Below are 114,002 nucleotides of genomic sequence, written 5' to 3'. Positions count from 1 at the left end.
GCGCAACCACGCGTGCGGGGCAAGCACCTCAGCCCAGAACACGCCCCGCGACGGCGTCGAGTTTCCCCAGCACCACGGGGTCACGCCGCCCGGGCGCCGTCATGATGGCGAAATCCAGCGCCGTTGCGCACCCCGTGGCGCAGCCCGCACCTGCGATCATGCGCACCAGGTTGACCACGGTCGCGCGGGCATGGGCCGAATTTCCCTGCAACACCGCGATCACCGCCTGCACGTCGACATCATCGTGATCGGGATGCCAGCTGTCGTAATCGGTGACCATCGCGATGGTGGCATAGTGCATCTCGGCCTCGCGGGCCAGTTTCGCCTCGGGCATGTTGGTCATGCCGATCACGTCGCATCCCCATGCCTCGCGGTACATGCGGCTTTCGGCCAGGGTCGAGAACTGCGGCCCCTCCATCACCAGGTAGGTGCCGCCATCGTGCACCGTCACCCCAGCCTGCCGCGCAGCATCGCCCGCGGCGCGGGACAGACCATCGCAGATCGGATGCGCCATCGACACATGCGCCACGCAGCCCGACGAGAAAAAGCTCTTGTCCCGGTTCACGGTCCTGTCGATATACTGATCGACCATGACGAAATGCCCCGGTGCCATCTCGTCTCGGAACGACCCGCAGGCGGACAACGACAGGACATGCGTCACGCCCAGCCGCTTGAGCGCATCGATATTGGCGCGGTAGGGCACATCTGTCGGACTATGCACATGCCCGCGCCCGTGCCGCGGCAGAAAGGCCAGCGCGACGCCGTGCAGGCGCCCCGTGAGGATCTGGTCGGAGGGAGCGCCCCAGGGCGTCTGCACATCGCGCCACTGTGCATCTTCCAGCCCGTCTATGTCGTAGATCCCCGATCCGCCGATTACGCCCAGCATGATCTCGGTCATGATGCCCCCTTGTTCGCCGTGTTCGCGCCCGCCGGCCCGGGCCTAGTGTGTCCGAGTCTAGTGTGTCCGGGCCTAGTGTGTCCGTTCCCAGTCCGTCCGGGCCTGATGTGTCCTGCCCTGTGTGACGCGCCCGGCACCTCGCTGCAATCCTGTGCTGACGCTCTGAACGCCTGGCGGGCCAAAATCCCACGCCCCCTGGTGATTTGCCCGGCATATGGCCCATTGGCTTGCCGCACAGGGGTAAACAGGCTAGGCCCGGCACAAATCTCTGAACATTCGCACTCGGAAGGGTCCAATGCCCAAAGCCATCTTCGCGGCCTTTGCCAATCGTATTGCCATGCCGGACCTGCGCCTGGCCCCAACAGAAACCGGTCTGTCCGCCGCGCGGATCCGGATCGAGGTGCTGTCCGGCCTGACAGTCGCACTGGCCCTGGTGCCCGAAGCCGTCGCCTTTGCCTTCGTGGCCGGGGTCAATCCGCTGGTCGGGCTGTACGCCGCCTTCATCATCGGGCTGATCACCGCCATCCTGGGCGGCCGTCCGGGCATGATCTCGGGTGCGACGGGTGCCATCGCGGTGGTCATCGTGGCGCTTGTCACGCAGTACGGGGCGGAATACCTGTTCGCCGCCGTGGTGTTGATGGGACTGATCCAGATCTTCGTCGGCTTCATGCGGTGGGGCAAGTTCATCCGCCTGGTGCCGCATCCGGTGATGCTGGGCTTTGTCAACGGGCTGGCCATCGTGATCTTTCTGGCGCAACTCAGCCAGTTCAAGGTGCCCGGCACGACCGAAGCCGCCGGCCACGGCGCCGGTGGTGGCGAATGGCTGTCGGGCGGCCCGATGGCATTGATGCTGGGTCTTGTTGCGCTGACCATGTTCATCGTCTGGGGCATGCCCAAGCTGACCAAGGTGATCCCCGCCCCGCTGGCCGGGATCGGCATCACCGCCATTCTGGTCATCGTGCTGGGCCTTGATGTGCCGCGCGTCGGTGACATGGCATCGATCAACGGTGGCCTGCCTGCGTTCCACATTCCCATGGTCCCCTTCACCTGGGAAACGTTTCAGATCATCCTGCCGTATTCCATCATCATGGCGATGGTCGGACTGATCGAATCCCTGCTGACGCTGAACCTGGTGGGTGAAATGACCGGCCAGCGCGGCGGCGCCAGCCAGGAATGCGTGGCCCAGGGCACGGCCAACGTCGTGACCGGCGTCTTTGGCGGCATGGGTGGCTGTGCCATGATCGGGCAGTCGATGATCAACGTGAAATCGGGCGGGCGCACACGCATCGCCGGGATCGCAGCGGCATTGTTCCTGCTCAGCTTCATCCTGTTCGCCGCGCCGTTGATCGAACAGATCCCGCTGGCGGCGCTGGTCGGGGTGATGTTCATGGTGGTGATCGGCACCTTCGCGTGGAATTCGTTCAAGATCCTGGCAAAGGTACCGATGACGGATGCCGTCGTGATCGTGCTGGTGACCGTCGTCACCGTCATGACCGATCTTGCCACTGCGGTTGTCATCGGTGTCATCGTCTCGGCGCTGGCCTATGCCTGGAACAACGCGCGCCGCATCTACGCCAACACCTATGTCTCGGATCAGGGCGCCAAGGTCTACCAGATCAACGGCCCGCTGTTCTTCGGCTCCTCCGACGGCTTTGCCGAGCTTTTCAAGGTCGAGACCGACCCAGAACTGGTGATCGTCGATTTCCAGATGAGCCGTGTCGTCGACCAGTCAGCCCTGCAAGCCATCGAGGCGGTCGCGGGCAAGTACGAAGCGGCGGGCAAGAAGATCCAGCTGCGTCACCTCAGCCGGGACTGCCACCGCCTGCTGAAAAAGGCCGGGCACCTCGTCGTCGACAGCAACGACGACCCCGATTACGAGCTGGCCGTGGATTACCATGTGCGCACCGGTATCCTGGGCAGTCACTGACGCGGGTCACTGACGCGGGTCACTGAGGCCAGCTGCTGAGGCCAGTCAATGACGCAGACGCCTATCGCAACGCAAAAGGGCCGGCCCGCAGCACGCGGACCGGCCCTTTTCACATCAGGCGCCCCTGTCAGCTCTGTCCGGGTCGGTTCAGCGAAAAGAGCTCGGTCACCGCGGTATAATCGCGATATCCCAGACGCGACAAAGGGTTGTAGGTCGTGATATCGAAAATCCCGTCGACCAGGCAATTGTCGCGCAGGTAGATGCCGGTGACCTCGCCCAGAACCAGGATGTTCTGATCGCCCTTGAGGGGAATGATCTGCGTCATGCGGCATTCCAGCGCCGCCGGGGCCGCGGCCACGCGTGCGCAGTCGATGGTCTGGCATTCGGCCTTTTCCAGCCCGGCCACGGCGAATTCGTCCTCGCCCGCCGGCAGGCTGGCTGAGCTGGCATTCATCGCGTCGCGCAGGGCATATTCCACGATATTGACGCAGAAGACACCGCTATCGCGGATGTTCGAGACGCTGTCCTTGCCCTCTGCACGGTCAGGCTTGCTGGCCAGCGACGAAAACATCACCTGCGGCGGCGTATCGGCAATGGCATTGAAAAAGGAATAGGGCGCAAGGTTGTCCCGTCCGTCGCTGTCGCGCGTCGAGATCCAGCCAATCGGTCGTGGCGTGACAATCGCCTTGAATGGATTATGTGGCAGTCCGTGACCATCTTCCGGCTTGTAGAACATCTGTGCCTCCTTCGGTTTGATGCTGGTCTAAACGCGTGGTAGTGGCGTTTCCACCTGAAATGCGGAATGGCGGCTTATGTTTACCCTGACCCCCGAAAGCAGCGACGACTGGTGGGAGGTCGAGGCGCTGTACGATTTGTGTTTCGCGCCAGGGCGCACCGCGCTGAGTTCCTATCGGTTGCGTGATGATGTGCCCCCCGTAGCGGGCCTCAGCCATGTCGCGCGGGATCGGCAGGGAATTCTGGCGGGCGCGATCCGCTATTGGCCGGTTCGCGTGGGCGGAGACGAGGCGCTGCTTCTCGGGCCCGTTGCGGTGCACCCGACCCACCAGGGTGAGGGGTTGGGCGGGCTGCTGATCAACGCCTCGCTGCGCAGCGCCACCGAAAGCGGCTGGCAGCGGGTGATGCTGGTTGGCGATGCGCCCTATTACAGCCGTTTCGGGTTTTCGCGCCTCAGCGGCGTGGACATGCCGCCGCCCACCAACCCCGATCGCATCCTGGCGCTGGAGCTGGTCGAGGGTGCCTGGACCGGCGTCAAAGGGCCAGTTACCCGCGCCATCTGACCCCGCCCCTTGTGAGCACGCGGGCTTTTGCGGAAACTGTCGCCACCAGGGGCATCGGCAGTCGTGAATGATCCCCTTTTCCCGCCCCCCTGCCACCCCATCTATGACGGGAGGCCGCACCGGAGAGACCCATGCCCAAGGATACCCCCCTTCCCCCCGACGTCACCGCCGAGATCGAGGTTCTGGCGCGCCGGTACCGGCGCGCAGGTGGACCGGGCCTGCAGGTGCTGACCCTGCTGGGCGGCAAGGCCGAAGGGCTGCTGAACCGCCTGCCCGAAGCCGTGCGCAACCGCCTGGACGGGGCGACCGAGCTGGCGCTCGACACCGCGATCCGCGCCGCGGAAAGCTCGCGCGGGTTGGTGAAGGATCAACCCGGCTGGCTGAACCTGGCGGTGACGACCGGGCTGGGGGCGGCCGGAGGCGTGGGCGGCTTGCCAACGGCGCTGGCGGAGCTGCCGGTAACCACGACATTGCTGCTGCGCACGATCCAGGGGGTGGCGGCCGAACACGGCTTTGACCCCGCCGAGCGGAATGTGCAGTTCGATTCCATCCAGGTCTTTGCCTCGGCCGGGCCGCTGGGGCACGACGACGGCGCCGACATGGGGTTTCTCGCCAGCCGCATGACGCTGACCGGGGCCACGGTGCACGGGTTGATTGCACGCGTGGCGCCCCGCCTGGCCACCGTGATGGGACAGAAGCTTGCGGCGCAGACCGTGCCGCTGCTGGGGGCCGCGGCGGGGGCGGCGACGAACTATGCCTACACCAGCTATTACCAACAGATGGCGCAGGTGCATTTCGGGATGCGTCGGCTGGCGATAGAGGCAGACGTGGCCCAGGAGGACCTGCTGGAGGCGCTGCGCGCCGAGGTGACGAAGAAGCCGATCCGAAAGGTGTGAGTGCCGGCGGGGCGCTGCCCCCTTGAGGCCTGACGGCCTCAATTCCCCCGGGGTATTTCCGGCCAGATGACAGGGAGGCGCGTGGCCGGCGATCAGCCCGGGTCGCGCAGGGTCCGGGGTTGCAGGACGATGATCGTCGGCCTGGAAGGCAGGCTGCGCAGGGAGATCATGAGTTCGTTGGTGTCGCGGCGTTCGATCGCGAAACTGTCCGAGGTTTCCTCAAGAAACCAGTTCAGGCTGGATCCGTTGAACCAGTGCATCGGCAGGACGATACTGCTTTTCAGCCGCTCGACCACGCGCACCATCGTCGGGGTGTCGAGGGTCATGCCCCCGTCGACCGGCACCATCAGCACATCGAGCCGCCCGATGGCGGCATATTGGGCGTCGTTGGGTTCGTGGTGGAGGTGGCCAAGGTGACCGATGCACAGGCCCTCGACTTCGAAGATGAAGATCGAGTTGCCGTTGTCTTCGCGGCCGCCGAGCGCGGAGCGGATATCGGTGGGGACGTTGCGCACCAGAAGGTCGCCCAGTTCGAGGTGGTGGTCCGCCGGCTGTCCGAAGGTATCGGACCAACCGCGCAGGACATGCGGGATTGCGGGATCCGGCGCCCGTGTCCAATGGCTGGAATGGGCGTGGTTCATCGTGACGACGTCCGGGAGGAAATCCGCCGTGCCGATGAAGCCGGGGAAATCCGTCACCGCCGAGACACCTGCCGGGGTTTGCAGCAGGAACGCCGAATGGGTCAGGTAGCTGATGCGGACCGTGTAATCGGGCAACGGATCGCGAAAGCTGGCCTGGTGGACGTAGGACAGGCCCGGTGCCGTCTGCGCGATGGCGATGCAATGGCTGGGACGGCCCTGCGCGAGGGCGAGAGCCGGGACGTGCAGGACAGCAAGGGCAAGCAGGATGCGGATCATCGGCGGGTCCTCCTGGCGGCCATGGTAGCAGGGCCGGACCGGATCCGGGGATCACGGCCGCGTGAGGTCGCGCTCCGAGGCGGCAATTGCCGCGAAAATGGTCAGCCCGGCCAATATCAGCCCGCGTCGGTGCGCCCGCGCCGATCCATGCGCAGCGCGGCATAGAGAACATGGGTCCGCCAGCGTCCGTTGATTTGCAGATAGCTTTGCGCCACGCCTTCGTACTTGAAGCCGCAGCTTTCCAGCAGGCGCCGCGAGGGGGTGTTTTCCGGCAGGCAGGCGGCCTCGATCCGGCTCAGATCCATGCGATGGAAGGCGTGGTGCACCACCGCCGAGATCGCTTCGCGCATGTAGCCTTGTCTCGCATGGCGTTCGGCCACCCAGTAGCCCAGCGTGCCGGACAGGCTGGGGCCACGGCGGATATTGTCCAGCGTGATCGCCCCCAGCAGCGCCTCGTCTCCGCGACGTTCCAGAAACAGCGGCAACGCCGTGCCGCCGGTGATGGCGCGCTGTGCCCAGTAGACCCGGTTGGTGAAGCTGCGGCGTGACAGGTGGTCGGCGGCCCAGGTCGGTTCCCATGGTGTCAGGAAGTCGATGCTGGACTGGCGCAATTCGACCCAGTGCCGGTAGTCCGGGTGTGCGGGCGGGCGGAGCGTCATGCGCTCCGTCTCGACCCGGATCCTGCGCCGGCCTCGCAACATCACGCTGCCGTCATGCGGCGCGGCGGGCCGACAGCCCCGCGAAATCGGGCGCCTCGGCGACCGGGCCATACAGCGCCAGCGCCATCGGCGCACGGGCGGCCATCTGTTCGGCGTGGCGGCGCAGATCCTCGGCGGTGACGGAATCGATGCGCTCGACGACCTCCTCGAGGGGCGGCACGCGGCCCCAGATCTCGATCATGCGGGCCAGGCGCTCGGCGCGGCTGGACGCGCCTTCCAGCCCCATCAGCATACCGGCCTTCATCTGGGCGCGGGCCCGGGCGATTTCCGCCGCGCTGAACCCGTCGGCGGCGCGGTGCATCTCTTCCAGGATCAGCGTCGTCAGCTCGTGCACCTTGTCGCCGCTGGTGCCGGCGTAGATCGTCGTCATGCCACTGTCGGCAAAGGCTCCTGCCTGGGCAAAGACCGTGTAGCAGAGGCCGCGTTTTTCGCGGATCTCCTGGAACAGGCGAGACGACATGCCCCCCCCGAGGGCCGCGGAATAGATCTGGCCCGTGTAGGCGTCGGGGTGGCGATAATCCGGGCTCTCAAAGCCGAAGACGACATGCGCCTGTTCCAGCGTCTTGATATTGCGGATCTCTCCGCCGACGAAATTCGCACGGATCAGCTCTGGCTGGCCGTGGGCCGTCATGTCGCCGAACAACCGCTCGGCCATTTCCACGATCTGGCCGTGATCGACCGCGCCCGCCGCCGACAGGATCATCTGGCCGGGGCCATAGTGTTCGCGCACGAAGCCGGCAAGATCATCACGAGAGAAGGTCTTCACCCGCTCCTCCGGGCCCAGGATGGTGCGTCCCAGCGGTTGCTCGGGGTAGGCGCGTTCCTGCAACCAGTCGAAGACCACGTCATCCGGGGTGTCCAGGGCCTGCCCGATCTCGGACAGGATGACGCCGCGCTCGACCTCGATCTCTCTGGGATCAAAGATCGAGTCGCGCAGGATATCCGCGATCACTTCCAGCGCCAGCGGCACGTCGCTCTGCAAGACGCGGGCGTAATAGGCGGTGACTTCGCGGCTGGTATAGGCGTTGATATAGCCGCCCACATCTTCGATCACCTCGGCGATATCGAGGGCCGAGCGGCTGCGCGTGCCCTTGAACGCCATATGTTCCAGAAAGTGTGCAATGCCGTTCTGTTCGGGGCGCTCGTGACGGCCCCCGGCACTGACCCAGATCCCGATGGAGGCAGATTGCAGCCCCGGCATATGCTCGGACACAATGCGGAAACCATTGCTCAGCGTGGTCAGTTCGACACTCATGCAGATCTCCTTTCGCGGATCAACGCTTCGATCTGGTCAAGGTCGTTGGCCACGCGGGTGACGCGCTCCTCGCGCTCGAACAGATCGGCCATACGCGGTGGCAGGGCGGGGCGCTGGCCACTCGCCGCCTCGACCGCGTCGGGAAATTTCGCCGGATGCGCCGTTGCCAGCGTCACCATCGGCACGTCGGGCGCGCGCAACTCGCGTGCCACCTTGACCGCGACGGCGCTGTGCGGGCACAGCAGTTCGCCGGTCAGCCCCAGCATGTCGCGGATCGTCTCGCGGGTTTCGTCCTCGGAACAGCGGCCCGAGGCGAACAGCTCCTGCAGATGCTGCAAGGCCCCCTGCGGCACGGTGAACCCGCCCGCCTTCATCTCCGCCATCAGCTGCGACACGGCGGCGCCATCGCGCCCGAGGGCATCGAACAGCGCCCGTTCGAAATTCGAGCTGACCTGGATATCCATCGACGGGCTGATCGAGGGCGTCACGCCATCGGGGCGGTATTCGCCCGTGCTCAGGCAACGGTGCAGGATGTCGTTCTGGTTGGTCGCCACGATCAGCTTGTCGATCGGCAGGCCCATGCGGCGCGCGATATACCCGGCAAAGATGTCACCGAAATTGCCGGTCGGCACGGTAAAGCTGATCTTGCGATCCGGCGCGCCAAGGCTGACGGCGGACGTGAAATAATACACCACCTGCGCCAGGACCCGCGCCCAGTTGATGCTGTTCACCCCGGCAAGGCCAACGTCGTCGCGGAAATCGAAGTGGTTGAACATGTCCTTCACGCGGGCCTGGCAATCGTCGAAATCGCCATCCATCGCCAGCGCATGCACGTTTTCGTCGGCGGGCGTCGTCATCTGACGGCGCTGAACCTCGGACACCCGGCCATGCGGGAACAGGATGAACACGTCGACATTATCAAGGCCGCGAAAGGCGTCGATCGCGGCTGACCCGGTATCGCCCGAGGTCGCACCGACGATGGTCACGCGGCGACCGTTCTTTTGCAGGGCGGTCTGGAACAGCTGACCGATCAGCTGCATCGCGAAATCCTTGAAGGCCAGTGTCGGCCCGTGGAACAGTTCCAGCAGAAAGTGGTTCGGTTCCAGCTGTACCAACGGCGCACGGGCAGCGTGCCCGAAGCCCGTGTAGGCGCGCGCGATGCAGGCGCGGAACTCATCCTGCGAAAACGTCTCGCCCAGGTAGGGCCACATGATGCGAAAGGCGCATTCCTCGTAGGACAAACCGCCAAGGGCGCGGATGTCCTGCGCGCTCATCACCGGAATTTCAGCCGGAACATACAGACCGCCGTCGCGGGCCAGCCCGGTCAGCATTGCATCCTCGAACGTCAGTTCGGGGGCCTGCCCCCTTGTCGAGATATACTTCACGCCAATTCGCCCTTTCCCTGTTTGCCCATGCGATAAATCAAACCACCCGACATGACCAGCCATATGGCGGCCAGCGCGAACCATGTGATCGCATATCCCTTGTGATCATTGGGGATTCCGTCCGTTCCGACCGGGGCCAACATCAGCGCCCCCGCCTGCCCTGCCGCGTCGCGGCGCACCACCAGCACCGGCTCGGTGTTCAGGACAGCCGCCATTTCCGGCACGTCACGGGCATAGAACAGACCGGTTGCCAGGTCAGGATCGGGGGTAAAGCTGTCTTTTTCGTCGGGCCACAGCAGGTTGCCGGAAATCTCTGTCTCAGCTGCCGGCGCGGCGGGGATCGGTGCGCCCTGCGGGATGAACCCGCGATCGACCATCACCCGACGCGTACCCGACGCAAAGCCCTGAACTAGGTGATAGCCCGCGCCGTACCCCTCCTGCGCCGACTGGATGCGCAGGACGGGCCCGGCGAACTGTCCCTTCAGCGCGACGGCCAGGTACTTGTCCGCCTCGGGGTCTGGCGCGTCTGGCAGCGCCACGGGCGCGGCCGCGATGCGGCCCTCGATCTGCGCAAGCACCCCCTCTTTCCAGTGAAGGCGCCGCACCTGCCATGTGCCCAGGGCCACCAGCACCGCGAATCCAGCCACCGCAAAGACGATCACCCCGATCAACCTGCCGCGCATCTATCCCCCATTTCATTGGAAAGAGGCGCGGTTGATGCCCGCGCCTCTGTCTTGTTGCATATATATAGCACCGCCCGCGCCCGCCACCAGAGGGAGGGGCGACGCGGGGTGTCAGGCGCCCCAGATATAGATCGAGGCGAACAGGAACAGCCAGACCACGTCGACGAAGTGCCAGTACCAGGCCGCCGCCTCGAACCCGACGTGGTTCTCCGGGGTAAAGTGGCCGGCATGGACCCGCAGCAGGCAAACCAGCAGGAAGATCGTGCCGATAAAGACGTGCACGCCGTGAAACCCGGTCGCCATGAAGAAGGTCGCGCCATAGATGTTGCCCCCAAAGCCGAAGGCCGCGTGGCTGTATTCGTACAGTTGGAACACCGTGAACAGCGCGCCCAGCAGGATCGCGATCAGCAGCCCGGCCTTGATGTCCTTGCGGTTGTCCTCATGCACCAGGGCATGGTGCGCCCAGGTCGCAGCGGCCCCCGAACACAGCAGGATCAGCGTGTTGATCAGCGGCAGGTGCCAGGGGTCGAACACCTCGATCCCCACGGGCGGCCAGACACCATCCACCGCCGGGCTTTCCGGGCCCATCGGATAGATCGCATGCTTGAAGAAGGTCCAGAACCATGCCGAAAAGAACATGACCTCGGACATGATGAACAGGATGAAGCCATAGCGCAGGCCGATCCGCACCACCGGCGTGTGATCGCCCGCCTTGTTCTCCAGCACCGTTTCGCGCCACCAGCCAAACATGGTGTAGAGCACCGCGATCAGCCCCAGCAGGAACATCCACGGGCCGGAGTCGTGCATCCACAGCACCGCGCCGTAAAGCATGATGAACGCCCCGACCGACCCGATGAACGGGTAAATCGACGGTGTCAGGATATGGTAGTCGTGGTTCTTTTCGTGTGCCATCTCGTTTTCCCTCGCCTGAGGCCGTTAGTTCAGATCGGTTGAGCCTTGCTCTGCCTTCAGTGCGGCCTGTTCTTCGGCCGCATAGCCTTCGGGCAAATCGGTTTCGTAGAATGTATATCCCAGCGTGATCGTGTGGACGTATTTCGCATCGCGATCGTCGACGATGGCGGGGTCCACGTAGAACGTGACGGGCATTTCCACCGTCTCGCCAGGTTGCAGGACCTGCTCATTAAAGCAGAAACACTGGATCTTGGTGAAAAACCCACCCGCCTCGTAGGGCGTGACATTGTAGGAGGCGGTGCCCGCGATAACGCGGTCTGTCGGATTGTGCGCCTCGAAAAAGGCCAGGCCGGTTTCCCCGATGCGCAACTCCATCTCGCGCTGCACGGGCTTGAACGACCAGGGCATCTTGCTGTCGGTCGAGGCGTCAAAGCGCACCTTGATCGTCTGATCCAGAACCGTGTCGGACCCCGCGTCTGCCTCTTGCGTGACGCCGCCGAACCCAGTGACCTTGCAGAAATAATTGTACGCAGGCACCGCCGCCCAGGCCAGCGAGGCCATGACGACAACCACGCCCACTGTCTGCACCACGGTCTTGGTCTTGGCGTCCATCGCTCAGTTCCCGCTTGTCGCGGCCACGGGCGCTGCCTTTTGCACCCCCGGCACGGTTTCGGGGAATTGCACGTTTTGCGCCGTGACCTTGACGAAGGTCATGCCGAAAATCAGAAAGACCAGCGCCAGAAGCACCCCGCCCAGCCCCAGGTTGCGCGACAGGCGGCGACGGTGCAGATCATGTTCATGTGCCAGCGGCATCTTACCAGCCTCCCAGCTCGTAGGGTTTCAGCAACGCCTCTGCCAGAATCGCGGCAAAGTGCAGCGCGGTGTAATAGAGCGACAGCTTGAAGAAACTCCGCTCGACCTTGTAGGCGTCGGCCTCTGCCGCCGCCTCGTCCCGGCGCCAGATCTGGAACGCACCTTTCAGGAACAGCCCGTTCAGCACCACGGCCACCGCCATGTAGATCGGCCCGCCGATCGAGGTGACGCCAGTGAACAGCGCGATCGGCGCCAGCAGCACGGTATAGGCCAGGATATGCTTGCGGGTGGATTTGCGTCCATGCGTCACGGTCAGCATCGGCACGCCCGCGTCGCGGTAATCTTCCTTCATGAACAGTGCCAGCGCCCAGAAATGGGGCGGCGTCCACATGAAGACCAGCAGGAACATCAGAACCGATTCGATGCTTACTCCGCCCGTCGCCACGGCCCAGCCGATCATCGGGGGGAATGCCCCGGCGGCGCCACCGATGACGATGTTCTGCGGCGTCCAGCGTTTCAGCCACATCGTATAGACGACGGCATAGAAAAAGATCGTGAAGGCCAGGAAAAGCCCGGCAAAGATGTTGGCCGCCAGCGCCAGCATGACGCAGGAAAAGCCCGACAGCGTCAATCCGAGGGCCAGCGCCTCGTCGCGCCCGACCCGCCCCGATGGGATGGGGCGACCGACCGTGCGCTTCATCACCGCGTCGATGTCCGAATCGTACCACATGTTCAGCGCCCCGGAGGCACCACCGCCAACCGCGATGAACAGGACGGCGCAGAACGCGATGAACGGATGCACCGGCACCGGTGCCGCCACCAGCCCGACAAAGGCCGTGAACACCACCAGCGACATCACGCGCGGCTTCAGCAGCGCGATGTAATCCCCGAACTGGGATTCGTATGCGGCATCGCCTGCGTCGGCTTGCGGGTTGAGGCTTACGTCGGTCATGTCTCAGGTCTCTTTCGAACGTCACGGCCCCGGATGATACCGGGACCGGATCGGCTCACGCCAGGGCGCCCCAGGTCCGGGGCGCTGCGCGCGGTATCTCAGGTCGCGGGGGCAACCTGGGCCAGGGGCACGAACTGCCCGGCGTCGGTGCTGGCCGCAAGCCAGGCATCATAGGTCTGCTGGCTGACGACCTTGACCGTGATCGGCATATAGGCGTGGTCCTTGCCGCACAGCTCGGAGCACTGGCCGAAATACAGACCCTCGCGATCCGCGTTGAACCACAGCTGAGCGAGGCGGCCCGGCACGGCGTCCTGCTTCACCCCGAAGGCCGGGATGGTCCAGGAGTGGATGACGTCGGCGCCCGTGATGGTCATGACCACGGTCTTGCCGACCGGCACGATCACGGCAGTATCGGTCGCCAGCAGGTATTCGTCCGGCTCATAGCCGTACTCCGCCAGTTGCTCTTTCTCCAGCTTGAAGCCCTCGTAGGCCAGGCCTTCGGCGTCCGCGTCGGTGTACTCATAACCCCAGTACCACTGGTAGCCGGTCACCTTGATATGAATATCGCCGTCGGGAATCGTCTGCTGCTTGAACAGCGTCGGCAGCGAAAACGCCCCGATGAACATCAGGATCACGATCGGCACGATCGTCCAGGCGATCTCCAGCGGCGAATTGTGCGTAAAGGTCGACGGAACCGGGTTCCGCTTGCGGTTGTAGCGCCACGCGGCGAACAACAGCAGCCCCGTCACCAGGATGACGATGGCCGTGATGATCACCAGGATCATGCCGTCGAGCCATTGCAGATCCGCTGCCTCGGACGACGATGCCGGCTGAAAGCCGATGCCGCCGAGGTGCGGCTTGCCCACGCGTTCAAGCTCCTGCGCCATGGCGGGAAGGGCTGGGAATGCGGCCAGAAGGGCCAGAGAAGGTTTCAAAAATCGCATTGGTCACCCTGATCGGTTGGTGCAGTTCTTGGTGCGTGTCGTTCGTGTCTTTCGGGAAATCGCCGGAACTCCGGCCCGCTCCCGTTGTTTGTCGATGCTTAAAACCATATTCTAACGCCTACGACAACAATCGCCTGCGCGGCAAAGGGACGCTTTTTTGATTTAGATCAAGAATTCCCGTCCCGTCCCTGTCATTCAGGCCCCCGTTGCCACTCTACGTCACAAAAGGCCGTCCCCCAATGACAGATACCCTGTTCCGCCCCTTCGAGACAATGCTGGATGAGGGCGCAGCCCTGTCGCTGCTGCGCGACGCCGTCGCCGGTGCCGACGATGGCGAGCTTTTCATGGAACGTCGCCGATCCGAGATGTTGCATTTTGATGACGGTCGGATCCGTACGGCCTCCTACGACGCGGCCGAGGGATTCGGCCTGCGCGCCGTGCGCGGCGAGGTTGCAGGCTATGCGCACGCAACGGAAATCTCGGAAAGCGCCCTGCGTCGCGCCGTCGCCACCGCGCGTCTTGCCGTGGCCGATGGCGGCGGCACCATGGCCCCCGCCCCGCGCGCCACCAATGCCAGGCTCTATGCCGAACTTGACCCCATCGCGGGCCACGCCTTTCCGGTCAAGGTCGATACCCTGCGCGAGATCGACGCCTTCTGCCGCGACCTCGACCCCCGTGTCGTGCAGGTCAGCGCCACGGTCGCCGCCTCCTGCCAGGAGATCGAGATCCTGCGCCCCGAGGGGCATATCGTGCGCGACATGCGCCCGATGACCCGCGTCAACGTCTCGGTTATCGTCGAGGACAAGGGCCAGCGCCAGACCGGCACCGCCGGGGGGGGCGGGCGCATCGGTCTCGACGGGCTGCTCGACCCCGCTGACTGGCAGGCCAAGGCACGCGAAGCCCTGCGCGTTGCCCTCGTGAACCTTGAGGCAATCCCCGCCCCCGCCGGCATCATGGATGTGCTGCTCGGGCCAGGCTGGCCCGGCGTCATGCTGCACGAAGCCGTCGGTCACGGGCTTGAGGGCGACTTCAACCGCAAGGGCTCCTCGGCCTTCTCCGGGCTGATCGGACAGCAGGTCGCGGCGCGCGGCGTCACCGTTCTGGATGACGGCACCATTCCCGACCGTCGCGGCTCCATCACCATCGACGACGAAGGGACGCCCTCCGGCAAGAACGTGTTGATCGAGGACGGCATCCTCGTCGGCTATATGCAGGACCGCCAGAATGCCCGCCTGATGGGGGTCGAACCCACCGGCAACGGTCGCCGCGAAAGCTATGCCCACGCGCCGATGCCGCGCATGACCAACACCTACATGCTCGGCGGTGACAGCGCCCCCGACGACATCGTTGCGGACATGAAGGACGGCATCCACGCCGTCGGCTTTGGCGGCGGTCAGGTCGACATCACCAATGGCAAGTTCGTCTTTTCCTGCACCGAGGCCTACCTGGTGAAAGACGGCAAGCGCGTCGCGCCGGTCAAGGGCGCGACGCTGATCGGGGATGGTCCTGCCGCGATGAAACGTATCCGCGCCCTCGGCAACGACCTCGCCCTCGACCCCGGCATGGGCAATTGCGGCAAGGCGGGCCAGTGGGTGCCGGTGGGCGTCGGTCAACCCACTGTCCTGATCGGCGGGCTGACCGTCGGCGGCTCCGGCACCTGACCCGCCGATCTTGTTGCTAACGATATCGCCGCGCCCCGCTTGGGGCGCGGCCTTTTCATGTCTGCCGTGGCCTGCGCAGGGCGATTCGATCAAAAGACGGGCACGCCAGATCGCACCGCTCGGATACCGCCAAGATACCGACGTAGGCACCGACGTTGCTTTCAGCGCCAAACCGCTGATCGCAGACGCCCGGCACCGAGACCTCTTTACCGTTAATTAACCACCCGAGCGGTAAAACGATTCTGCAAGCAGGCGGAGTCACGATGGTCGTGGATACACATCCTTCCACTCACCCCCCACTCCCACCCACCACGGAAGATGAACGGCTGTCGTGGCTTCGTCTCTTGCGATCGAACCGCGTCGGCATCGCGACCTTCTATCGCCTGCTGGCCGAGCATGGCACCGCCGCTGCGGCGCTGGATGCGCTGCCCGACATGGCCCGTGCGGCAGGGCTGACTAAATACACTCCCTTCCCAAAACCTGATGCAGAACAAGAGCTTGCCAAGGGTGACGCCTGTGGTGCCCGGCTGATCTGCCTTGGCGACCCGGCTTATCCGCGACAATTGCTGGATCTCTCCGATCCGCCACCCTGCCTCTGGATCATGGGCAATGATGCCGCTCTTGCGCGCCCGATGATCGCCATTGTCGGATCTCGCATGGCCTCCTCCCTCGGGCTGCGCATGGCACGTTCGATGGCCGCAGACCTGGCGTCCGAAGGCTTTGTAATCGTGTCAGGCCTGGCCCGCGGCGTCGACACCGCGGCCCATTCCTCCAGCCAGGACAGTGGCACGGTCGCCGTGATGGCCGGGGGTGTCGATACCATATACCCTATTGAAAACAGTGACTTGGCAAACACGATCTTGCAAAATGGCCTGCGTTTGTCGGAACAGCCCATCGGTCTGTCGCCCACGGCCCGCCACTTTCCTCTGCGCAATCGGCTGATCAGCGGCCTGGCCCGCGCCGTCATCGTGGTCGAGGCCGCGGCCAAGTCCGGCTCTCTCATCACCGCCCGCAACGCACTCGATCAGGGACGAGAGGTGCTGGCGGTGCCCGGCCATCCATTCGACGCCCGCGCCTCCGGGTGCAACATGCTGCTCCGGGACGGTGCCACCCTGGTGCGCGGTGCCCACGACGTGATCGAAGCCATTGGTACAACTGGTGAAAATCGTGCCAATGCGCCACGCCCCCCTGCCCCGACACGATCTGCCCACCCCGGCAATGCCCCCACCCCGCCCCGATCCCCACGCGACATCCGGGATCTGCACGCCGTCATTCTCGACCGCCTCGGCCCCTCGCCGCTGCCCGAGGATCAGCTGCTGCGCGACATCGCCAGCCCGGCGCGACGCGTCATGCCCGCCCTCACCGACCTTGAACTTCAGGGCCGTATCGAACGGCAACCAGGCGGCTTCATCGCCCGGCTTTCCTGATCCTGGCCAGTCGCAGCCCCCGCCAGCCACCGTGGCGGGGGCTTGCGCCCGGTCTGGATTGTCTCCATTGACAAGCCACCCACAGGCCCCACATGTTCCGCCGCCAAGGCGCGATCTTCGAGTCGAGCCGCCATGCGAAAGGAACTCTGATGCCCGTTGTTGTTGTGGAATCCCCGGCTAAGGCCAAGACAATCAACAAATATCTGGGCTCCGATTACACCGTTCTCGCCTCTTACGGCCACGTCCGGGACCTGCCCCCCAAGGATGGATCGGTCGATACGGACAACGACTTCGAGATGCTGTGGGAGGTCGGAACGGACAGTCGCAAACACGTGAAGGCGATTGCGGATGCCCTGAAAGACGACAATGCCCTGATCCTCGCGACCGACCCCGACCGCGAGGGAGAGGCGATTTCCTGGCACCTGGAGGAGACGCTGCGCAAGCGCAAGGCGATCAAGGCCGATACCCCGGTCAGCCGGGTCGTGTTCAACGCCATCACCAAGACCGCCGTGACCGAGGCGATGAAGAACCCGCGTCAGGTCGATGCCCCGCTGGTCGAGGCCTATCTGGCCCGCCGCGCCCTCGACTACCTCGTCGGCTTCAACCTGTCTCCGGTGCTGTGGCGCAAGCTGCCCGGTGCCAAGTCGGCCGGTCGCGTGCAATCGGTCTGCCTGCGCCTGATCGTCGAGCGCGAGATGGAGATCGAGGTCTTTCGCGCCCGTGAATACTGGACGGTCAAGGCCATCCTGACGACCCCGCGTGGGCAGGAATACGAAGCCCGCCTGACAGTGTTGGGTGGCGACAAGCTCGACCGCTACTCCATTGAAAACGAAACGAAAGCCGAGCTTGCCGTACAGGCCATCACCTCGCGCGATCTGACCGTCGCCTCGGTCGAGGCCAAGCCCGCATCCCGCAATCCCTCGCCGCCCTTCATGACCTCGACCCTGCAACAGGAGGCAAGCCGCAAGTTCGGCATGGGTGCACGCCAGACGATGAGCGCGGCACAGCGCCTGTATGAGGCCGGCCTGATCACCTACATGCGGACCGACGGCATCGACATGGCCCCCGAGGCCGTCACGGCCGCGCGCGATGCGATCAAGGAACGCTATGGCGCGGAATACGTGCCCTCCAGCCCGCGGGTCTACAAGAACAAGGCCAAGAACGCGCAGGAAGCGCACGAGTGTATCCGTCCGACCGAGATGACCAAGGACGCCGCCGCGTTGAAGATCACCGATGCGGATCAGCGAAAGCTTTACGATCTGATCTGGAAGCGCACGCTGGCCTGTCAGATGGAGGGCGCCCGCATGGAGCGCACCACCGTCGACATCACCAGCGCCGACCAGCAGGTCGAGCTGCGCGCCACTGGGCAAGTGGTGATTTTCGACGGATTTCTAAGGGTTTACGAGGAAGGAAAGGACGACGCAGTCGTTGACGACGACGACAATCGCCTGCCTCAGATCAGCCAGGGCGAGCCGGCAAAGAAAAAGACCATCACGCCCGATCAACACTTCACCCAACCGCCCCCCCGCTACACCGAGGCGACGCTGGTCAAGCGTATGGAAGAGCTGGGAATCGGCCGCCCGTCGACCTATGCCAGCATCGTCACCACGATTCAGGATCGCGGTTACGTGCGCACGGACAAGTCGCGGATGATCCCCGAGGACAAGGGGCGTCTGGTGATCGCCTTCCTGTCGAACTACTTTCACAAGTACGTCGAATACGATTTTACCGCAGATCTTGAAGGCGAGCTTGATGACGTTTCAGCGGGCGAGCGTGACTACAAGGATGTCCTGAAACGCTTTTGGCGCGATTTCCATGCTGCCATCGAAGAGACATCCGAGCTGCGCATCACGGACGTGCTGGAGAAAATCAACGAGGTTCTTGAACCGCATCTGTTCCCGCCGACCGGCGATGGCAGCGATCCCCGCCTTTGCCCCAATTGTGGCCAGGGGCGGCTTTCAATGCGCACGGCGCGGTCTGGTGGCGCCTTCATCGGTTGCTCCAACTATCCTGAATGTCGCTTTACCCGCCCGTTCGGTCCGCCGGGCGCCGAAGGTCATTCGATCGGCCCGGACGGCAAGATCCTCGGCTACGACAACGAAGAGGCGATCACGCTTCGCGATGGTCGTTTCGGCCCCTACGTGCAGCGTGGCGATGCCACCGAGGAGGTGCCCAAACCCCCGCGCGCCTCTCTGCCAAAGGGATGGGAAGTTGATTCCATTGATCTGGAAAAGGCACTGACGTTGCTTAACCTGCCACGCCAGATCGGCCCGCACCCCGAAGACGGAGAAGTCATCGAGGCCGGGATCGGGCGATATGGCCCCTTCGTCAAGCACAACAAGACCTATGCGAACTTGGCCAACGTGGACGAGGTTTTTGAGGTCGGCATGAACCGCGCGGTTGAACTGCTGGCGCAGAAAGCGGCGCGCGGCGGTCGCGGTCAGGCCGCCAAGCCATTGAAAGAGCTGGGCGAGCACCCAGAACACGGCGGACCGGTCAATGTCATGTCGGGTCGATACGGCCCCTACGTGAAGTGGGAAAAGATCAACGCGACCCTGCCCAACGATGTGGAGCCCGAGAGCCTGACGATGGAGGCAGCAGTCGAACTGATTGCCGAAAAAGCCGCCAAGACCGGCAAGAAACCTGCCCGCAAGGCCGCCGCAAAGAAACCCGCAGCGAAAAAGGCGGCGGCTAAGACCCCTGCCAAGAAGCCAGCCGCAAAAAAGGCCACGACGGGCAAGACATCAGCGGCCAAGACCACCAAGGCCGCGCCGAAGAAAACAGCGGCCAAGAAGACGGCGACCAAGCCTTCCGGAGAGGCCGCCGAAGATAGCGAATAGGGCAACGCTCGATCTGAACTGCGCTTTCGATGACCAGAAACGGCTCCGGACTCCGGGGCCGTTTCTGCGTTGCGGCACTCCTTGCCATGCTGCGGCAATAAATTGACATGAGCTGCGCGCGACGTCAGAAAGTAGAAAATAAATTGGAGGAATTTATGAAAAAGGTGTTCGATTCCGCTGCCGAAGCACTGGATGGCGTGCTGTTCGATGGCATGTTCATAGCGGCAGGTGGCTTTGGCCTCTGTGGTATCCCGGAGCTGCTATTGAGCGCCATCAAGTACGCAGGCACCAAGGATCTGACCTTTGCCTCCAATAACGCCGGAGTGGATGATTTCGGGATCGGCATCCTTTTGCAGACGCGCCAGGTGAAAAAGATGATCTCCTCCTACGTGGGGGAAAATGCCGAATTCATGCGCCAGTATCTGTCTGGCGAACTTGAGCTGGAATTCAACCCGCAAGGCACACTGGCCGAACGGATGCGTGCCGGTGGCGCGGGCATTCCGGGTTTCTATACCAAGACCGGTGTGGGCACCGTGATCGCAGAAGGCAAGGAAACCAAGGACTTCGACGGTCAGGAGTATGTGCTTGAACGGGGGATCGTCGCAGATCTTTCCATCGTCAAGGCTTGGAAAGCCGATCCGACTGGAAACCTGATCTTTCGCAAGACCGCCCGCAATTTCAACCCGCCCGCTGCCATGTGCGGCAAGATGTGCGTCGTCGAGGTCGAAGAGATCGTGCCGACCGGAAGCCTTGACCCCGATGCGATTCACCTGCCCGGCGTCTACGTTCACCGTATCATTCAGGGTGAGCATGAAAAACGCATCGAGAAACGCACCACCCGCCCTGCGGCCTGACGCCCTGTCAGACAGACCCATTGAGATTTGAGGAGGACCGCCATGCCTTGGGACAGAGACCAGATGGCCGCCCGCGCGGCGCAAGAGCTTGAAGACGGGATGTACGTGAACCTGGGGATCGGTATTCCGACGCTCGTGTCGAATTACATCCCCGAGGGCGTCGAAGTGACCCTGCAATCGGAAAACGGCATGTTGGGCATGGGCCCCTTTCCTGTCGAAGGCACCGAGGATGCCGACCTGATCAATGCGGGCAAGCAGACGATCACCGAATTGCCCCAGACTGCCTATTTTGACAGTGCCACCAGTTTCGGCATGATCCGGGGCGGCAAGATTGCGATGGCAATCCTTGGCGCGATGGAAGTGGCCGAGAACGGTGACCTGGCGAACTGGATGATTCCGGGCAAGCTGGTCAAGGGAATGGGCGGCGCAATGGATCTGGTCGCAGGGGTGCGCAAGGTCGTCGTGGTAATGGACCACACCAACAAGCACGGCGACTCCAAGGTGCTGAAGGAATGCACTCTGCCATTGACAGGGCGCGCCGTGGTCGATCGCATCATCACCAACCTCGGGGTGCTAGACGTCGTCGAGGGCGGCCTGACGATCGTCGAACTGGCCGACGGGGTCAGCGAAGAAGAGATGCGAGCGTCAACTCAGGCCACACTCGTCTGAGCAAGATCAATCGCCTAGGCGAAAAGGCCCTGCTGGCGATACCGGCAGGGCCTTTTCCGTTGCCGTGCGAGCGAGGTCTACCGAGTGGAGAGAGCGGCGGCGTTCATTCCGCCGGCGCGCTGCCGCGTTGCGAGCTGCCCGCCCCCAGAGGCAGCTCAACCAGGCGCAGAGAGATGAGGCATGCAAGGGCTGCGACGACAGCGCCGATCAGGAACATCGGTGAAATCGCGTTCGAAAACCCTTGGACGACTTCGGCGCGGGCGATCGGTTCAAGCTGCGCAATGATGCTGGTGGTCAGGTCCTGAATCCGCTCCAGCTGCGGCATCAAGGGCTGCACGTGCAGGGCCATGCCATGATTGAACACCGCTCCGAAAATCGACGTGCCAACGGCACCGCCCGTCAATCGGAACATATTGGCGCTTGCCGTACCGACGCCCAGATGTTCGCGCGGAATAGCCGTCTGGATCGACACGACACCCACGCTCAGATTCGGCCCGATCCCCATGCCGACAAAGGCAAGGTTAGCCGCGATCTGCCACAATGGTGTTTCCGGTCCGATCCGGGACAGGGCGATCAGAGCAATACAAAGCAATCCCGTCGCCAAGGGCGGCAAAAACTTGTACCGTCCGGTGCGCGTCATGAAACGGCCCGCTGAAAATGACCCGCCGATCAGCCCGGCCATCATCGCGATCAGGTAGAGGCCGCTGCGCGCCGGTTCGACGCCCTTCACCACTTGCAGGAACATCGGAACGAAGGAAATCGTACCGAACATCGCCATGCCGACGAGAAAGTTGACGCTGTTGGCGACCTGATAATTGCGGACCCTGAACAACAAGAGCGGCATCACGGGTTCGCTGGCCCGCGCTTCGTTGAGCAGGAATGCGGCAAGGGAAAGAACGGTCAGCCCCATCAGAGCGAGCGTCGCAACGGAGCCCCAGGGCAGGATGGTGCCAGCCAGGTTCGCCAGCAGAACGAGCGCGCTGAGAAAACACATCAAAAGAACCGCGCCAAGGTAATCCATCTTGTGACGCACTGTTTGCGCCTGGGCTGCCAGCGTCCGTGTCAGCACGACAAAGGCGGCGACACCGAAGGGCAGGTTGACGAAAAAGATCCAGTGCCAGCCAACGCTTTGCACCAGAAAGCCCCCGACCAGCGGCCCCAGAACAGTCGAGACGCCAAAGACCGCCGAAAGTGTGCCTTGCGCGCGGGCGCGTTCACGCGGTGGCAGAACATCTGCAACCACCGCCATCGATACCACGATCAGGCTGCCCCCACCCAAACCCTGGATAATCCGCCCGAGAATCAGCACCGGCATGTTCCAGGCCATGCCGGCAATCGCGCCGCCCAGCAAAAAGATCACGATCGCGCATTGCAACACGATCTTGCGTCCGTACATATCGCCCAGTTTACCGGCGATAGGCGCCCCTATGGTCGAAGACAACAGGTAGGCCGTGACAACCCATGTGATATAAGACAAGCCACCCAAATCACTCACGATTTCCGGCAGTGCCGTCGATACGATGGACTGTCCTGTCGAAGCGAGGAAAAGCGTCAGCGCGACGGTCAGCAGTACAACGCGCAGCCTGCGACTGTCAGGCGAAGGAATGTCCTGCGCTGCGGTCGTGGTTTCCGCGCGGTCTTTTGGAGATATCATTTTGCGTCAGTACTTTCGAAAACCTCAGGCAGCCCAGCAGCAAAGCTGTGTGAACACAGGTTGAGACTTGATAAAATTGTTTGAAATGAATATGTGCGCGCGGCATAAGCATGTCAATAGCATGCAAGTTCCAGCCTCAACCGGAGGGTAGTCCGATCAGTACGCGAGACGAAGATATGGCCGACTTTCTGTCCCACGCCGGGATACCTGCGGCCGTCACCGACAAGGCGCTGGTCATCGATGCGATCCTTCAGCAGTGGCGGCGTCGCGTCGGCACCCGCGAACTGGGGCGCATGGCGCTAAGCGAACTGGGTCTCGACATCGACTTGCCAAAGCTCGACGTGCTGATTGCCACCTGGGCCCCGTCAAACGAATTCGGCGCCGACAAGGGCGAAACGATGGTTTCCACCATCGCGACGCGGCTATGCATCGATCCCTCACGCGCGTCGCGATTGGTGTCTGAATTGATCAACCAGGGGCTGCTGGCCCGTGGTGTCAGTCAACAAGATGCACGACGCACCATTGTCGAGCTTACCCCAAAGGGCCGCGCGACGGTTGACGCCGTTCGTACGATCAAGTTCCTGATTCTGGGCGATTATCTGGAAGGCTGGACAGCCGAGGAAATCGAAACATTCCTGCCCCTCCTCGAGCGGTTTTCATCCTGGTCGGAAGAAGCGGCCGACAAGGGGCAGACACGCCTGGCCCCGACAATCGCAGAACTGCGCGACAAGCTGCAAAAACTCTCGGGCTAGGCTCGTCAAATTGGGGGCCGAGGCCTATCTCTGTTCCCATGAGGTCGCTCCCCGAAACATTTTCCAATTGGTTTGCCAGCCATGGCTGGCAGGTGCACCCACATCAACAGGAGATGCTGGAGCGCGCCGACGACCCCGCCCTGTTACTGATTGCCCCAACCGGAGGGGGCAAGACGCTGGCGGGGTTCCTGCCGACGCTGATCGATCTGGCGAACCACCCGCATGACGGCTTGCACACGCTCTATATCTCGCCGCTGAAGGCACTGGCGGCAGATATCCGGCGCAACCTGGAAACGCCCGTCGCCGAGATGGCGCTGCCGATCCGCATCGAGGACCGCACAGGCGACACCCCGTCCAGCCGCAAGAGACGGCAGCGCGCGGATCCGCCCCACATCCTGCTGACCACACCAGAAAGCCTGGCACTGCTGATGTCCTACGACGATGCCCCGCGCATGTTCGCCGGGCTAAAGCGGGTGGTGGTTGACGAAATCCATGCCCTGGCTGAGAGCAAGCGAGGCGATCAACTGATGCTGGCGCTGGCCCGGCTGGAACGGCTATGCCCCGGTCTGCGACGTGTCGGACTGTCGGCGACCGTGGAAGATCCGCCCGCACTCGCCGGGTTCCTGGCGCGCCATCCTGATCCCTGTCACATCCTGATGGCCGATCCGGGCCCCGCACCAGATATCCGGATGCTGCACACCGAAACGCCGCCGCCATGGTCGGGCGGTGGTGGCGTCTACGCGATCCCCGATGTGCTGGAACAGATCAGGCAACACCGCATCACCCTGATCTTTCACAACACGCGCGCCCAGGCCGAAATCTTTTTTCACAACCTCTGGCTGGCAAACGACGATGGCCTGCCGATCGGCATCCACCACGGCTCTCTCGACAAGGTACAGCGGGACCGGGTGGAACGCGCGATGGTGCAAGGGCGCCTGCGCGCGGTCGTCTGCACAGGGTCTTTGGACCTGGGGATCGACTGGGGCGATGTCGATCTGGTGATCCAGGTCGGTGCCCCAAAGAACGTCAAGCGGCTGGTCCAGCGTATCGGCCGCGCAAATCACCGCTATAACGCCCCCTCCAAGGCGCTGCTGGTGCCTGCCAACCGGTTCGAGGTGGTGGAATGCGAAGCCGCGCTGGAGGCGGTTGTCGCCGCCGACCTGGATGGCGATCCGCGCGGCCCAGGGCCGCGTGACGTCCTGTGTCAGCATATCCTGATTGCCGCCTGCGCCGGTCCCTTTGCAGCAGAGGACCTCTTCGATGAGGTGCGCACTGCCGGCCCCTATGCCGATCTGGCGCGCAACGAATTCGACGCCTGCCTCGATTACTGTGCCACGGGCGGCTACGCGTTGCGGGCGTATGATCAGTGGCAGCGCCTGAAACAGGCCCCCGATGGTCGCTGGCATCTGCGCGACCCCCGCGCCAGCCAGCTGATCCGGATGAATATCGGCACGATCCAGGATACAGACACGCTCAAGGTCCGGTTGAAACGCGGCGGCGGCAAGCCTCTGGGCGAGGTCGAGGAAAGCTTTGCCACCTCATTGACGCCCGGTGACACGTTTCTGATCGGCGGCAGGATCGTGCGCTATGAATCTCTGCGCGAAATGACCGTCGAGGTCAGCCGTGATGGCGGGCGCAAACCAAAGGTCGCCGTGTTCAGCGGGACGAAATTTGCCACATCCACGCAATTGTCGCAGCGGATCCTGCGCATGTTCCAGCAGGACAGCTGGCCAGAATTGCCCCGCCACACATCGCAATGGCTGTCCCTTCAGCGCGAGGTGTCGCGCCTGCCCGAACCTGGGCGACTGCTGGTCGAAAGCTTTCCGCACGATGGTCGGATGCATGTCTGCATCTATGGGTTTGCCGGACGCAATGCCATGCAGACCCTCGGCTTGCTTCTGACAAAACGGATGGAGGAACTGGGCCTCGCCCCGCTTGGCTTTGTTTCGACCGACTACGCGACGCTGATCTGGGGACTGGAGGAGGTGCTGGACCCCACCGCTCTTTTCGACCCTGTCGCCCTGCGGAACGGGCTGGATGGCTGGCTTGCCGGAAACGCGGTCATGAAGCGCACCTTTCGTGGCGCCGCAACCATTGCCGGGCTGATTCAGCGCAATACCCCATCGACCCGGAAAAGCGGGCGACAGGCGACGTTTTCCTCGGATATCCTCTACGACACCTTGCTGAAATATGACCCCAATCATCTGCTGATGGAGATCACGCGGCAGGAGGCGATGCGTGGCCTGGTCGATTTCGGCCGGATCGTGGAAATGACCCAACGGGTCGCGGGCCGGATCGATCACTTGCGGTTGGAGAGGGTTTCCCCGCTGGCCGCACCGTTGTTCATGGAAATCGGCAAGGTTCCTATCGAGGGCGAAGGCCGCGCCCGGCTGGAGGCACAGGAGGCCGAGCGCCTGATGCAGGAGGCTGGCCTTGTCTGAGGCCGCACCGTTGCAGGGCTACGCCTTCACGCTGTCCGGTGAGGCGTTGATCGCACGCGGCTCAGGCGCGCTCTACTGGCCCGCGCAGCGCACGCTCTGCGTTTCGGACCTGCATCTTGGGAAATCCGAACGTATCGCACGACGAGGCGGCAGCGCCCTTCCCCCTTATGAGACTCAGGATACCCTCCAGCGGCTGGAGGAGGAGATCGACGCACTGGCACCCGACCAGGTGATCTGCCTTGGTGACAGTTTCGATGATGCCGCCGCTGCCGGAGCCCTGGATGGCCCGACCCTCATCTGGTTGCAGCGCTTGCAGGCAGGAAGGGAATGGATCTGGATCGAGGGCAACCATGATCCGGGCCCTGTCGGTCTGGGCGGCACCCATCTGGCAGACATGAGCAAGCCCCCATTGTCGTTTCGACATATCGCGCAGACCACAGCGACTGGCGAAATCTCGGGCCACTATCACCCCAAGGCCGCAATCAAACGCACGGGCGGCCGCGCACGGCCCAGTTTCCTGATTGATTCAGCACGTGTCATCATGCCTGCCTTTGGCACCTACACTGGCGGGCTGCACAGCCATGGCAGCGTGCTCGGCAGCCTGATGGGACGCAGCGCCATTGCCGTACTGACAGGCCCTGTGGCGCGCGCCATCCCCATGCCGCGCTAGAACAACCCCGTGACCTGGTTATCGCCATTCAGGCAGATCCCCTCGGCTGCGGGGCTGCGTGGCAACCCGGGCATGGTCATGATGTCACCGCAGATCACCACGACAAACCCCGCGCCCGCGCTCAGCCGCACCTCGCGTACGGGTATCCGGTGGCCGGTGATCGCACCGCGGGCAGCTGGATCGGCGGAAAAACTGTATTGGGTCTTGGCCATGCAGACGGGCAGATTGCCAAACCCCTGCGCTTCCCAATCGGCCAGTTGCCCACGGATCCTGGCATCGGCATCGACGCCTTCCGCCCGATAGATGCGCTTTGCGACCGTTTCGATCTTTTCAAAAAGCGGCATGTCATCGGGATAGAGCAGTGTAAACGCTGTGTCGCGATGATCGGCGAGGCTCGCAACGCGATGGGAAAGCGCCTCAATACCGGAAGAGCCTTCTGCCCAGTGATTGCACATGAAGACTTCGGTGTCTTCAGCCTCGACCGCCTGACGCAGCACGTCCAGCTCCGCATCGGTATCATCGGTAAAGCGGTTGATCGCCACGACCACAGGCACGCCGAACCCCCGCAGGTTTTCAAGGTGACGGGTCAGGTTAGCGCAGCCCTGCTGCACAGCCCCGGGGTTTTCGCGGCTCAAATCGTCCTTTGTCACCCCACCGTTCATTTTCAGCGACCGCACCGTGGCCACAAGCACAACGGCATCAGGTTCCAACCCTGCCTTGCGGCACTTGATGTCCATGAACTTTTCGGCGCCGAGGTCGGCGCCAAAGCCAGCCTCGGTCACGACGTAATCGGCAAGCTTCAGCGCCAGCCGGGTCGAGATCACCGAGTTGCAGCCATGCGCGATATTGGCGAAGGGACCACCGTGCACAAATGCAGGGTTATTTTCCAGCGTCTGAACCAGGTTCGGCTGCATCGCGTCGCGCAGCAGAACCGTCATCGCTCCATCGGCCTTGAGATCCCGCGCGCGGATCGGCTCTTTCTCGCGGGTGTAGGCTACGATGATATCGCCCAGACGGCGCTGAAGGTCTGCCAGGTCATCGGCAAGACACAGGATCGCCATGACTTCGGAGGCCACGGTGATGTCAAAACCTGTCTGGCGCGGAAACCCATTTGCCGCCCCACCCAGAGATGTCACCATATCGCGCAACGCCCGGTCGTTCATATCCATCACCCGCCGCCAAACCACGCGGCGCTGATCTATCTGCAACTCATTTCCCCAGTGGATATGGTTGTCGATCATCGCGGACAGCAGGTTGTGCGCTGACGTGATGGCATGAAAGTCGCCCGTGAAATGCAGGTTCATGTCCTCCATGGGGATCACCTGCGCATGACCTCCCCCGGCGGCCCCCCCTTTCAACCCGAAGCAGGGGCCGAGCGATGCCTCGCGGATGCAGATCGCGGCGCGTTTGCCGATGCGGTTCAATCCATCGCCGAGGCCCACGGTGGTGGTCGTCTTGCCCTCGCCCGCTGGCGTCGGGGTGATGGCAGTTACAAGGATCAGCTTGCCATTGGGACGGTCTGTCAGCCCATCGATAAAGCCTTGAGCCACCTTTGCCTTGTCATGTCCATATGGCAGCAGGGCCTCCTCCGGGATATCCAGCCGCGCACCGATCGCCTGTATCTTGTGTTTCGTCGCGGCACGGGCAATTTCGATATCCGTCGGCTGAGTCATGGTCGATACGGTCCTGTAAAATTTATCGGAATAGCGCGGGCAAGTGGATCATGCGGGGTCGCCGGTAATGGCGCCTGCAAACCGGATCTGCCGAAAGCGGCGCCAATCAAGGCGCCCTCTGCGTCTGTTCCAGTTCAAAGGTAAGGAAAACCTCTATGGAACCAATTCTGTTTACCGGTTGTTAGTATTGCAAGAGAGACGCTGTTCTTGCTGCTAAGGAGAATGTCATGAGTGCTGCCGCTGTTGTGTTCCATACAAGTTTCGCCGCCACGCTGTTGCTGGCCGCTGTTGTCTTGGCCGTCGTTTAAGGCCTAAGTCGTTTCGGCAAGGTCTGTCTTCCCTCGTCGGGCCTTGCCGAGACAAGACCATACCGGCTGATCCGGTATGTGCAGGCGCATTTCGTCGCCCACTGAAATAGTCCCTTCACGTTCGACCCATGCCGTTACCCCGCGCCGCCCAAGCGACGCGGGTTTGAAGCGTTTGCCATATCCCGGCATGGCGTCTTCGATGACGCGCGCAGGCAAGGTGCAGGGACGGTTTTCCATGTCGACGGTCAGGGTCACTCCGTCTGGTCCTTGAAGACGCGAGGACGGTGGCACCCTGGTAAAATCGGGGATCCCCTTCACCACCAAGGTCGCCCCCAGCAGCGAGGGATCAAGCTCTGCAAGCTCCATCCGGTGCGCGATCTCGGCAAGCTCTTCTGCCGAGATGATCGAAAACTGACGGACGTTTCGGATTTCGGTGTTGCGCGGATGTTGCTTGAGCACGCGACTGCAAGACGGCCGGGTCAAACCACCATGGCTTTCTCCGACGGGACCGTCAAAGAGCGCCTGGACGCTCTTGAGCGCGGAAGAGGCCAGCGCCGCATCGCGGTTGCCAACAACGCCAATCCAGGTCACGCGCGCGGTGTATTCAGTCGGCATCAGGGCGGGCATCAGGACCTCCTTGTGTCATCTCGCCGGCAAGATGGACCGGGACGCCCCGCAAGCGCAAGACGAGGCGCAAAAGAAAACCGGGGCCACTTGGGCCCCGGTCTGACATTGTCGTTTTTCGATGCGCCCGGTGTTTCCCGGTGTTTCAGGCAGAGGGTTCAGGTTCCAGGCTGCCACTGTCCGGCTTGTTGCGCGGCTTGGTCTTGGGGATCGCCGCGACGGAGGGCGCGTTGCCCGAATTGGAGCTATCGTCCTCACCCGAGGTCGAACTGGGCGGCTCGCCCTTCATGACCCGTTCGATTTCTGCGCCGGTCAGGGTCTCGTATTCCAGCAGGCCCTGCGCAAGGCGTTCCCATTCATCGTGACGCTCGGACAGCAGACCATAGGCACGCTGATATCCTTCGTCGATGATACGTTTGACCTCTTGCTCGATCAGCTCCTTGGTGTTGGCAGAGATCGAGAAGCCGCCGGCACCGCCGCCCCCACGGAATGCCTCAGCCGCTTCCTGATAGTCGATGTTGCCAACCAGATCGGACATGCCCCACCGCATCACCATGGCGCGCGCCAGGTTTGACGCCTGCATGATATCGCCCGAAGGGCCGTTGGAGACGGTACCTTCGCCATACTTGATGATCTCGGCAGCCTTGCCGGCCATGGTCATCGCGATCTTCTGCTCCAGCTCATCCTTGAAGTAATTCAGCTGGTCCATTTCCGGCAAGGACATCACCATGCCAAGGGCCTGACCACGCGGAATGATCGTGGCCTTGTAGACCGGATCGCACTTGGGCAGGGCCATGCCGACAACCGCGTGACCTGCTTCGTGATAGGCGGTCATTTCCTTTTGGGCAGGCGTCATCACCATGGAGCGGCGCTCCGCCCCCATCATGATCTTGTCCTTGGCGCTTTCGAAATCGATCATTGTCACGAACCGACGACCGACACGGGCGGCCATCAATGCCGCTTCGTTCACGAGGTTCGCAAGGTCCGCACCGGAAAAACCGGGCGTGCCGCGCGCGATGATGCGCAAATCGACGTCGGGACCGAGCGGTGTCTTGCGGGCATGGACGCCGAGGATCTTTTCGCGGCCCTTGATGTCGGGGTTCGGGACGGTGACCTGGCGGTCAAAGCGGCCAGGCCGCAGCAGTGCAGGGTCGAGCACGTCGCGACGGTTCGTCGCAGCCACTATGATCACGCCCTCGTTTGCCTCAAAGCCGTCCATTTCAACCAGGAGCTGGTTGAGGGTCTGCTCACGCTCGTCATTGCCCCCGCCATAGCCTGCGCCACGGTGGCGACCGACCGCGTCAATCTCGTCGATGAACACGATGCAGGGGGCGTTTTTCTTGGCTTGCTCGAACATGTCGCGCACACGCGATGCACCGACACCGACAAACATCTCGACGAAATCCGAACCAGAAATGGTGAAGAAGGGCACACCCGCCTCGCCCGCAATGGCGCGGGCCAGCAGGGTTTTACCGGTACCCGGAGGGCCGACAAGCAGCGCACCCTTGGGGATCTTGCCGCCAAGGCGGCTGAATTTCTGCGGGTTACGCAGGAATTCGACGATCTCTTCCAGTTCTTCCTTGGCTTCGTCGATACCGGCGACGTCGTCAAAGGTGACGCGTCCCTGCTTTTCCGTCAGCAGCTTGGCGCGGCTCTTGCCAAAGCCCATGGCACCGCCTTTGCCGCCGCCCTGCATCCGGTTCATGAAATAGATCCAGACACCGATCAGCAGCAGAATCGGCAGGAGCGAGATGATGAAAGCCTGAAAGCCGCTCTCTTCCTGGCTTTTCGCGCTGACGGGAATATTGTTGTCGAGCAGAAGGTTGGTGACTTCGGCGTCTTCCGGCTTGATCGTCACATAGTCCTTACCGTCGGATCCGCGGTACAGGACTTTTTCGCCATCCAGCGTTGCGGATTTGACAAACCCATCGCCAACTTCGGTCACGAATTGCGAATATGGCCGGTTCTGGCTTTGCAGCGTGTTCCCTGACCCGCTGAAAAGGTTGAACAGTGCCACGATCAGCAGAAGCAGCACGGCCCAGAAAGCGAGGTTTTTTGCGGTGCCCACGTGAGCTCTCCAATCAAAACAAGTGATCTTGCGCCTAACATAAGGCCGTTCGGGGTTAAATATGTTTCATCACGCAGCATTCAATGGACAAGGAGCGCGGAGAAGAAGACATCGCCGTCTCTCAGTAGTGTTGCCGTCCATCCTTCCCCGAAGTCAGCGTGCGGTGCGCAGACCAGTGTATCACCGCGCCAGACCGAAGGGTAGCCCGCCAGCGAACTGAACGGCAGCCCCGTTTCCCGCCACCGATTGCACTGCGCCAGCCCCTCTTCGCCCAGTGCGCGAATACGAAGGTCATTGGCGTGCGGCCCGGTCATCTGCCAACGACCATCCCAAGGCTGATCGGACGATGTCACGACGGATCTGACCGCAGAATATTCGCGGAAAACCCTGATTTTCTTGCTAGTCAGCGCAATCTTGCAACCATTCAGGGTCATGCCGGTGCCGTCGCGGATCGCCGCAAGGGCCAGCGCAATGGCGCGGCGACGGGGGGGGTATTCGGTGCCCGCGACCCAAACCAGCGCCTGTTGCAGCAGACGGCGGGCGATTTCGGGCTGGAGCTGACCGAAGGACGCGCGCGCAAAGACCACGTCTCCTTCGTCGATGTGCACCAGATGGCGTGCCTCGTTGCAGGCGTACCAGCCGAGGGCAGCACGGGCTGCTGCGAGGTTTTTCGCAGTTTCGCAGATCACCTGAGGCGTGAGGCCAAGAGGACGCAGGTGTTCGAGTGCCTGCCTGACCTTGACGCGATCGAACCGCGTGTCGTCATTCGAGGGGTCATCGATCCAGGCGACCCCCTTGTGCGTCAGGTAATTGCGCAGAGAGGCGCGCGTCTGATCCAGCAAGGGCCGCACGAAGGTGACGCCCCCATGCTGGCGCCGCACGGGCATCCCCGACAGGCCATCGACGCCAGAGGCGCGGGCCAGTCGCATGAAAAAGGTTTCCGCCTGATCGTCCGCCGTATGCCCGATGGCAACCTGTTCGATATCGTGTTGCCGGGCCCAGCTGCTCAGCAGGTCATAGCGTGCGCGGCGTGCCTGGTCCTGAAGATTGCCCGCGCCCCCCCAGCCTGTCCAGGTGACGGTCTCATGCGTGATTCCAAGCCCCGCCGCGATACTGGCCACCATTGCGGCCTCCTCTGCCGCGTCAGCGCGCAGCCCGTGATCGACGGTGACCGCACGCAGGGTCAGCGGCGTGTCGGCAGCGATCTCTGCAAGGATATGCAAAAGGGCGAGCGAGTCACCGCCGCCCGAGACCGCGATACCGATCTGGCGGGCGTGGCCGGGCGGAAAATGCGCGGCCACGCCCTCGCGTAGCGCCGTTTCAGCTCTGCTCACGTACAGCCTTGGGCGCGCATTTCCCCGTTGGCCTGCTCCGCAGTCGAGGACCCCGGAAAGCGCTTGGAAACTTCGCCCAAGGTGACACAGGCCTCGTTCGTCTGGCCCAGTTCGGCCAGCAGGCGGCCAAGTCGGAACAAGGCGACGGGTGCCGTCTGCCCCTGCGGGTCAAGCGAGAAACTGTCGAGGTAGGCACGGGCCGCAGTCTTCGTGTCGCCCTGCCCTTCCAGTGCGCGCCCCATCCCCAGTTGGACGGCCGGCGAAAGTGGGCTGCCAGGATAGGTCGTCTTGAACGTCTCGAAGCCATTGATAGCCCCGGCATAATCGCCGCTGGCGAGCTTTTCCTGCGCCGCCTGAAAGTCCGCCTCCTCGCCGATTGCAAGTTCAGGCGACGTCGCACCGGTCGAAGGTGTCGCATCCGACGCGGGCGGCGGAGAGACGGCGGCCTGGCTGCCGCCCCCCGTCGAGGACGCCGTGCCCGAGGTGGCCGTACCGCTGCCCAGGGTGGTCGTCGTGCCCAGCTTGGAGACGTCACCGCCTTCGAGTTCGACCAACCGGAATTCCAGGTCACCGATCTTGTTGGTGCCGTCGGTCACGACGCTTTCGATGCGATGCTCCAGCTCCTCGGTCTTGCCGGTGAGACGGCGCAGTTCGCTCTCGATCGCGTTCAGGCGTTCAAGGGGGTCCGTGCTGACCGCCATGCCGCCCGTCGCTCCGGTGGTCGACAGCTCTCGCTTGAGGTTCTGGATCTGCACGTGCAGGGTCGTCAGCTGCTGCCGGATATCGGCCAGCGTCTCATCGCGGTCCTGTGCGATGGCGGTGCCGACTGGCAGTGTCAGCAGGCAAAGGACGGTGAACAATATCCGGCGCATCTTGCAAACTCCCCCTTCGATCACATACCGGTGCCGGCGGCCAGAACGGTGACGGCCCGGCGGTTCTTGGCATAGCAGGATTCTTCGGAGCAGATCGCGATCGGACGCTCCTTGCCATAGCTGATGGTTTTCAGCCGGATCGGGCTAACCCCTTTTGCAATAAGGTATTCCATCACGGCATTGGCGCGGCGTGCACCAAGGGCAAGGTTGTATTCACGGGTGCCCTGTTCATCGGCATGACCTTCGATCACCGCGTTGTAATCGGGGTTGCCGGTCAGCCAACGGACCTGGCCGTCAAGCGTCATGCGGGCTTCGTCGGTCAGCGTTGACTGGTCGACGAGGAAGAGAACGCGGTCACCGACGCTCTGCTGGAAGTACAGCGGCGAGGCCGGGTCGGAGGCGCTGCCGGGCACCATGCCGCCGTTCGCGCCGTATCCGGCACCGCCGTTTGCGCCGCCGTTGGCCCCGCCGAAACGGTCGCCGTTGGTGCAGGCCGCAAGGCTGAGGCCGGCACAGAGAAGGATGGCTTTTGCCAGGTAGGTCATATGATACGCCTCGTTTGAAATGTTTCGATCATCTTAGCATTTGTTCGGCGAGGGCGGAATCCCCCGCCGAAATCAGTGTCGGTGCCAGCGTCGGTATCTTGACGGTATCCGGGCGGTGCAATTTCGGCACCCCCGTCACCGGCATGATCCCCTGCCGGATCATCGTTGCAGCGGCGACCAGGCCGGATCGGACGCCCCGGCTTCGGTCGGCACGCGTTTCAGGTTCCGCCCCGTGACATCGACGGAATAGAGAGACGAGGCCCCGGAGGCGCCCTGGGTTTCGCGTGCGAACATGATCACGCGGCCGTTCGGCGACCAGGTGGGACCTTCGTCCAGGAAGGACGCCGTCAGCAGGCGTTCACCGCTGCCATCGGTGCGCATGACACCGATGTGAAAGCGCCCCTTGCTCTGCTTGGTGAAGGCAACCATGTCACCGCGCGGCGACCAGACGGGCGTGCCATAGCGCCCTTCACCGAACGAGATGCGCTCCGGCTCTCCTCCATTGGCGGACATGATATAGAGTTGCTGGCCGCCGGAGCGGTCGCTTTCGAACACGATGCGCGATCCATCGGGCGAGAAGCTGGGTGCGGTCTCGATCGAGGGGGCGCTGGTCAGGCGGGTGCTCTGGCCGCTGCCGATGTCCATGCGGTAGATGTCGGTATTGCCGCCCTGGGTCACGGAGTAGACGACGGTCTGCCCGTCCGGCGAGAAGCGCGGAGAAAAGCTCATGTCGCCCGCGCCGGTGTTCAGGACGCGACGGCCCACGCTGGCCACGTCAAGCAGGTAGATGCGCGGCACGCCGCTTTCGTAGCTGGTATAGAGCACGCGGTCGCCGGTGGGCGAAAAACGCGGCGCCAGCACGATCGAGGAACTGTCGGTCAGGTACTGAACGTTGGCCCCATCGTAATCCATGATCGCCAGCCGCTTGCGACGATCATCCTTGGGTCCGGTTTCCCCGACGTAGACGACGCGGCTGTCGAAATAGGGATCTTCGCTGGTGATACGGCTGTAGACGGCATCGGCCACCTTATGCGCCATGCGCCGCCAACCGCTCTGCGTGCCGTTGAATTGCAGACCGGAGCCGAGCTCCTGCCCGGAGAAGACGTCATAGAGGCGGAATTTCACCGTCACCTGATCGCCATTTACCGCCACGGCACCGGTGATCAGTGCCTCGGCGTTGATGGCTTTCCAGTCGGCATATTGCACGGGGCTGGAGAAGGAGGTGATCGAGCCGATATGCGCACTGGTGGGGATTTCACGGAACAGTCCGGTGCCGGTCAGGTCGTCGGCGACAACCCGGCTGAGCTGGCCGGCGAGCTGTCCCGCCGCCGGGTTTTCCGGCACGAAAGCGGGAACGGCGTAGGGCAAGGGTTCGATCACGCCTTCGGTGATCTCGATCCGCAGCGGCCCGGATTGTGCGGTCAGCACACCGGGCAGGCAGGCGGTCATCAGCGCGATCAGCGCGGCGAACATGGTGCTGGGCCTGGTCAAGCGTGTCATCATAGGTTCCGCATTTTCTCCGGGTTGAATGTCATTTCGATGTCACTCCATTGGTCGAATTTGTCGACCGGAAGGGCGTAGCCTTCTCTTTGGCAGCGCAATACGGCGCGGCGGGCGGCGTCAAATGCCGACTGTGCGGCCCCTGCATCGCCGCCGTCCGAACCGACGAGTTTCAGTGTATTACCTAGCACCTTGCCGCTGCGATCCAGCGAAAAAGCGATCGTGACCGTGACATGCGCCGCGGGCGAGCCGGGATCGACCACCCAGCAGCTTTGCACGGCAAGGCGCAGGGATTCCTTTTCGCCCGCCGTCAGCGGTGGCCCGGCGGGGGCCTGACGCGGCGTCGAACTGCCGGTGCCGGAGGCCCCCGAGAGCGCCTCTTGCAGGGCCTTGTCGATTGCGGCCTGGTCCTGTGCCGGTTTTTCGGCCGGTGCGGGCGTCGGTTTCGGGTCAGGTTCCGGCTTGGGCTCCGGCGCAGGGTCCGGCTCAGGCTGGGCCACGGCAAGCTGTTGCGGCCGCAGCTGCGGGCGCTTCGACGTGGTGGGCGCGCGGTTCGGCTTGTCGGCCTCGGTCACGATTTCGGTCGTGCTTTCCTGCGGCGCGGTTTCCTTCTGCTCTTCCAGCGGCACCTCTGCGGGGGCTTCGGACGGCGCAACCTCGGGGCGCTGATCGACGTCGACCGGCAGGTCACGCTCAGACGGCGCGACCGGTTCGGGTGCAATGCGCGGTGCCTGGCGCGGCGTCGGGGGGGCCTCGGGGCGCAGGGGCACGTCCTCGGGGACCAGGGTTGCCACGTCTTCGGGGGGCGTCGGGGCTGTCTCTGGCTGATCGGGGGGCGTGTCGGTCACGTCCGCCACGGGGGGCGTGGGGGTCGGCACCTGTGGTTCGGCCTCGGGCGCGGGGGCCTCAGGCGCGGGTTCTGCCGTGGCAGGGGGCGCGGCCTCGGTCTCGGCCGGGGGGTTGGGCGCGGGGTCCGCGGCATCGGGGGTTTCGGGCACGGCAACGTCGGTTTCGGCGCCCGGCGCCTGGACGGCCGCGTTAAGCTGCGCAAACTCCGCCTCGGAGATGATGGACACAGGTTGCACGTCCACCTCCGCGGGAGGCGGAGAAAGCAGGTTGCCGAACAGCAACCATCCGATCAGGGCGATGTGACCTGCGCCGGATATGACATGACCCGCCTGCACGCCGCTGCCCTAGTTTTCCCCGGCCCCGAAGGACGGGCCGCCGGTATCTGTGACAAGGCCGATGTTCGTGAAGCCACCGTTGTTCAGCGCCCCCATGACCTGAACGACCTGTTCGTATGGGACTGCACCATCGGCGCGCAGATAGACCCGGTCGGACGACCGTTCCGACGCAATGGCGCGAAGTTTGTTCAGCAATTCGTCCGGCGCGGTTTCCGCCGTCTGGATCAGGATGCGCCCATCTGCCGTCACGGTGACGGTCAGGGGTTCTTCCTGCTCAGAGGGCAGCGCGGCGGCGGCGGTCTTCGGCAGCTCGACCGGCACGCCGACGACCATCAGCGGCGCCGCGACCATGAAGATGATCAGCAGCACCAGCATGACATCGACAAACGGCGTGATGTTGATTTCCGCCATGGGGCGCGCGCGCCCACCATGGCGACGCCCACGACGCCCGCCCCCGCCGCCGGATTTGACCATGACCCCACCCGCCATATCAGGAATCCAGCTGACGGCTGAGGATGGTCGAGAATTCGTCGGCAAAGGCTTCGTAGCTGCCCACGATGCGGTCGGAATCCGTGCTGAACTTGTTGTAGAAGACGACCGCAGGGATGGCCGCCAGCAGGCCCAGAGCCGTCGCCAGAAGCGCCTCGGCAATACCGGGGGCGACGACGGCGAGGGAGGTGTTCTGCGACTGCGCAATACCGATGAAGGCGTGCATGATCCCCCAAACGGTGCCGAACAGCCCCACGAAGGGCGCGGTGGAGCCGACGGTGGCCAGCACCGGCAGGCCCGCCTGCAGGGTTTCGGCCTCTTTCGCGATGGCAACGTCCATCGAACGATCGATCCGGGCCTGTGCGCCTGCGATCATCTGTCCGTCGGAGCGGTGCGAGCGGCGCCACTCCGTCATGCCGGCGGCAAAGATCCGTTCGGAACGCCCCGAGGGATCGGCCCCGATTTCGTCGTAGAGTTCATCAAGGGGTTCACCGGACCAGAAGGCGCGGTCGAACTCGGTCGCCTCGGCGCGGGCCCGCCGGTAGCCGATGACTTTCTGGATGATGATGGACCAGCTCCAGAAGGACGCGACAGTGAGCATGAGCATCACGATCTTCACGGTCAACGTTGCACGGGCAAATAGACTGAGCATGGAGAAATCAATCTCCTGCGCCATTGCGAGGGTTTGTGGTTCCATTAAGCCTGCTCTTTTCCGCCTCGGCCGTCTGATGCGACCTGATTGGGCGGGAAATTACAGTAGTTCGAGTTGAATGGCCAATGGAATAAGGCGGAAACCCGCCCCGGACACCAACTAGTGAAGCATCAGGCGGATATTCGCCGGAAGCCGCACCGGGTGACCCGTCTCCGACAGCGCAACAAGGGTCACCTGCGCCGAGAACAGGACATTGCCGGCCCGGCGTACCTCCTGAAGCAGGGTAATCCGCGCGCCGGTCACGGCGGCGGGGGTGGTTTCGACAACCAGTTCGTCATCGAATTTCGCCGGGGCCAGGTAATCGGCCTCAAGCCGACGGACGGCGAACACGACCCCTTCCTCTGCCTTGAGCGCGACCTGGTCGATGCCGAGGCTGCGCACCCATTCGGTGCGGCCACGCTCGATGAAGCGCAGGTAGTTGGCGTAGTAGACGATACCGGCCAGATCCGTATCTTCGTAATACACGCGCAGATCAAAGCGGTGGGTCATAATGGCATCCTTTGGTGTGGCGCGGCCGGGTCCGGGTGTGGTTCGACAGCACTGAAACCGATGGGCGCGCGAACGGCAAGCGCCGGCGGACCCCGGGGGGAGCGATGGTTCTGCGGGAGTGCTGTCAGGCCATCAATTGCCCGGCCCGCGCGGCCAGGCGCAGGGACAGCACCGCGTCGCCGCTGGCGGCGGGCAGGATCGGGTCGTAGGCGGCCATCAGCAGTGCGGCGATATCGGCACGCAGCACCGTCGCCCCGGTGGTATCGATCCGGGCCAGAGGCGAGCGTTCGGCAAAGGCCTGTGGCGACCAGAGCAGCATCGACTTGACCGCCTGCTCCATCCCGAGGTCGGCAGCGGGCATCTCGGCCAGGGGGCCGGTCATGCGCAGAAAGACGAACCCCGCCTTGATCGCGCCGGTCTGATCAAAGCGGAAGAAGCGGTATTGATCGGCGCCGGACGACGCCAGTCGCGGCAGCAGGCCGGCAAGGTCAGGCACCAGCTGATCCATGTTCTGAACGCCGGAGAGTTCATCCCAGTCGCGCAGGAAAAAGATCATCAGGTTGGCCCCGATATCGGGATCGGCCTCGGCCATATGGTGACCGGCGGCCAGAACGACGGCCTCGATCGCGCCTTTCAGGGCGGGCAGGCTATCCTCAGCCGCGCCGAAAATCACCGGCACGATGGGGCGGCCCCAGCGGGCAAACCGGAAGCCTGCGTCCGCGTCGGTGAACAGTCCCTCGATCTGCGCAGCGTCCGGCTGGGGTGTGCCGGTTTTCAGTGCGTCTTTTGGTGAGTCTTTTGGTGCGTCTGGGGCCTGTGCCATGGTCTGATCCTTTTCCCGGCTCGCTCGCGCGCGCTGTTTTCCAAGGGCGCGGGCCGGTTGCAAGTGGAAAGCGCAAATGCGCTAGCCGTCGAACAAATCGGGCAGGTCGGTTGCGGTCGCCGGGCGCGGTGGGGTCAGACCAAGGTGCTGCCATCCGCGCTGGCCCAGCATCCGCCCCCGAGGCGTGCGCTGGATCAGACTTTGTTGCAGCAGGTAGGGTTCAATCACCTCTTCCAGGCCATCGCGGCTTTCCGACAGGGCCGCGCAGAGGGTTTCGATACCGACAGGACCGCCCCCATAGCCTTCGCCGATCATGCGCAGATAACGGCGGTCGGCCCCGTCGAGACCGAGCTTGTCGACCCCGAGGCGGGTCAGCGACGAATCGGCTATTTCCTGGGTGATGCGGCCATCCCCCTCGACCACGGCGAAATCGACGACGCGGCGCAGCAGACGGCCTGCGATACGCGGCGTCCCCCTGCCCCGGCGGGCAATTTCACGTGCACCTTCGGGATCAGCGGGACAGCCCATCAGGCGGGCGTTGCGACTGACGATCTCGTACAACTCATCCACCGTGTAGAATTCCAGCCGGGTCGGAATGCCGAAGCGGTCGCGCAGTGGGGTTGTCAGCAGGCCGAGGCGGGTCGTCGCCCCGACCAGGGTGAAGGGCTGCAATTCGATGCGGACCGTGCGCGCGGCAGGGCCTTCCCCGATCACGAGGTCGAGCTCGAAATCCTCAAGCGCGGGATAGAGGATTTCCTCGACCACCGGGTTCAGGCGGTGGATCTCGTCGATGAACAGCACATCGCGGGCTTCGAGGTTGGTCAGGATCGCGGCAAGGTCGCCCGCCTTGGCCAGCACCGGGCCGGAGGTCATGCGAAAGTTCACCCCCAGTTCGCGCGCCATGATCTGCGCCAGCGTCGTCTTGCCGAGGCCGGGCGGGCCGTGGAACAGCGCGTGATCCATTGCCTCGCCCCGCTGGCGAGCCGACTGGATGAAGATCTTGAGGTTGGCGCGCGCCTCGGCCTGCCCGATGAAATCATCGAGGGTCTGCGGGCGCAGGGCACGGGTATCGGCCGCGATATCCTCGGGCAATTGCTCGGGGCGCAGGGTGGGATCTGGTTCGCTCATGCGCACTTCCTATCCGCGCGGGGCGCGGGCGGGCAAGGGGCGGGGGGCACGCCGCTCATTCTTTCGGGGCCAGCAGGCGAAGGGCCGCGCGGATCAGCGCCGAGGTGTCCAGGTCGGGGGTTTCGTTGGCGGCCTGTGCGACAGCGGCCATCGCATCGCCCGGCAGGTATCCGAGGTTGGTCAGGGCCGAGAGTGCATCCGCCTGGGCGTTGGCGTTCGGGTCGACCTTGGTTGCGGCTTTGGCCCTCGGCTTTGGCGCGGGCATGGCGGCGACGGTGGCGGCCTCCTCGATCACGTCCTCCGAGGGGCTGGCGGCGGGTGTCGCGGTCATGGCCATCAGCGTCGGGGCCTTGTCCTTCAGCTCGATCACCACGCGCTGCGCGGTCTTGGGCCCGATCCCCTTGGCCACCTTGACCGCGTTCCAGTCGCCAAGGGCGATGGCGCGGCCCGTCCCCTCGGCGCCGAGCGCCCCGAGAATGGCCAGCGATGCCTTGGCGCCGACACCCTGAACGCTCATCAGCAGGCGATGCCACTCCTTTTCGATCAGGGTGGGAAAGCCGAACAGCTGCATCAGGTCTTCGCGCACCAGCATATCAGTATAGAGTGCGACCGCCTGCCCCGGCCCCGGCAGCGCGGCGAGCGTGCGATCCGAGCAGTAGACGATATAGCCGACGCCGCGCACGTCGATCAGCACGTGGTCCAGTGTCTTGTAGTCGATGACCCCCGAAAGCTTGCCGATCATGCCGACCTCCGCAGCGCCTGCGCCAGACCCGAGCCCATGTGATGCGCATGGCAGATCGCCACGGCAAGCGCGTCTGCCGCGTCCGGCCCGGCCAGTTCGACACCGGGAAGCTGCAATCGCACCATGTGGGCCACCTGTTTCTTGTCCGCGTGGCCGACGCCGACCACGGTCTTCTTGATCTTGTTGGGCGCATATTCACCAACCGGCAGCCCGGCCTGCGCGGGAACCAGAAGGGCGATGCCGCGCGCCTGCCCCAGTTTCAGCGTTCCGGCCCCGTCGCGGTTGACGAACACCAGCTCTACCGCCGCGGCATCGGGTTGAAACCGTTCCACCACATCCGTCAGACCGACATGCAATGCCAGCAGACGCTGGGCCAGATCGTCGCCCGTGCCATGGCAAATGCCGTTGGCGATGTGGGATATCCGACTGCCCTCGACCCGAATCATGCCCCATCCAAGGTTCTGCAACCCAGGGTCGATGCCCAAAACCCGCATATTTCGCCCCGCCTTTTGCCAATTTTACCGCCCTTGTCGCAGGACTTGAGAACGAATTAGCACGAAACAGGAACATCCGCAAAGAGGTTACGACGACCAAAAGGGGGGCCAATTTCCTTCTGTTTGGTCAAATCCTGCCAAAAAACGCCTTTCAGGGGTCGGATTGCGACGTCTCTCCAAGGAAAAAATCACGCAGGTCAAGAAAATTTTTCCAAAACACCCCACCTATGCAGAAATTGCATGCGAACCTTGCGTTTAATGCTGCTTGTTTGGGCACAAAAAGAACTCTACCTGCCGCCCTGTAAGAATGAAGCGCGACGGAAAAGCTGTCGCAACCTGACTCCCCGAAAGGAACACGACATGACTGCAACGAATTTCAATGCACCGACCGCTCCCCGCGCAAAAACAGCTTCGCCGTTCAGCCTGCTGATCTCGGCCGTTTCGAACTGGAACGACACCCGCGTGACCCGCAACGCCCTGTCCCGCCTGACCGACCGTGAACTGAGCGATATCGGTCTGGTCCGCGGCGACATCGAAGACGTCGCACGCAGCTAAGGCGCATCCGCGGCGCGCAAACGCCGCCGGATCGCCTTGGGGAAGATGAGAAAGCCGTAACCCGGGATCACCTGGTTACGGCTTTTTTACGTCTTGCGTACGGTGCGGGCCGGTCCAGAGGACCAGGCCGCAAGTCACCTCAGGCAGGTTTGCTCAGGGTCAGCGTGGTCCATTCGCGGATCTGTTCCGAGAAGTGCAGCTCCATCCCCTGCGCCTTGTAGGCGGCGAACACGTCGTCGGCCTGTTCGTTCAGCAGACCCGAGAGCACGGCAAAGCCGCCCGGTTGCAGATGCGCGGCGATGTCGGGCGCCAGCAGGATCAGCGGGCCCATCAGGATATTGGCGAAGATCAGGCCATAGGGGGCACCGGCCGCCAGAGTCGGGTGGTCAAACCCGGTCGCCTCGAGACAGGTGACGCGGCCATCCATGCCGTTTGCGGCAAGGTTCGCAACGGCCACATCCACCGCGACGGGGTCGATATCGCTGGCGATCGGCGTGCCGGGCCAGATACGGGCGGCGGCCATCGCCAGAACGGCGGTACCGCAGCCGATGTCGGCGACGCGATCCGACGTGAAGCCTTCGGTATCGATGCGATCCAGCGCGCGCAGGCAGCCCAGCGTGGTGCCGTGGTGGCCGGTGCCAAAGGCCATCGCGGCCTCGATCAGCAGGGGTTCGACCCCGTCTGGCATCTTGTCGGCGTCGTGTGATCCGTAAACCCAGAAGCGACCGGCGACGACGGGCGAAAGCTCGCGCCGGACCTTGGCGACCCAATCGGTTTCGGGCAGTTCGGACACGGCAAAGGGACGGGCGCTGTGGATCGTGGCCAGCAGGGCAAGGCCCGCCTGATCGGGGGCCTCGTTAAAGTAACCGCCGACCTCCCACAGACCGGAGCCGTCCTCCATCTCGAAGACGCCGACCCCGTAGGGTTCTGGCGCCAGGGTCTCCATCCCTTCGCCGAGCGCCTCGGCATCGGCCTTGCCGGTCAGCGTGGTAAAGGCGGTAAAGGTGGGCATGGCGATCCTCGCGAAGGGTGTCTGAGTCAATGATTGCAGGTTGCGGCGGGGGTAGTCGCAAGCGCGTGCGGCGTCAAGCTGGGCGTCCTGCCAGACGGCAGAGTGGACGGGCGAGCGCGCCGAAGTGCCGGGCGGCGGGGTAAGCAAGGCGGCGGGGTATGCAAGGGGTGGGGTGTGCCGGCCTCTGGGGCCGTCAGTAAAAGCTCTGCGGGTCGATATCTATGGCGAGGCGCAGGTTTTTCGGCAGGCGCACGCCATTGACCCAATCCGATACGGCGCGTTGCAGCGGCGCGCCCTTTGGCGCCTTGACCAGCAGGCGCACGCGGTGCCAGCCCCGGATGCGCGCGATCGGCGCGGCGGCGGGACCATAGACGACGGCCCCCGCGCGGCGCAAAGGGCCATCGTTGCGCGCGAGGTCAGCCCCGGCGGCAAAGGCGATTTCAGGCTTTTCCGCCGACAGGATGATGCCTGCCATGCGGCCAAAAGGCGGCATCCCGGCCTGCGCGCGGCTTTCGGCCTCGGCGTTCCAGAATTCTTCCTCTTCGCCCGACAGGATCGCTCGGATGACGGGGTGTTCGGGCTGGTAGGTTTGCAAAAGCGCCTCGCCCGGACGATCTGCGCGCCCGGCCCGCCCTGCGACCTGGCGCATCAGCTGAAAGGTCTTTTCCGCCGCGCGCATGTCGCTGCCGTGCAGGCCCAGGTCGGCGTCGATCACCCCGACCAGCGTCAGCAGGGGAAAGTTGTGCCCCTTGGCCACCAGTTGCGTGCCGACGACGATGTCCGCGCCGCCATTGGCAATCGTCTCGACCGCCTGTTTCAGCGCGCGGGATGATGCGAAGAGGTCGGAGGACAAGGTGGCGATGCGGGCGTCGGGGAACAGCGTCGTTGCTTCCTCGGTCAGGCGTTCGACGCCGGGGCCGACGGCCGAGAGCTTGCCCACCACCTCGCATTTCGGGCAGGCCTCGGGGAGGGGAATGCTTTCTCCGCACTGATGGCACATCAGACGTTTGAGAAAGCGGTGTTCGACCATGCGAGCGTCACAATGGGGGCATTCGATCTGGTCGCCGCAGGCCCGGCAGATGGTCACGGGCGCATAGCCACGGCGGTTGAGGAACAGAAGCGCCTGTTCGCCCGCCGCGATCCGGGCGTCGACGGCGGCTTTCAGGCTGGGCGAGATCCACTGGCCCGAGGCCATTTCCTCTTGCCGCATGTCCAGGGCCTGCATGTCGGGCAGCACGGCCGCCCCGAAACGGTCGGTCATGTCGATCCGCTGATACTTGCCGGCCTGCGCGTTGACCCAACTCTCCAAACTGGGCGTGGCCGAGGCCAGAACGACCTGCGCGCCCACGATCGAGGCGCGCAGCACCGCCATGTCACGCGCGTTGTAGTGCACGCCGTCTTCCTGCTTGTAGGAACTGTCGTGTTCCTCGTCCACGACGATCAGGCCGAGGTCACGGAACGGCAGGAACAGCGCCGAACGCGCACCCACGACCAGTTGCGCACCGCCCTCGCCCACCATCTTCCAGGCGCGGCGGCGTTCGGTCATGGTCACGCCGGAGTGCCATTCGGCCGCGCGGGCGCCGAACCGCTTTTCGACCCGCGTCAGGAATTCCGCCGACAGAGCGATTTCGGGCAGCAGCACCAGCGCCTGACGGCCCTTGGCGAGGCAGGCCGCCACCGCCTCAAGATAGACTTCGGTCTTGCCCGATCCGGTGACGCCGCGCAGCAGGGTCGTGGCGTAATCACCGGACCGGATGCCCTTGCGCAGGATCGCAGCGGCGCTGGATTGCGACGCGGTCAGGGGTTTGCCGGGCAGGTCGGGATCAAGGCGCGGATAGGGCAGATCGCGGGGCGTGTTTTCCTCCAGCACGACCTGCTGCGCGACGAGGCCCTTGATGACAGAGGCGCTGACACCGGCGTTGTCGGCCAGTTCCTTGAGGGTGAACGACAGCCCGCCGAATTCCTCCAGCACCGCGATGACGCGGGTGCGGGCGTCGGTCATGCGGTCCGGCGTCTCTTCTCCCAGACGATAGACCTTTTGCATCGAGGGCTGGTCGGTCAGGCCCGGCGCGCGGGTGGCAAGGCGCAGCATCGCGGCCATCGGGGTCAGGGTGTAGTCGCCGGCGCGCAGCAGGAAGTCGCGCATTTCCTGGCGCATCGGAGCGACGGGCAGCACCTTGTTGATTGCGCGGGCCTTGGACAAATCGAAACCGCCCTGCCCCACGCCCCAGACCACACCAATCACCTGCCGCGGGCCAAGCGGGACCATGACATAGGCCCCGTCGTCCACACCGCCTTCGGGGGCGCGGTAATCAAGCGTCCTGTCCAGTGGCTGCGTGGTCAGCACCGATACGAGCGTGCCTTCGGGAAAAAATGTCGGGCGATCAGCCAATCCGGTCTCCGGTTGCGGCGAATGGGGTTTCGGTGAGCCCCTCTATCGGGTAAAGCCGGAGCAACAGATAACCAATCCCCCGATGAGGTTCCAGATGAAGTTCTTCGTAGACACCGCCGACATCCCCGCGATTGCCGAACTCCATGCCCTCGGCATGGTCGATGGCGTCACCACCAACCCGTCGCTGATCAAGAAGTCGGGCCGCGACATCCTGGAAGTCACCAAGGAGATCTGTGATCTGGTCGACGGTCCGGTTTCGGCCGAAGTCACCGCGACGGACGCCGACACGATGATCGCGGAAGGCCGAAAGCTGCTGGAAATCGCCGAGAACATCGCCGTCAAGGTGCCGCTGACCTGGGACGGTCTGAAGGCCTGCAAGGTGCTGAGCGACGATGGCGCGATGGTCAACGTGACCCTTTGCTTTTCGGCCAACCAGGCGCTGCTGGCGGCCAAGGCGGGCGCGACCTTCATCAGCCCGTTCATCGGCCGTCTGGATGACATCCACATGGACGGGATGGAGCTGATCGAGGACATTCGCGTCATCTACGACAACTATGGCTTCGAGACGCAGATCCTGGCCGCGTCGATCCGCTCGGCCAACCACGTGCTGGATTGCGCGCGCATCGGGGCAGATGTGATCACCGCTCCGCCCGCCGTGATCAAGGGGCTTGTCACCCACCCGCTGACCGACAAGGGCCTCGACGCCTTTCTGGCGGACATCAAGGCGGCGGGCATCAAGATCCTGTAAAGCGGCCCCCCGCACAGACAGGCAAGAGACCAGATCCCGGCAACAAAAAAGCAACAAAGGCATGACGCGGCCAAAAAGACCGCGAACTTGCCGGGATCTTCTGATAGTTTTCAGAAAACAAGATGAGGCTGGTCATGAGCAGCAAGCCTGAGATCGACCCCGAACTGGGGGCCGTACTGCGCGACAGCATCCTGGCGTACCCGGATGTGATCCTGGACGACAAGGACGTGATGCAGGCGCTGATCACGGCCAACGACAAGGCCAAGGGCGGCAATATCGTCGATCTGCGGGGCATCGCCATGGTGCGCCTGGAAGACCGCCTGGACCGGCTGGAGGATACGCACCGCACCGTCATCGCCGCCGCCTACGAGAACCTTGCCGGCACCAACCAGATCCACCGCGCGATCCTGCGCCTGATGGACCCGGTCGATTTCGAGACGTTCCTGAAAGATCTCGGCGGCGAAGTGGCAGATACGATGGGCGTGGATGCCATGCACCTGGTGCTGGAAACCGCGCAGGAAGAAGACGACCCGACCGTCCAACGTCTGGGCGATGTTCTGCGCGTGGTCGAGCCGGGCTTTGTCGCCGCGTACTTTGACGGCCATCGCACCTCGCCCGCGCGTCAGGTGATCCTGCGCCAGGTCGAGGAGGCCCCCGAGTTCCTCTATGGCGGCAAGGCCGACTGGATTCAGTCGGAAGCCTGTCTGCGGCTGGATTTCGGGGCTGGTCGTTTGCCCGGCATGTTGTTGCTGGGCTCCGAAGATCCGCAACAGTTCATTCCGCAGCACGGCACCGACCTGCTGGCCTTTTTCGCCGGCGTGTTCGAACGGACGATGCGGCGCTGGCTGTCATGATCACCGGCGCATGGGAGGTCCGGCATGAGCCTGATGATCTCTGCCGCCGCGCGTGACGCGTTGCAAAGCTGGCTGGAGGGCCAGAAGGCGCTACTTGGCCATGCCAATGCCACTGTCGAGGCCTATCGCGGCGATCTGACGGAGTTTCTGAGCTTTGTCGCCCTGCACAAGGGCGAGGCGCAGGGACTGGGGCCGCTGGCGCAGATTGGCGTCAGCGATATGCGCAGCTGGATGGCGCAGATGCGGGCCAGCGGTATCGGACCACGATCCCTGGCGCGCAAGCTGTCTGCGGTCAAGAGTTTCTATCGCTGGCTGGCCGAGCGTGAGGGGTTCGACCCGACCGCCGTACTGTCTGCGCGCACGCCGAAATATCAACGCAAGCTGCCCCGCCCCCTGCCCGAGGCAGATGCCGCACAGATGATGGTGCAGGTCGGGGAACAGGACGCGCGTCAGTGGGTGTCGGCGCGCGATACGGCTGTCGTGATGCTGCTGTACGGCTGCGGGCTGCGGATTTCCGAGGCGCTGTCGTTGCGGGGCGACGACATGCCGATCGGACCCAGCCTGCGCATCCTGGGCAAGGGCGGCAAGGAACGGATCGTGCCGGTGATCGCCCCGGCCCGCGACGCCGTGACGCACTATGTCGCGCTGTGCCCCTATCCGCTCGAATCCGGGGCGCCGCTGTTTCGCGCCATAAAGGGTGGCGCACTGTCGCCGCGCAGCATCCAGACGGCCATGGCCCAGGCACGTGCACAGATGGGGCTGCCCGCATCGGCCACGCCACATGCCCTGCGCCATTCCTTTGCGACACACCTGCTGAATGCGGGTGGCGACCTGCGTGCGATACAGGAATTGCTGGGCCATGCCAGCCTGTCGACGACGCAAGCGTACACAGCAGTGGACTCCGCTCGGCTGATGGATGTCTACCGAAAGGCGCATCCCCGTGGTTGAGAACTTGCACGCCCCCGGTGGCTGTGTGTAGATCAGCACATGACTCCAAACACAGCCCGCGCCTTTTCCGTCCACATCCTGACTGCAACGGGTGCCATTTTCTCCATGCTGGCGATCATCGCCGCCGCCAATTCCGCATGGGAGAACATGTACCTGTGGCTGGTCGTGGCCTTTGCCGTCGACGGGATCGATGGCCCGCTGGCCCGTCGCTACGAGGTCAAGCGATATGCCGCGCAGATCGACGGCGTGCTGCTGGACCTGATCATCGACTACCTGACCTATGTCTTTATCCCCGCCTTTGCGCTGTACCAGTCGGGCCTGCTGCCGGGCTGGACGGGCTGGTTCGGGGTGCTGCTGATCGCCTTTGCCTCGTCGCTGTATTTCGCAGATACTCGGATGAAGACCGCCGACAATTCATTTTCGGGGTTTCCCGGCTGCTGGAACATGGTGGTGCTGGTGTTTTTCGCGGTCGAACCACGCCCTGGCACCATGGTCGCCGTCATCGCCCTGCTGACCATCGCGATGTTCGTGCCACTGAAATTCATCCACCCGGTGCGCACGATGCGCTGGCGCAAGCTGTCGTTGCCGATGGCCGCACTGTGGGTTGTCATCGCGCTGTACGCCACCTTGCGCAATTTCGTGATGCCGGACTGGATCGAAGGCGTTCTGATCCTTGTCAGCCTGTATCTGCTGTTCGTCGGTATCGCCCAGCAGATCGTGCCGAAAAAGCGCTGACGGCCCCGTCAGATCGCGGCCAGAACCTCTTGTATCGCGACGCCGATCAGGGCCAGGCATTCGGGTGTCGAAAAGCGGTGGTCGGCATTCTTGACCAGTTTCAACTGGATATCGTCGCCGGTTGCGCGTTCCATCAGGCGCAGCGCGACCGATAGGTCGACATCGGCGTCCGCTGTGCCATGCAAAAAGCGCGTGGGAAAGGGCAGCGGGACGGGATCACGCAGAACCAGGTGATCGCGCCCGTCCTCGATCAGCCGCCGCGTGATGATGTAGGGCTCGCCATAGTCCGACGGCAGCGCAACCTGTTGCACCATCTCGAGGGCCTGCCGCTGTGCCTGATCGAAGCCCGCCCACATGCTGTCTTCGGTAAAATCCGGGGCGGCAGCGATGGTGACAAGCCCCGCGACACGATCGCAAAGACGGCGGGTCATCAGCAGGGAAATCCATCCCCCCATCGACGAACCGACAAGGATCTGCGGGCCTTGGGTCAAGTGCGATATGGCGAATTCGGCGTCCTCGGCCCAATTCCCGATACAGCCGTCGACAAACGCCCCCGAGCTTTCGCCGTGTCCTGAATAATCAAAGCGCAAGAATGCCAGGCCCTGCGCCGCGCACCACTCCTCGAGAAAGACCGCCTTGGTGCCGCCCATGTCGGATTTGAAACCGCCCAGAAAGACGACGCCGGGCCGCTCGGAGGTGCCGGCCTGGGTTTGCGGGGCGGCCGGGGTCAGATGGTAGGCCAGGGTACGGCCCCTGGGTGTGTCGATCCGTTGCGCATCTGCCATCTGAACTGCCCTTTCCGCCTGGTTCGCGCCCTTGTTCGCACGGGCGGGAAAACGGCGCAACACATGCCCCCGCACGTCATGGCCCCCGCACGTCATGGCCCCACACGGCATGGTCCCCACACGTCATGGCCCCACACGGCATGGTCCCCCCGCGGCATGGTTGCAAAACGGGGCGCGGCGGGCCTAGCGTTTTTCGACCTCTTTCAGGGTCATGGCCAGGCCAGCACCAAAGAGCGACATCACCGCGAAGCCGACCAGCGCGGCCTCGGGACCGACGAACGACAGCGCGCCGCCGAACACGCCGGCGACCAGAAGGATTGTCCCGATCAGCGTGTTGGCCACGGCCGCATAGGCCCCGCGAAAATCCCTTGGCGCCAGGTCGACCAGGTATGTCGAGCGCGCCTGCCGCACCCCGTGATAGGCGATCATCAGCACGAACAACAACGCCGGTGCGATCCAGACGACCCGTTCAACCAGACCCAGCCGCGCCGCGACGATCATCGCCGCGATCGACATGGCCCCGACCGCCCCCGACAGGAACAGCACACGGCGCGACGACCAGTCCGACAGCCGCCCCCAGATATAGGACGACACGAAAGAGGCCAGTGCCGAGGCCAGCACAAGCGCGCCGAGCTGGCCCAGAACCGCCCCGCCCTGCGGCGCCGCCAAGACCACGAGGTAGGGCGGTGCAAGCGCCGTCGACACCAGCAGACCGCGCACGAGGATGAACCGACGCAGGTACCAGTCTTCGTGCAGCAAGCGGCGAAACTCCGAGGCATTTCCGCCATAGCGGCGGCTGTCCCCCTCCTTCAGCGTGGCAAAGAAGATGGCGGCGGCCCCCCAGAGCGCACCGGCCAATGCAATTGCCGCGACGACCGCGGTCTGGCTGGTCAGCACGCCAAAGATCAGCAACAGGGCAAAGACAACGACCGCCGCCGAGGCGGTGGATCCGGCAAAGCCCGTCACCGCGCCGCGCCGGTGCTTGGACACGCTCTTGCCCAGCACCTCCTTGAACGAGACCGAACAGGCCGACCGCGCAATCGCCAGCACCGCCAGGGCGGCACAGACCGCAAGCCCCGCCAGCCACCCGTCCAGCACCAGACCGGACAGGGCAATGACCAGTGCCGCGATGCCCTGAACCGCAGACCCTGCCACCCACATCCATTTACGTTGCTTCATCCGGCCCAGACGCCCGGCCAGCACCAATTGCGGCAGCAGCGCACCGGCCTCGCGGATCGGAACCAGCGCGCCGATGAAATATGCGGGCGCTCCGAGCGCGGTCAGCAACCAGCTGAGCACCAGCTTGGGGTCGATCAGGCCATCGCCGATCTTGGACATCGTCAGTGCCGCGATGATACGCAGCCCGTTGCGGCTTTCCTTTGGCGACAGATCTTCAGCCCCGGCAATGCGCGCAAAGGCCGACCCATCGGTGGCGGATTTCGGGGCTGGGGACATGGGCACATCGCCTTGACTTGTTAAACACCGTGTTCCAATTAGCGACAGTCACAATAACCCGCAACCGGGCGTTCCGTGGGCGCCAAACCGACGAGGAGGACAGACATGTCCCAGATCACCCTCACCTTTCCTGATGGCAATGCACGCAGCTACGACAGTGGTGTCACGGCGGCTGACGTGGCGGCAGACATTTCGACGTCGCTTGCCAAGAAGGCGATCAGCGCGACGATCAATGATCAGCACTGGGATCTGCAATGGCCGATCACCGCTGATTCGCAGATTGCGATCAACACGATGAAGGACGAGGCGCCGGCGAACGAGCTGGTGCGCCACGACCTTGCACACATCATGGCGCGCGCTGTTCAGGAGCTGTGGCCGGACGTGAAGGTCACCATCGGCCCGGTGATCAAGGACGGCTGGTATTACGATTTCGACCGTGCCGAGCCGTTCACACCCGAGGATCTGGGCGAGATCGAGAAGAAGATGAAAGAGATCATCAATCTTCGCGACCCGGTCCGCACCGAGGTCTGGGAGCGCGACGTCGCCATCAAGTACTACGAGGATCGCGGCGAACCCTACAAGGTCGAGCTGATCAATTCGATCCCCGGGGATGAGCCGCTGCGCATGTACTGGCACGGCGATTGGCAGGATCTGTGCCGTGGTCCGCACCTTCAGCACACGGGCCAGGTGCCCGCCGATGCGTTCAAGCTGATGTCCGTGGCCGGGGCCTATTGGCGCGGCGACAGCGACCGTGCGATGCTGCAACGCATCTACGGCGTCGCCTTCACAGGCAAGGAAAAGCTGAAGGCGTACCTGACCATGCTGGAAGAGGCCGCCAAGCGCGACCACCGCCGCCTGGGCCGCGAGATGGACCTGTTTCACATGCAGGAAGAGGCCCCCGGTCAGGTCTTCTGGCATCCGAACGGCTGGACGATCTACACGACGTTGCAGGATTACATGCGCCGCCAGCAGCGCCGCGATGGCTATGTCGAGGTGAACACACCGCAGGTCGTGAACCGCAAGTTGTGGGAGGCTTCGGGCCACTGGGGCAACTATCAGGAAAACATGTTCATCGTCGAGGTGGACGAGGATCACGCGCGCGAAAAGACCATCAACGCGCTGAAGCCGATGAACTGCCCCTGCCACGTTCAGATCTTCAACCACGGCATGAAATCCTATCGCGACCTGCCCCTGCGCATGGCCGAGTTCGGATCCTGCGCGCGGTACGAGCCGTCGGGCGCGCTGCATGGCATCATGCGCGTGCGCGGGTTCACGCAGGACGATGCGCATATCTTCTGCACCTTCGATCAGATCGAGGCGGAATCGAAGAAGTTCATCGAATTCCTGGCGAAAATCTATTCCGACCTCGGATTTGCCAGCTGGAGCGTGAAGTTGTCGACGCGGCCGGAAAAGCGCGTCGGGACCGAAGAAAGCTGGGATCAGGTCGAAGCCGCCCTTGGCAATGCCTGCAAGGCGGCGGGTTATGACTATACCCTGAACCCCGGCGAAGGTGCGTTCTATGGGCCCAAGCTGGAGTTCGTACTGACCGATGCCATCGGGCGCGACTGGCAGTGCGGCACCTTGCAGGTGGACCCCAACCTGCCGGAACGTCTGGATGCGGATTATATCGGCCCGGATGGTGAAAAGCACCGCCCGATCATGCTGCACCGTGCCGTCGTCGGATCGTTCGAGCGGTTCATCGGCATCCTGATCGAGGAACATGCCGGCAAACTGCCGGTCTGGCTGGCCCCGCGTCAGGTGGTCGTGGCGTCGATCGTGTCGGATGCGGACGACTATTGCCGCGAGGTCGTCGCCGCACTTCAGGCCGCCGGTGTGCGGGCCGAGGCCGATCTGCGCAACGAAAAGATCAACTACAAGGTCCGCGAACATTCCGTCGGAAAGGTGCCCTATATTCTGGCCTGTGGTCAGCGAGAGGTCGAGGAACGCACCGTCAGCACCCGCCGCCTTGGTGAAAAGCAGACCAGGACGCAGACGCTGGACGAGATTGTCGCACAGCTGAAGATCGAGGCGACGGCGCCGGATCTTTTGTGACGCGACCACGATTTTGCATTGAAAGGGCGCCTGGAATGGCGCCCTTTTTTTCATGCTCAGCTCAGCGCAATGACAAATGCACCTACCTGCGCAGCGCCGCACCCCGTGACGGACAGCTGTTTGCCCAGGATCAGCGCGCCGAAGATTGGCGACATGAAGAACGTCCAGCTTGCCCGACAGGCGCGACTTGGGTGGCATCGCCCGCCCCGAAGATAGCAGAGCCGGGATGACCTGGCGCATCAGGATGACAGCCTAGCCTGCCGCCCAGCGGCAGAGCAGGAAAACCTGCCAGCTCTGCCTACCATCGCAGCCAGCGAGCACCCGCCAATGCGCCTGCACCCGCCGTCAGGCAAATGCCGAGCGAATACCAGACGCCGTAGAACAAGGGCGAATCCTCGGTACAGAACAGGGAGTAGAGGGTCGTGGCAAGGCCAGCAGCGGCAAGGCCGGCCAGCGCGCCGCAGCGGGCCGGATGTACGGGTGCCCCCCGTTGCAGGGCACGGATCATTGCGACCAACAAGGGCAGCGACAAGACGAAGATCGCGGGAAGACAGACCGGTATCGAATGCCCAAGAAACAGCGCCAGCCGCTGTGCCGGCGCCGCAGTCACGAACGCCGTTCCCAACAGGGCGAGCGTCACGCCCGGCACCGCCCAGATCAGCCATCGCGACCATCGCAGCGGAGCACCGGGACGCGCCATGCGCAACGCCAGAACAATCGCGAAGCAACCCAACACCAGCGGCAACAGGGTTTTCGCCAGCACGACCGGTTGAGCCAGGGCCGCAGCAAGATCGGACCGCGGTCCGAGAACAAGCATGAACAGCAGCACAGTCACCGCGCCACCGAACAGCAACGCAGGGCCAAGACGGGCCTCGGGGCCCATGTTCGGCGCGATCGCGGGTTGCGTCGCGAGAAGCGAGATCAGGTCTTCGGTCTTCATTTTCGCCTTTCGTCCGTTCATTGCGCCTCGTTCGCCCCGACCAGTTTCCGCAGCCGCGTCAGCGCCCTGTGATATGCGACCCTTACCGCCCCCTCGGTCATGCCCATCTGTGCCCCGACATCGCCCGCACTTTCCCCCGTCACTCCCAGGGCGCGCACGATATCTGCCGACCGGTCGTCTATGCCGCCCAGCAACTGCGAAAGATCGCGCGATGCCATGATATCGCCCGCGCTGTCATCGGCCAGGACCTCGGCCAGGTCCGCGATATCGTGATGCGCCATGCCCCGCCTGCGCCGGGCGTCGATCGCCTTGTAGCGGACGATGGCATAGATCCAGGGTGTCACAGGCACATCCTCGCGCCATGTGTGGCGTTTGTCATGCAACGCCAGCAGCGCCTCCTGCACGATGTCTTCTACATCTTCCGGCGCATCGGCGCTGCGTGCGCGGGCAATGTTGCGAACGACCGGCGTCACCTCGATCAGGAAATGCCCATAGGCCCGGCGGTCACCCCGGTTCGCTCGGCGCAAAAGATCGCCCCAATGGTCGTCGCGTTCGCTCATTCCCCTCTCCATTCGGGGCAGGTCAGGTAAACGTTACAGTCGGGAGGGATTTTTTCCTAAAAGTTTCACCTGTTCGTGATCGCTGTAATGAACCGCGCCAGGCCGGCGAATGGACCACTACGGACGCCATGACGGCGCCGACCCATTCGGAGATCAGACACATGACCACCCCCACCAACAAAGCCATCCTTGCCGCCGCCTTTGCAACCGCCCTTGCCGGGTTCGCCGGTGTGGCGCAGGCCGACGACATGGCCAAGGAGAAGTGTTTCGGCGTGTCCCTGGCAGGCGAGAACGACTGCGCTGCCGGCCCTGGCACCACATGCGCAGGTACGGCCAAGGTCGACTATCAGGGCAACTCCTGGACGCTTGTCGACGCGGGCACCTGCATGACCATCGACTTGCCCCCCATGGCCGATGGCAGCGCGCGCATGGGCTCTCTCGAAGCGCTGGACCGCGACTTGCCGATGAACGGCTGATCCTGGCCTGTGCCGGTATCGCGCCCATGGGTCGGTACCGGCACAGCCCCCCACCCCATCTTTCATTGTCGGAGGATCTACATGCGCGACCTGGCTCTGCCGCCCCACCTGCCCAACGGCGCCGGGGTCGGTTACAAACCACAGCATTTTGCCGCCCTGATGCAGGATCCCGGCCCGGTCACCTGGCTGGAGATCCATGCCGAAAACTACATGGGTGACGGGGGGCGCCCCCTTGCCCAACTGCGCCAGCTGGCGGAGCGGTTTCCGATTTCCGTGCATGGCGTCGGCCTGTCGATCGGCGGTGAGACCCCGCCAGACCCCGACCACCTGTCGCGCCTGCGCCACCTGTGCAACTGGTTGAACCCTGCCAGCTTTTCCGAGCATCTGGCCTGGTCCACGCACGACGGCACCTTTTTCAATGACCTGCTGCCCCTGCCCTATACCGCAGCGACGCTGGCGCGCGTCTGCGACCATGTCGATCAGGTGCAGACCGCCCTTGGCCGCCAGATGCTGCTGGAAAACCCCTCGTCATATCTCAGCTTTGCCGAAAGCGAGATGAGCGAAACCGACTTTCTGCGCGAAGTCGGCCAGCGCACCGGATGCGGCTTGCTGCTGGATATCAACAATGTCTTCGTCTCGGCCCGAAACCTGGGCCACGATCCCGCCGCCTATATCGATGCCTTCGCGCTGGACAAGGTCGGCGAGCTGCACCTGGGCGGCCATGACGAAGATGCAGATGACGCGGGGCGAGCGTTGTTGATCGACAGCCACGGACGCCCGGTGGCCGATCCTGTCTGGGCGCTGCTGGCGCATACGCTGGCGCAGACAGGCCCCCTCCCCACGCTGATCGAATGGGACACTGACGTGCCCGAATGGCCAGCCCTTGCTGCCGAGGCCACGCGGGCCGCGCAAGCGCTGCATGGGGTCACCGCATGACACACCGCATGGCGGAAGGGTTTCGCGCTGCGCTGCTGGATGCCTCGCGGCCCGTGCCCGTGGGCTTGACGGATGGCCGGGGGGGCGTCGCAGGGCGGCGGTTTGCCATCTATCGCAACAATGTGGCCGTGGGGCTGCGCGATGCGCTGGTCGAAGGCTTTCCCACCATTGAACGGCTGATCGGCACGGAAAACCTGCAAGGCGTGGCAGGCGTGTTCCTGCGTCAATCGCCCCCGGACAGCCCCGTGATGTTCCGCTACGGCGCTGAGTTTCCCGCCTTTCTTGAACGGTTTTCGCCACTTGCCCACCTTGGGTACCTGCCCGACGCCGCCCGCCTGGATCTGGCGATGCGCAGCGCCTATCACGCGGCTGACAGCGTCGCGATCGCGCCGGGCGCCCTGTCGGACCTGCCAGCCGACACGCTGGCCAGTGCCCGCCTGCGGCTGGCCCCGTCGGTACGGCTGTTGCGATCGGCCTGGCCGTTGCATGACATCTGGCGCCGCGCCCATCAGGCCGATGCGCCCGAGCCGAGGATCGTTGCCCAGGATGTGCTGATCGTGCGGCCGGTCTACGACCCGCAACCGCTGGCGCTGCCCGCTGGTGGCGCCGCCTTTGTTGCGGCCATCCTGGCGCGCGCAACCGCCGCCGATGCGCTGGCCGCCGCCCTGGTCGACACGCCGCGTTTCGACCTGACCGCCCTGCTGTCGCTGCTGATCTCGGCGCAGGCCATCACCGATGTGGAGACACCGCAATGACCGACCCGACGGCCCCCCTTGATCGCCTGTCACCCATGCTGTCGCCCCTGGCCAGAGGGCTGTTCGCTGCCATCCTTCTGCCGTACTTCTGGGCGTCGGCCGTGACCAAGCTCGGGGAGGGTACATTGGGCTTTTTACACCCGTCGACAGGGGCTTACGCCCAGATATTTCCCCGGGTATTCGAGGCCGCTGGGTACGACGAAGCGCAGCTGGGCATGTTTCACTGGGCGATCACTGTGGCAGGAACCTGGGCTGAATTTCTGCTGCCCGTGTTGGTGGTTCTGGGTGTGGCGACACGGTTGTCGGCGCTTGGCATGATCTGCTTCATCGTCGTGCAAAGCCTGACCGATCTGGTCGGCCATGGCGGGCTGGACCAACTGGAAACGCGCGGGGCCTGGTTTGACCGGTGGCCCGACGGGGTGATCCTGGATCAACGCGCGCTTTGGGTATTCCTTCTGGCCGTGCTGGTCATCAAGGGCGGAGGCCCGCTTGCCCTCGACCGCGTGATCTTCAGAAGTGCCGATGTGCCTCGTCCGGGCGACCAGCGGCCAGCGCCAGCAGGGCCGCGACCCCGCTGAAACACATGGGAAACAAGGTGAAGCCATTGAGGCCAAAGCCGAAATACATCGCCCCGACCGAGGCCAGCATCAACAGCCCACCCCAGAGCGCCCGGGACACCACCATGCCCGCCCCGGCAAGGCCGACGATCGGCGCGATGACGGCAGCGATGCGCAGAGCCTGCACGTCTGCGACCTGAACAAACAGGCCATCGACCTGCCCCAAGGCATTGACAGCGCTGGTATATCCATAGCCGACGATCCCAATCAGCAAGGCCATGAGGCCGCCAATCACCCCAAGGATCAAAGCTGCATTGCGCAAGATTCACTGCCCTTTCCAGAGACGACGGTGCCCGGGCCCGCGTTAACGCAATACTGCGCGGCGTACCTCGGGTGTCCATCCCAGATAGAGGTTGTCAGCGTCTTCGATAAGGGGGCGTTTCATCAGCAGCGGGTAGTCGCGCAACAAATCGAGCATGGGCCGCGCGCGGGTCGCCTCATCCAGGCCGCGCCAGGTTGTCGAGCGGCGATTCAGCAAATCATTGCCGAAGGTTTCGGCGGCTCGTTGCAGCAACGCCTCGGGGAGACCGTCAGCGCGAATATCGACCAGTGGCGGATTGCCAAGCTCTTTCAACGCCTTGCGGCAGGTGTCACATGCCTTCAATCCATAAACCTTCATATCTGCATCCTTGCCTGTCATTCGCGCATTTCCATGGCCGAGCCGCAGCACCGCCCTTGTTTTGCTTGCTTTTTACAAAACCAATGCAATCCTGACCATGTCGCAAGGTGAATAAGTGCAGCATTTCCTGCGCTTTGACCATCGTGTCACAAATGACCCGCCACGGCGGGGCGGAAAGGCAAAAGGAGAGACGGAATGCCTGTAGGCACCGTAAAATGGTTTAATACGACAAAGGGCTACGGCTTCATCGAACCCGAAGAAGGCGGCAAGGACGTTTTCGTTCACATTTCCGCCGTCGAGCGGTCGGGGCTGACCGGGCTGGCAGACAATCAGAAGGTCGGCTACGAGCTGTCCGAGGGCCGGGACGGCCGGCAAATGGCCGGAGATCTGAAGCTCCTGTAAGCGAAAGCCGGTTCGCGGGGGGCGCCGCGGCAACGAACGTCGGGTCGGCATCAGGCGGGGATCGTCACATGGCAGGACGACAGGCCCGCCTGATCAGGCACCCGATTTTACATGCGAAATCAACAGGTCAGGCCGGGTCCTTTTTCTGGGGCCCGTCCTGAAGAGTGTTTTGCCACTCCTCGCCCATCGCAACGATGCAGGAGGTGCCCGAGGCATAGGTCACCACCATGGTCCAGTCGCCCTGCGGGGTTGTCCAAAGTTCCATCACCTGCTCGGGGCCGTGCAGGCCCATGGCCTGACGATGGCTGCCGAGGCGCGAGGCGAGGCGGTGCCGCATCGCGGGGCTGCGATCGCATATCACTTCGGCTATTGGCGAGGCCGCCATGACAGGCGCAGCCCCCGGCGCCAGAAAACACAACGGAATCAGGAATATGGCGAAAATAGCCCGTGGCGCGGCAAGGTGTACTGTCACAGTCGGCCCCTGTTGCTTGCCAACCCAGTGTAACAGATTGATGACAAGCATTCGACAGCTGGTTTGCCGGCCGCACCGTGACGGCCCCTGACGTCAGGAGGCCGATGGAAACAGGCGCGTCACGACAAGCACGCCCAGAAACGCCGAAATACCGGTCAGAAACGCCCCCCAGATCAGGTCGGTCGCGACCATCTGCGGCGCCCAGCCGCGCAGCGTGGCAAAATTGGTAAACTCGTACGTGCCATAGGCAAGTGCACCAAGAATAGCCCCGTTTACAAAGGCTTGCGACGGCGCGCCGGCGCCGAGCGCGGGCACTGACACGAACCAGAGCAGCCCCCCGACATAAAACAGATAGAAGATCGCGGCAGGGCCGAGGCGCGGGTCGCTCAGCACCATGTCGCCCAGGTTCTTTTCGAACAAAGGGCGCATGACGAATTTCAGCATCGCGGCGTCGAGGCCGAGAAAGATCACGGCGGTGACGAGATAGAGAGCAAGAGTTTGCATGGGGCCTCCCGGCAGGTGTTTCGAGAGGTTTACGTGACGCGGGGCGGTTCGGATCAGAGACGAACCGACATTGTCGGGCGGGCCCGGGCCAAGCCATTGAAATCACACATTTCGCACGTCGGTATTTGAGCGGTATCTGGGCGGCATCCGAACGGTGCGGGAGGCGCGGTTCCAAGGGAAGGAGTTTGTTGGTGGGAGGGTGGAAGGAGGGCAGGTGTGGGAGGGGGCGGGTGTGGGAGGGGGCGCTGCCCCCGCCTGCGGCCCCCCGGGATATTTGAAACAGGGAAACGATTGGGAGTGGGAGGTATGGCGATGTCGGGAGGTATGGGGGGAGATGTGGGGGGAGAGGCGTGTGGTGCGGACGAGGCCCGGCGGGTCGAGGGGGTGGCGAGACGCCCCGGCACCGGGGGGATGCGCGGGGCGGTGTCGTTCAGGACAGGACGCCCTGGAACTCGCGCCATTCGCGCTTGCTCATGCCGCAGTTTTCCTCGGTCACCGTTTCGCCGGCGAGCATGCGTCGCAGGCAGTCCATCATCTGGCTGGACATGGTGACCGCGCCGAGGCGGTAATCCTCGAACGCCTTGTAGGCGAAGGGGACCCAGTCGGCGACGATCTTGCACATGGCATCGGCGTAGACGCGGATTTCGTATTGCGCATGAGCATCGGCGCGCAGGCGCAGGAAATGCAGCAGGTTGTGCAGGTCCACCTTCCAGTACCACTGGGTGTAGATATTGGCGGGCAGGTTCATGCGGGCGAGTTCGCGCGCGAGGCCCTGCTGGCCGTTTTCCTGGCTGATCATGTCCTGGTAGTGGTCGTAGGCGCGCGTGCTGTCGGCCTTGAGGAGTTCGAGCACGCGGGCGGCTTCGTCACCCTCGAGCAGTTCGCCGCGGCCCTGGTTGTTGACCTGGGACTGGGCGTTCAGCGCATCGGGTGCGGGGATGTAGAATTCGCGGTCGAGAATCGAATAGCGCGCCGAGTATTCATTGACGTTGGCGGTGCGGTGGCGAATCCACTGGCGCGCGACGAAGACCGGCAGCTTGACGTGCAGCTTGATCTCGCACATCTCGAACGGGGTCGAATGCCAGTGGCGCATCAGGTAGCGGATCAACCCTTCGTCGTTCTGCACCGATTTGGTGCCACGACCGTAGGAGACGCGGGCGGCCTGGCAGATCGCGGAATCGTCGCCCATGTAGTCGATCACCCGCACGAAGCCATGATCGAGCACGGGATGCGCCGTGTAGAGATGCGCCTCCATCCCCGGAACGGTGGCGCGCAGGGTCTGCGCGGGGGCGCTGCGTTGCGCGTCGATTTCGGCCTGCTGGTCGGGGGAGAGCGGCATGGGCGAATCCTTTTGTCATCTTCAGTGCAGATCCACTCTATCTTGTAAGGGGGGCGTGCAAAACCTCTACATGAGCGGCGACGGGGCGAATTCGCGTCCGGTGCCGCAGGAGACGCACACGAGGGGATTTTGCGTCGACAAGCGGCGTGGGGCTGCTACGTTCAGGGCGGAGCGGTGCCCCCGGGAGGGTGGCCCCGGAACATGCAGGACGGGCCCCCGCCGCAGCCTTCTCAGGGCGCGGCGCGGGGACATGACAAGGAGTTTCACGATGAAAGTGCGCTATTTGCACACGATGGTGCGGGTCAAGGACCTGGAAAAGACCATGGCATTCTTCGAGCTGCTGGGGCTGAAGGAAACCCGGCGGATCGATAACGAAGGTGGGCGGTTCAGCCTGATCTTCATGGCGCCGGAGGGGCAGGAAGACTGCCCTGTGGAGCTGACCTACAACTGGGACGGGGACGACGATCTGCCCAGCGACAGCCGTCATTTCGGGCACCTGGCCTATAGCGTCGGCAATATCTACGAGATGTGCCAGACGCTGATGGATGCGGGTGTGACGATCAACCGGCCGCCGCGCGACGGTCACATGGCCTTTGTGCGCTCGCCCGACAATATCTCGGTCGAGCTGTTGCAGGAGGGAGGATCGCTGGAACCTGCGGAGCCTTGGCTGAGCATGGCGAACACGGGACATTGGTAGGGAATTTCCCCGGAACGTGGCCCCTGCCCGCAGGGTGGGGGTCATGGGCGCGACGTGCGGCGGGTGCGGTCTGGTGTGTTGCCCTGGCCGGTTCGGGTGCCGCGGCTGAGGAGGGTTTTGCAAAGTCCCGCCCGGACTTTGCAAAGCCGTTCGTGCAACGGGTTCAGGCCGAGGGGCACTGTCGTCTGGCGCTGGTGCTGGCGCTGGACGTGTCGGCATCGGTGGATGCGGCGGAATATGCGTTGCAGCGCGACGGGTTGGTGGCGGCGCTGCGCGCGCCGGACATCCAGCGCGCGATCCTGCAGGGGCAAGGTGCGGTGGCGCTGTCGGTCTTTGAATGGAGCGGGCGGCAGCAGCAGGTGGTGGTTCTGCCCTGGGTGATGCTGCGGGACCGCGCGGCGCTGGAACAGGCCATCGGGGTGATTGCGCGGGCGCGGCGCAGCTATAGCGGCTTTCCCACTGCGGCGGGCTATGGCCTGGGGTTCGGGGCGGGTATGCTGCGCGAGGCACCGGCCTGCGACCGCCAGGTGATCGACGTATCCGGCGACGGCATCAACAACGAGGGGTTTGCCCCGGCGCTGGCCTACAAGCATTTCCCGTTCGACGGGGTGGTGGTGAACGGCCTGGCGATCCTGGGGCCGGACGAGGGCGTGCAGCGGTTTTACCGCGAGGAGATCCTGCACGGACCGGGTGCCTTTATGGTGACCGCAGAGGGGTTCGAGGATTTCCGCCGCGCGATGACGCTGAAACTGTTTCGCGAGCTCAATGATTTGCAGGTGGGTGAGCGCGCGGACGGGACGACGACATGTTGCGGGTGATAGCGGTCGCGCTGATGCTGGCGGCGCTGACGGCCGGGGGCGCCCGCGCCGAAACCTGCCGTCAGGCGCTGGCCCTTGGGCTGGATGTGTCGGGGTCGGTCGATGATACGGAATACCGCCTGCAACTGGACGGTCTGGCGGCGGCGCTGGCCAACCCGCAGGTACGCGAGGCACTGCTGCAGATGCCCGAAACGCCGGTGCGCCTGATGGTCTATGAATGGAGCGGACCGCAGGACCAGCGGGTGCTGTCGCCCTGGACGGTGATCGGCGACGCGGCGGCACTGGAGACGGTACGGCAACGGTTGCGCGCAGTCGGGCGGGTGCACATGGAGCCATCCACCGCCATCGGCGCGGCAATGCGATTTGGCGCAGGTGCGCTGGCCCGGCAGGACGGATGCTGGCGGCGGGTGCTGGATGTCTCGGGCGACGGGATGCACAACGCCGGGCCGCATCCGAGAGAGATCGACATGGGGGCCCTGACGGTAAACGGGCTGGTCATCGGCGAGGCGAATGACGCATCGGGCGGCATCGCGCAACTGATGGCCTATTACCGGGCCTACGTGTTGCGGGGGCCGGATGCCTTTGCCGAAGCGGCGCTCGGATTTCGGGACTTTGAAGCGGCGATGGTGCGCAAGCTGTTGAAGGAGCTGGAGGTGCCGTCGCTTGCCCAGAGCGGCCCGGGACCGGATGCGTGGCGCGATGCACGGACGGGGCCTGCGGGGCAGCCACGACAGGGTTGGGCCGGACCGGTGCGGGGCCAGGAACAGAGACCGTCGCGTCTGGTCGTCGCAAGATAGCGATCGGCGAGAAACAGGTTTGCAGTAAAGGTGGGGGCAATCCCCGTGACGGTGGCGCGGCCCCGGTGTGCCCGGGTGGATGTGCAGCAGGGCGTGCGCAGGTCACGCGAGCAGGGGCGGACCGACGGCGCCACGGGGCGCCGCCGGGACGCCCTGTGATCCGTGGCGGCAGGCGTCAGTAGATATAGCGGATCTGGTCGGTCCAGAACCGTTCGATACGGCGGAAGGAGGTGTTGATCCCTTCCAGCCCGTCGAGGTCGATGACTTTCCGATGTTCCAGCCCGTCTGCGTGGCGCACGAAAAGCTCGTCTACCACGTCGCGGATGTCGCGGCCCTTTTTGGTCAGGCGGACGCGCACCGAACGGCGGTCGATCTCGCACCGCTCATGGTGCATGTAGCCCATTTCGACCAGTTTCTTGAGGTTGTAGCTGACATTGCTGCCTTGATAGTAACCGCGCGATTTGAGTTCGCCCGCCGTCACCTCGTTCTCGCCGATGTTGAACAGCAGCAGAGCCTGCACCGCGTTGATTTCCAGAACGCCGACGCGTTCGAATTCATCCTTGATCACGTCCAGCAAAAGGCGATGCAGACGCTCTACCAGCGCGAGGGTGTCCAGGTAGCCCGTCATGAACCCCTGTGGAGCGGTGCGCGGCCCGATCGCGTTCTGAATGCTCATCCAAGTTCTCCGTCAATTCATGTCGGACGGAAACTGGATGAAATTCCCGAAAATTATGTTAATTCCAAATGGATAGACCGTTCTGTGGTTAACAAAACCTAGCCATGCAGCCCGACGCCAGCGCGTCCCCGGCAGCCGAGGCACAACACGTACCATTAGAGACGCGGCACGGGATCTGAAGATCGCGCCCGGATGATCGGGGCGAAAGAGGCCAGCGGGAACGGCGATGGCAACGCCCGGCGGGGGCCCGGCGGGGGCCTGTCGGCGTTTCGCGGCAAACGCCCCGCATCATTTTCCGCCCCGCGAGGTCAGTTGTACCCGGCGATCCGGCTGATCATCGGGGCGAGCGACGCGGGCGGCTGTTCCTGACCCGAGACCCATTGGTAGAGATCCTGGTCGTTCTGGGCCAGCACCTGGTCATAGGCATCGAGATCGCTGTCGCTGAGCTGTGGCAGGCTTTGGGAAAACCGCGACAGGATGATGTCCATTTCCTTGATGCCACGCCGCATGGAGCGCATGTGCAGACGTTTCAGCCGGGTTTCGCGGGCTTCGCCAACGGGGACGGGTTCGGTCATGCGGCAGGTTCCTTGAGCGATTTTCTGATGCGCTTTTCCAATAGCGCCAGACGATCTGCCATGCCAGTCATCTGGGTCCGCAGCGCGCGCATTTCCTGCAACGCCTCAAGCACACCGGGATCGGGGGTCGGTGCCTCTGCTTCGTCCGGGGGGGCGACGCCATCGCCTTCGCCGGTCAGCAGCCACGTGAAGGACACGTTCAGCAGCCCGGCCAGCATCTGCAACTTGTTGGCGCGGGGTTCGGACAGGTCTTCTTCCCAGCTGCGCAGCGTCCCCAGCTTGATGCCGAGGCGTTTGGCGAGCTGGCCCTGCGTCATGCCCGCGACCGAGCGCGCGGCCTCGATCCGATCACCGAAGGTAGCGTTTTCGGCACTGTACCAATCATCCGTCATGCGTCTTCCTCTCCTGCAGGCCGATCTGCCTTGAACGGCTGTGATGCCCAGCCTAAGACGGGTCGACCCCAATTACAAACCGGAGTGCGGCCCATGGCCTTTCTGTCCGACACGCTGTCCCGCGTGAAACCCTCGCCCACCATCGCCATGACCAACAAGGCCGCCGATCTGAAGGCCGCCGGTCAGGATGTCATCGGGCTGAGCGCGGGAGAGCCGGATTTCGACACGCCCGAGAATATCCGCGCCGCCGGGATCGCCGCGATCAACGCGGGCAAGACGCGGTATACCGGCGTCGATGGCATTGCCGAGCTGAAGGCGGCGATCTGCGCCAAGTTCAAGCGCGACAACAAGCTGGACTATACACCGGCGCAGGTCAGCGTCGGGACGGGCGGCAAGCAGGTGCTCTACAATGCGCTGATGGCGACGCTGAACCCCGGTGACGAGGTGGTGATTCCGGCGCCCTACTGGGTCAGCTATCCCGACATGGTGCTGCTGGCGGGGGGCGTGCCGGTGACGGTAGAGGCGACGCTGGAGGATGATTTCAAGATCACCCCGCAGGCGCTGGAGGCCGCGATCACGCCGAAGACGAAATGGCTGATCTTCAACTCTCCGTCGAACCCGACGGGCGCGGGCTATGCCTGGGACGAGCTGAAGGCCCTGACCGACGTGCTGCTGCGCCATCCCCATGTCTGGGTGATGAGCGACGACATGTACGAGCACCTTTCGTACGGCGATTTCAGGTTCTGCACCCCGGCCGAGGTGGAGCCCGCGCTGTATGACCGCACGCTGACGGTAAATGGCGTGTCCAAGGCCTATGCAATGACCGGCTGGCGGATCGGTTATGCCGCAGGCCCGGAGGCGCTGATCGGGGCCATGCGCAAGATCCAGAGCCAGAGCACGTCGAACCCCTGTTCGATCAGCCAGTGGGCGGCGGTCGAGGCGCTGAACGGGCCGCAGGATTTCATCGCGCCCAACAACGAGATGTTCGTGCGTCGTCGCGATCTGGTCTGCGGGATGCTGAACGAGATCGAGGGCGTCACCTGCCCGGTGCCGGAGGGCGCATTCTATGTCTACCCCTCGATCAAGGGGCTGATCGGCAAGACCAGCAAGGCGGGCACCGTGATCGCGGATGACGAAGCCTTTGCCACGGCGCTGCTGGAGGAAACCGGCGTTGCGGTGGTGTTCGGGGCGGCCTTTGGCCTCAGCCCGAACTTTCGCATCTCCTATGCGACGTCGGACGCCGCGCTGAAGGAAGCCTGCGGGCGGATTCAGGATTTCTGCGCACATCTGGCGTAAAAGCGCCCCGGACAGTTCGTTCGGGGAGCCAGCAATGTCAGCCGATCTGCCGCAGTATTTCTTTCGCGTGCGCGAGAATGGGGCCTTTGTCTTTCGACTCGATCCGCAGGACCGTGCCCGGCGGATCGAGATGGACCAGATTGCGGCGGTGAATATCCGCAACGGCGAGATCAGGGCCCACGGCGACCGTGTGCTTGACCCGCAGGACATGGCCGCGATCCGCGACTGGACAGCGCAGCGGCAGGCGACCCTTGCCGCGCGCGAGGTCGATGACATCTTTCGCACCGTCGATCATCTGAGCCTGACGGCGCAATGGGCGCAATCAAAGGCGACGCAGGCGCAGCTGGAGGCGGTGACCGATCAGCTGTTGCTGGCGATGCACGACCTGCGCGGCGTGCTGGTGCGCAAGCAGGCCGACCGGCTGCCCCCCGCCGGCAGATAGCGGTGGCGGCCATCGCGGTGGCGGCCATCGCGGTGGCGGCGCTGCGGCCTGGGCGTTTGTGCCGGGCCGGGTTCTAGGGCGCCCAAGCAGGTTCCGGGCGCCGAAGCGGGCGCTAGGCGCGGGGCGCGGGGCGCGCCGTGCCGGCCTTGATCCCGAGTCGGGCCGAAACCTCGGCCTGGACAGCGGGGATCATGGTGTTCCATAGCCGCGCCATCATCAGCACCGCCGCCAGGGCCAGGCCGGTCGCCAGCCCCAGCCAGACCCCGACGCCCCCCATCCCCAGCGTAAAGCCGAGGGCATAGGACGTCGGCACGCCGACCACCCAGTAACTGACGGCCGCAAAGATCATCGGACGCTGCGTATCCTGCAATCCGCGCAGCAGGCCGAGCGCCATGACCTGAAAGGCATCGGCCAGTTGAAACACCGCCGAGGCCAGCAACAACAGCGTGCCGACGCGAATGATCTCGTCCCGCGCAGTCGCGTCGGGATCGAGAAACAGCCCCATCAGCCAGCCCGGAATGGTGACGAAGGCAATGATCGTCGCGACCACGGCAATACCCGACAGCAAGAGCGCCATGCGCGCCCCGCGCTTGAGGTCCGAAATCGTGCCACGCCCATGGGCGCGACCGGCCCGCACGGTTGCAGCCTGGCTGAGGCCGAGGTGGATCATGAAGGTCACGGAGGTGATCTGGAGCGCGATGCCATGCGCCACCAATGCCGTTTCAGACACCCACCCCATCATGATCGAAGAGGCCCCGAACAGGCCAACTTCGGCCACCAGCGTCAGGCCGATGGGCCAGCCAAGGCGGAAGACATCGCCCATCACGTCCCAGTCGGGCCGCCAGAGGCGCACGAAGAGCGCGTGTTCGGGGATCGACCGCTGCACGTAGGCCACCAGGAAGACCACCGTGGCGAAGTGCATGACGAGCGAGGCGATGGCCGCCCCGAGGATGCCGAGCTCGGGTGCGCCCCACTGACCGAAGATCAGCGCGTAATTGCCCGCCGCGTTGACCACGACGGCGACCAGCATCGCGATAAGCACGACGCGCGTACGCTCCATCGCGGCAAGGTGGCTTTTCAGGACCATGGCCGCATGCGCCGGAAAGATGCCGTAGGCCAGCGTGTCGAGGTAGATGCCGGCCTGTTCGGCCACTTCGGGTTTCTGCCCAAGGGCCAGGAACAGGCTTTCGGCGCTCAGCAGGATCGGCAGGCAGACCAGCCCCGCCAGCATCGAAAGCCACAGCGCCATGCGCGTCACACGCCGTGCGCGGGTCATGTCGCCACGCCCTTCGGCGGCGGCGACGAGAGGTGCCACCGCCGAGGCAAAGCCGGTACCGGCAAGGAAGAGGATCAGGAACAGTGACCCACCCAGCACCTCGCCTGCCAGCGCGGTGGTGTCGTACCAGCCCAGCATCATGGCGTCGACAAGCGACAGCGACACCTGTGCCAGCTGGCTGCCGGCCAGCGGCAGGCCCAGCACCAGGATGGCGCGGATATGTTGGCGGTATGTCATGGCAGGGATCATGCGCAGGCCTTACGATGGGTCGGCTCACTGGGCAAGAGGGTGCGCCGCGCACAGGCGGAAGATGAAATTGTGCAAAAGTGCTCTCCTCTGATCGGAACCGGCGTGGGGGGTGCGCGTTTTTTCGTAAAGCGTGCGGGTGCCATGTCGAGTGTTGGGGGGCGGCACCGTTGGATAGACCGGCCGGAGCAGACGGCACTGGGCATTCCCGCGTTTTGCCGTAAAGGGAGGAAGACGAGGCGATTTGCCCACCGCAGCTTCGACCCACCACAGCTTCGAAAGGAACGCATGATGAGTGAGGCATTCGACACATTGGTGCCGGACGCGCAGGATTTCTGCCGCCGTCTGGATGACAACAACGCGACCGAATGGTTCGAGGCCAACGAGGCCGAGTTCACAGCTCGCCTGAAGACGCCTGCGACGCAGCTGCTGGAGGCCTTGCGCCCCAGGATCGCGGACCTGACCGGCGGCACATGCTCAACCACCCTGTTCGGCCTTGAGCGGGACGAGAAGTTCGCCAGGGGAGAACCGCCCTACAAGCCGCATCTGCACATGATGTGGAGCGCGCCGGACGAGGATGCGCAGCCGCTGGGCTGGTTCCTGCGTATCGAGCTGGACCGCATCCGGGTCGGTGCGGGCTACATGAAGTTCGAGGGCGCGGCGCTGGAGCGTTGGCGCGCGGCGCTGGCGGGCAAGCGTGGGGACCGCATCGATGACGCGGTCGGGGCGCTGATGGCCCAGGGGTGCAACCTGCGCGCACCGAGCCTGAAACGCGTGCCTGCCCCCTATTCCGAGACGCATCCGCGCGGTCCGCTGCTGCGCCACAAGGGGCTGACGATCTGGGCCGACCTGCCCCACCCCGAGCGGGATTTCGACGATGCCGTGATGGGCGCCTTCGCGTTGTTCTGGCCAGCGATGAAACTGGTGCGCGGGGCCTTGCGCGACCACGACTGAGCCTGTTCGGCAACATGACAGGCCCGTGATGACAGGCCCGTGATGACAGGCCGTGGCCGGTCGCGTGCCCGTTCACATGCCCATGTCACATGGCCGTGTCATATGGCCGTGTCGTCTGGCCGTGGACGGGGGGCCTTGCAGGGGGTGTCGAGGCCCGGGCCTGTCAGGCACTGGACGCGCGCGGCACCGACCGACGGCACCCCTGCCCGTCCGTTCCGGCGCAGCATTGCCCGCGCCCCGTGCCGCGCGTGTCGCGAATGACAGCGGCTTGCGCCACAGCCCTTTCCCCCGGCGGGGCGCGCTGCCATAATGGCCGCCAACAATAAGCACCGAGAGCAGCACATGGCAGACGATCTTTTGAACGGCGCGGCCCCGGAAACCTACGACGCCTCCTCGATCGAGGTTCTGGAAGGGCTGGAGCCTGTTCGCAAACGCCCCGGCATGTACATCGGGGGCACGGATGAACGCGCCCTGCACCACCTTGTCGCCGAGGTTCTGGACAACTCGATGGACGAGGCCGTTGCGGGCCATGCCAATCGCATCGAGGTCGAGCTGCACGCCGACGGCGCAATCACCATCCGCGACAACGGGCGGGGGATGCCGTTCGACCCGCACCCGAAGTTTCCCGGCAAATCGGCGCTGGAGGTGATCCTGTGTACCCTGCACGCGGGCGGCAAGTTCGGCGGCAAGGCCTATGAGACCTCGGGCGGTCTGCACGGCGTCGGCGCCTCGGTGGTCAATGCGCTGTCCGATCATATGGTCGTGCAGGTGGCCCGGGATCGCAAACTGGTGCAACAGCGATTCGCGCGCGGCATTCCACAGGGGCCGCTGGAGGACATGGGCGCGGCACCGAACCGGCGCGGCACCACGACGACCTTTCATCCCGACGCGGAGATCTTTGGCAGCCACAAGTTCAAGCCGGCGCGCCTGTTCAAGTCCATCCGGTCCAAGGCCTACCTGTTTTCGGGTGTCGAGATCCGCTGGAAGACCGCGATTGACGATGGCGAGACGCCGCTTGAGGCCGTGTTTCACTTTCCCGGCGGTCTGGCGGACTATCTGAGCGAAACAATGTCGGGCATCACGACCTACGCCGAGCGGCCCTTTGCGGGGCGTGTCGATTTCAAGGAACGCTTTGGCGTGCCGGGGCGTGTGGAGTGGGCGATCAACTGGACGCCGGCCCGCGACGGTTTCATCCAGTCCTATTGCAACACGGTTCCAACGCCCGAGGGCGGCACGCACGAGCAGGGTTTCTGGACGGCCGTGCTGAAGGGCATTCGTGCCTACGGCGAGCTGGTGAACAACAAGAAGGCCAGCCAGATCACCCGCGAGGATCTGGTTGTCGGCGGTTCGGCCCTTGTGTCGTGCTTTATCCGCGAGCCGGAATTCGTCGGCCAGACCAAGGACCGGCTGGCCACGGTCGAGGCCGGGCGTCTGGTGGAAAACGCGGTGCGCGACCACTTTGACAACTGGCTGGCGGCGGATACAAAATCGGCGGGCGCGATCCTCGATTTCCTGATCCTGCGGGCGGACGAGCGTCTGCGGCGCAAGATGGAAAAGGAAACCTCGCGCAAGACGGCGACGAAACGGCTGCGTCTGCCCGGCAAGCTGGCGGATTGTTCCAACACCAACCGAGAGGGCACGGAGCTGTTCCTGGTCGAGGGTGATTCGGCAGGTGGGTCGGCCAAGATGGCGCGCAACCGCAAGACACAGGCGCTGCTGCCGCTGCGTGGCAAGATCCTGAACGTCCTTGGCGCAGCCAGCGGCAAGATCGGTGCCAACCAGGAAATTGCGGACATGTGCCAGGCGCTCGGCGTCAACCTGGGCAGCAAGTTCCGGGTCGACGATCTGCGCTATGACAAGATCATCATCATGACCGACGCGGATGTCGACGGCGCGCATATCGCCTCGCTGCTGATGACGTTCTTTTTCACCCAGATGCGGCCGATGATCGACAATGGCCATCTGTACCTGGCCTGTCCGCCGCTGTTCCGTCTGACGCAGGGCGCCAACCGCGTCTATGTTCAGGACGAGGCCGAGCGCGACATGTGGCTGGAAAAGGGGCTGGGCGGGCGTGGCAAGATCGACGTGTCACGCTTCAAGGGTCTTGGTGAAATGGACGCCAAGGACCTGAAGGAAACCACGATGGACCCGAATTCGCGCAAGCTGATCCGCGTCACCATCGACGAGGACGAACCGGGCGAGACCGGTGATCTGGTTGAGCGGCTGATGGGCAAGAAACCCGAGCTGCGGTTCCAGTACATCCAGGAAAACGCCAAGTTCGCCGTCGAGCTGGACGTCTGAACAGAGCAAGAGGGGGCCGCGCGGCCCCCTTTTTCGATCTCAGCCTTCGCTGAGGGTGCCGGTGTCCAGACGCAGGGTCCGGTCCATCCGCGCGGCGAGGGCAAGGTTATGCGTCGCGATCAGGGCCGACAGGCCCGTGTCGCGCACCAGCCCCATCAGCGCATCGAACACCGTGTCCGAGGTCGTCGGGTCGAGGTTGCCGGTCGGTTCATCCGCCAGCAGCAGGGCGGGCCCATTGGCCAGCGCGCGGCAGAAGGCGACGCGCTGCTGTTCCCCCCCCGACATCGCGGCGGGGCGATGACCGGCGCGGGCCGACAACCCCACACGGGCCAACAGGTCCTCGGCACGGTCCTGCGCCTGTTTGCGCGGGGCACCCGCAGCCAGTTGCGGCAGAATGATGTTTTCGGCCGCGGTGAATTCGGGCAGCAGGTGGTGGAACTGGTAGATGAAGCCGACCTTGTCGCGCCGCACGGCGGTGCGGCGGCGGTCGGACAGGTCCGACATGTCCTCGCCTGCGATGCGTACCGTGCCGGTGTCGGGCTGGTCCAGCAGGCCCGCGATATGCAGCAGTGTCGACTTGCCCGCACCCGAAGGCGCGACAAGGGCGACGACCTCGCCCCGCTGCACCGTCAGGGTGGCATCATGCAGCACCGTTATCTCGTTCGGTTGACCGGGGTTGTAGCCCTTGCACAGGCCGCGCAGTTCCAGCACCGGGGCGGGCGTCATTTCAACATCATTCATAGCGCAGCGCCTCGACCGGGTTCATCCGGGCCGCGCGGCGGGCCGGAAAGATGGTGACCCCAAAGGACAGGATCAGCGAAAGCGACACCGCCGAGAGGACATCATGCCATTGCAGCTTGGCCGGCAACGCGTAGAGGCCGCGCACGGACGGATCCCAGACACCGCCGCCGGCGACATAGTTCACCATGGCGAAGATCGGGTCGATATAGAGGGTGAAAACCACGCCCAGCACCAGCCCGACCACTGTGCCGATGATGCCGGTGAAGGCGCCGCAGATGAAGAAGACGCGCAGGATAGACCCTTCGGTCAGGCCCATGGTGCGCAGGATGCCGATGTCGCGCCCCTTGTTCTTGACCAGCATGATCAGCCCCGAGACGATGTTCATCGCCGCGATCAGCACGAGGATCGACATGATGATGAACATCACGTTGTCCTCGACCGTCAGGGCACGCAGGAAGCTGCCCGAGGCATCGCGCCAGGTCCAGGCCATCGCGTTGTCCCCGGCGGCACGCAGGATGTCGGGGACGTGTTCATCGACTGTTTCGGGATCGTCGAGCATCACCTCGATCTCGTCCGCAGCGCCTTCGCGGTTGAAGTAGGACTGCGCCTCGGCGAAGGGCATGTAAACCCGCGTGCGGTCGATGTCATAGCGCCCAGCGGTAAAGATATAGGTGACATCGTAGGTGCCGACGCGGGGAGAGGTGCCAAAGGCGGTCTTCACGCCATCCGGCGAAATCAGCTTGATCCGGTCGCCCGGCACGAGGCCCAGTTCACGCGCCACGCCCGAACCGATGGCGACACCTGAGCCGAAGTCCGCGATGTTGCCCATCGACTCCTCGGGGCGGGCGATGCGCGGGATGCTGTCGAGGTCGGCGGCCGCGATGCCGAAAATCTCGACCCCCGCGTTGCGGCCGTTCATTGTTGCCATCACCTGCCCCTTGATCAGGGGAGCGGCCCGGCTGACACCGGGGACGGCGGCGATGCGCGTGGCCATCTCGGTGTAATCGGGGATGGTGCGATCCAGCTGGCCGGTTTCGGTGGCTTGCCCGGCGGAATAGACCGTGACGTGGGCATTGGCCCCAAGGATTGTGTCAACGAATTCGGCGCGAAAACCGGCGCGCACCGACAGCGTCGCGATCAGGGCAAAGACCGCGAGGGCGATGCCGATCAGTGAGATCCAGGTCATCACCGAAACCCCGCCTTCGGCACGGCGGGCGCGCAGGTAGCGCCAGGCGATCATCCATTCGAACGGGGCGAAGGGGGGGGCGGATCTGCTCAAGCTGACATCCTGCTTTTATTGTTTTGTGTCGGGCGGAAGGTGGCTTCGGAGGATCGGCGCGTCAAGGGCGGACGCCCCAGCCCCGCCGAGGGGTGCGTTGCCTTAGCGCAGGATCGGCGGTTTGTTCGGGTCCGAGCCCGGCGCGACATGGGTTATCTCCTGCGCGGTCTCGGCCTCGGGCAGGTCAAAGCGCAGACCGACCCGTGCGAGGGATGCCGCGTGGCTGTCGGTCGCGGCAAAGAACCCGACGTCCATCTGCCCGGCCTCTACCCCGGAAAATGTCAGCGCTTCGGAGGCTGCCCTGGCCAGCGACGGTTCGGCGCCGGGCACGGCATCGATGAAGGCGAGCATGTGGCTGCGGCGGCCCTGTTCGTCTTCGGTGCCTGCGAGAAAGGCACAATCGGCAAGGCCCCTGGCGGTCGCGAGTTTCGCGTCGATCGCGGCAATCAGGTATTCCGGCAGCCCATGCGGGGGGTGAAAGGCCGCGATCTGTGCCTCGACCTCGTCCGGGGCGTGGGCGACGGTGTCTCGCAGCCAGTCCACGGCCTCGGGGGGGATCAGGATGGCAGAGGGGGTTTCGAGGTTGACGGCAAGGCCGACCCCCTGCCCGGCAAGCTGTTCGACGATGGTGCGCCCGGACAGCGCCGCATAGGGCGACGGGCGGCCGGTAAAGGATGACAGCCTTTCCTCGCGGTCGAACAGCAGAACGAACTGCACGTCCTCGACCGGGAAAATCTCGGGGCTGGCATTGCCGCCATCGGCCTCGGCGCTGAGCAGCAGGAAAAGCTCGCTGTCCGCAAGGCGTTCGTAGAACCGCAGGCGGACGTTGTCGTCATCGGGCGCGGCCTCCATCGCGGCATGGGCCGCGTCGAGCGCGGTGACTTCGGGTGCGTCTTGGGTCAGGTCGGACATGTCATTGCCTTTCGGACTTCGGCGCGCAGCACCGGAAGGAGATCGGTTTCGAACCACGGATTGCGGCGCAGCCATGCCGTATTGCGCCAGGACGGATGAGGCAAGGGGATCGTGCCGGGAAGATGTTCGCGCCATTCTGCCACGGTCCGTGTCAGGGGCGCGCGAGTCCCGAGGTGGATGGCCTGCGCATAGACGCCGATCAGCAGCCGCAGGCGCAGGTTGGGCAGCTTTTCCATGACATCGCCATGCCACGTCTGGGCGCAGATCCGGGGCGGCGGCAGGTCCGATCCCTTTGCGTCGTACCCCGGAAAGCAGAAAGCCGAGGGCAGGAATGCCATCTGGCGCAGATCGTAGAACTCATCCCGGGTCACGCCCATCCAGTCGCGCAGACGGTCGCCGGAGCGATCATCGAAGGGGCGCTGGCGTTCGTGTGCCCTGATCCCCGGCGCCTGCCCCGCGATCAGGATGCGCGCGGCCGGATCCAGCCAGACCACCGGCGCAGGCGCATGACGTGTGCGGGTGGCGGCAAAGCGCGCGGCACAGAGGCGGCAGGTGCGGATATCGCTGAACGGGTCGGTCATGCGTTGCAATGTGGGGGCGCGCAGGGTGGCGTCAAATGGAAAGCGCACCTGGCGCGCCAACATTTCGACAATTATCGAAATATCTTGCCAGGTCGCCTTCATTTCTATATTTCTAGAATCATGAAAGCATTGTCATCGCCTGACCTCACCCTCGTCCTTGCCGCATCGAGCTTTGCCGCGCTCGGATCGGAACAACGGCTTCAAGTGCTGCGCACGCTGGTGCGTGCCGGGCCGCAGGGGCTGAGCATCGGTGAGTTGGGCGCCCGGGTCGGCATCACCGGATCGACCCTGACGCATCACGTGAAGATCCTGGCGCAGGCCGGACTGGTGCGGCAGGCCAAGGTCGGGCGCAGCGTGATCTGTGCCGCGGTCGCCTATGAGGATCTGAAGGCGCTGGCGGATTTCCTGCTGGCCAATTGTTGCGCCGATGTCGGCTGTGCTCATGACGAGGAAACCCCGAATGACTGAAATGATGCTGATCGAATATCGCCGCCTGCGCGCCAAACTCGACGGCGCGTGGGTATCCGTGCTTTTGGTGCTGGGCCTGATCGCGGCGCTGGACCCGGCGCAGTTGGGCGATAGCGTGGTGTTCGCGGGCCGAGCCTATCTGGGTACCTTGCCGTTCATCGTGTTCGCGGTCTGCGCAATCGGATACCTCAAGGCCAGCGGAGCCGAGGTTGTTCTGGCACGCGCCTTCGAGGGGCGCGAAGCGCGGATGATCGTCATGGCGGCCCTGCTGGGCGGGCTGTCACCGTTCTGTTCGTGCGAGGTGATCCCCTTCATCGCCGCATTGCTGGCTGTCGGCGCGCCGCTGAGCGCGGTCATGGCCTTCTGGCTGGCCTCGCCGTTGATGGACCCGGCGATGTTCACGATTACCGCCGGCACACTGGGGATGGAATTCGCCGTCGGCAAGGCCATCGCGGCCATCGGGCTGGGCCTGTTCGGGGGCGCTGTGGTGATGGCGCTGAAAGGTAGCGTCGTCTTTGCCGACCCCTTGCGCCAGCGGCCCGCTATCGGAGGCTGCTGCGGCGTGAAACAGCCCTTTCAGGGGAAACCGGTCTGGCGCGTCTGGACCGACGCCGACCGTCGCGCCACCTTTCGCGAGACCGCCTTTGAAAACCTGCTGTTCCTGACCAAGTGGCTCGTACTGGCCTATGTGTTGGAAACGGTGATGCTGGAATACGTTCCGGCCGAATGGATTGCGGGCGTTCTGGGGGGTACGGGGCCGGGTCCCATCGTGCTGGGCGCGCTGGTCGGCGCCCCGGCCTATCTGAATGGCTACGCCGCCGTGCCGCTGGTCGGCGCCTTGCTGGATCAGGGAATGGCGCCCGGTGCGGCCATGTCATTCATAATCGCGGGGGGTGTCAGCTGCATCCCCGCCGCCGTTGCCGTCTGGGCGCTGGTCAAGCCTCGCGTCTTTATGGCCTACCTCGGCCTGGCCATCCTGGGCGCAATGATCGCAGGGGGCCTGTGGGGGCTGTGGGCTCCGACCGTGGCGCAAGGCACCGTGCTGCCGCTTTGAGCGGCATCCAGGCGCGCCGCCCGCCTGCCGCAAACCACCGTTCATCGTAAAGCAGGCGCGGCGCCATGAGACCCCGTTGCCCAGCCGCCGCAATTCCCTTACCTCGCGATTAACCAAAAATGAAACGGGGGAAGGCCACATGTATCGGGTCTGGAATTTCGTTACCAATTATTCTCTGTTGTTGATCATCGGGGCATTGGTTGCCCTGATCTGGGCCAATTTGGACGCGGAGGGCTATCATCATTTCGTGCACCTGGTGATCTGGGAGGATGCCCCGGTGGGCGCCCTGCACGACGGTCATCGCGTGCTGACCCTCCACTACCTGATCAACGACATGTTGATGGCGTTCTTCTTTGCCATTGCCGCCAAGGAGGTCTGGGAGGCCGTGATCCTGAAAGAGGGGTCGCTGCGCGGCAAGAAGGCCGCGACGCCGCTGATCGCCACGCTTGGCGGCATGTTGGGCCCGGTCACGGTGTACCTGGGGTTGGCGATGGTGTTCGGCTCGACCACGTATGATGCCGTGTCCAACGGATGGGCCATTCCGACGGCCACCGACATCGCGTTTTCCTACCTCGTGGGGCGGATGGTCTTCGGGGCGGGGCATCCTGCCGTGCGCTTTTTGCTGCTGCTGGCGATTGCCGATGACGCCGCCGGGCTGATCATCCTGGCCATCTTTTATCCGTCAGGCGATCTGGCGCCGGAGTGGCTTTTACTGTCGCTGGCGGCTGCGGGCGCGGTTTTCGTGCTGTTCAACGCCCTGCCCCGCCGGATGGATCGCAACAATCAGGATCGGCCCAATTCATCCTGGGTCCGAGAGAGGCTGGGCCTCTGGCCCTATGCAATCGCGGCCTGCATCAGCTGGTATGGCTTCATGCGCGCCGGGATTCATCCCGCACTTGGGCTGCTGCCGATTGTGCCGACGATCCCGCACGCCGATCGGGCCTTTGGCTTTTTCAGCGAAGCAGAGCAATATCTGACCGATCTCCTGAACCATATCGAGCATGTGCTGAAGCATCCTGTCGAAATCGTCCTGTTCTTTTTCGGCCTGATGAATGCGGGGGTAGAGTTCAACGCGATTTCCGAACCGACATGGCTGGTGATGTTCGGGCTGCTGCTGGGCAAACCGATCGGCGTGCTGCTGTTCGGCGCCTTTGGCGCGCATGCGTTGCGCCTGGGTCTGCCCCGGGGAATGCGCACAGCGGATCTGTTGGTGGTCGGGTGTGTCGCCGCCATCGGGTTTACCGTTTCGCTGTTCATCGCCTCGGTCGCCTTTGATGCCGGCCCGGTGCAGGACGCGGCAAAGATGGGTGCCCTGTTCAGTTTCGCCGCCGCCGGGATTGCCCTGGTTGCGGGCCTGGTATGCCGCGTTCAAAAGGTTGTCGCCTGAACATGTCGACGGCGGCATCGCGTCGCAGGCCAATTCCCTGCGGCGCGAAAATCGCGACAATTCAATTAAAAGCCGGCAGACGTTTTGCCGGCTTTTTCATGCGGTCTTACATTTTCGACAGGCAAGATTGCCATGAACACAAGAAATCCGGCATAGTCGGTCCAATTCGGCGGACGGATCGAAACGCAACTCCGCCTGGGAGACTGGTCATACGAGTTTAACGCCCCCATGCTCGAATTCGAGAATGTCAGTAAATCGTTCTGGACGGGCAGCCATCGCAAGGTGATCCTGGACCGTGTCTCCTTTCGCGTCGAGTTGGGCCGCTCTCTGGGAATCCTCGCCCCCAACGGCACGGGCAAAACCACCCTTATCAACATGATGGCGGGGCTGGAGAAGCCAGATGAGGGGACCGTGCGCAAAACCTGCCGGATCTCGTTTCCGCTGGGTTTCATGGGCGGGGTGATCAGCAAGCATACCGCGATGGAAAATTCGCGATATATTGCGCGGCTTTATGGGCTGGACCCGGATTATGTCGAAGCGTTCTGTCGCTGGCTGTGCGGCCTGGGCGAATATTTCGAGCAGCCCCTCGGGACGTATTCGTCGGGGATGCGGGCGCGTTTCAGCTTTGCGCTGATGCTGGCTCTGGATTTCGACATGTACCTGATCGACGAAGGGATGCCGAATTCCACAGATATGGAGTTCAATCGCAAGGCAGGGGAAATCCTTCGGGAACGGCTGGAGACGACGACGATCGTGATCGTATCGCATCAGGCCAGGACGCTGGCGAAATTCGCGCGCGAGGCAGCGGTGCTGCGCGATGGCAACCTGTTCATGTTTGATACCTTGGAAGAAGCGAAGCAGATGTATGACTACGGACCCCAAGGCGCATAACCCTCCGCCCCGACGCGACGACGGACGCGTGAAGGCACATCGGGCCGCCCCGGACGCGGGCCGGCAAAGCGTGGACGATGCCGCAGACCCATCCGCGACGGCCGACCCCGATCAGGCGAGCCGCCATCTGCTGGAACACGACACGGAGATGGGCGGCGCGCATGAGGGTGATATCAGCGAAGATGACGCGGCCACCCGCGAGGCACGGAACGCGGCACTGGAAGCGGAACTGAAATCCATCCGCCGCGAGGGCCTGACACGTCAGCAATTGCGCAGCGCCCGCCGGTTGGCGCAAAATCACATGCTGACGACCCGGTCGGATTTCGACGCGGTACGCCAGTTGCGCGGTCTGGGGATCGACCCGTTCGAAACCGGCAGGATGCTGGAGGTGATCCGGGCCGAGGACAGCAACGCCCTGGTACGACGAACGCAGGATGATGCCCTGCCGGACAGGGTACCAAACCAGCACCCCGCGTCGCGCGAAAGCACCTTGTCGCGCCGCCACCACGACATATTCACCATTCAACGTGACATTGCGCATCGCCGCCGCCGAAAGCTGCTGCAACTGCTGACGCGATTGTCCTTTTTTGTCTTTCTGCCGACGATCCTGGCCGGGTACTATTATTTCCGCGTGGCCACGCCGATGTATTCGGTGAAATCCGAATTCCTGATTCTGCAAGCCGATGCGACAAGCGGCGGCGGTCTGGGCGGGCTGTTTTCCGGCACGCAGTTCGCCACGAACCAGGATTCCATCGCGGTGCAATCCTACCTGCAATCCAAGGACGCGATGCTGCGCCTGAACGACGATGTCGGGTTCAATGACCATTTCAGCGACCCCGCCATCGATCCCATTCAGCGCATGCCGCCGAATGCCTCGAACGAAGTCGCCTATCGCACATACAAGAAGTACGTCAAAATCGGCTATGATCCGACCGAAGGCGTCATCAAGATGGAGGCACAGGCCGCCGATCCCAATCTGGCAACGGAATTCTCTACCCATCTGATCGCCTACGCCGAGGAGCGGGTCGACGATCTGTCGCGACGCAAGCGGGAGGATGCGGTGCGTTCCGCGCGTGAGGGCCTGGAAAAGGCCAAGTCGGACAGGCGGGAGGCGCAGGAAACGCTGGTGCGGCTGCAAGAAGGCACGATCGTGGATCCGGAGGCAGTCATCGCCACCTTGCGCAGCCAGATAGCAGGCTACGAAGTGCAATTGCAGGAAAAGCAACTGCAACTGTCTGCCTTGCGCGACAACAATCGCCCCAACCTGGCACGCGTCAACGGCGCCGAGGCCGATATCGACCGGTTACAGGCGCTGCTGGCCGATCTGAACGACAAGATGACCCAAACCCAGGCCGACGACAGCTCGCTTGCCGCAAAGACGGCGCAGGTGCAGTTGGCCCAGGCGGATCTGAGTACGGCCGACATGTTTCTGCAATCGGCCCTGCAGAATGAAAAGCAGACCGAGCTGGAGGCCAATCGGCAGGTTCGGTACCTGACAACCTCGGTACGACCGATCGCCCCCCAGGATCCGAGCCACCCGCACTCGTTCGAAAACACCATCCTGGTATTTCTGGTGCTTTCGGGGATCTACCTCATGATCTCACTGACCGGCGCGATCCTGAGGGAGCAGGTTGCAAACTGACCGTGTCAGACGCGTAAAAAAGGGCGCCACCCGGGCGCCCCTTTGCAGTCACGTGCCTGAACGGCTCAGCCCGCAGCGAGGCCCCTGCCCTTGAGAAGTGCATCTACGCCCGGCATCCGCCCGCGAAACCGCATGTAAAGCTCGTCCGCTTCGACAGAACCGCCTTTGGACAGGATGTTTTCCTCAAGTGCGCGCGCGATTTCGGGATCGAAAGCATCGCCTTTTTCCTCGAACGCGGCGAAGGCGTCGGCGTCCATGACCTCCGACCACATGTAGCTGTAGTAGCCAGAACTGTAGCCATCGCCGGAAAACACATGAGCGAAATGCGGCGTCGCATGGCGCATGGTGATCGCGTCTGGCATCCCGAGCGCGTCAAGGATCTGCGCCTGCCTGGCCATCGGATCGGCCGGGGCCGCGCCGTCGTGGAATTCAAGATCGACCAGCGCCGAGGCGACATATTCGACGGTTTGAAACCCCATGTCGAAGGTGGCGGCGCCCAGAACCTTGTTCAGCATTTCCTTGGGCATAGGCGCGCCTGTGTCGACATGTGTGGCGAAGGTTTCCAGCACCTCGGGAACTTCCAGCCAGTGTTCGTAGAGTTGGCTTGGAAGCTCCACGAAATCACGGCTGACGGAGGTGCCGGACACCCGCTCGAACGTCACGTCGGACAGCATCTGGTGCAGGGCATGGCCAAACTCGTGAAACAGCGTGCGCGCATCGTCGTAGGACAGCAGCGCAGCCTCGCCGTCGGTCGGCTTGGAAAAGTTGCAGACGTTGATCACGATAGGTGCCTGCACCTTTGGCAGCCGAGACTGGCTGCGCATCGCCGAGCACCAGGCGCCCGACCGCTTGGAACCCCGGGCGAAATAATCGCCGATGAACAGGGCGACGTGTTCGCCATCGCGCGTCACGTCCCACGCGCGGCAATCGGGGTGATAATTCGACACCTCGACAGGCGAGAAGGACAGCCCGAAGAGACGATGCGCGCAATCGAACGCTGCCTCGATCATCCTGTCCAGTTGAAGGTAAGGCTTCAATGCCGCTTCGTCGATGTCATGCAGGGCCTTGCGGCGTTTCTCAGCGTAGTAGCGCCAGTCCCAAGGCATGAAGGGGCCGTTGTGCCCGTCGTTGGCCAACATGGTCTGCATCGCTGCCTGATCTTCAAGCGCGGCGGCCCGGGCCGGTGCCCAGACCTGCATCAGCAGATCACGTACCTTGTCCGGGGTTCCGGCCATTTCCGTTTCCAGCTTGAAAGCGGCAAAGTTTTCATAGCCTAGCAGCTTGGCACGCTCTTCGCGCAGGGCCAGGATTTCAGTCACGGCGGCGCGATTGTCGGTCTCGCCGCCCATTTCGCCACGCGCAACCCAGGCGCCATAAGCCCGCTCCCGCAGGGCGCGGTCGGTCGAGAATTGCAGGAAGGGCACGATCAGCGAACGGGACAAGGTGATCACCGGCCCCTTGCCGCGCTCCTGCCCCGCTGCCCGCGCCGCGTTGACCAGGAAGGCGGGCAAGCCACCCAGCTGGTCTTCCTCCAGTTCCATGAACCACGTGCGTTCGTCCGCCAGAAGGTTCTGCGTGAACTGGGTGCCGAGCTGGGCCAGGCGCCCCATGATCGTCTTCATCCGTGCTGCATCTGCCCCATCCAGCGCAGCCCCTGACCGTACGAAACCGCGATGCACGAGGTAGAGAATGCGGGCTTGGTCCGCATCCAAGCCCAAAGTGTCGCGGCGCGACCACAGATCGGCAATGCGCCCAAAGAGCGCCTTGTTGGCGTGGATATCCGAAAAATGCGCCGACAGTTTTGGGGAAAAGTCACGCTGTAGCGCCTCACGCGCCGGGGTGCTGTCTGCCCCGGCAAGGGCGTAGAAGGGTGACAGCACCTTGTCCAGAGCCTGACCGGATGCCTCATATGCAAGGATGGTATTGGCAAAGTCGGGGTCCGCTGCGTTGTCCGCGATCGCGACGATTTCCGCGCTGTGTTCTTTCAGCGCAATCTCCAGCGCAGGGGCAAAGTCATCATCTGAAATCTGGTCGAAAGGGGCCATCTGGAACGGCGTTGTCCAGTCGCGCAGCAGGGGGTTGGTCATTCGCTCACCTCGTGGATGGCGCCGCAAACAGGGCAGTCCGGGCGCGGTTTCAGGGCGATCTTGCGGGTTTCCCCCCAGAGCGCATCATATATCAGCATCTCGCCCAGAAGCGGCGCACCAGCACCCGAGATCAGCTTGACCGCCTCGACTGCCATCATGCTGCCCAGAACGCCGGGCAACGGCGACAAGACCCCGGCTTCGGCACAGGATGGCGCAAGCCCCGGCGCGGGCGCCACGGGAAAGATACATTCATAACATGGGGTGCCATGGCGCGGGGAAAAGACCGAAAGCTGGCCTTCCCACTGCGACAAGGCGCCAGAGATCAGCGGCTTGCCGGTGGCAACGGCGATACGGTTGGCAAGATACCGGGTGTCGAAATTGTCGGTGCCATCCAGGATCACGTCGAAATCACCCAGCAGGTCAGCGGCAATGTCCGGGCTGAGACGGCGCTGGTAGGGAAGAACGGTGACAAAGGGGTTCTGCGCCCGCATCGCCCGCGCGGCCGAATGCACCTTTGGCGTATCTATATCGGCATCACGGTGGATCACCTGCCGTTGCAGATTGGAATTGTCGACCAGGTCATCGTCGATCACCCCGATGGTGCCGACCCCTGCCGCCGCCAGGTACAGCAGCGCGGGCGAGCCAAGCCCCCCGGCCCCGATCACCAGAACCCGTGCCTGTTTCAGCGCCTTTTGCCCCGGCCCGCCCAATTCGCGCAACACGATGTGACGGGCATACCGGTTCAGCTCAGTCTCCGAGAATAGGGCTGCGGGGACAGTCGTTGCGGCACTCTGCGTCGCTTGCGCAGGATCGGCGCGGGCACGCAGAGCCGCAATGCCCTTGCCATAGATCAGGATCAGCGCGACCACGCCCCCAAGCATCAGCCAAGGCGCCGGCCCGCCGCCGAGCGCGACCCGCATCGCGTTGTCCCGCGGCAGCACGAATTGCCCCAAAAGCACCCCGATATAGAGCACAGCCAGCACAAACGCGCACGTTCGCGCGGAGATGCCAAGACGACGCCCGGCGAACCATAACCCGCCGACCAACAAAAGGGCCCAGATCATCACGCCCGCCCGGTGGAGCCAAAGCCGCCGGTACCGCGCGGCGTATCATCCAACGTTTCGACCACGTGGAAACGCGCCTGCAACACCGGAGCAACGAGCATCTGCGCAATGCGATCGCCATGATTGACGGTGAACGCCTGGGGGCCGGCATTCATCAGGATTACCCCCAAGGGACCGCGATAGTCGCTGTCGATGGTACCCGGCGCATTGGGTAATGTGATGCCGAATTTCAGCGCAAGGCCGGAACGCGGCCTCAACTGCACCTCGTACCCGGCGGGGATAGCCATGCGCAGGCCAGTCGGGATCAACGCCCACGCACCGCTGGCAAGCGTCATCTGAGTCCGGTCAGGCAAATTGGCACGCAGATCCGCACCGGCAGCCCCGGCACTTTCGTAAGCAGGCAGGCCAAGGCTGCGGTCCGCCCCCTCCTCCCACATGATTTCGATCGCGATGCGTTGCATCTGTTCCATGTGTCCGGCCCTTTGGTTTTATACAGTCAGCGCCGTGGCAATCTTGTCGGCAAGACGCATTGCGACGTCGGCCTTGCTCATGCGCGGCCATTCTTCGACGCCGGCGTCCGAAATCAGAACCACCGCGTTTTCGCTGCCGCCCATTATGCCGGTGGCGGGGCTGACGTCGTTGGCCACGATCCAATCGCAGCCCTTGCGCTGCCGTTTTGCCGTGGCATGGGCAACGACATCATCGGTCTCTGCGGCAAAGCCAACGACCAGGCGGGGACGCCCCGACGGCATTTGCGCGACGCGCGCAAGGATGTCGGGGTTTTCGGCAAACTCTAGCGTCGGGAGGGTGCCCTTGCGTTTCTTTATCTTCGATCCGCTGGCAGATGCCACGCGCCAGTCCGCGACCGCTGCGGCAAAGATCGCTGCGTCGGCGGGCAAGGCGGTTTCCACCGCCTGAAGCATCTGCTGTGCCGTCTCTACCTGAACCAGGGTTACACCGTCGGGTGGCGCGACATCGGCAGGACCGGTGACAAACGTCACATGCGCGCCGAGCGCCACGAGAGCGCGTGCAATGGACGTGCCCTGCGCCCCTGAGGACCGGTTTGCGATATAACGCACGGGGTCGATCGGCTCATGCGTCGGTCCTGACGTGACAAGGATGTGCTTGCCCGCCAAGGGACCATCGATGAAGAAACCCGCGATGGCATCAAGGATCTGTTCAGGTTCGACCATGCGACCCGGGCCGTATTCGCCGCAAGCCATGTCGCCATCGACCGGCCCCACGAAACGCACCCCATCCTTGCGCAACTGTGCTGCATTGCGTTGCGTCGCAGGGTTTAGCCACATCCGAACATTCATCGCCGGCGCGACAAGCACCTGGGTGTCCGTCGCCAACAGCAGGGTCGAGGCAAGATCATCGCAGAGCCCCTGCGCCATCTTTCCGATCAGGTTGGCGGTCGCGGGTGCCACGACCACCAGATCCGCGACACGGGACAGTTGGATATGTCCCATCTCGGTTTCATCGGTCAGGTCGAAAAGATTTGTATATACCTTTTCACCGGCAAGCGACGAGACTGTCAGCGGGGTGATAAATTCATGCGCCGACGACGTCATCACGGGGCAGACCGTCGCCCCTTGTGCCCTGAGAAGACGGATCAGCTGCGGCATCTTGAACGCCGCTATTCCGCCACTGATGATCAGCAAGATCCGTTTGCCTGCAAGCATTGCCGCCACCCTTCTTGTCGCGCCGTTGTTGCGGCGAGACTAGAGGGGCTGGCGCGGCGGCACAAGCAGCGGCGGGTGGTCAGTGAAGAAGCGCTTCGGCCTCGGCACCGGTGGCCTGCAAGGTCTTGCGCATCTTGGTAAACGCGGCCGCCTCAAGTTGGCGCACGCGTTCCTTAGAGAGGCCAAGTTCGGTTCCGAGGCTCTCCAATGTGCGGGGGTCATCGCGCAGTTTGCGTTCGCGCACGATCAGGCGTTCACGCTCGTTCAATGCCGACATGGCACCCACCAGCCAGTGGCGCAGGGCCAGGCGATCATGGTCATCCGCCACGGTCTCGGCGGCGCCGGCGCTGTCGTCTTCGAGGGTTTCGATCCATTCGCGCCCCTCGTCATCGCTGGACTGGGTTGCGTTCAGGGAATAATCCGATCCCGACAGGCGCCCTTCCATCATCTCCACATCGCGAAGGGGCACGCCGACCTCCGTCGCGATCATCTGCCGCAGCTGGTGGCCATCGAGTTCCTCACCACGACCAAGCGCCTCGCGCTCCAGACGGGCCTGAACGCGGCGCATGTTGAAAAACAGCGACTTCTGGGAGGAGGTGGAGCCGGTGCGGACCATCGACCAGTTGCGCATCACATAGTCCTGGATCGATGCCTTGATCCACCACACAGCATATGTGGAAAACCGCACGCCGCGGTCCGGATCGAACTTGTCTGCGGCCTTCATCAGGCCCAGCCCGGCCTCCTGAATAAGGTCGTTCATCGGAGCGCCGTAACGGCGGTACTTGCCCGCCATGGAAATTGCCAGACGCATGTAGGCCGTCACAAGGCGATGAAGCGCGTCCGTATTCCGCTCGTCGCGCCAGGCATAGGCAAGGGCCAGCTCTGTTTCGGCGTCAAGCAATTCCGCTTTCATTGCGGTGCGGGTAAATGTGCTGGTGGAAGGTTCCGCGAAAGCCATTATTATCCCCTGTCTCTCATTTTTCTTGTGCTCTTGGCTGACCCGGACGGCGCCATTTGATTTGGAACACTCATGAGCTATACGCGCGACATAGGTGTTCGGTTTCATCCGGGAGCAAAAAAATGTCAGGCACAAAGGTGCTGATCCTGGGCGGCGCGGCCTCAGGCAAGTCGGAATTTGCCGAGGAAACCGTATGTTTCCTTGGGTCGGAATGGCGCTATATCGCTACAGCCCATGCGTTGGATGACGAAATGCGCACCAAGGTCGCGCGCCATGCTGCCCGGCGTGGTGCGGGCTGGCAGGTGATCGAGGCCCCGTTGGATCTGGCGCCGGAACTGACATCGCCAGATCGCCGCCCGATCCTGTTCGACTGTGCCACGATGTGGCTCAGCAATCACATGTTTGCCGGGTCCGACCTGTCACGCGCCCAGGGCGCCTTGCTGGACGCCATCGCAGCCTGCCCCGCCCCCGTGGTCACCGTCACGAACGAAGTTGGACAGGGCATCGTACCGGAGAACGCGTTGTCGCGACAATTTCGCGAAGCGCAGGGGCGATTGAACATCGCCCTGGCACAGCAGGCTGATTGCGTCGTTCAGGTGATCGCGGGCCTGCCGAATGTATTGAAAGGGTCGCTGCCATGACCACGCAATCGCCGACACGCATCTTTCTGGTGCGCCATGGGCCGACACATGCAAAGGCATTGGTCGGCTGGTCAGATCTGCCTGCGGACTTGTCCGATAGCGCGCGGATCAGCGCCTTGTCCGCGTTTTTACCGGAGCGCGCGCGGTTGGTGTCGTCAGACCTGACGCGGACGCGTGCAACAGCGGATGCCCTGCAATCGCCACTGCGCCAGCGTCTGCCTGATGCGCCCGGCCTGAGAGAGATCCATTTCGGTGAATGGGAACTGAAGCCCTTCGTCGAGATAGACAAGAGCCACCCTGACCTTTCGCGTGCCTTCTGGACCGACCCAGGAGAGTGCGCTGCCCCGGGCGGGGAAAGCTGGAACGACATGGAGGCGCGGGTCAGTGCCGCCTTATCGGCCCTGGCCGCCGAGGGCGGGGACTTGATCGTGGTGGCTCATTTCGCGGTGATCCTGTCCCAGGTCGCGCGCGTGTCCGACAAACGCCCGGCCGAGGTGCTGGCCCATGAGATCGAGACGCTTTCGGTGACGCAGATCGACGTGACGCCGGAGGGGGAAACGGTGCGCCTGATCAATCACGTTCCGTGACGGGGCTTCGCAGGAAATATCATTTTCAGTGATGCCCCTACGGTAATACCCTTTGCGAACCCCCGGTGCGAGGATTTGCAAATGACCTATGACCTGTTTATCGGAGACCGTAGTTTTTCCAGCTGGTCGCTGCGCGGCTGGCTCATGTTCGAACAATTCGGTTTGCCGGTAAAAACACATCTGCTGGATTTGTATGGCGACAATTTCGCCCGCGATCTGGCGGCGCTCTCTCCGGCGCGTCTGGTACCTGCGATGCGCACACCCGACGGCGATATCATTGGCGAGACCCTTGCCATGGCCGAAATGCTGGCCGAGCGTCACCCGGATGCAAACATGTGGCCAAACACCCCATCAGCAAGAACCATGGCGCGGTGGATGGCGGCGGAAATGCACGCCGGTTTCGTCGACTTGCGCAGTGCTTGCCCCATGCAATTGCTGCATCAATATCAAGAGTTTGCTGTTACGCCCGCCGTCCAACGCGATCTGGACCGGATCGCCCTGCTGTTCAAAGAAGCCCAGGCCCGGCGCGTCGAAGAGGGCCCATGGCTGTTTGGCCGTTACTCCATCGCAGATGCCTTCTATGCCCCTGTTGCCGCGCGGATCGCAGGGTATGGGTTAACCGTGGATGGCCCGGTGAAGGCCTATGTCGACACGACATTGAACGATCCGGCCTTTCGTCGCTGGCGCGCACTAGGCCTGACGCGATCTTACGACCCAGTGCCCTATGCCCTGGATCTGCCGACAGCGCGCTGGCCCGGACCTAGCCCCTTGCCGGCCAAAGCTGTCGAGGTAGGCACGCCCATCAACCAGTTCTGCCCCTTTTCGGGCAAGCCCGTGGCGCACCTGGCCGAGGTCGCCGGCCAGACCCTTGGCTTCTGCAACCCGACGTGCCGCGACAAAACCGTGAACGACGCTGAGGCTTGGCCCGCTGTCATGGCGCTGCTCCAGCCCTGAGGTGTTGTTAACCAACGCGTAAGACCTGTGCCGTTAACCATATGGTGCAGGGTGTCGCCCTGGCCGGATGTGGGGTGGGACATGTTGCGAACCTATACGATTGCCTTTCACGGTGCCGAGGCGGCCCCGGTCGAGGTGCAGTGCGCCATGGCGCCGGGCATTCCGGGCTTCTCGATCGTGGGCTTGCCGGACAAGACGGTGACAGAGGCCCGTGAACGGGTGCGCGCCGCCCTGTCTGCCATGCGCATTGCCCTGCCATCGCAACGCATCACCATCAACCTGTCGCCAGCAGACATGCCGAAGGCCGGTAGCCATTACGACCTACCGATCGCCCTTGCGATCCTTGCGGCACTCAAGGTGATCCCGGCCGATGTTGCCGAGGAAAATACGTCGATGGGCGAGCTTTCGCTGGACGGCAAACTCGTACCCGTGGCCGGCGCCCTGCCGGCCGCGTTCTGCGCCGCAGAGGAAAGGCGCGGATTGCTCTGCGCCGAAGAAACGGCCCCCGAAGCCGCTTGGGTCGACGCCGCGCGCGTCATCGGCGCGCGCAGTCTTGCAGAACTGGTCCGCCACCTGACAGGGGCCGTCCCGATCCTGCCCGCCACGGCAGGTATGCTGTCACCGCGCGTCGACTCGCGCGATTTGCGCGATGTCAAAGGCCAGGAACGCGCGAAGCGGGTGTTGGAGATCGCGGCAGCCGGACGCCACCACCTGTTGATGATCGGCACCCCAGGGGCAGGTAAATCCATGCTGTCGTCGCGGATGCCGGGATTATTGCCGGACCTGACACCGATGGAGGCGCTGGAAACCTCGATGATCCATTCGGTGTCCGGGCTGCTCAAGGGCGGTGGTATCTGCCGCGACCGCCCGTTTCGTGAACCGCACCACACAGCCTCAAAGGCTGCAATCGCCGGCGGCGGCCGTGCCGCCCTGCCAGGCGAGATCAGCCTGGCCCACAATGGCGTGCTGTTCATGGACGAGCTGCCGGAATTCGCCCCCGCCGTGCTGGAGACCCTGCGGCAGCCAATGGAAAGCGGCGAGGTAACGGTATCGCGGGCGAACGCGCATGTGCATTACCCTTGCAAATTCCTGATGATCGCAGCAGCCAATCCCTGTCGCTGCGGCTACCTGAGCGATGCCAATCGAGCGTGCTCGCAAGCTCCCAAATGCAGCGAGAAATACCTTGCCCGAATTTCCGGGCCAATGCTGGATCGTTTCGATTTGCGGATCGAGATTCCCGCCGTCGCGCACTGCGATCTGACGATGCCACCTTCGGGCGACACCTCGGTAGACGTACGCCAGCGGGTGACCGCTGCGCGCAACAGACAGGCCGAACGCTATGCCGAAATCGAGGGCGTCTCGCTGAATGCCGATATCCAAGGCGACCTGCTTGACGAGGTGGCCGAGCCCGACGCCGAGGGGCGCGACCTGCTGCTACTTGCGGCGGACCGCTTCAAGCTGTCGGCGCGCGGCTACCACCGTATCCTGCGCGTCGCCCGGACCATTGCCGATCTTGAGGCATCCGATGCCATCCATCGCGACCACATTGCCGAGGCGTTGAGTTATCGCATTTCCGCGCTTCGGGGTTAGGCGCGTTTTGCCTCGATCGCCTGCCAGATCTTTTCGGCGATGTTGACGCCGTCGAACCGCTCAAGCTCCTGGATACCCGTGGGAGAGGTGACGTTGATTTCGGTAAGGTAGTCCCCGATCACGTCGATACCGACAAAAATCTGGCCCTTTTCCCTGAGGACCGGGCCAATGGCAGCGCAGATTTCCAGATCGCGTTCAGTCAGTGCGACCTTTTCCGGGCGTCCCCCGACGTGCATGTTGGACCGCGTCTCGCCAGCGGCCGGCACGCGGTTGATCGCGCCCACGGCTTCTCCATCGACCAGAATGACCCGCTTGTCGCCCTTGGCCACCGCTGGCAGGTATTTCTGGACGATGAGCGGCTCTCTCGAAAAGCCGGTGAAAAGTTCATGCAGGGACGACAAGTTGCGATCATCCTCGACCAGACGGAACACCCCTGCCCCGCCATTTCCGTATAGCGGTTTGAGGATGACATCGCCGTGTTTGTCCTTAAACGCACGGATCGCTGCCAGATCTCGCGCGATGGTCGTCGGCGGTGTCAGCTGGGGAAAGTTCAGCACCAGAAGCTTTTCGGGAAAGTTACGCACCCAGAACGGGTCGTTGACGACCAGCGTCTTGGGGTGAATACGATCCAGCAGGTGCGTCGTCGTGATGTAGAACATGTCGAAGGGAGGGTCCTGCCGCAACCAGACGACGTCGAAATCGCTCAGGTCCACCTCTTGCTCAGGACCGAGAATGGCATGATTCCCCTCGACCCTCTGCACCGTCAGGGACTGGCCGCGTGCCATGACCCGGCCTTCCTGATAGCTGAGCTTGTCCGGGGTGTAGTAGAACAGCTCGTGGCCGCGGGCTTGCGCCTCTTCGGCGATGCGGAATGTGCTGTCGGCTTTGATGTTGATGGGGCCGATCGGATCCATCTGAAAGGCGATCTTCATGACCGGGACCTCCTGAAAAGTCGTCTGGGGTCAGTTGATGGCCGATACCGGCGCCGGGTGCAATGGCTGCTCAGCCTGCCATGCTCACATTCTCGATGATCTGCACCATGCCTTGCCCATCGACCAGCGCCGCGTCAATTCGCATTTCCCCCTCACAGCCCGCGACCGGCTGCGCATGGTGCGCCGCATAGACTTCGCCCGCCGTCATGATCCGCCGGATTTGCGGCCAGCCGATCCGTTGGGCGGCCTCATCGAACGTTGCAGCGGCCTTAACCTCGACGAACAACAGCCGGTTCTGCGCATCCCGAAAGACCAGGTCGATCTCCGCACCGGCACCACGCCAGCGCCGTGTCTCTATCTTGCATCCCAGGGCCAGGTAATGGCGCTCAACGATTTCCTCGGCAGCAAGACCGGACAGATAGGCGCGCTTGCCGCGAAGTGCGCGCGCGCTGCTGCCTTGGCCCGCTGACGCGGGCATCAGTCGCTTTTCCCCATCTTCAATGCCATCTGGTAGACCTTTCGCCTGGGCAGACCGAATTGTGCTGCAACCTCGTCCGCGGCATCACGCACAGTTGCCCGCTCCAACGTGATCCGCAGCTGCGATTCTAGATCCTGATCACTAACGTTTGACGAATTTGCCCGCCCGATCAGCAGAACGATTTCGCCTCTCGGCGGAACGTCGCGACAGGTCTGCGCGATTTCGGACAGCGTACCGCGGCGAATTTCCTCAAATTTCTTGGTCAATTCGCGGCAAAGGGTGGCGGGGCGATCCGGCCCGAGAATTTCCGCCGCAGCGTCCAGCGCAGCGGCCACCCGATTGGGCGATTCATAAAGCACGAGCGTCGCCTGGATATCCTTCAGCTCAAGCAGAAAGGATTTGCGCGCCCCCGCGGCATTGGGGAGGAAACCCGCAAAGTGAAAGCGGTCAGTCGGCAGCCCGCCCAATGTCAGCGCCGTGATCACCGCAGAGGGTCCGGGCGCCGCGACGACACCATGCCCGGCGTTGCGCACGTCCAGCGCCAGGTCATAGCCGGGGTCCGCGATCAGGGGTGTGCCCGCTTCGGAGGCATAGGCGACCGATTTGCCGTCCGCGATGTCCTGCATCAGCCGCGGCCGCATCCGCCCACCGTTGTGATCGTGGTAGGCCAGCAGAGGGCGATCCCCGACGGCGATGCCGTGAATATCCATCAGCCTGCGCAGAGAGCGGGTGTCCTCTGCCGCCAGCACATCGGCACTCGCCAATATGTCCAGCGCCCGCAACGTGATGTCGCGGGCGGTACCAATCGGCACCGCAACAAGGTATAGACCCGGAGAGAGTTTCGTGCTTTCGGCATTCATCTCTGGACCCTTTGTACGATGCGTTTATATTTTCTGGATATCGAAGTCCCGCCGAACGGTGCCCAAACAGGCAGACGTCGGCACCCCGAAGCGAGGAGAACCCTATGTTCGCTCTTTTGAGCGCCGCCCGCAAGGCGATGACCGGCCGCAAAGCGACGCAGACACCGTCGAAAACCAATACTCTGACCGGGGCCCTCGCACGTCGTCGCCTCGTGTTGGCCATTCCGGCCCTCGGGCTGCTGGCTGCATGTGAGCCGATGGCAATGGGCGGGGGCGGCATGGGACCGTCCGTCGATACCTCGAAACCGGTGCCTGTTGCCCTGTTGGTGCCGCGCGGATCTGCGAACTCCGGCGACGCGATTCTGGCCGCAAGCCTGGAAAACGCTGCCCGTCTCGCGGCGTCCGAACTGAACGGCGTGCAAATCGATCTGCGGGTCTACGACACGGCGGGCGATCCTGCGGTGACGGCGAACGTCACCACGCAGGCGATCGACGAAGGCGCAAAGATCATTCTGGGGCCGGTTTATGCTGCCAATGCGAATGCCGCCGGTCGTGTTGCCGCGCAGCGTGGCGTGAACGTGCTGGCGTTTTCCAACAACCCCAACATTGCCGGCGGAAACGTCTTCATCCTCGGGCCGACCTTTCAGAACACCGCGGACCGCCTGACCGACTTTGCCGTATCGCAAGGTAAATCGCGGATCGTTGTCGTCAGTGGGCAGACCGCTGAAGGCGAAGCCAGTGCAGCGGCCATCCAGACTGCGGCCGGACGCAACGGTGCGACGATTACGGCCAACGTCCCGTACGAGTTTTCGCAACAGGGCGTCGTGGCGGCCATCCCTTCGGTCAAGGCCGCCGTCAGTGGCGGGCAGGCAGACGCAATCTTTCTGACGGCCAACACCGCCGGGGCCCTGCCCTTGTTCACCCAGATGCTGCCCGAACAGGGGATCTCGTCGGAGACGACGCAATTCATCGGCCTGACACGTTGGGACATTCCGCGCCAGACGCTGGAACTGCCTGGCGTCCAGGGCGGCTGGTTTGCCTTGCCTGACCCCAATCTGTCCGCACAGTTCATTGGACGCTACCGTGCAGCCTATGGCGCAGATCCGCATCCGATCGGCAGCCTGGCATTCGATGGTGTCGCGGCTATCGGCGCGCTGATCAGGCAGGGCAAGAGCAACGCTCTGACCGCATCGGCCCTGACGCAGAGATCCGGGTTCCAAGGCGTCGGCGGGGTGTTTCGCCTGCTGTCCGATGGCACCAACGAACGGGGTCTGGCCATCGCGACCATCCGCGACAAGCAGGTCGTCGTGATCGATCCTGCACCGCGCAGCTTCTCGGGGTTCGGGTTCTGAAACCTGGCCTGATCCTCCAATCGGATGAGACATGACACAAATACTGGACCTGCCGGACGACTTGATTCGTCCGGCAGTGGAAATACTCGATCCGGCGCGACTTGCGGCTGACATTGCGGCCGCCCGTGCAGAGGGGCCGGAGGAGGACATGCGCCAAAGGGTCGTCGCGGTGCTGTCCAAGGCACGGGACGAAGGCGCTGCCGTCATCGCTGCCGCGTTTCAGGCACAGCCCTTTGAGGCCCGCCGCACCACGCGCGCCTATACATATCTTACAGACTGCATCATCCATGCGGTTCTCGACCACGCAACCACGACCTTGCCCGAAAAAGACAGCAAGACTGTCGGAAAATTCGCGGTTTGTGCCGTTGGCGGATACGGGCGGGGCGAAATGGCCCCTTATTCCGATGTCGACCTGCTGTTCCTGGCCAAGACAAAGATTTCGTCAGGCCTCGAAGCCCTTATCGAAAACATGCTCTACCTGCTTTGGGATCTGCATCTGAAAGTCGGCCATTCCAGCCGGACGATCAGGGAATGCCTCAAGCTGGGCGCCGAAGATTACACCATCCGCACCGCAATGATGGAAAACCGCTATCTTGCCGGTGACGAGGCATTGGACAAGGAGCTGAACAAGCGCCTTTGGTCGGAACTGTTCAAGGGCACCGAAAAAGAGTTCATCGAGGCCAAGCTGAAGGAACGTCTGCAACGCCATCTAAAGCAAGGCGGCCAGCGCTATGTCGTTGAACCCAATGTGAAAGAGGGCAAGGGCGGGCTGCGCGACCTGCAATCGCTCTACTGGATAGGCAAATACGTTCACGGCGTGCAATCCACTGCCGAACTGGTGCGGCTGGGCGTCTTCCGCCAGGAAGAATACGAGATGTTCCTGAAGGCCGAGGATTTTCTCTGGGCCGTGCGGTGCCATTTGCATCTGCTGGCGGATCGCCCGCTGGACCAGTTGACCTTCGACATGCAGGTCCAGGTGGCCGACGCGATGGGATACAAGGACAAGGGCGGCCTGCGCGGGGTTGAGCATTTCATGCAGGCCTATTTCCGCTACGCCACCTCGGTCGGAGAGCTGACGCGGATCTTTCTGACGCAGATGGAAGCGGCCCACATCAAGAGCGGCCCGATGATAGACCGGGTGTTCCGCCGCCGCCCAAAGATCGGTGCAGGTTATCGGGTGGTCAACAACCGCCTTGACGTCACCGACCAGGGCAGCTTTTTCGCCGACAAGATCAACATGCTGCGGATCTTCGACGAGGCGCTGCGCACTGGAATGCTGGTCCACCCGAACGTGTTGCGTTCGATCCACAGCAATCTGAAACTGATTGACGACGGGATGCGCGAGGATCCGGAAGCCGCGAAGATTTTCCTCGGGACGCTGCTGAAACACGGCAACCCAGAACGCGCCCTGCGCCGGATGAACGAATTGGGCCTTCTTGCCGCCTTCATCCCGGAATTCGAACCCATCGTCGCGATGATGCAGTTCAACATGTACCACCACTACACCGTCGACGAGCATACGATCCAATGTATCCGCCACCTCGCCCTGATCGAACACGGCGACCTTGAGGAAGAGTTGCCGGTGGCATCGACCATCCTGAAGGAAGGGGTGAACCGGCGTGTGCTCTATGTGGCCCTGCTGTTGCACGATATCGGCAAGGGGCGTGAGGAGGACCATTCGGTGCTGGGTGCAAAGATCGCCCGCAAGGTCGCGCCGCGCCTCGGACTGACACCGGATGAATGCGACACGGTCGAATGGCTGGTGCGCTATCACCTGCTGATGTCGGACATGGCGCAGAAGCGCGACATTGCCGATCCGCGCACGGTGCGCGATTTCGCCAAGGCCGTGCGCACCCGCGAACGGCTGGACCTGCTGACCGTGCTGACCGTCTGCGATATCCGCGGGGTCGGCCCCGGCACCTGGAACAACTGGAAGGCCGCGCTGCTGCGCGCCCTGTATCGTCAGACCCGCCGCGCCATGGAAACCGGACTGGAAGAGCTGAACCGCACGCACCGGGGCCGCGAGGCGAAAAGCAACCTGCGCAAGGAACTGGTGGGCTGGTCCAAGGCCGACATCGACCGCGAGATGCGCCGCCATTATCCGCCCTACTGGCAGGGGCTGCACGTCACGACCCATGTGACCTTTGCCGAAATGCTGCGCGATCTGCCCGTCGACGAGATCCGCATCGACCTGCATATGGATGAGGATCGCGACGCCACGCGCGCATTGTTCGCCATGGCGGATCACCCCGGTATCTTTGCGCGCCTGTCGGGTGCCCTGGCACTGGTCGGTGCAAACGTGGTCGATGCGCGGACCTATACGGCCAAGGACGGCTATGCGACCGCTGCCTTCTGGATACAGGATTCCGAGGGGCATCCATACGAGCGCAGCCGACTGCCTCGTCTGACCCAGATGATCAACAAGACGCTGAAGGGGGAAGTGGTTGCCCGCGATGCCATGCAGGACCGCGACAAGATCAAGAAGCGCGAACGCGCATTCCGCGTCACGACCTCGATCGCCTTCGACAACGAAGGGTCGGAAATCTACACGATCATCGAGGTCGATACCCGAGATCGCCCCGGCCTGCTGCACGATCTTACGCGGACTCTTGCCGCCGCGCACGTGCAGCTTGCCAGCGCCGTGATTGCCACATACGGAGAGCAGGTCGTCGATACATTTTATGTGAAAGACATGTTCGGGCTGAAGCTCTACTCCGAAAGCAAGCAGAAATCGCTGGAATCCAAGCTGCGCGCCGCCATCGACGCCGGCCAGGAAAGGGCACGATCTTGACGCCCATCCGGCTGGTTTCGGGCATCTTCACCGTTGGCCTCTGGACCCTGCTCAGCCGGGTTCTGGGATTGGCGCGTGACATCATCCTGCTCGGGACACTTGGCACGGGCCCGGTGTACGAGGCATTCATTGTCGCTTTTCGTCTGCCCAACATGTTCCGCCGTTTCTTTGCGGAGGGCGCGTTCAACATGGCCTTCGTGCCGATATTCTCGAAAAAGCTGGAAGCCGAGGAGGACGCGACCCATTTCATGAATCAGGCCTTCGCCGGGCTTGCGACGATCCTGATCGTGCTGACGCTGATTGCACAGGCCGCGATGCCATGGCTGATCCTCGCCCTTGCCTCAGGGTTCAAGGGGCAGGAGCAATTCTCGCTTGCCGTGGAATTCGGGCGCATCACCTTTCCATACATCCTGTTCATATCGCTGGCGGCGCTGCTGTCGGGTGTCCTGAATGCGGCGGGACGATTTGCAGAATCCGCCGCCGCCCCGGTGTTGCTGAACATCCTGCTGGTGGCGACCCTGCTGTTGGCGGGGTACTTAGGTTACGACGTGGGTACCGCGCTGGTCTGGTCGATCCCGCTGGCCGGAATCGCGCAATTCACTCTGCTGTATCTGGCCGCGCGAAAGGCGGGCATGCCCGTGCGGTTCGTGCGCCCGCGCATGAGCAAGGACATGCGGCGCCTGATCCGCGTCGCCGTTCCTGCGGCGATGGCAGGGGGTGTCGTGCAGCTGAACCTGCTGGTGGGCCAGCAGGTTGCCAGCTACTTCGACCGCGCTGTCGGATGGCTTTTCACTGCCGACCGGCTGTACCAACTGCCTTTGGGGGTGGTGGGCATTGCCATCAGCGTCGTTCTGCTGCCGGATCTGTCGCGCCGACTGAAAGCCGGGGATGTTGCCGGATCGCGCAACGCCCTGTCACGCGCGGGAGAGTTGGCGCTGGCCCTGACCGTACCTTGCGCAGTCGCGTTGGTGGTCATTCCATTGCCGATAGTATCGGTGCTGTTCGAACGTGGCGCGGCCCGACCCGAAGATAGTCGCGCGATTGCCTTGGCCGTCGCCGTCTATGGTGCTGGCCTGCCAGCCTTCGTACTGCAAAAAGTCCTGCAACCCATCTTTTTCGCACGCGAAAATACCCGCAGCCCCTTCAACTATGCAGTGGTTGCCATGATCGCCAACGCCGTGCTCGCCATCGGTCTTGCGCCATTCGTCGGGTGGATCGCCTCGGCGCTGGCAACAACCGGCGCGGCCTGGGTCATGGTGGTCCTGCTGGTGCGCGGCACGCGACCGATGGGCGACATCGCGCGGTTCGACAAGCGATTTCACAGCCGGAACTGGCGGATCATCTTTGCGTCCGTCCTGATGGGCGCCGTACTCTGGCCGGTGTCCCAGCTCATGTGGGGCTGGCTGCACAGCGACTTTGTACGCTACCCCGCGCTCTTCTTGCTGATCGCCATCGGCAGCCTGGCCTATTTCGTTGCGGGGACCGTGCTGGGCGCATTTACGCTGTCCGATTTCCGCAATGCGGTGTCGCGAGGAAACAAAGGCGCGACAGGCTGAAACAATTCTTCCGGGCTGGGCGTTGGTCAATCACGAAGCAAACCTTCAACCAGCGCACATGCCCGGAATTAAAAACATATCATGCCCAAGGACAGATCCACGACACCGCGTTTCCAGCCGCTCATCACGGCTTCGGAGATGTTCCCCGCGCTGGAGCGGCTCTGCCTGAACACCAAGGAAGAGCTGCTGATGTCGTTTCGGATCATCGATCCGATGACAAGGTTGCGTAGTACCGAGGCGCAGGATCTGGGCCTGAAAACGTGGGCTGATCTGATTACCCACATCGCGGAGCGCGGAATCAAGGTCCGGCTGCTGATCGCCGACTTCGACCCGTTGTTCACGCCGGACCTGCATCGAGGCGCATGGACGAATGCGCAGAGGTTCGGCCATCGGATGCCAAAGGATACCGAAATCCTGTGCGCCTTGCACGAATGCAAATCGGCGCCGGTCTGGAAACGCATCTTCTGGCCAAAGATCAAGAACTGCATTGCGGATCTGTCGAACTATGCGCCGTCCCAGCTGACGCCTCTGCAACATCAGGCGATGCACGGAGAGGTGAACCTGCACCCGGTGACTCTGCACCAGAAATTCGCGGTGTCCGACGGCGAAGCTGCGATCATCGGTGGCATCGACGTCAACGAACGACGCTGGGATGACGAGAAACATGACCGACGCGCCGAGGAAACATGGCATGACGTCAGCATCCTGATCGCCGGTCGTGTGGTCGGTGATCTGCGCCGCCATTTCGCGGACAGCTGGGAACGTGCCCGCAACTCGGGTGCTGCCAGTTTCGGGGTCGAGGTCACGCCCGTTTCCGATACCAAGCCTTTGCCGAGCAAACTGCATTCGGCCAGCGGTCCCCGTTTGCTGCGGACCATCTCTTGCGATCCCGAAAGCCCGATCCGACTGGGACCAAGATCAAAGGTAACCGAGCACGAAGAGGCCCATATTGCCGCCTTCGACAGCGCCAAACGGCTGATCTACATCGAAACCCAGTTCTTTCGCCACATGCCACTGGCCAAGGCGCTGGCCCGTGCGGCGGAACGCGCGCCTGAGCTTCAGGTCATCCTGGTCATGCCAAGCGAACCTGACCGCCTGATCTTTGACGGTGCCCGCGGTTTTGACGTGCGCCACGCACAAGCTTTGCAACTGCGCTGCCTGAGGGTTCTGCGGCGCGCATTTGGTGACCGGCTGGCGATCCTGGCCCCCGCCCAGCCACGCCGGGCCCCGGATCACACGCCCATGCCGTTGCACGGCGCCGGTATCATCTATCTGCACTCCAAGGTCACGCTGGTTGATGACCACCTCGGCATTGTCGGATCGGCGAATCTGAATGGGCGTTCGATGCGGTGGGACACCGAGGCGTCGCTGCAATTTCACGGCAAGCGCGACATCACGATGATCCGCGAAAGGCTTATGTCCACATGGCTGCGTGGGCGGAAAAAGACCATCGATGTGCGCAAGGCAAGCGATTGGGTCCGCGTCGCACAGGAGACCGCCGATCTGGCCCCTGATGCGCGCGAAGCCTACATCCTGCCGTGGCCTGAGGCCCGAAATCGCCGCTTTGCGCGGCCGATCCCGATCCTGCCAGCAGAGATGTTCTGAGGGTGCCTCAGCCGCGCTGCAACTTGTGGCGCAGCCGTGCCAAACCGCCCGGGAGCAACAACGGCGCCAGGGAAAACCCCGTCACGAAGGCCGCAAGCTCGGCCACCCAGGATGTTCCGGTGTCGAGAAACAAGCCGAACAACAGCTGGATGGCCATCAACAGGCCGATCAAGCGAAACGCTGCAATCTGGCGTTCGCCGACGCGGCGCAAATAGATCCAGAGCATATAGCTGTAGGCACCGATGAAGCCGTAGGTCGGCGGGAATGCTCCATAAAGCGGCTCCTGCGCAGGGGCGACAAGACCAAAGATCAACGCGCCGACAGCCGAGGTCACGACGAACAGCACGAGCAGTGGAATGGCGCGCATCGCCTCGCCCACGAACTTGCCCAGGGCCAGCATCATGACACCCGCGATCACAGCCTGCTGGAAGGATCCGTGCACGAAAGGATAGCTGACGAACCGCAGCAGCCCGCCAGGCGGCGCGGTGCGGGTCTGGACCATAAAGTCCAGAAACGCCGGGAAAAAACCATAGTCCTGCAAAGCGCCGAGACGCCATCCCACCGATGCCGGCCCCCCGATCAAGCCCGCCTTGGCCAGTGAAAAGACCCCCTCGACCCCGATCACGGCAATGAACAGCAGCACCACGACCGGCGGCACCGGGTTCACCAGGCTTTCGGGCGGGGTATAGTCGGGGTCACTCATCGTTGCGTCCTTTCACGGGCCGGTGTTCGACCCTGCATCTGTTTGACTGGCGCCGTCACTCCTGCTGGTCATTCCGCTGCAATGCGCGTCGGGGCCGGCGGTTGACGGACCGTCAGGGCATGGGTAAGCCAGCACAGACCAAATTGCCAGATGCCCATCCAGGAGACGGGACACATGTCCGACGCGATCCAGACCGAAACTGCCCCCCACGCAAGCAACACCGCGTTCACGCCGCGCGTCTTTTCCGGCATCCAGCCGTCGGGCGGGCTGACGCTGGGCAATTACCTTGGCGCGATCCGCCGTTTCGTCGACATGCAGGAAAGCGGTATCCAGACGCTGTACTGCATGGTCGACCTGCACGCGATCACGGTCTGGCAGGATCCCGATGCCCTGCGCCGGCAGACCAGAGAGCTGGCTGCCGGCTATATCGCGGCCGGGATCGACCCCGCGAAATCCATCCTGTTCAACCAGAGCCAAGTGCCCGAACACGCACAATTGGCCTGGATTTTCAACACCGTTGCGCGGATGGGCTGGATGCAGCGCATGACGCAGTGGAAGGACAAGGCGGGCAAGAATGCGCAAAATGCCTCCCTCGGCCTGTTTGCCTATCCCGCCCTGATGGCCGCAGACATCCTGCTCTATCATGCGACCCATGTTCCCGTAGGCGAAGATCAGAAACAGCACGTCGAACTGACGCGTGATATCGCGGCCAAGTTCAACCACGATTACGGCGTCGACTTCTTTCCGATGACCGAACCGGTGATCGAAGGTGCGGCGACGCGGGTGATGTCGCTGCGTGACGGCAGCAAGAAGATGTCGAAATCGGACCCGTCGGACATGAGCCGGATCAACATGACCGACGATGCCGACGCAATCGCCAACAAGATCCGCAAGGCGCGCACGGATGCCGATGCCCTGCCCGGCGAACCCGACGGACTGGCCGAGCGGCCCGAGGCGCGCAACCTGGTCAACATCTACGCCGCGCTGTCCGACAGCGACGTGGCCAGCGTCCTGCGCGACGTTGGCGGCAGGCAATTTTCGGAGTTCAAGCCGATGCTTGCGGATCTGGCCGTTGCAAAGCTGTCACCGATATCGACCGAGATGGCGCGCCTGATGCAGGCTCCTGACGAAATCGATGCCATCATCGGCGCAGGCGCTCAGGAGGCCCGCAAGATCGCGACGCCGATCCTGGAAAAAACCTATGATATCGTTGGCATGATCCGCAGCTGAAATCATGGTCTGGTGGCTGATGGGGCACCGGACCACAGTATCTGCGCGGTGCTTGCAGCGGTGCACAATGCCCGTGCGCCAGACGGTCTTTTCCGCCCGTCGATGTCTGCCTAACTTGACGGCAAGCCATTGAAGGAGCGGCAAGATGAATACGCCAGTGCACCCGGACGTCAAAGTCGGACATATCCACCTGAAAGTGGCGGATATCGACCGTGCCATCGACTTTTACAGCGGGATTCTGGGATTTGAGGTGCAAACGCGCTTTGGCAAGCAGGCCGCGTTCCTGTCGGCGGGCGGTTATCATCACCACATCGGCCTGAACACTTGGGAATCACGCAACGGGACCCCTGCCCCCAGGGGCCACACAGGCCTCTTTCATACCGCCTTCCTCTACCCGGACCGCGCCGCACTCGGCGATGCACTGCGCCGCCTTGTCGAGGCCGGGGTCGAGATCGACGGAGCCGCAGACCATGGCGTCAGCGAAGCGATCTACCTGAGGGACCCTGACGACAATGGCGTCGAGCTGTACCGCGATCGACCTGAAAAGGACTGGCCGCGCCTGCCCGACGGCTCTTTGGCCATGTACAACGCTCCGCTGGACCTGCAAGCCCTGCTGTCGGAGGCCCCGGCGCGCTGAGCGTCACGGGTGTCTGATGCCGGGCCGTGCTGGCTACACGCTGGGGCGACCCAGCCAGGACGGGGATGAGGACGGTCACATTCTTGTTTCAGAATCGATCTAGACAGGTGGCGTGACGACGCAGCCGGTCGCCAAACCCCACGTCCGGCAAATACGGCAATTTTAGATCTGACCAAGTATTTTTAAGTATCAAGCCACCCCCGGCCACCGCGTCGGGGGTATTTGCGTGGCCCCCTCCCCTTCCCCTTTTCAAGCCGATGCCTTATTCCGCTAACGGCATCACGAAGGAGAGCAGCATGGCCAGTGGCGAGATTCATACCTATTTCAAAGGCAGCTGGCACCAGGGCGATATCGCCGTGATGAAGGCGGGGGATCACGGCGCCTGGCTCGGCTCAACCGTGTTCGATGGCGCACGCATGGTGCATGGCTTGCTGCCCGATCTGCGTGCGCATTGCGAGCGGGTGAACAGGTCTGCCGAGGCTCTGATGATCGAACCCTCGTGCCCGGTGGATGACATGATTGCCATTATCCGCGAAGGGCTTGCACGGTTTTCTGCGGATGCGCCGGTCTATATCCGTCCGATGTACTGGGCAACCGAGGGGAACGAAACGGTCGTACAGCCCAGGTATGGCGCCACCGGGTTTTGCATCGCGCTGGAGGAGATCCCCCTTGCCGCGCCGGATGCCGCGACGACGCTGACGCGCACCCGGTTTCGTCGGCCCGTGATGGAGTCCGCCGTGGTCAATGCCAAGGCCGGTGCGCTGTATCCCAACAATGGCCGTATGCTGGCAGAGGCGCGCAGCAAGGGGTTCGGCAACGCGCTGGTGGCGGATGCCATGGGCAACGTCGCCGAGAGCGCGACGGCCAACGTCTTCATGGTCAGGGATGGCGAGGTCTATACCCCGATCGCCAATGGCACCTTCCTGTCGGGGATCACCCGAGCCCGCCACATCGCCAACCTGCGGGCCGATGGCGTGACTGTTCACGAAGCGGTTCTGACGTTCGAAGATTTTGAAAAGGCTGACGAAATCTTTTTGTCCGGAAACCTGAACAAGGTCACGCCGGTCACTGCATTCGACGCCGTGACCTATCCCATCGGACCAATGACCGAACGCGCGCGCCAATTGTACTGGGACTGGGCCGCGACCGACCTGACCCTTTAGAGGGTCGGGTCAGAGGCCACGCGCACCAGCCCCGTCAGATCGCCGAGGCGTTCCGATTGCTGCCCGTTCGCATCGAAATTGGCGGGGTCCAGCCAGACCGAAAATGCCTCTTTCAGCGCGGGCCATTCGCCGTCGCAGGCGGCAAACCACGCCGTATCGCGGTTGCGTTCCTTGACGACCATGTGCTGACGAAAGACACCTTCGTAGCTGAAGCCAAGGCGTTGCGCCGCCCGGCGAGACGGGCGATTCAGCGCGTTGCATTTCCATTCGTAACGCCGATACCCGGCCTCGAACGCCCATTGCATCATCAGGAACATCGCCTCTGTTGCGGCAATTGTGCCTTGTAATTCAGGGGCAAAGGCGATGTTGCCAACCTCGACCGAGCCATTTTGCGGCACGATGTTGAGATAGCTTGCCACACCGCAGACCGACTGGCTGTTCAGATCGGTAATGGCGAAGAAGACAGGCTCTGCCCCGCCTTCCACGGACCGCACCCAACGGTGATACTGGGCGGAGCTGGCGAAGGGCCCGTTGGGCATGTAATCCCACAGCCAGTCCTGGGCATCGAAGGCCTCGTACAGGACGCCTGCATGGGCTTCGGCGCTGAGAGGGTCGAGGCGCACATGGCGTCCCTTCAGCACCAGATCGACGGGCGGGCGCGGCGGGGCTGTCCAGCCCTCGACACGCGGCCCGATGGGGCGGGGCAAGGTCATCACGGGAACTCCTTTTCGTGCGGCGGCGCAGCGCCGGGACAGATGTTGCCGGCACGATATTGCAAAGCATCCGACAAGGAAAGGCGCCCGCAGGGGCGGGAAGGGAGCCGATATGCCTCTGAAATAGCGCGCGTTTTCACGGCGTTCCAGTGACCTGCCCCGGCCAGGGATCCGGCGCGGCGCGCAGGGAACCACGCGGCCTGATGGCGTGTTGATACTGCACAGCACTGCCGCGACAGGTGCCCCGCATTTTCAGGAGAGACAGCTCATGACTTCGATCTATGACGCCATCAAGAAAGACCACGACCGCCACCGCGAATTGCTCGACAGCATCGCGGAGACGTCTGGCGACAGCGCCGAGCGCAAGAGCGCGTGGGATGAATTCTACCACGACGTGAAATCCCACGCGGCGGCAGAGGAAGAGACGTTTTATTCCACCCTGATGAGCGAGACCTGGGGCCAGGATTCGGCACGCCATTCCGTGCATGAGCATGAGCAAATGGATGAAATCATGGAAGAATTGCGCGAGACAGATATGTCGTCTTCGGCCTGGCTGACGCGGTTCAAGGTCCTCAAGCACGACTATGAACACCATATGGACGAGGAAGAGGACGAAGTGTTCACCCGCGCCAAAAAGGTGATCGGAGAGCAAGACAACGACGCCTTTGGTGACAAGTTCCTCAAGCGCAAGGCCAAGGAAGGCAAGCTGATCGAGGAAAAGCGCAAGGACGCGCTGGAGGACTGATCCCCCGGCACGGGACCAAGGTTAACATTTCTTCTGACGGCGGTGCGCCCCTGCACCGCCGTTTTCCGTGCAAGAGACGTGAAACCTATATGAACAAGGCCAATGAGGCGTTTTGCAACGTCGGTATCCTGACGGTATCAATACGGTATCCGGGCGGTGCGGCGCGCGGCAAACGCGCAGGGTTAACGCATCGCGCGCACCATCGGAGGTCCGCCCGCCCCATGGCCGTGCCAGCGCGCAGTGGCCCGGCAGCGCCTGCGGCGGCCAGCCAGAGGATCCAGTCCCGGAAAGTTTGAAGCACTTTTCGCATCGGCTTTACCCGCAGGTAAGACCCGCACGTCATACAGCCTTGGACCGACACCCCCAGGGAAGGAATGCGACGTGCCATTTTGGGCTTCAGCCAAGCCGAACGACAGCGAGAAGATTTCGGGCGACCAGGCCATTCTTCAGATGGTCGAGCGGACGCAGGCCGTCATTCATTTCCGGCCGGACGGAACCATCATTCAGGCGAACATGAATTTCCTGAATGCAATGGGGTATACGCCCGAGGAGGTGGCTGGCAAGAACCACTCGCTGTTTGTCGAAGATGCCTATCGCCACAGTCGCGAATACCATGATTTCTGGGAAAAGCTGCGCGACGGCCAATCCTTTACCAGTCAGTTTCCGCGCAAGCGCAAGGATGGTCGGATCATCTGGATACAGGCGACCTATGCGCCGATCACGGACAATGAAAACAAGGTCGTACGCGTGACCAAGATCGCCACCGACGTGACCGCCCGGCGCACGGCGCTGGAGCGTATTTCCAAGGGCATGGAGGCGCTGAGCGACGGCGATCTGAACTATCGTATCGCCCCGTGCAACATTCCCGACCTGGCGGTTCTGGGCGATGCCTACAACCGGTCGGTCGAACAGCTGGCGTCGATGATTTCGCACCTGCAATCGGTGGCCGAGACGATCGACGCGGTCAGCGGCCAGATCGGCTCGACCTCGGACGAACTGTCGCGCCGCACAGAGACCCAGGCCGCCACGCTGGAACAGACGGCCGCCGCCATCGAGGAGCTGAACACCAACTCGCGCTCGGCCGTGTCCCATGCGGAACAGGTGGGCGACGAGGCCAGCGCGACGCGCACCTCGGCCGAGGGCAGCCGGCACCTGGTGCAGGACGTGACAGACGCCATGAAACGGATCGAGGGATCGTCAGATGCAATCGCGCGGATCATCTCGGTCATTGACGACATCGCGTTCCAGACCAATCTTCTGGCGCTGAATGCCGGGGTCGAGGCCGCGCGCGCGGGCGAAGCCGGGTTGGGCTTTGCCGTCGTCGCCTCCGAAGTGCGGTCGCTTGCCGGACGCACGGCGGATTCGGCGCGAGAGATCAAGGACCTGATCGAGCAGAGTGCGGGCCATGTCAAAACAGGCGTCGACCTGGTGGACCGCACGGGAACCGAGCTGACGGCAATTTTCGAAGGCGTCGGACGGATTTCCGAACGGGTCAAGGAAGTGGCCTATGGCCTGGGCGAACAGAGCACGACGCTGAGCGAGATCAACTCGGCCATTTCGCAGCTGGACCAGGTGACACAGCGCAACGCGGCCATGGTCGTGGATACGGCAGACGCCACCAAGGGCCTGTCGGAAAAGAGCGCAGCCTTGCGGCAGAGCATCGCGGTGTTCCGCACGTCGCAATCCGGTGGGTCCGCTGGTTGGTCACAGTCGGGAAAGGGTTCGGAGAACTATTCGCGCTCGGCCTGATGCACCGCGGCGTGCCTGGCGCGGCAGTTTCGTTGCCCGGCCCCGGCTGAGGTGCCAAGTGGCCTCTGAGGGAGCGATGAACGCGTATAGGGCGGGACCATCCGCCCACCGGTCCGGAGAGCGATCAAGTGTCGCCGGTCGAGAGCCACTGGCCGAGGGGCGCAGGTCGCTGGCCGAGGGGCTCTGGTCGCTGGCCGAGGGCCGAGGGCCGAGGGCCGAGGGCCGAGGGCCGAGGGCCGAGGAGCGCTGGTCTCTGGCCGAGGGGAGCAGGTCAAGCTGGCCGGAACAGGAAAGGCCCGGGTGATACCGGGCCTTTCTGTCGTTTCATGCGACGGTCCGTGGACCGCCCTGGCGATCATTCCTGCGGAATGACGCGCAGATGCAGCTCCATCAGCTGATCCGAGGTCGGCTCGGACGGGGCGTTCATCATCAGGTCTTCGGCGCGCTGGTTCATCGGGAACAGGATGACTTCGCGGATGTTCTGTTCTTCGGCCAGCAGCATAACGATGCGGTCGATCCCGGCCGCGCAGCCACCGTGCGGCGGTGCGCCGTACTGGAAGGCGTTGACCATGCCGCCAAAGCGTTTCTCGACCTCTTCCTTGCCGTAACCGGCAATCTCGAAGGCCTTGAACATGATCTCGGGCTTGTGGTTGCGGATCGCGCCACTGACCAGTTCATAGCCGTTGCAGGCCAGGTCATACTGGTAACCGCGCACGTCCAGCGGATCGCCCATCAGCGCGTCCATCCCGCCCTGCGGCATGGAGAAGGGGTTGTGTTCAAAGTCGAGCTTGCCGGTTTCCTCGTCCCGTTCGTAGATCGGGAAATCGACGATCCAGGCAAAGGCAAAGCGGTCCTTGTCGGTCAGGCCGAGCTCTTCGCCAATGACGTTTCGGGCGCGGCCCGCGACAGCTTCGAACGACTTCGGCTTGCCGCCAAGGAAGAAGGCCGCATCGCCGACCCCAAGTCCGAGCTGTTGGCGGATCGCCTCGGTCCGCTCGGGGCCGATGTTTTTCGCAAGGGGGCCAGCGGCCTCCATACCCTCGCCCTGATCGCGCCAGAAGATGTAGCCCATGCCGGGCAGCCCCTCTTTCTGGGCGAAGGCGTTCATGCGGTCGCAGAACTTGCGCGAACCGCCCGTCGGGGCGGGGATGGCGCGGATTTCGGTGCCGTCCTGTTCCAGCAGCTTGGCGAAGATGGCGAACCCGGAACCGGCGAAATGCTCGGACACGACCTGCATCTCGATCGGGTTGCGCAGGTCGGGCTTGTCCGAGCCGTATTTCAGCGCCGCGTCCTTGTAGGAGATCTGCGGCCACTCGGACGGGGTGTCGACTTTCTTGCCCTTGCCGAATTCCTCGAAGATGCCGCCGATGACGGGGCTGATCGTGTCAAAGATATCCTGCTGCGTGACGAAGGACATTTCCATGTCGAGCTGGTAGAAATCGGTCGGGCTGCGGTCGGCGCGCGGATCTTCGTCGCGGAAACAGGGCGCGATCTGGAAATACTTGTCAAAGCCCGAAACCATCAACAGCTGCTTGAACTGCTGGGGGGCCTGCGGCAGGGCGTAGAACTTGCCCGGGTGCAGGCGCGACGGCACGAGGAAATCGCGCGCGCCTTCGGGCGAGGAGGCGGTGATGATCGGCGTCTGGAATTCGCGGAACGCCTTGTCCCACATGCGGCGACGGATCGACGACACGACATCCGAACGCAGGATCATGTTCTTCTGCATCTCGTCGCGGCGCAGGTCGAGGTACCGGTAGCGCAGGCGCGTTTCCTCGGGGTATTCCTGATCACCGAAGACCATCAGCGGCAGTTCCCTGGACGCGCCGAGGATTTCGATGTCACGCACGAACACCTCGATTTCGCCGGTGGGCAGCTTTGGGTTGACCAGCTCGGGGCTGCGGGCCTTCACCTCGCCGTCGATACGGATGCACCATTCCGAGCGGACCTTTTCGACGGCGGCAAAGGCCGGGCTGTCTGGGTCGCAGAGCACCTGGGTGATGCCGTAGTGATCGCGCAGGTCGATGAACAGGATGCCGCCGTGATCTCGGACCCGATGCACCCAGCCGGAAAGGCGAACGGGTTCGCCGACATGGTCTTTTGTCAGACCGGCGCAGGTGTGGCTGCGATACTGATGCATGATCTTGTACGTCCTTCGGGTTTTCGGGCTTTGCTGCCGTGGCCTGCGGATCAGGCGTCGGGCGGATAGGGCCTGCGCCGGATCACATGGAAGGGCGGCAAAAGTCAAGGGAGGCGGCGGTTGCGGGCCTGTTTTACGCCGTCTGACGCCTCGTCGCGGGCGGGTGACACCAAGCGCCCGAATGCCCGCCTCAGGTCCCGTGCGGCCGCCGTTGCGCGCGGCCGCGGCGAGATGGCGGCAGTTTACGGTAATAGTGCCGTAATTTCGGCCTTATTCGTACAGATTCTGGCCTCAGGTGCGCTCAGGCACAGTGAACTACGCATACATGTGATTTACATCTAATCGGAAGATTTGCATTCTGGTGACAGAGCGAAGGTCTTGGGGTGAGCGGTCCCCGACTGAGAAAGTCGCCACCGCTCGCCTCGACCTTGGCAAAGCTTGCCCCAAGGTTGGGAGAGACGGCATGTGGCAAAATTTATTGAACACCTTCCTGGAAAGGGCGATCCGTCAGGGTCGCCTGACGGTGAACTATGCGGATGGCACTGTTCACACCTTTGGCGGGGCACCGGGTGGGCCGAAGGTCGAAATCATGATTTCCGACCCCGACCTGCCCCGCAAGATCATCATGGATCTGGAGCTGGCGGTATGCGAAGCCTACATGGACGAGCGGCTGACCATCGTTGACGACGACCTGTACGGGCTGCTGACGCTGGGCCTGATCAACCTGCCGAAAGCCGGCCCGGCGTGGTGGCAACGCCCGGTGACGATGGCGCGGCAGGCGATGCGCCGGGTGGCGCAGTTCAACCCGGTGGGCAAGGCGCAGGCCAACGTGGCACATCACTATGACCTGTCGGCCCGCCTGTACGATTTGTTCCTGGATGCCGACCGGCAGTATTCCTGCGCGTATTTCGCAGACCCCGCGATGACACTGGAAGAAGCGCAGGCGGCCAAGAAGGCGCATATCGCCGACAAGCTGCTGATCGAGCCGGGCATGAAGGTGCTGGACATCGGATGCGGCTGGGGAGGCATGGCGCTGACGCTGGCGCGTGATTACGGGGCGCAGGTGGTCGGGGTGACGTTGTCGCGCGAACAACATGCGATCGCGGTGCAGCGTGCCAAGGACGCCGGGCTTGAGGCTCAGATCGACTTCCGGCTTCAGGATTACCGGCACGTCAACGAACAGTTCGACCGCATCGTCTCGGTTGGGATGTTCGAACATGTCGGCGCACCGCATTACCGCGAATATTTCCGCCACGTGCGGGAGTTCCTGAAGGAGGACGGGATCGCGCTGATCCACACCATCGGTCGTACGACACCGCCGGGAACGACAAACGGCTTTATCACCAAGTACATCTTTCCCGGAGGCTACGTGCCGGCGATGTCCGAGGCGATGGCCGCGGTCGAAAAGGAAGACCTGGTCGCCACGGATGTCGAGGTCTGGCGGCTGCATTATGCCGAGACGCTCAAGCATTGGTACGACCGGTTCATGGCAAACGCCGACGCCGCCCGCGAGATCTATGACGACCGTTTCGTGCGCATGTGGCGGCTGTACCTGGTGGCAAGCGAGCTGACGTTCCGCCTGAACGGCCAGGTGGTGTTCCAGTTCCAGCTGAGCCGCGACCAGGAGGCCGTGCCGCTGACGCGCGATTACCTGTACCGCCCCGACGCGATGTCGCAGGATCGCGCACACGCAACGGCGGCGCAGTAAGCGCCGGTCACCGCCGCTGGTGACGCGGCGCGGTGCGGGATGGCACGCGCGGCACGCGACGTTCCCCGCCCCTGCGGTTTACCGTGGGGTTGCGCCCCGCCGGGGCAGCCGCCGCGACGGGGAACCGCCCGATGACCCGATTTGACGCAGCCCGCATCGGCGGGGCCGTTCGGCTGTGGCATATGGCCCCCGGAGGGTGCATAGATGGCGCGGCCAGACACGGTAGAACGGCGGCACCTCAGCGGGATCGCCTAGGGGGTTGAACCCCCGCCTGTCATGGCTATAACGCACGACAATTTGCTTGGGGTGACATCATCCCGAGCGCGTCGCTTCGCCGAGGGGTCCTGCCATGCCGAAAAGAACCGATATCAAATCCATCATGATCATCGGGGCCGGGCCCATCATCATCGGACAGGCCTGCGAATTCGACTATTCCGGCGCACAGGCCTGCAAGGCGCTGCGCGAAGAGGGCTACCGGGTGATCCTGGTCAACTCCAACCCCGCGACGATCATGACCGACCCCGGCCTGGCGGACGCCACCTATATCGAGCCGATCACCCCCGAGGTCGTCGCCAAGATCATCGAGAAGGAACGCCCCGACGCGCTGTTGCCGACGATGGGCGGTCAGACCGGGCTGAACACCTCGCTCGCGCTGGATGACATGGGCGTGCTGGAGAAATTCGGCGTCGAGCTGATCGGGGCGAACCGGCAGGCCATCGAGATGGCCGAGGATCGCAAGCTGTTCCGCGAGGCGATGGACCGGATCGGGCTGGAAAACCCCAAGGCGACCATCGTGACGGCGCCGAAGAAGGACAACGGCAAGTATGACATCGCCGCGGGTCTGAAGGTGGCGATGGACGCGCTGGAAGACATCGGTCTGCCCGCGATCATCCGCCCCGCCTTTACCCTTGGCGGCACCGGCGGCGGTGTGGCCTACAACCGCGACGACTACGAATATTACTGCCGCTCGGGCATGGAAGCCTCGCCCATGGCGCAGATCCTGGTCGACGAGAGCCTGCTGGGTTGGAAAGAATTCGAGATGGAGGTCGTGCGCGACAAGGCCGACAACGCCATCATCGTCTGCGCCATCGAGAACGTGGACCCGATGGGTGTGCACACCGGCGATTCGATCACGGTGGCCCCCGCCCTGACGCTGACCGACAAGGAATACCAGGCGATGCGCGCCGCGAGCATTGCCGTGCTGCGCGAGATCGGCGTCGAGACCGGCGGGTCGAACGTGCAATGGGCGGTGAACCCCGCCGATGGCCGCATGGTCGTGATCGAAATGAACCCGCGCGTGTCGCGGTCGTCCGCGCTGGCGTCAAAGGCGACGGGTTTCCCGATTGCCAAGATCGCGGCCAAGCTGGCGGTCGGCTATACGCTGGACGAGCTGGACAACGACATCACCAAGGTGACCCCGGCCAGTTTCGAGCCGACCATCGACTATGTCGTCACCAAGATCCCGCGCTTTGCCTTTGAAAAGTTCGCCGGTTCGAAACCACATCTGACGACGGCGATGAAATCCGTCGGCGAGGTCATGGCGATTGGCCGGACCTTCCATGAATCGCTGCAAAAGGCGCTGACCAGCATGGAGACGGGCCTGACCGGCCTGGACGAGATCGAGATCGAGGGCGCGCCCGATGCGGCCGCCGTGACCAAGGCGCTGACCGAACAGACCCCGGATCGTATCCGCGTGATCGCGCAGGCGATGCGCCACGGCATGTCCGATGTCGATATCCACGCCGCGACCGCGTTCGATCCCTGGTTCCTGGCCCGCATCCGCGAGATCGTCCAGACCGAAGCCGAGATCCGCGTCAACGGCCTGCCGGTGACCGAGGACGGGTTGCGCCATGTCAAGATGATGGGCTTTTCCGACGCGCGCCTTGCCACCCTGTCGGCGCGCGACGAGGCGCAGGTGCGCCGGGCGCGCCAGAACCTCGGCGTGTCGGCCGTGTTCAAGCGGATCGATACCTGCGCCGCCGAATTCGAGGCGCAGACGCCCTACATGTATTCCACCTACGAAGCCCCGATGATGGGCGAAGTCGAGTGCGAGGCCCGCCCCAGCGACAAGAAAAAGGTCGTGATCCTCGGCGGGGGACCGAACCGGATCGGCCAGGGGATCGAGTTCGATTACTGCTGCTGTCACGCGTGCTATGCGCTGACCGACGCGGGCTACGAGACCATCATGATCAACTGCAACCCCGAGACCGTGTCGACCGACTACGACACCTCGGACAGGCTCTACTTTGAACCGCTGACGTTCGAGCACGTGATGGAGATCCTGCGCGTCGAGCAGGACAGGGGCACGCTGCACGGCGTCATCGTGCAGTTCGGCGGCCAGACGCCGCTGAAACTGGCCAATGACCTGCAGGAGGCCGGTATCCCGATCCTGGGCACCACGCCCGATGCCATCGACCTGGCCGAGGACCGCGAGCGGTTCCAGGACCTGGTGAACCGCCTTGGCCTGAAGCAGCCGAACAACGGCATCGCCCATTCGGACGAGGAAGCCTTTGAAATTGCCAAAGAGATCGGGTTTCCGCTGGTCATCCGCCCGTCTTACGTCTTGGGCGGTCGCGCGATGGAAATCGTGCGCGAGATGGAGGGGCTGAAACGCTATATCCGCGACGCGGTCGTGGTTTCAGGCGACAGCCCGGTGCTGCTGGACAGCTATCTGTCCGGCGCGGTCGAGGTCGATGTCGATGCGCTGTGCGACGGCACCGATGTGCATGTCGCGGGCATCATGGAACATATCGAGGAAGCCGGCGTCCACTCGGGTGACAGCGCCTGTTCGCTGCCGCCGCATTCGCTGAGCCAGGCCATCATCGACCAGCTGAAGGAACAGAGCCGCGCGCTGGCGCTGGAACTGGGCGTAGTGGGTCTGATGAACGTGCAATTCGCGGTCAAGGCGAACGAAGCGGGCGAACAGGAGATCTTTCTGATCGAGGTCAACCCGCGCGCCAGCCGCACGGTGCCCTTTGTCGCCAAGGCGGTGAAATCGCCGATCGCCAGCATCGCCGCGCGCATCATGGCGGGCGAAAAGCTGAACACCTTCGACCTGGTCGACCCGCAGATCGAGGGTTTCGCCGTGAAAGAGGCGGTGCTGCCCTTTGCCCGCTTCCCCGGTGTCGACACCCTGCTGGGGCCGGAAATGCGTTCAACCGGCGAGGTGATGGGGTTCGATCAGACCTCCTTTGCCCGTGCCTTTCTGAAGGCTCAGCTGGGGGCGGGGACCGATCTGCCGACGGCGGGCAAGGTGTTCCTGTCGATCCGCGATGCCGACAAGACGCCGACGATGCAGGAGGCCGCGCGTATCCTGCTGGATCTCGGCTTTGCCATCGTCGCCACCCGCGGCACGGCGACCTGGCTGAACGAGGCTGGCCTGGACTGCACGTTGGTCAACAAGGTCTACGAGGGTCGCCCGAATATCGTCGACCAGTTGAAGGATGGCGAAATCGCACTGGTGCTGAACACCACGGAAGGCGCACAATCGGTCAACGACAGCCGTGAAATCCGTTCGGTCGCGCTGTACGACAAGATCCCGTATTTTACCACGGCGGCTGGTGCACGGGCGGCGGCCCAGGCGATGAAATCGCGGATCGAGGGTGACATCACGGTGACGGCGCTTCAGGACTGACACGCAACCAACGGGAGAGATACCGATGCCGAAATTCGATTGCCTGCGCCTTGCGGCGCTTGCCGCGCTGATGGTTCTGGCGGGCTGCGATGTCCCGCTGGTGCCGCTGATCTGACGCCTGCGAAAGACGTCCGGGCACCCCGCGCATGGCCAAGCTCTATTTTCACTACTCGACGATGAACGCGGGCAAATCGACCGTTCTGCTTCAGGCCGCGCACAACTATCGCGAACGCGGCATGCAGACCTATCTGCTGACAGCGCAATTCGACAACCGGGCCGGAGAGGGTCGCATCGCCAGCCGCATCGGGAT

Annotated in this window: 108 protein-coding genes (1 of these 108 running past the window's edge); 50 read left to right on the top strand and 58 right to left on the bottom strand. The window is 63.5% G+C overall.

From position 1 onward, the window contains the following. Positions 1-28: 28 nt before the first annotated feature. Positions 29-898: an S-methyl-5'-thioadenosine phosphorylase gene (locus DL237_RS04975; protein ID WP_119397921.1), complete on the bottom strand. Its 870-nt coding sequence runs from the start codon at positions 896-898 to the stop codon at positions 29-31. A gap of 295 nt (positions 899-1,193) precedes the next feature. On the opposite strand from DL237_RS04975, the gene DL237_RS04970 reads away from it, so the two are divergent. Next, positions 1,194-2,825 carry a SulP family inorganic anion transporter gene (locus DL237_RS04970; RefSeq protein ID WP_119397920.1) on the top strand — a complete coding sequence of 544 codons (1,632 nt, stop codon included), beginning with the start codon at positions 1,194-1,196 and terminating at the stop codon, positions 2,823-2,825. A 127-nt stretch (positions 2,826-2,952) separates the two neighbouring features. On the opposite strand, the gene DL237_RS04965 is transcribed toward DL237_RS04970, so the two are convergent. Then, complete coding sequence (locus tag DL237_RS04965; protein WP_119397919.1) at positions 2,953-3,561, bottom strand: flavin reductase family protein; 609 nt, start codon at positions 3,559-3,561, stop codon at positions 2,953-2,955. Positions 3,562-3,637: 76 nt separating this feature from the next. Here DL237_RS04965 and DL237_RS04960 point away from each other — a divergent pair, with 76 nt between their 5' ends. Both DL237_RS04960 and DL237_RS04955 read left to right on the top strand, forming a co-directional pair. Then, positions 3,638-4,123: a GNAT family N-acetyltransferase gene (locus tag DL237_RS04960; protein ID WP_119397918.1), complete on the top strand. Its 486-nt coding sequence runs from the start codon at positions 3,638-3,640 to the stop codon at positions 4,121-4,123. 131 nt (positions 4,124-4,254) lie between these two features. Continuing rightward, a complete protein-coding gene (locus DL237_RS04955; protein WP_119397917.1) occupies positions 4,255-5,019 on the top strand; it encodes an EcsC family protein in 765 nt (254 codons plus the stop codon). A gap of 92 nt (positions 5,020-5,111) precedes the next feature. Here DL237_RS04955 and DL237_RS04950 read toward each other — a convergent pair whose 3' ends face one another. From DL237_RS04950 to coxB, 10 genes are all read right to left on the bottom strand, one after another. Beyond that, positions 5,112-5,936 carry an MBL fold metallo-hydrolase gene (locus tag DL237_RS04950; protein WP_119397916.1) on the bottom strand — a complete coding sequence of 275 codons (825 nt, stop codon included), beginning with the start codon at positions 5,934-5,936 and terminating at the stop codon, positions 5,112-5,114. A gap of 116 nt (positions 5,937-6,052) precedes the next feature. Then, on the bottom strand, positions 6,053-6,637 hold the full coding sequence (locus DL237_RS04945) for a GNAT family N-acetyltransferase (RefSeq protein ID WP_119397915.1): 585 nt from the start codon (positions 6,635-6,637) through the stop codon (positions 6,053-6,055). Between the two features lie 10 nt (positions 6,638-6,647). Beyond that, positions 6,648-7,910, bottom strand: coding sequence for a M16 family metallopeptidase (locus DL237_RS04940; protein ID WP_119397914.1), 1,263 nt, complete (start codon positions 7,908-7,910; stop codon positions 6,648-6,650). Then, a complete protein-coding gene (gene thrC / locus DL237_RS04935) occupies positions 7,907-9,295 on the bottom strand; it encodes a threonine synthase (protein WP_119397913.1) in 1,389 nt (462 codons plus the stop codon). The genes DL237_RS04940 and thrC overlap by 4 nt, the downstream gene beginning before the upstream one ends. Continuing rightward, complete coding sequence (locus tag DL237_RS04930) at positions 9,292-9,978, bottom strand: SURF1 family protein (protein ID WP_119397912.1); 687 nt, start codon at positions 9,976-9,978, stop codon at positions 9,292-9,294. Before DL237_RS04930 ends, thrC begins: the two co-directional genes overlap by 4 nt. A 111-nt stretch (positions 9,979-10,089) precedes the next feature. After that, the gene (locus DL237_RS04925) at positions 10,090-10,890 is read right to left on the bottom strand and encodes a cytochrome c oxidase subunit 3 (protein ID WP_119397911.1); all 801 of its coding nucleotides are present in this window, start codon (positions 10,888-10,890) and stop codon (positions 10,090-10,092) included. A gap of 24 nt (positions 10,891-10,914) precedes the next feature. After that, the gene (locus tag DL237_RS04920; protein ID WP_119397910.1) at positions 10,915-11,502 is read right to left on the bottom strand and encodes a cytochrome c oxidase assembly protein; all 588 of its coding nucleotides are present in this window, start codon (positions 11,500-11,502) and stop codon (positions 10,915-10,917) included. A 3-nt stretch (positions 11,503-11,505) separates the two neighbouring features. Beyond that, complete coding sequence (locus DL237_RS04915; protein ID WP_119397909.1) at positions 11,506-11,703, bottom strand: cytochrome C oxidase assembly protein; 198 nt, start codon at positions 11,701-11,703, stop codon at positions 11,506-11,508. Position 11,704: 1 nt separating this feature from the next. Continuing rightward, positions 11,705-12,655, bottom strand: coding sequence for a heme o synthase (cyoE, locus tag DL237_RS04910; protein ID WP_119397908.1), 951 nt, complete (start codon positions 12,653-12,655; stop codon positions 11,705-11,707). A gap of 98 nt (positions 12,656-12,753) precedes the next feature. Further along, a complete protein-coding gene (gene coxB / locus DL237_RS04905; protein WP_119397907.1) occupies positions 12,754-13,599 on the bottom strand; it encodes a cytochrome c oxidase subunit II in 846 nt (281 codons plus the stop codon). A gap of 239 nt (positions 13,600-13,838) precedes the next feature. Between coxB and tldD the strand changes: the two genes are divergently transcribed. The 5 genes from tldD to DL237_RS04880 all read left to right on the top strand — a co-directional run bounded on the left by tldD (position 13,839) and on the right by DL237_RS04880 (position 21,050). Next, positions 13,839-15,260: a metalloprotease TldD gene (tldD, locus tag DL237_RS04900; RefSeq protein ID WP_119397906.1), complete on the top strand. Its 1,422-nt coding sequence runs from the start codon at positions 13,839-13,841 to the stop codon at positions 15,258-15,260. Between the two features lie 263 nt (positions 15,261-15,523). Next, complete coding sequence (dprA, locus tag DL237_RS04895) at positions 15,524-16,687, top strand: DNA-processing protein DprA (protein WP_119397905.1); 1,164 nt, start codon at positions 15,524-15,526, stop codon at positions 16,685-16,687. A gap of 149 nt (positions 16,688-16,836) precedes the next feature. Continuing rightward, entirely contained in the window at positions 16,837-19,527 is a 2,691-nt protein-coding gene (topA, locus tag DL237_RS04890; protein WP_119397904.1) for a type I DNA topoisomerase, read from the top strand. 155 nt (positions 19,528-19,682) lie between these two features. Next, positions 19,683-20,381: a CoA transferase subunit A gene (locus DL237_RS04885; RefSeq protein ID WP_119397903.1), complete on the top strand. Its 699-nt coding sequence runs from the start codon at positions 19,683-19,685 to the stop codon at positions 20,379-20,381. Positions 20,382-20,423: 42 nt separating this feature from the next. After that, positions 20,424-21,050 carry a 3-oxoacid CoA-transferase subunit B gene (locus DL237_RS04880; protein WP_119397902.1) on the top strand — a complete coding sequence of 209 codons (627 nt, stop codon included), beginning with the start codon at positions 20,424-20,426 and terminating at the stop codon, positions 21,048-21,050. 103 nt (positions 21,051-21,153) lie between these two features. On the opposite strand, the gene DL237_RS04875 is transcribed toward DL237_RS04880, so the two are convergent. Beyond that, on the bottom strand, positions 21,154-22,704 hold the full coding sequence (locus DL237_RS04875; protein WP_119397901.1) for an MDR family MFS transporter: 1,551 nt from the start codon (positions 22,702-22,704) through the stop codon (positions 21,154-21,156). Positions 22,705-22,880: 176 nt separating this feature from the next. On the opposite strand from DL237_RS04875, the gene DL237_RS04870 reads away from it, so the two are divergent. Genes DL237_RS04870 through pdeM form a run of 3 tightly spaced genes read left to right on the top strand, consistent with a single transcriptional unit; the run spans position 22,881 to position 26,567 of the window. Next, entirely contained in the window at positions 22,881-23,456 is a 576-nt protein-coding gene (locus tag DL237_RS04870; protein ID WP_119397900.1) for a MarR family winged helix-turn-helix transcriptional regulator, read from the top strand. Between the two features lie 38 nt (positions 23,457-23,494). Continuing rightward, positions 23,495-25,897: a ligase-associated DNA damage response DEXH box helicase gene (locus DL237_RS04865; RefSeq protein ID WP_119397899.1), complete on the top strand. Its 2,403-nt coding sequence runs from the start codon at positions 23,495-23,497 to the stop codon at positions 25,895-25,897. A gap of 10 nt (positions 25,898-25,907) precedes the next feature. Next, positions 25,908-26,567: a ligase-associated DNA damage response endonuclease PdeM gene (gene pdeM, locus DL237_RS04860; RefSeq protein ID WP_119397981.1), complete on the top strand. Its 660-nt coding sequence runs from the start codon at positions 25,908-25,910 to the stop codon at positions 26,565-26,567. Here the strand turns inward: pdeM and DL237_RS04855 are convergent. From DL237_RS04855 to ruvC, 15 genes are all read right to left on the bottom strand, one after another. Further along, positions 26,564-28,240, bottom strand: a complete 1,677-nt coding sequence (locus DL237_RS04855) for a formate--tetrahydrofolate ligase (RefSeq protein WP_119397898.1) — start codon at positions 28,238-28,240, stop codon at positions 26,564-26,566. The two genes, pdeM and DL237_RS04855, sit on opposite strands and share 4 nt — an antisense overlap. Positions 28,241-28,551: 311 nt before the next feature. Then, positions 28,552-29,175, bottom strand: coding sequence for an MOSC domain-containing protein (locus DL237_RS04850; protein ID WP_119397897.1), 624 nt, complete (start codon positions 29,173-29,175; stop codon positions 28,552-28,554). 142 nt (positions 29,176-29,317) lie between these two features. Continuing rightward, the gene (gene ftsH, locus DL237_RS04845) at positions 29,318-31,240 is read right to left on the bottom strand and encodes an ATP-dependent zinc metalloprotease FtsH (protein ID WP_119397896.1); all 1,923 of its coding nucleotides are present in this window, start codon (positions 31,238-31,240) and stop codon (positions 29,318-29,320) included. An 80-nt stretch (positions 31,241-31,320) separates the two neighbouring features. After that, a complete protein-coding gene (tilS, locus tag DL237_RS04840; protein ID WP_119397895.1) occupies positions 31,321-32,574 on the bottom strand; it encodes a tRNA lysidine(34) synthetase TilS in 1,254 nt (417 codons plus the stop codon). After that, positions 32,571-33,446 (bottom strand): tol-pal system protein YbgF, encoded by an 876-nt coding sequence (gene ybgF / locus DL237_RS04835; RefSeq protein ID WP_119397894.1) that lies wholly within the window; start codon positions 33,444-33,446, stop codon positions 32,571-32,573. Before ybgF ends, tilS begins: the two co-directional genes overlap by 4 nt. Positions 33,447-33,466: 20 nt before the next feature. Then, positions 33,467-33,991, bottom strand: coding sequence for a peptidoglycan-associated lipoprotein Pal (pal, locus tag DL237_RS04830; RefSeq protein ID WP_119397893.1), 525 nt, complete (start codon positions 33,989-33,991; stop codon positions 33,467-33,469). A 159-nt stretch (positions 33,992-34,150) separates the two neighbouring features. Then, on the bottom strand, positions 34,151-35,464 hold the full coding sequence (gene tolB, locus DL237_RS04825; RefSeq protein ID WP_119397980.1) for a Tol-Pal system beta propeller repeat protein TolB: 1,314 nt from the start codon (positions 35,462-35,464) through the stop codon (positions 34,151-34,153). Positions 35,465-35,490: 26 nt separating this feature from the next. Beyond that, positions 35,491-36,576, bottom strand: a complete 1,086-nt coding sequence (locus DL237_RS04820; protein ID WP_233544871.1) for a cell envelope biogenesis protein TolA — start codon at positions 36,574-36,576, stop codon at positions 35,491-35,493. A 108-nt stretch (positions 36,577-36,684) separates the two neighbouring features. After that, on the bottom strand, positions 36,685-37,164 hold the full coding sequence (tolR, locus tag DL237_RS04815; protein WP_119397891.1) for a protein TolR: 480 nt from the start codon (positions 37,162-37,164) through the stop codon (positions 36,685-36,687). A gap of 1 nt (position 37,165) precedes the next feature. Continuing rightward, positions 37,166-37,861: a protein TolQ gene (gene tolQ, locus DL237_RS04810; RefSeq protein WP_119397890.1), complete on the bottom strand. Its 696-nt coding sequence runs from the start codon at positions 37,859-37,861 to the stop codon at positions 37,166-37,168. A 114-nt stretch (positions 37,862-37,975) separates the two neighbouring features. Beyond that, positions 37,976-38,365, bottom strand: coding sequence for a tol-pal system-associated acyl-CoA thioesterase (gene ybgC, locus DL237_RS04805; protein ID WP_119397889.1), 390 nt, complete (start codon positions 38,363-38,365; stop codon positions 37,976-37,978). Between the two features lie 124 nt (positions 38,366-38,489). Beyond that, complete coding sequence (locus DL237_RS04800; protein WP_233544870.1) at positions 38,490-39,188, bottom strand: hypothetical protein; 699 nt, start codon at positions 39,186-39,188, stop codon at positions 38,490-38,492. Positions 39,189-39,269: 81 nt separating this feature from the next. Then, a complete protein-coding gene (ruvB, locus tag DL237_RS04795; protein WP_119397888.1) occupies positions 39,270-40,316 on the bottom strand; it encodes a Holliday junction branch migration DNA helicase RuvB in 1,047 nt (348 codons plus the stop codon). A 55-nt stretch (positions 40,317-40,371) separates the two neighbouring features. Further along, the gene (ruvA, locus tag DL237_RS04790; RefSeq protein WP_119397887.1) at positions 40,372-41,058 is read right to left on the bottom strand and encodes a Holliday junction branch migration protein RuvA; all 687 of its coding nucleotides are present in this window, start codon (positions 41,056-41,058) and stop codon (positions 40,372-40,374) included. After that, entirely contained in the window at positions 41,055-41,552 is a 498-nt protein-coding gene (gene ruvC, locus DL237_RS04785; protein ID WP_119397886.1) for a crossover junction endodeoxyribonuclease RuvC, read from the bottom strand. The genes ruvA and ruvC overlap by 4 nt, the downstream gene beginning before the upstream one ends. 360 nt (positions 41,553-41,912) lie before the next feature. Between ruvC and DL237_RS04780 the strand changes: the two genes are divergently transcribed. Beyond that, on the top strand, positions 41,913-42,107 hold the full coding sequence (locus DL237_RS04780) for a DUF1127 domain-containing protein (protein ID WP_119397885.1): 195 nt from the start codon (positions 41,913-41,915) through the stop codon (positions 42,105-42,107). Positions 42,108-42,246: 139 nt separating this feature from the next. On the opposite strand, the gene DL237_RS04775 is transcribed toward DL237_RS04780, so the two are convergent. Together DL237_RS04775 and DL237_RS04770 are read right to left on the bottom strand one after the other, a co-directional pair. Then, a complete protein-coding gene (locus tag DL237_RS04775; RefSeq protein WP_119397884.1) occupies positions 42,247-43,119 on the bottom strand; it encodes a 50S ribosomal protein L11 methyltransferase in 873 nt (290 codons plus the stop codon). Between the two features lie 193 nt (positions 43,120-43,312). Next, positions 43,313-45,511 carry a primosomal protein N' gene (locus DL237_RS04770; protein ID WP_119397883.1) on the bottom strand — a complete coding sequence of 733 codons (2,199 nt, stop codon included), beginning with the start codon at positions 45,509-45,511 and terminating at the stop codon, positions 43,313-43,315. A 94-nt stretch (positions 45,512-45,605) separates the two neighbouring features. On the opposite strand from DL237_RS04770, the gene fsa reads away from it, so the two are divergent. From fsa to DL237_RS04750, 4 genes are all read left to right on the top strand, one after another. Next, entirely contained in the window at positions 45,606-46,259 is a 654-nt protein-coding gene (fsa, locus tag DL237_RS04765; RefSeq protein ID WP_119397882.1) for a fructose-6-phosphate aldolase, read from the top strand. Between the two features lie 134 nt (positions 46,260-46,393). Next, positions 46,394-47,113 (top strand): DUF484 family protein, encoded by a 720-nt coding sequence (locus tag DL237_RS04760; RefSeq protein WP_119397881.1) that lies wholly within the window; start codon positions 46,394-46,396, stop codon positions 47,111-47,113. 33 nt (positions 47,114-47,146) lie between these two features. Beyond that, positions 47,147-48,061 (top strand): tyrosine recombinase XerC, encoded by a 915-nt coding sequence (locus tag DL237_RS04755; protein ID WP_119397978.1) that lies wholly within the window; start codon positions 47,147-47,149, stop codon positions 48,059-48,061. Positions 48,062-48,100: 39 nt separating this feature from the next. Beyond that, on the top strand, positions 48,101-48,796 hold the full coding sequence (locus DL237_RS04750; protein ID WP_119397880.1) for a CDP-alcohol phosphatidyltransferase family protein: 696 nt from the start codon (positions 48,101-48,103) through the stop codon (positions 48,794-48,796). Positions 48,797-48,804: 8 nt separating this feature from the next. Here DL237_RS04750 and DL237_RS04745 read toward each other — a convergent pair whose 3' ends face one another. Beyond that, positions 48,805-49,581, bottom strand: a complete 777-nt coding sequence (locus tag DL237_RS04745) for an alpha/beta hydrolase (RefSeq protein ID WP_119397977.1) — start codon at positions 49,579-49,581, stop codon at positions 48,805-48,807. A gap of 183 nt (positions 49,582-49,764) precedes the next feature. After that, the gene (locus DL237_RS04740; RefSeq protein ID WP_119397879.1) at positions 49,765-51,036 is read right to left on the bottom strand and encodes an MFS transporter; all 1,272 of its coding nucleotides are present in this window, start codon (positions 51,034-51,036) and stop codon (positions 49,765-49,767) included. A 105-nt stretch (positions 51,037-51,141) separates the two neighbouring features. On the opposite strand from DL237_RS04740, the gene thrS reads away from it, so the two are divergent. After that, positions 51,142-53,088 (top strand): threonine--tRNA ligase, encoded by a 1,947-nt coding sequence (thrS, locus tag DL237_RS04735; RefSeq protein WP_119397878.1) that lies wholly within the window; start codon positions 51,142-51,144, stop codon positions 53,086-53,088. A gap of 298 nt (positions 53,089-53,386) precedes the next feature. Here the strand turns inward: thrS and DL237_RS04730 are convergent, their stop codons facing one another. Both DL237_RS04730 and DL237_RS04725 read right to left on the bottom strand, forming a co-directional pair. Next, a complete protein-coding gene (locus tag DL237_RS04730; protein ID WP_119397877.1) occupies positions 53,387-54,028 on the bottom strand; it encodes an NrsF family protein in 642 nt (213 codons plus the stop codon). A gap of 17 nt (positions 54,029-54,045) precedes the next feature. After that, complete coding sequence (locus DL237_RS04725) at positions 54,046-54,588, bottom strand: sigma-70 family RNA polymerase sigma factor (RefSeq protein WP_119397876.1); 543 nt, start codon at positions 54,586-54,588, stop codon at positions 54,046-54,048. A gap of 161 nt (positions 54,589-54,749) precedes the next feature. Here DL237_RS04725 and DL237_RS04720 point away from each other — a divergent pair, with 161 nt between their 5' ends. From DL237_RS04720 to DL237_RS04705, 4 genes are all read left to right on the top strand, one after another. Then, positions 54,750-55,064 (top strand): BufA1 family periplasmic bufferin-type metallophore, encoded by a 315-nt coding sequence (locus DL237_RS04720; protein ID WP_119397976.1) that lies wholly within the window; start codon positions 54,750-54,752, stop codon positions 55,062-55,064. Between the two features lie 81 nt (positions 55,065-55,145). Further along, positions 55,146-56,000 carry an MNIO family bufferin maturase gene (gene bufB, locus DL237_RS04715; protein ID WP_119397875.1) on the top strand — a complete coding sequence of 285 codons (855 nt, stop codon included), beginning with the start codon at positions 55,146-55,148 and terminating at the stop codon, positions 55,998-56,000. Then, positions 55,997-56,755: an HvfC/BufC N-terminal domain-containing protein gene (locus tag DL237_RS04710; RefSeq protein ID WP_119397874.1), complete on the top strand. Its 759-nt coding sequence runs from the start codon at positions 55,997-55,999 to the stop codon at positions 56,753-56,755. The genes bufB and DL237_RS04710 overlap by 4 nt, the downstream gene beginning before the upstream one ends. After that, the gene (locus DL237_RS04705) at positions 56,752-57,333 is read left to right on the top strand and encodes a DoxX family membrane protein (RefSeq protein ID WP_119397873.1); all 582 of its coding nucleotides are present in this window, start codon (positions 56,752-56,754) and stop codon (positions 57,331-57,333) included. The genes DL237_RS04710 and DL237_RS04705 overlap by 4 nt, the downstream gene beginning before the upstream one ends. Here the strand turns inward: DL237_RS04705 and DL237_RS04700 are convergent. Continuing rightward, positions 57,266-57,592 (bottom strand): hypothetical protein, encoded by a 327-nt coding sequence (locus tag DL237_RS04700; RefSeq protein WP_321186016.1) that lies wholly within the window; start codon positions 57,590-57,592, stop codon positions 57,266-57,268. The genes DL237_RS04705 and DL237_RS04700 overlap by 68 nt on opposite strands. Positions 57,593-57,676: 84 nt before the next feature. Continuing rightward, the gene (locus DL237_RS04695; RefSeq protein ID WP_119397975.1) at positions 57,677-57,991 is read right to left on the bottom strand and encodes an arsenate reductase family protein; all 315 of its coding nucleotides are present in this window, start codon (positions 57,989-57,991) and stop codon (positions 57,677-57,679) included. A gap of 195 nt (positions 57,992-58,186) precedes the next feature. On the opposite strand from DL237_RS04695, the gene DL237_RS04690 reads away from it, so the two are divergent. Next, entirely contained in the window at positions 58,187-58,393 is a 207-nt protein-coding gene (locus tag DL237_RS04690; RefSeq protein WP_119397871.1) for a cold-shock protein, read from the top strand. Positions 58,394-58,520: 127 nt separating this feature from the next. Here DL237_RS04690 and DL237_RS04685 read toward each other — a convergent pair whose 3' ends face one another. The 3 genes from DL237_RS04685 to thyX form a co-directional block, all read right to left on the bottom strand. Further along, positions 58,521-58,730 (bottom strand): hypothetical protein, encoded by a 210-nt coding sequence (locus DL237_RS04685; RefSeq protein WP_233544869.1) that lies wholly within the window; start codon positions 58,728-58,730, stop codon positions 58,521-58,523. Between the two features lie 228 nt (positions 58,731-58,958). After that, positions 58,959-59,369 (bottom strand): DUF2177 family protein, encoded by a 411-nt coding sequence (locus DL237_RS04680; protein ID WP_119397870.1) that lies wholly within the window; start codon positions 59,367-59,369, stop codon positions 58,959-58,961. 430 nt (positions 59,370-59,799) lie between these two features. Next, positions 59,800-60,708 (bottom strand): FAD-dependent thymidylate synthase, encoded by a 909-nt coding sequence (gene thyX, locus DL237_RS04675; protein WP_119397869.1) that lies wholly within the window; start codon positions 60,706-60,708, stop codon positions 59,800-59,802. A 268-nt stretch (positions 60,709-60,976) separates the two neighbouring features. Here thyX and DL237_RS04670 point away from each other — a divergent pair, with 268 nt between their 5' ends. The 3 genes from DL237_RS04670 (at position 60,977) to DL237_RS04660 (ending at position 63,020) form a co-directional block, all read left to right on the top strand. Further along, positions 60,977-61,405: a VOC family protein gene (locus tag DL237_RS04670; protein WP_119397868.1), complete on the top strand. Its 429-nt coding sequence runs from the start codon at positions 60,977-60,979 to the stop codon at positions 61,403-61,405. A gap of 152 nt (positions 61,406-61,557) precedes the next feature. After that, positions 61,558-62,223 (top strand): DUF1194 domain-containing protein, encoded by a 666-nt coding sequence (locus tag DL237_RS04665; protein WP_119397867.1) that lies wholly within the window; start codon positions 61,558-61,560, stop codon positions 62,221-62,223. Continuing rightward, positions 62,211-63,020, top strand: a complete 810-nt coding sequence (locus DL237_RS04660) for a DUF1194 domain-containing protein (RefSeq protein ID WP_119397866.1) — start codon at positions 62,211-62,213, stop codon at positions 63,018-63,020. Before DL237_RS04665 ends, DL237_RS04660 begins: the two co-directional genes overlap by 13 nt. A 175-nt stretch (positions 63,021-63,195) precedes the next feature. On the opposite strand, the gene DL237_RS04655 is transcribed toward DL237_RS04660, so the two are convergent. The 3 genes from DL237_RS04655 to DL237_RS04645 all read right to left on the bottom strand — a co-directional run bounded on the left by DL237_RS04655 (position 63,196) and on the right by DL237_RS04645 (position 64,663). Continuing rightward, positions 63,196-63,696: a MarR family winged helix-turn-helix transcriptional regulator gene (locus DL237_RS04655; protein WP_119397865.1), complete on the bottom strand. Its 501-nt coding sequence runs from the start codon at positions 63,694-63,696 to the stop codon at positions 63,196-63,198. Between the two features lie 308 nt (positions 63,697-64,004). Further along, a complete protein-coding gene (locus DL237_RS04650; RefSeq protein ID WP_119397864.1) occupies positions 64,005-64,271 on the bottom strand; it encodes a succinate dehydrogenase assembly factor 2 in 267 nt (88 codons plus the stop codon). Then, positions 64,268-64,663, bottom strand: a complete 396-nt coding sequence (locus DL237_RS04645; protein ID WP_119397863.1) for a helix-turn-helix domain-containing protein — start codon at positions 64,661-64,663, stop codon at positions 64,268-64,270. The genes DL237_RS04650 and DL237_RS04645 overlap by 4 nt, the downstream gene beginning before the upstream one ends. Before the next feature lie 93 nt (positions 64,664-64,756). Here DL237_RS04645 and DL237_RS04640 point away from each other — a divergent pair, with 93 nt between their 5' ends. Then, the gene (locus tag DL237_RS04640; protein ID WP_119397862.1) at positions 64,757-65,959 is read left to right on the top strand and encodes a pyridoxal phosphate-dependent aminotransferase; all 1,203 of its coding nucleotides are present in this window, start codon (positions 64,757-64,759) and stop codon (positions 65,957-65,959) included. A 34-nt stretch (positions 65,960-65,993) separates the two neighbouring features. Beyond that, positions 65,994-66,401, top strand: a complete 408-nt coding sequence (locus DL237_RS04635) for a hypothetical protein (protein WP_119397861.1) — start codon at positions 65,994-65,996, stop codon at positions 66,399-66,401. A 112-nt stretch (positions 66,402-66,513) separates the two neighbouring features. On the opposite strand, the gene DL237_RS04630 is transcribed toward DL237_RS04635, so the two are convergent. Beyond that, positions 66,514-67,914, bottom strand: a complete 1,401-nt coding sequence (locus DL237_RS04630) for an MATE family efflux transporter (RefSeq protein WP_233544868.1) — start codon at positions 67,912-67,914, stop codon at positions 66,514-66,516. Between the two features lie 300 nt (positions 67,915-68,214). Here DL237_RS04630 and DL237_RS04625 point away from each other — a divergent pair, with 300 nt between their 5' ends. Both DL237_RS04625 and parE read left to right on the top strand, forming a co-directional pair. Beyond that, on the top strand, positions 68,215-68,877 hold the full coding sequence (locus DL237_RS04625) for a DUF2461 family protein (RefSeq protein ID WP_158585585.1): 663 nt from the start codon (positions 68,215-68,217) through the stop codon (positions 68,875-68,877). Between the two features lie 342 nt (positions 68,878-69,219). Continuing rightward, on the top strand, positions 69,220-71,178 hold the full coding sequence (gene parE / locus DL237_RS04620; protein WP_119397859.1) for a DNA topoisomerase IV subunit B: 1,959 nt from the start codon (positions 69,220-69,222) through the stop codon (positions 71,176-71,178). A gap of 39 nt (positions 71,179-71,217) precedes the next feature. Here parE and DL237_RS04615 read toward each other — a convergent pair whose 3' ends face one another. The 4 genes from DL237_RS04615 to DL237_RS04600 all read right to left on the bottom strand — a co-directional run bounded on the left by DL237_RS04615 (position 71,218) and on the right by DL237_RS04600 (position 74,691). Continuing rightward, positions 71,218-71,919, bottom strand: coding sequence for an ABC transporter ATP-binding protein (locus DL237_RS04615; protein WP_233544867.1), 702 nt, complete (start codon positions 71,917-71,919; stop codon positions 71,218-71,220). After that, positions 71,912-73,159 carry a lipoprotein-releasing ABC transporter permease subunit gene (locus tag DL237_RS04610; RefSeq protein ID WP_119397972.1) on the bottom strand — a complete coding sequence of 416 codons (1,248 nt, stop codon included), beginning with the start codon at positions 73,157-73,159 and terminating at the stop codon, positions 71,912-71,914. Before DL237_RS04610 ends, DL237_RS04615 begins: the two co-directional genes overlap by 8 nt. A 141-nt stretch (positions 73,160-73,300) precedes the next feature. Further along, on the bottom strand, positions 73,301-74,110 hold the full coding sequence (locus DL237_RS04605) for an SseB family protein (protein ID WP_119397857.1): 810 nt from the start codon (positions 74,108-74,110) through the stop codon (positions 73,301-73,303). After that, on the bottom strand, positions 74,098-74,691 hold the full coding sequence (locus DL237_RS04600) for a uracil-DNA glycosylase family protein (RefSeq protein ID WP_119397971.1): 594 nt from the start codon (positions 74,689-74,691) through the stop codon (positions 74,098-74,100). The genes DL237_RS04605 and DL237_RS04600 overlap by 13 nt, the downstream gene beginning before the upstream one ends. Positions 74,692-74,811: 120 nt before the next feature. On the opposite strand from DL237_RS04600, the gene DL237_RS04595 reads away from it, so the two are divergent. The 5 genes from DL237_RS04595 to DL237_RS04575 all read left to right on the top strand — a co-directional run bounded on the left by DL237_RS04595 (position 74,812) and on the right by DL237_RS04575 (position 80,133). Further along, positions 74,812-75,159, top strand: coding sequence for an ArsR/SmtB family transcription factor (locus DL237_RS04595; RefSeq protein ID WP_119397856.1), 348 nt, complete (start codon positions 74,812-74,814; stop codon positions 75,157-75,159). Further along, positions 75,152-76,213, top strand: coding sequence for a permease (locus DL237_RS04590; protein WP_119397855.1), 1,062 nt, complete (start codon positions 75,152-75,154; stop codon positions 76,211-76,213). Before DL237_RS04595 ends, DL237_RS04590 begins: the two co-directional genes overlap by 8 nt. Positions 76,214-76,352: 139 nt before the next feature. Continuing rightward, entirely contained in the window at positions 76,353-77,600 is a 1,248-nt protein-coding gene (locus DL237_RS04585; protein WP_119397854.1) for a Na+/H+ antiporter NhaA, read from the top strand. A 228-nt stretch (positions 77,601-77,828) separates the two neighbouring features. Further along, positions 77,829-78,491, top strand: coding sequence for an ABC transporter ATP-binding protein (locus DL237_RS04580; RefSeq protein ID WP_119397853.1), 663 nt, complete (start codon positions 77,829-77,831; stop codon positions 78,489-78,491). Next, positions 78,466-80,133 carry a capsule biosynthesis protein gene (locus DL237_RS04575; protein ID WP_233544865.1) on the top strand — a complete coding sequence of 556 codons (1,668 nt, stop codon included), beginning with the start codon at positions 78,466-78,468 and terminating at the stop codon, positions 80,131-80,133. The genes DL237_RS04580 and DL237_RS04575 overlap by 26 nt, the downstream gene beginning before the upstream one ends. Before the next feature lie 65 nt (positions 80,134-80,198). On the opposite strand, the gene DL237_RS04570 is transcribed toward DL237_RS04575, so the two are convergent. The 5 genes from DL237_RS04570 to DL237_RS04550 form a co-directional block, all read right to left on the bottom strand. Next, on the bottom strand, positions 80,199-82,220 hold the full coding sequence (locus tag DL237_RS04570; protein WP_119397852.1) for a M3 family metallopeptidase: 2,022 nt from the start codon (positions 82,218-82,220) through the stop codon (positions 80,199-80,201). Further along, positions 82,217-83,284 (bottom strand): HesA/MoeB/ThiF family protein, encoded by a 1,068-nt coding sequence (locus DL237_RS04565; RefSeq protein ID WP_119397851.1) that lies wholly within the window; start codon positions 83,282-83,284, stop codon positions 82,217-82,219. The genes DL237_RS04570 and DL237_RS04565 overlap by 4 nt, the downstream gene beginning before the upstream one ends. Further along, on the bottom strand, positions 83,284-83,745 hold the full coding sequence (gene dut / locus DL237_RS04560) for a dUTP diphosphatase (RefSeq protein ID WP_119397969.1): 462 nt from the start codon (positions 83,743-83,745) through the stop codon (positions 83,284-83,286). The genes DL237_RS04565 and dut overlap by 1 nt, the downstream gene beginning before the upstream one ends. 27 nt (positions 83,746-83,772) lie before the next feature. Then, complete coding sequence (gene coaBC, locus DL237_RS04555) at positions 83,773-84,969, bottom strand: bifunctional phosphopantothenoylcysteine decarboxylase/phosphopantothenate--cysteine ligase CoaBC (RefSeq protein ID WP_119397850.1); 1,197 nt, start codon at positions 84,967-84,969, stop codon at positions 83,773-83,775. A gap of 79 nt (positions 84,970-85,048) precedes the next feature. Next, a complete protein-coding gene (locus DL237_RS04550; RefSeq protein WP_119397849.1) occupies positions 85,049-85,927 on the bottom strand; it encodes an RNA polymerase factor sigma-32 in 879 nt (292 codons plus the stop codon). Positions 85,928-86,049: 122 nt separating this feature from the next. Here DL237_RS04550 and cobU point away from each other — a divergent pair, with 122 nt between their 5' ends. The 4 genes from cobU to DL237_RS04530 all read left to right on the top strand — a co-directional run bounded on the left by cobU (position 86,050) and on the right by DL237_RS04530 (position 89,699). Further along, positions 86,050-86,568, top strand: a complete 519-nt coding sequence (gene cobU, locus DL237_RS04545) for a bifunctional adenosylcobinamide kinase/adenosylcobinamide-phosphate guanylyltransferase (protein WP_119397848.1) — start codon at positions 86,050-86,052, stop codon at positions 86,566-86,568. Next, positions 86,565-87,155 carry a histidine phosphatase family protein gene (locus DL237_RS04540; protein ID WP_119397847.1) on the top strand — a complete coding sequence of 197 codons (591 nt, stop codon included), beginning with the start codon at positions 86,565-86,567 and terminating at the stop codon, positions 87,153-87,155. The genes cobU and DL237_RS04540 overlap by 4 nt, the downstream gene beginning before the upstream one ends. 81 nt (positions 87,156-87,236) lie before the next feature. Then, a complete protein-coding gene (locus tag DL237_RS04535) occupies positions 87,237-88,109 on the top strand; it encodes a glutathione S-transferase (protein WP_119397846.1) in 873 nt (290 codons plus the stop codon). Positions 88,110-88,190: 81 nt separating this feature from the next. After that, positions 88,191-89,699, top strand: coding sequence for a YifB family Mg chelatase-like AAA ATPase (locus DL237_RS04530; protein ID WP_119397845.1), 1,509 nt, complete (start codon positions 88,191-88,193; stop codon positions 89,697-89,699). Here DL237_RS04530 and gshB read toward each other — a convergent pair. From gshB to rsmI, 3 genes are all read right to left on the bottom strand, one after another. Beyond that, positions 89,696-90,631: a glutathione synthase gene (gene gshB, locus DL237_RS04525; RefSeq protein WP_119397844.1), complete on the bottom strand. Its 936-nt coding sequence runs from the start codon at positions 90,629-90,631 to the stop codon at positions 89,696-89,698. The genes DL237_RS04530 and gshB overlap by 4 nt on opposite strands. A gap of 70 nt (positions 90,632-90,701) precedes the next feature. Further along, entirely contained in the window at positions 90,702-91,109 is a 408-nt protein-coding gene (locus tag DL237_RS04520; RefSeq protein ID WP_119397843.1) for a YraN family protein, read from the bottom strand. After that, on the bottom strand, positions 91,109-91,969 hold the full coding sequence (rsmI, locus tag DL237_RS04515) for a 16S rRNA (cytidine(1402)-2'-O)-methyltransferase (protein ID WP_119397842.1): 861 nt from the start codon (positions 91,967-91,969) through the stop codon (positions 91,109-91,111). Before rsmI ends, DL237_RS04520 begins: the two co-directional genes overlap by 1 nt. Before the next feature lie 104 nt (positions 91,970-92,073). Here rsmI and DL237_RS04510 point away from each other — a divergent pair, with 104 nt between their 5' ends. From DL237_RS04510 to DL237_RS04495, 4 genes are all read left to right on the top strand, one after another. Beyond that, positions 92,074-93,321: a penicillin-binding protein activator gene (locus tag DL237_RS04510; protein WP_119397841.1), complete on the top strand. Its 1,248-nt coding sequence runs from the start codon at positions 92,074-92,076 to the stop codon at positions 93,319-93,321. A 31-nt stretch (positions 93,322-93,352) separates the two neighbouring features. After that, entirely contained in the window at positions 93,353-96,112 is a 2,760-nt protein-coding gene (locus DL237_RS04505) for a [protein-PII] uridylyltransferase (protein ID WP_119397840.1), read from the top strand. Next, complete coding sequence (gene murJ / locus DL237_RS04500; RefSeq protein WP_119397839.1) at positions 96,109-97,668, top strand: murein biosynthesis integral membrane protein MurJ; 1,560 nt, start codon at positions 96,109-96,111, stop codon at positions 97,666-97,668. Before DL237_RS04505 ends, murJ begins: the two co-directional genes overlap by 4 nt. 81 nt (positions 97,669-97,749) lie before the next feature. Further along, entirely contained in the window at positions 97,750-99,273 is a 1,524-nt protein-coding gene (locus DL237_RS04495) for a phospholipase D family protein (protein ID WP_119397838.1), read from the top strand. A 7-nt stretch (positions 99,274-99,280) separates the two neighbouring features. Here DL237_RS04495 and DL237_RS04490 read toward each other — a convergent pair whose 3' ends face one another. Beyond that, positions 99,281-99,976, bottom strand: a complete 696-nt coding sequence (locus DL237_RS04490) for a rhomboid family intramembrane serine protease (RefSeq protein WP_119397837.1) — start codon at positions 99,974-99,976, stop codon at positions 99,281-99,283. A gap of 174 nt (positions 99,977-100,150) precedes the next feature. Here DL237_RS04490 and trpS point away from each other — a divergent pair, with 174 nt between their 5' ends. From trpS to DL237_RS04475, 3 genes are all read left to right on the top strand, one after another. Then, complete coding sequence (trpS, locus tag DL237_RS04485; RefSeq protein WP_119397836.1) at positions 100,151-101,206, top strand: tryptophan--tRNA ligase; 1,056 nt, start codon at positions 100,151-100,153, stop codon at positions 101,204-101,206. A gap of 145 nt (positions 101,207-101,351) precedes the next feature. Next, complete coding sequence (locus DL237_RS04480; protein ID WP_119397835.1) at positions 101,352-101,843, top strand: VOC family protein; 492 nt, start codon at positions 101,352-101,354, stop codon at positions 101,841-101,843. Positions 101,844-102,139: 296 nt separating this feature from the next. Further along, positions 102,140-103,006: a branched-chain amino acid aminotransferase gene (locus tag DL237_RS04475; protein WP_119397834.1), complete on the top strand. Its 867-nt coding sequence runs from the start codon at positions 102,140-102,142 to the stop codon at positions 103,004-103,006. Here DL237_RS04475 and DL237_RS04470 read toward each other — a convergent pair. After that, positions 103,003-103,719, bottom strand: coding sequence for a GNAT family N-acetyltransferase (locus tag DL237_RS04470; protein WP_119397833.1), 717 nt, complete (start codon positions 103,717-103,719; stop codon positions 103,003-103,005). The genes DL237_RS04475 and DL237_RS04470 overlap by 4 nt on opposite strands. 268 nt (positions 103,720-103,987) lie before the next feature. Here DL237_RS04470 and DL237_RS04465 point away from each other — a divergent pair, with 268 nt between their 5' ends. Further along, a complete protein-coding gene (locus tag DL237_RS04465; RefSeq protein WP_119397832.1) occupies positions 103,988-104,464 on the top strand; it encodes a hemerythrin domain-containing protein in 477 nt (158 codons plus the stop codon). Positions 104,465-104,845: 381 nt separating this feature from the next. After that, positions 104,846-106,213 (top strand): methyl-accepting chemotaxis protein, encoded by a 1,368-nt coding sequence (locus DL237_RS04460; protein WP_233544864.1) that lies wholly within the window; start codon positions 104,846-104,848, stop codon positions 106,211-106,213. Positions 106,214-106,568: 355 nt separating this feature from the next. Here the strand turns inward: DL237_RS04460 and aspS are convergent, their stop codons facing one another. Next, a complete protein-coding gene (aspS, locus tag DL237_RS04455; protein WP_119397831.1) occupies positions 106,569-108,350 on the bottom strand; it encodes an aspartate--tRNA ligase in 1,782 nt (593 codons plus the stop codon). A 463-nt stretch (positions 108,351-108,813) separates the two neighbouring features. Here aspS and DL237_RS04450 point away from each other — a divergent pair, with 463 nt between their 5' ends. The 3 genes from DL237_RS04450 to DL237_RS04440 all read left to right on the top strand — a co-directional run. Further along, complete coding sequence (locus DL237_RS04450) at positions 108,814-110,058, top strand: SAM-dependent methyltransferase (RefSeq protein ID WP_119397830.1); 1,245 nt, start codon at positions 108,814-108,816, stop codon at positions 110,056-110,058. 349 nt (positions 110,059-110,407) lie between these two features. Further along, positions 110,408-113,692 (top strand): carbamoyl-phosphate synthase large subunit, encoded by a 3,285-nt coding sequence (gene carB / locus DL237_RS04445; RefSeq protein ID WP_119397829.1) that lies wholly within the window; start codon positions 110,408-110,410, stop codon positions 113,690-113,692. Between the two features lie 146 nt (positions 113,693-113,838). Continuing rightward, positions 113,839-114,002, top strand: partial view of a thymidine kinase gene (locus tag DL237_RS04440; RefSeq protein ID WP_119397828.1) — the start only. The gene runs 427 nt beyond the window's last position; the window shows 164 of its 591 coding nt (coding positions 1-164); its start codon is at positions 113,839-113,841; its stop codon lies beyond the right edge, outside the window.

Origin of the sequence: Pseudooceanicola sediminis, assembly GCF_003575965.1 — a bacterium.
GTDB lineage: Bacteria > Pseudomonadota > Alphaproteobacteria > Rhodobacterales > Rhodobacteraceae > Pseudooceanicola > Pseudooceanicola sediminis.
Note: the sequence above shows the minus strand (reverse complement) of the source record. Positions and strands in the feature narration are given on the sequence as shown.

Coding starts and splice junctions, on each gene's coding strand:
- DL237_RS04975 (WP_119397921.1), bottom strand. CDS start 898: ATGACCGAGATCATGCTGGGCGTAATCGGCGGATCGGGGATCTACGAC.
- DL237_RS04970 (WP_119397920.1), top strand. CDS start 1,194: ATGCCCAAAGCCATCTTCGCGGCCTTTGCCAATCGTATTGCCATGCCG.
- DL237_RS04965 (WP_119397919.1), bottom strand. CDS start 3,561: ATGTTCTACAAGCCGGAAGATGGTCACGGACTGCCACATAATCCATTC.
- DL237_RS04960 (WP_119397918.1), top strand. CDS start 3,638: ATGTTTACCCTGACCCCCGAAAGCAGCGACGACTGGTGGGAGGTCGAG.
- DL237_RS04955 (WP_119397917.1), top strand. CDS start 4,255: ATGCCCAAGGATACCCCCCTTCCCCCCGACGTCACCGCCGAGATCGAG.
- DL237_RS04950 (WP_119397916.1), bottom strand. CDS start 5,936: ATGATCCGCATCCTGCTTGCCCTTGCTGTCCTGCACGTCCCGGCTCTC.
- DL237_RS04945 (WP_119397915.1), bottom strand. CDS start 6,637: ATGTTGCGAGGCCGGCGCAGGATCCGGGTCGAGACGGAGCGCATGACG.
- DL237_RS04940 (WP_119397914.1), bottom strand. CDS start 7,910: ATGAGTGTCGAACTGACCACGCTGAGCAATGGTTTCCGCATTGTGTCC.
- DL237_RS04930 (WP_119397912.1), bottom strand. CDS start 9,978: ATGCGCGGCAGGTTGATCGGGGTGATCGTCTTTGCGGTGGCTGGATTC.
- DL237_RS04925 (WP_119397911.1), bottom strand. CDS start 10,890: ATGGCACACGAAAAGAACCACGACTACCATATCCTGACACCGTCGATT.
- DL237_RS04920 (WP_119397910.1), bottom strand. CDS start 11,502: ATGGACGCCAAGACCAAGACCGTGGTGCAGACAGTGGGCGTGGTTGTC.
- DL237_RS04915 (WP_119397909.1), bottom strand. CDS start 11,703: ATGCCGCTGGCACATGAACATGATCTGCACCGTCGCCGCCTGTCGCGC.
- cyoE (WP_119397908.1), bottom strand. CDS start 12,655: ATGACCGACGTAAGCCTCAACCCGCAAGCCGACGCAGGCGATGCCGCA.
- coxB (WP_119397907.1), bottom strand. CDS start 13,599: ATGCGATTTTTGAAACCTTCTCTGGCCCTTCTGGCCGCATTCCCAGCC.
- tldD (WP_119397906.1), top strand. CDS start 13,839: ATGACAGATACCCTGTTCCGCCCCTTCGAGACAATGCTGGATGAGGGC.
- dprA (WP_119397905.1), top strand. CDS start 15,524: ATGGTCGTGGATACACATCCTTCCACTCACCCCCCACTCCCACCCACC.
- topA (WP_119397904.1), top strand. CDS start 16,837: ATGCCCGTTGTTGTTGTGGAATCCCCGGCTAAGGCCAAGACAATCAAC.
- DL237_RS04885 (WP_119397903.1), top strand. CDS start 19,683: ATGAAAAAGGTGTTCGATTCCGCTGCCGAAGCACTGGATGGCGTGCTG.
- DL237_RS04880 (WP_119397902.1), top strand. CDS start 20,424: ATGCCTTGGGACAGAGACCAGATGGCCGCCCGCGCGGCGCAAGAGCTT.
- DL237_RS04875 (WP_119397901.1), bottom strand. CDS start 22,704: ATGATATCTCCAAAAGACCGCGCGGAAACCACGACCGCAGCGCAGGAC.
- DL237_RS04870 (WP_119397900.1), top strand. CDS start 22,881: ATGGCCGACTTTCTGTCCCACGCCGGGATACCTGCGGCCGTCACCGAC.
- DL237_RS04865 (WP_119397899.1), top strand. CDS start 23,495: ATGAGGTCGCTCCCCGAAACATTTTCCAATTGGTTTGCCAGCCATGGC.
- DL237_RS04855 (WP_119397898.1), bottom strand. CDS start 28,240: ATGACTCAGCCGACGGATATCGAAATTGCCCGTGCCGCGACGAAACAC.
- DL237_RS04850 (WP_119397897.1), bottom strand. CDS start 29,175: ATGCCCGCCCTGATGCCGACTGAATACACCGCGCGCGTGACCTGGATT.
- ybgF (WP_119397894.1), bottom strand. CDS start 33,446: ATGCGCCGGATATTGTTCACCGTCCTTTGCCTGCTGACACTGCCAGTC.
- pal (WP_119397893.1), bottom strand. CDS start 33,991: ATGACCTACCTGGCAAAAGCCATCCTTCTCTGTGCCGGCCTCAGCCTT.
- tolB (WP_119397980.1), bottom strand. CDS start 35,464: ATGTTCGCCGCGCTGATCGCGCTGATGACCGCCTGCCTGCCCGGTGTG.
- tolR (WP_119397891.1), bottom strand. CDS start 37,164: ATGGCGGGTGGGGTCATGGTCAAATCCGGCGGCGGGGGCGGGCGTCGT.
- tolQ (WP_119397890.1), bottom strand. CDS start 37,861: ATGGAACCACAAACCCTCGCAATGGCGCAGGAGATTGATTTCTCCATG.
- ybgC (WP_119397889.1), bottom strand. CDS start 38,365: ATGACCCACCGCTTTGATCTGCGCGTGTATTACGAAGATACGGATCTG.
- DL237_RS04800 (WP_233544870.1), bottom strand. CDS start 39,188: ATGGCACAGGCCCCAGACGCACCAAAAGACTCACCAAAAGACGCACTG.
- ruvB (WP_119397888.1), bottom strand. CDS start 40,316: ATGAGCGAACCAGATCCCACCCTGCGCCCCGAGCAATTGCCCGAGGAT.
- ruvA (WP_119397887.1), bottom strand. CDS start 41,058: ATGATCGGCAAGCTTTCGGGGGTCATCGACTACAAGACACTGGACCAC.
- ruvC (WP_119397886.1), bottom strand. CDS start 41,552: ATGCGGGTTTTGGGCATCGACCCTGGGTTGCAGAACCTTGGATGGGGC.
- DL237_RS04780 (WP_119397885.1), top strand. CDS start 41,913: ATGACTGCAACGAATTTCAATGCACCGACCGCTCCCCGCGCAAAAACA.
- DL237_RS04775 (WP_119397884.1), bottom strand. CDS start 43,119: ATGCCCACCTTTACCGCCTTTACCACGCTGACCGGCAAGGCCGATGCC.
- fsa (WP_119397882.1), top strand. CDS start 45,606: ATGAAGTTCTTCGTAGACACCGCCGACATCCCCGCGATTGCCGAACTC.
- DL237_RS04760 (WP_119397881.1), top strand. CDS start 46,394: ATGAGCAGCAAGCCTGAGATCGACCCCGAACTGGGGGCCGTACTGCGC.
- DL237_RS04755 (WP_119397978.1), top strand. CDS start 47,147: ATGATCTCTGCCGCCGCGCGTGACGCGTTGCAAAGCTGGCTGGAGGGC.
- DL237_RS04750 (WP_119397880.1), top strand. CDS start 48,101: ATGACTCCAAACACAGCCCGCGCCTTTTCCGTCCACATCCTGACTGCA.
- DL237_RS04745 (WP_119397977.1), bottom strand. CDS start 49,581: ATGGCAGATGCGCAACGGATCGACACACCCAGGGGCCGTACCCTGGCC.
- DL237_RS04740 (WP_119397879.1), bottom strand. CDS start 51,036: ATGTCCCCAGCCCCGAAATCCGCCACCGATGGGTCGGCCTTTGCGCGC.
- thrS (WP_119397878.1), top strand. CDS start 51,142: ATGTCCCAGATCACCCTCACCTTTCCTGATGGCAATGCACGCAGCTAC.
- DL237_RS04730 (WP_119397877.1), bottom strand. CDS start 54,028: ATGAAGACCGAAGACCTGATCTCGCTTCTCGCGACGCAACCCGCGATC.
- DL237_RS04725 (WP_119397876.1), bottom strand. CDS start 54,588: ATGAGCGAACGCGACGACCATTGGGGCGATCTTTTGCGCCGAGCGAAC.
- DL237_RS04720 (WP_119397976.1), top strand. CDS start 54,750: ATGACCACCCCCACCAACAAAGCCATCCTTGCCGCCGCCTTTGCAACC.
- bufB (WP_119397875.1), top strand. CDS start 55,146: ATGCGCGACCTGGCTCTGCCGCCCCACCTGCCCAACGGCGCCGGGGTC.
- DL237_RS04710 (WP_119397874.1), top strand. CDS start 55,997: ATGACACACCGCATGGCGGAAGGGTTTCGCGCTGCGCTGCTGGATGCC.
- DL237_RS04705 (WP_119397873.1), top strand. CDS start 56,752: ATGACCGACCCGACGGCCCCCCTTGATCGCCTGTCACCCATGCTGTCG.
- DL237_RS04700 (WP_321186016.1), bottom strand. CDS start 57,592: ATGGCCTTGCTGATTGGGATCGTCGGCTATGGATATACCAGCGCTGTC.
- DL237_RS04695 (WP_119397975.1), bottom strand. CDS start 57,991: ATGAAGGTTTATGGATTGAAGGCATGTGACACCTGCCGCAAGGCGTTG.
- DL237_RS04690 (WP_119397871.1), top strand. CDS start 58,187: ATGCCTGTAGGCACCGTAAAATGGTTTAATACGACAAAGGGCTACGGC.
- DL237_RS04685 (WP_233544869.1), bottom strand. CDS start 58,730: ATGCGGCACCGCCTCGCCTCGCGCCTCGGCAGCCATCGTCAGGCCATG.
- DL237_RS04680 (WP_119397870.1), bottom strand. CDS start 59,369: ATGCAAACTCTTGCTCTCTATCTCGTCACCGCCGTGATCTTTCTCGGC.
- thyX (WP_119397869.1), bottom strand. CDS start 60,708: ATGCCGCTCTCCCCCGACCAGCAGGCCGAAATCGACGCGCAACGCAGC.
- DL237_RS04670 (WP_119397868.1), top strand. CDS start 60,977: ATGAAAGTGCGCTATTTGCACACGATGGTGCGGGTCAAGGACCTGGAA.
- DL237_RS04660 (WP_119397866.1), top strand. CDS start 62,211: ATGTTGCGGGTGATAGCGGTCGCGCTGATGCTGGCGGCGCTGACGGCC.
- DL237_RS04655 (WP_119397865.1), bottom strand. CDS start 63,696: ATGAGCATTCAGAACGCGATCGGGCCGCGCACCGCTCCACAGGGGTTC.
- DL237_RS04650 (WP_119397864.1), bottom strand. CDS start 64,271: ATGACCGAACCCGTCCCCGTTGGCGAAGCCCGCGAAACCCGGCTGAAA.
- DL237_RS04645 (WP_119397863.1), bottom strand. CDS start 64,663: ATGACGGATGATTGGTACAGTGCCGAAAACGCTACCTTCGGTGATCGG.
- DL237_RS04640 (WP_119397862.1), top strand. CDS start 64,757: ATGGCCTTTCTGTCCGACACGCTGTCCCGCGTGAAACCCTCGCCCACC.
- DL237_RS04635 (WP_119397861.1), top strand. CDS start 65,994: ATGTCAGCCGATCTGCCGCAGTATTTCTTTCGCGTGCGCGAGAATGGG.
- DL237_RS04630 (WP_233544868.1), bottom strand. CDS start 67,914: ATGACATACCGCCAACATATCCGCGCCATCCTGGTGCTGGGCCTGCCG.
- DL237_RS04625 (WP_158585585.1), top strand. CDS start 68,215: ATGAGTGAGGCATTCGACACATTGGTGCCGGACGCGCAGGATTTCTGC.
- parE (WP_119397859.1), top strand. CDS start 69,220: ATGGCAGACGATCTTTTGAACGGCGCGGCCCCGGAAACCTACGACGCC.
- DL237_RS04615 (WP_233544867.1), bottom strand. CDS start 71,919: ATGAATGATGTTGAAATGACGCCCGCCCCGGTGCTGGAACTGCGCGGC.
- DL237_RS04610 (WP_119397972.1), bottom strand. CDS start 73,159: ATGATCGCCTGGCGCTACCTGCGCGCCCGCCGTGCCGAAGGCGGGGTT.
- DL237_RS04605 (WP_119397857.1), bottom strand. CDS start 74,110: ATGTCCGACCTGACCCAAGACGCACCCGAAGTCACCGCGCTCGACGCG.
- DL237_RS04600 (WP_119397971.1), bottom strand. CDS start 74,691: ATGACCGACCCGTTCAGCGATATCCGCACCTGCCGCCTCTGTGCCGCG.
- DL237_RS04595 (WP_119397856.1), top strand. CDS start 74,812: ATGAAAGCATTGTCATCGCCTGACCTCACCCTCGTCCTTGCCGCATCG.
- DL237_RS04590 (WP_119397855.1), top strand. CDS start 75,152: ATGACTGAAATGATGCTGATCGAATATCGCCGCCTGCGCGCCAAACTC.
- DL237_RS04585 (WP_119397854.1), top strand. CDS start 76,353: ATGTATCGGGTCTGGAATTTCGTTACCAATTATTCTCTGTTGTTGATC.
- DL237_RS04580 (WP_119397853.1), top strand. CDS start 77,829: ATGCTCGAATTCGAGAATGTCAGTAAATCGTTCTGGACGGGCAGCCAT.
- DL237_RS04575 (WP_233544865.1), top strand. CDS start 78,466: ATGACTACGGACCCCAAGGCGCATAACCCTCCGCCCCGACGCGACGAC.
- DL237_RS04570 (WP_119397852.1), bottom strand. CDS start 82,220: ATGACCAACCCCCTGCTGCGCGACTGGACAACGCCGTTCCAGATGGCC.
- DL237_RS04565 (WP_119397851.1), bottom strand. CDS start 83,284: ATGATCTGGGCCCTTTTGTTGGTCGGCGGGTTATGGTTCGCCGGGCGT.
- dut (WP_119397969.1), bottom strand. CDS start 83,745: ATGCAACGCATCGCGATCGAAATCATGTGGGAGGAGGGGGCGGACCGC.
- coaBC (WP_119397850.1), bottom strand. CDS start 84,969: ATGCTTGCAGGCAAACGGATCTTGCTGATCATCAGTGGCGGAATAGCG.
- DL237_RS04550 (WP_119397849.1), bottom strand. CDS start 85,927: ATGGCTTTCGCGGAACCTTCCACCAGCACATTTACCCGCACCGCAATG.
- cobU (WP_119397848.1), top strand. CDS start 86,050: ATGTCAGGCACAAAGGTGCTGATCCTGGGCGGCGCGGCCTCAGGCAAG.
- DL237_RS04540 (WP_119397847.1), top strand. CDS start 86,565: ATGACCACGCAATCGCCGACACGCATCTTTCTGGTGCGCCATGGGCCG.
- DL237_RS04535 (WP_119397846.1), top strand. CDS start 87,237: ATGACCTATGACCTGTTTATCGGAGACCGTAGTTTTTCCAGCTGGTCG.
- DL237_RS04530 (WP_119397845.1), top strand. CDS start 88,191: ATGTTGCGAACCTATACGATTGCCTTTCACGGTGCCGAGGCGGCCCCG.
- gshB (WP_119397844.1), bottom strand. CDS start 90,631: ATGAAGATCGCCTTTCAGATGGATCCGATCGGCCCCATCAACATCAAA.
- DL237_RS04520 (WP_119397843.1), bottom strand. CDS start 91,109: ATGCCCGCGTCAGCGGGCCAAGGCAGCAGCGCGCGCGCACTTCGCGGC.
- rsmI (WP_119397842.1), bottom strand. CDS start 91,969: ATGAATGCCGAAAGCACGAAACTCTCTCCGGGTCTATACCTTGTTGCG.
- DL237_RS04510 (WP_119397841.1), top strand. CDS start 92,074: ATGTTCGCTCTTTTGAGCGCCGCCCGCAAGGCGATGACCGGCCGCAAA.
- DL237_RS04505 (WP_119397840.1), top strand. CDS start 93,353: ATGACACAAATACTGGACCTGCCGGACGACTTGATTCGTCCGGCAGTG.
- DL237_RS04495 (WP_119397838.1), top strand. CDS start 97,750: ATGCCCAAGGACAGATCCACGACACCGCGTTTCCAGCCGCTCATCACG.
- DL237_RS04490 (WP_119397837.1), bottom strand. CDS start 99,976: ATGAGTGACCCCGACTATACCCCGCCCGAAAGCCTGGTGAACCCGGTG.
- trpS (WP_119397836.1), top strand. CDS start 100,151: ATGTCCGACGCGATCCAGACCGAAACTGCCCCCCACGCAAGCAACACC.
- DL237_RS04480 (WP_119397835.1), top strand. CDS start 101,352: ATGAATACGCCAGTGCACCCGGACGTCAAAGTCGGACATATCCACCTG.
- DL237_RS04475 (WP_119397834.1), top strand. CDS start 102,140: ATGGCCAGTGGCGAGATTCATACCTATTTCAAAGGCAGCTGGCACCAG.
- DL237_RS04470 (WP_119397833.1), bottom strand. CDS start 103,719: ATGACCTTGCCCCGCCCCATCGGGCCGCGTGTCGAGGGCTGGACAGCC.
- DL237_RS04465 (WP_119397832.1), top strand. CDS start 103,988: ATGACTTCGATCTATGACGCCATCAAGAAAGACCACGACCGCCACCGC.
- aspS (WP_119397831.1), bottom strand. CDS start 108,350: ATGCATCAGTATCGCAGCCACACCTGCGCCGGTCTGACAAAAGACCAT.
- DL237_RS04450 (WP_119397830.1), top strand. CDS start 108,814: ATGTGGCAAAATTTATTGAACACCTTCCTGGAAAGGGCGATCCGTCAG.
- carB (WP_119397829.1), top strand. CDS start 110,408: ATGCCGAAAAGAACCGATATCAAATCCATCATGATCATCGGGGCCGGG.